Genomic DNA, 112,277 nt, shown 5'->3' with positions numbered 1-112,277 from the left:
CTGGTCGAGCCCGAGCGCCTGGCCCGCAGCGGCGTGCCCGTCTCGCGCGCCCTGGCCAACGATCTGTCGCGCGGGCTTCCCATCATCGGCCGCGATCCCGCGGCCCGCGCCGTCTTCATGCGGCCCGACGGCTCGGTGCTGCGTGAAGGCGAGCTGATGCATCAGCCCCATCTGGCGGCAATGATCTCGACGCTCCGCCACACCACCGGCAATTTCTACGTCGGTCCCCAGGCCCGCGATCTGGTCAAGGCGGTCCAGGCGGCCGGAGGCACCCTGTCGCTGGAGGATCTGCGCGACATCCGTCCCACCTGGCGCGACGCCATCGCCGTCAAGGTAGGCACCGAGACCGCCTGGTTCGCCCCGCCGCCATCCGTCGGCAGCGCCATGTCCGCCCAGATGGTGGCCGCCCTGTGGCCGCGCTGGAGCGAGGCCGACGCGTCCGAGCGCCCGCACCTGCTGGCCGAGACCTCGGCCCGCGCCTTCGCCGAGCGCGGCCGCTGGATGCGGCCCAACGGCTGGAGCGACGAATCCCCGGAGGCCCTGGTGTCGGAAAGCCGTATCGGCGCCATGATGGCCGACTATGCCGCCGACCGTCACCAGCCGACCGACGTCGCCGCCCCTCCCACCGACAGCCAGTCGGGAACCGGATTCGCCGTGCTTGACCGCAACGGCATGGCGGTGGCGTGCAGCGTCACCAGCCACGGCCTGTTCGGCAACGGCCGCATGGCGCCCGGCACCGGCATCATGCTGTCGGGCGTTCCCGGCCTGAACGGCCCGCCGGCCACCGCCGTGATGCTGAGCGCCAACACCCACAACGGCGCCGTCCGCTTCATCGGCGCCGCCTCGGGCGGCGGCACCGCCGCCCCGGCCCTGGTCCAGAGCTTCCTGGCCGCCACCGCCGAGGGCAAGCCGCTGTCCGACGCCCTGGCCCAGCCGCGCCTGGTTCATGCCGGCAAGCCGGACGCCGTCTTCATCGAGACCGGCGCCATCGCGCAGGACCCGGCTCCGCTGGCCAGCCGCGGCCATCAGGTCAGCGCCACCCCCATGCCCAGCCGGGTCGAGGCCATCTTCTGCCCGCTGGGCTTCAAGGACCCCGAAGGCTGCGACATGGCCACCGACCCGCGCGGCTTCGGCCTGGCCAACGTGGCGGGCAAGAAGGAATGAGCTTCAAGGCGGCAAAGCGGGGCGCCATCGCCCCCTTCATCGTCATGGACGTGATGCGGGCGGCCGCCGCGCGCGAAGCCGAAGGGGCGGAAATCATCCATCTGGAGGTGGGCCAGCCCTCGGGCCAGGCCCCGGCCGGGGTGCTTGAGGCCGCGGCCCGCGCCGTCCGGGCCGAACCGCTGGGCTACACCCTGGCCCTGGGGCGCGATTCCTTGCGCGAACGCATCGCCCAGCACTACCAGCGGGCCTATGGCGTCCAGGTGGCGCCCGAGCGCATCTGCGTCACCACCGGTTCGTCGGCGGGCTTCCTGCTGGCCTTCCTGGCCGCCTTCGAGGCCGGCGACCGGGTGGCGGTGGCGGCGCCGGGCTATCCCGCCTACCGCAACATCCTCGAAGCCCTGGGGGTGGAATGCGTGGCAGTGCCGGTGGGCCCTGGCAGCCGTTGGCAGATCACCGCCGAGGTGCTGGCCCGCGTCGAGGGCAAGCTGGACGGCGTGGTGGTGGCCAGCCCGTCCAACCCCACCGGCTCCATGCTGTCGGCCCACGAGGTGGCGGAACTGGCCGCCTGGTGCGAATTGCATCAGGTCCGCCTGATCTCCGACGAGATCTATCACGGCATCACCTATGGACGCGCCGCCGCCACCGCAGCCGGCATGAGCGCCGCCCCCCACGCCATCATCGTCAACAGCTTCTCCAAATACTACGCCATGACCGGCTGGCGGCTGGGCTGGATGGTGCTGCCCGGCGATCTGGCCCGTTCGGTGGAATGCCTGGCCCAGAATCTCTACATCTCGCCGCCCACCCTGTCCCAGGTGGCGGCCGAGGCGGTGTTCGACTGCCTGGACGAGTTGGAGGCCCGCGTCGTCGCCTACCGCGCCAACCGCGACATCCTTCTGGCGGAACTGCCGGGTGCCGGCTTCGACCGTCTGGCCCCGTCCGACGGCGCCTTCTACCTCTATGCCGACGTCTCGGAGCTGACCAACGACAGCCGGGCGTTCTGCGCCCGCATGCTGGCGGAGACCGGGGTGGCCTGCACGCCGGGCGTGGATTTCGATCCGCTGGAGGGGAACAGGACGCTGCGCTTTTCCTATGCCGGCTCGGCCGAACACATGGCCGAGGCGGCGAAACGCCTGAAGGCGTGGCGGAAATAGCCTAGATCAGGTCGCGCACCGACTGCATCATCTCGTCGGCGGTCTTGAAGACGTTGGAATTCACCGAATAGGCCTTTTGCGTCACGATCATCCGGGTGAACTGGTCTTCCAGCGCCACGTTGGAGGTCTCGACCGCCGAGGCGACGATGCTTGCCCCGCTGCCCTGGTCGGTGATGGAGGCCACCGTCATGTCGCCTGCCTGCTCGGTGGCGCGGAACAGGGTTCCGGAGATGGCCTCGAGCTGATCGGCGGCGACGAAGCTGGCCACCGGAATCTGGAAGATCCGCCGGGATTCGCCATTGTCGTAATGGGCCATCACGCTGCCGTCGGTGGCAATCTCCACCTTGTCCATCACGCCGCTGGCATAGCCGTCCTGGTCGATGACCTTGACGCCCAGCTTGTTGTTGGTGTCACCCGAAAACTGGGTGAGCTTCTTCATATCCAGGGTCACCGTGTTCGATCCCGCCCCCGTCGCCGTCCAATCGACGGTGAAGGACGCGGTGGCGGGGGTCAGGATATTGCCCGCGCCGTCGAAGGTGATGGGAATGGAATCGGTGTAGGTCGTCCCGTCGGCGGTAATCGCCGAGACGGCGCCTTCCGCCGCCACCGGCTGGAAACGCATGTACCACTGGCCATTGCCCGAATGCTCGAAGGTCATGGTCAGGTTATGGGAATTGAAGGCGTTATCGTAGATCGCGATGGTCTCGGCGATATTCTCGAAGCTCGGCTTATTGGAATTGAGGTTCAGGCTGGCCGTGGTCTGCAGGGTGGGACCGGCCGACCAGTCGATGGTCAGATCGGCAAAGCCGGTCCCCGACGCCGAGGTGGTCGGCGCGGTGATGGCGCCATTGGCGTCCATGGTCACGGTGACCGGCGAACCGGTGATGGTGCCGACGCTGCCGCTGGCCGGATTGGCGGGCAGGGCGAAGTCCACGCTCCAGGTCTGACCGTCCACCCGCGTCCAGGTCATGGTCATATCTTGGGCCGAACCGAAGCCGTCGGTGATGCTGGTGGTGTCGGTGAAGACCTTGCCCGAGGGAGTCTGGGTGGCGTTGGACGGCAGGTTGGCCACCAATTGAATGTTGGAGGTGGCGAAGCCGTCGCTCTTCTGGCCGATATTGGCGTAGACCGGCGTCAGGCTTCCGGCGGAAACCACCCCCTTGTTGTCGGCGGCCCAGCCCATGAGGAAGTTGCCGTCGACGGTGGTGAAGTAGTTGTTGCCGTTCACCGCCCGCTGGGTGAACTCGCCGGCGCGGGTGTAGAGATTGTCGCTGGTGCCCGAGGGCGCGCCCGTATTGTCCGGCGGCGAGACGATGAAGAAGCCGCGGCCGTTGATGGCCATGTCGCTCCAGACGGTGGACGAGGTGATGGTGCCCGACTTGGTGATCAAGGTGCGGTCCACCGGCCGCACGCCGAAGATGTCCAGCCCGGAGGTGGCGGTGGATTTGTTCGGCGAATTCTGGGTCAGGACCGGCGCCGAATGCGATTCGGACAGCACCGTCTTGAAAAGGGTTTCCTTTTCCTTGTAGCCGGTCGTGTTGACGTTGGCGATGTTCTGCGAGATCGAGCCCATGGCCCAATCCATCGTCTGCATCGCCTGGCTGGCGTTGGTAAAAGCACCCCACAGCATCGTCGCCTCCGTTTACGACGGGCATTGATCCGACTACGGATGTGCAAGGGCGATGCCACTTGCAAGATCGCGTAAAATCAATGCCCTAAGCAAAGGCCGGGCGGCAGGACTTGCCGGAAGCGGGGCGCAAAAAAGCCCGCCCGGCAGATCTTGCCGGGCGGGCTGCGAAGACTGGCCCCGTTCCTCGCCCTGACGGCCAAGCCGTCGGGGCGAGACTAGGCCCAAAGGGCCGCGCAGCTTATGCTGCGGAAGCCAAGCGCGCGGAGGCGCGCGCCCGGCGCCTGAGGGGCCGATATTAGATGAAGTAAGCCTTGAGCGGCTCGAAGCCGTTGAAGTTCACCGCCGAATACGAGGTGGTGTAGGCGCCGGTGGACAGAATGCGCACCTTGTCGCCCACCTTGAGGCTGACCGGCATCTCGTAGCCGGCCTTCTCGTAGAGGATGTCGGCGGAATCGCAGGTGGGGCCGGCCAGCACCACCGGGGCGGTGTCCTCGCCGTCCCGCGTGGTGACGATGCGGTACTTGATGGCTTCGTCCATGGTCTCGGCCAGGCCGCCGAACTTGCCCACGTCGAGATAGACCCAGCGCACGTCGTCGTCATAGCCCTTGCGGCTGATCAGCACCACCTCGGTCTCCAGGATGCCGGCGTCGCCCACCAGGGAACGGCCGGGCTCGATGATCATGGAGGGGATGTTGTTGCCGAAATGGCGGGTCATGGCGTCCATGACGGCGTCGGCATAGCGCTCGATACCGTCCACTTCCTTGCGGTAACGGGCCGGGAAGCCGCCGCCCAGGTTGACCATGCGCAGCTCGATGCCGGCGGCGTCCAGGGCCGAGAACAGCATGGCGGCCTTGCCCACCGCGATGTCCCACTGCTTCAGGTCGGTCTGCTGGCTGCCCACGTGGAAGGACACGCCATAGGGCTCTAGACCCATGTCGCGGGCCTTGATCAAGAGGTCGCGGGCCATGTCGGTCTCGCAGCCGAACTTGCGCGACAGCGGCCATTCGGCGCCGTCGCAGGTCATCAGGATGCGGCAGAACACGCGCGAGCCGGGCGCGGCCTCGGCCAGCTTCTCCAGCTCGGCCTCGGAATCGAAGGCGAACAGGCGCACGCCCTTGGCGTAGGCGTAGGCGATGTCCGACTGCTTCTTGATGGTGTTGCCGAACGAGATGCGCTCGGCCGGCGCGCCGTTGGACAGGCACAGGTCGATTTCGCCCCTGGACGCCACGTCGAAGCGCGAACCCTCGCCCACCAGCATGCGCACGATTTCCGGCGCCGGGTTGGCCTTGACCGCGTAATAGACCTCGGCCAGGGGCAACCAGCGTCGCAGGCCCTGGTAATTGTCGCGCACCACGTCGAGATCGACGACCACGCAAGGGGTAACGGGGCGGACTTCCTCAAGGAAACGGGCAATCTTCGCGGTCATCGCGAATTTCCTCTTCGAACAGGCCGGGCCATTGAAACAGCCCGAAAACTCTCTCTGTTCGGCCCACCGCACTCAAACGGCGGGACGACGGTCATTTGACGGCAATTCGGGAAGCCGTCAGATCCGCCGGGAGGTACTTCGCACGTCGACCCACAGCAAGGCCCAGGCCTGCCGGGGACGGAACCCGTTCGCGAAGAGAGGATTGGAGTTCATCGACAGCGACTGCCGAGCCACCACGTTCATAGCTACTTCCTCCAAGCACCGGGGGCTTTACACCCCGCCTGCACCCAGAAGACGCCTTGGACGTCGTTACTTAAACCCGCTTGGGGCCAGAGGCACGTGCGCTGTACGTCTCACCTGAAGCCGCTATATACGCCGTTTTCAGGCGATGAAAAGGGAAAAATATTTCCGGGAAAAAATTTTCAGGCCGCCTCGGGACTAGGCCATTATATTTCAATGCCCTAGCCCTTGGAATAGCGGAGCGGAACCCAGCCCCTCCACCATCATTTGATCAGGGCGGAAAGCTCCTTGAATTCGGGCGTGCCGGCCACGTGCAGCCACTCGAACAGGACCATCTCGACGGTGGCGATCTCGACGCCGTTGTCGGCCAGGCGCGACATGGCCGCCTGGAAGTTGGCGGGATCGCGCGACGCGCAGGCATCGGCCACCACCACCGGCCGGAAGCCGGCTTCCAGGAGGCCCAGCGCGCTTTGGAGCACGCAGACATGGGATTCGATGCCGGCGATCACCACCTGCTCGCGGCCCGTCTCCCTGAGCCGCGCCAGGATGGCCGGGTCGGCGGCGCAGGAGAAATGCAGCTTCTCCATGACGGCTCCGTCCGGAGCGTGTTCCAGCAATTCCCCGACGGTGGGGCCCAGGCCCTTGGGGTATTGCTCGCTGATCACCACCGGCAAACCCAGGCGGGCGGCGCCGCGCAGCAGCAGCGTGCAGCCGCGGTAGACCCGGCGGGGATCGCTCATCACCGGCGCCAATCCCTGCTGCACGTCGACGATCAGCAGGCTGGAACGTTGGGCATCGATCAGCATGGCGGCGGCTCTCCTTGGGCTCGTCAGCCAGCGTAATACCGCCGCAACGAGCGATACAATGGGGAAACCGTGTTCCGTCATTGACTTAATAACGGGAAACCATAATTATCCGGCCCCACATGACGACCCATCAAGACATCGGCCGCGAAGACGGCCCGGAAACCGCCACGACCACCTTCGAAGACCTCGGCCTCGGGCCCGAGATTTTGAAGGCGCTCGCTGAATCGGGGTACACGCACCCCACTCCCATCCAGGCCCAGGCGATCCCTGTGGTGCTCATGGGCCGCGACGTGCTGGGCTGCGCCCAGACCGGCACCGGCAAGACGGCGTCCTTCACGCTGCCCATGATCGAGATCCTGGCGGCCGGCCGCGCCAAGGCGCGCATGCCCCGCTCGCTGATCCTGGCACCCACCCGGGAACTGGCCGCCCAGGTGGCGGAGAACTTCGACAAGTACGGCAAGCACCACCCGCTCAAGAAGGCCCTGATCATCGGCGGCGAGTCCATGAGCGACCAGGTGGCCCTGCTGGACCGCGGCGTCGACGTGCTGATCGCCACGCCGGGCCGCCTGCTCGACATGTTCGAGCGCGGCCGCATCCTGCTCAACGACGTCAAGGTCCTGGTCATCGACGAAGCCGACCGCATGCTGGACATGGGCTTCATCCCCGACGTGGAAAAGATCGTCGGCCTGCTGCCCAAGATCCGCCAGACCCTGTTCTTCTCGGCCACCATGGGCCCGGAAATCCGCCGCCTGGCCGACGCCTTCCTGATGAACCCCAAGGAGATCACCGTCTCTCGGGGCACCACCGCCACCACCGTGGTGCAGGCCATGGCCGTGGTCGAGGAAATCGACAAGCGCGAGACGTTGCGCCACCTGATCCGCATCGAGAACGTCAAGAACGCCTTCATCTTCTGCAACCGCAAGCGCGACGTCGACGTGCTGTACCGCTCGCTCAAGAAGCACGGCTTCGACGTGGTGCAGCTGCACGGCGACATGGCCCAAAGCGCCCGTGGCGAGACGCTGGAGAAGTTCAAGAAGGGCGAAGCCCGCCTGATGGTCTGCTCCGACGTCGCCGCGCGCGGCATCGACATCTCGGCGGTCAGCCACGTGTTCAACTTCGACGTTCCCATCCACGCCGAGGATTACGTCCACCGCATCGGCCGCACGGGCCGCGCCGGCATGGAAGGCCACGCCTTCACCATTGCCAGCCCCGATGACGGCCGCTTCGTCGGCGCCATCGAGACGCTGATCGGCCAGACCATCCCCCGCATCGAGGTCGAGGGCGTCCCCGCCCTGGAGCTGGACATGACGGCGCGCAAGGGCCGTGGCGGCCGTGGCGCCCCCAAGGACGGCAAGCGCCCCTCGCGCTCTAAGGACGAGGGGCGGGCCAAGGACGAGGGCCGCGACGAGGCCAAGCCCAGGCGCGAGCGCCGTCCCCGCCGGGACGAAGCCCCCGCCCCCGAGGCCGAGCCGGTCGAAGCCGCCCCGGCCGAGATCAGCGAGCAGCCGCGCGAGGAGCGGGCCGAGCGGCCGGAACGCGCCGAGCGCTCACGCGGACGCGGGCGCGACCGCGACCGCGACGAGCCCCGCCGTGACGAATCCCGCCGTGGCGGACGCAACCGGGACGAGGGCCGTCGCGACGAAAGGGGCGGCCGCCGCCGTGGCCGCATCGACGAGCTGGGCATCGGCGAGATGCTGCACCCCGACGGGGTGATCGGCTTCGGCGACCACATGCCCGACTTCATTGCCGCCGCCGTCCCCCTGCCCGTCAAGAGCAGCAAGGCCGGCGCCGACAGCGACGCGGATTCCGAGTCCGAGGACTGAAGGGAGACAGCCCCATGCAGACCATCTTCGTTCAGGTGAAGTGCGAATTGGGGCTGGCCTACCAGGTCGCCGACGGGGCCGTCGACATCGAGCAGGTCTCCGAGGTGCATTCCATCTCGGGCCAGTACGACCTGATGCTGAAATGCTACCTCGACGATTCCGCCGATATCGGCCAGTTCGTGGTGGACACCATCCAGCGCCTGCCCGGGGTCAAGGACACCTTCACCCTGATCGCCTTCAAGGCCTTCTCCTAAGCCGTCGAGCCGTAATCCGCATCACCTCCGCTCTCGCCATGCCCGGACTTGTTCCGGGCATCCACGCGACGGGGTCCCGAGCGGCTTTACGTGGATGGCCGGGTCAAGCCCGGCCATGGCGGATTAAGGCGGCTCTGATTTAACGCACGATGATCCAAAGCCTCGCCGGAGCCACGCCGCCCCCGGGGCGATGTTTTTGCCCGCACCACACTTTAGAAGTATTTTAAAACACCTCCGGGTATCCCACCTCCCTGACTGGGCCCCCGTGTCATGGCCTTCGGCCTGACCTCCGGGCGACCTCCCCGAGGCGATCGGCGATGATCGCGAGGATCAGCAGGAGGATTTCATGGCATCCCTGAATGGCTCCAAAACTTTTGACAATTTGAAGGCGGCCTTCGCCGGCGAAAGCCAGGCCAACCGCCGCTACCTCTATTTCGCCCAGAAGGCCGACGTGGAAGGACACAACGACGTCTCCGCCCTGTTCCGCTCTACCGCCGAGGGCGAGACCGGCCACGCCTTTGGCCACCTGGAATTCCTGGAAGCGGTGGGCGACCCGGCCACCGGCCAGCCCATCGGCCCCACGGACGCCAATCTGAAGGCGGCGGTGGCGGGCGAGACCCACGAATACACCGACATGTATCCCGGCATGGCCCGCACGGCGCGCGACGAGGGCTTCGACGAGATCGCCGACTGGTTCGAAACCCTGGCCAAGGCGGAAAAGTCCCATGCCGGCCGCTTCCAGAAAGCCCTGGACGGCCTGGCGAGCTGACGCCCCCTGCGGGCAGGATGCCCGCGCTCCAAAGACGACGACGTTCCTTGGAGCGCGGCCGTCCCGGCCGCATCACCGTCAGGGAGGACGATCATGCGCGAAGGCAGCCTGGAAGCCCCCACCCGCCACGCCCACGACTGGCGCAATCCCGATTACCTGGACCCGGCCAAGGTGGAGGCCGAGCTGCGCCGCCAGTTCGAGATCTGCCACGGCTGCCGCCGCTGCTTCAACCTGTGCGATTCCTTCCCCCGCCTGTTCGACCTGATCGACGCGGCGGGCGACGCCGAGCTGGCGGGCGTCCCCACCCCGGCGCTCAAACCCGTGGTGGACGCCTGCACGCTCTGCGACATGTGCTTCATGACCAAGTGTCCCTATGTGCCGCCGCACGCATTCGACCTGGACATCCCCCATCTGATGGTGCGCTACCGGGCCATGGAGACGGCACGGGGAAAGACGCCCTTCGTCGCCCGCCAACTGACCAGGACCGACCGCAACGGCCGCCTTGCCGCCCTTGCGCCGGCCTTGGCCAACTGGGCGACCAGGCGCGGCAACCGCCTGACCCGGCCGATCCTCAAATTCGCCGCCGGCATCCATCCCGACGCCGACCTGCCGCTCTATCACGCCGACACCCTGGAGAAGCGGGCCAGGACCGGGGCGCCATCCGTCAACCAATCGGCCCCCGCCTTGGGGCGCAAGGCGGTGATCTTCGCCACCTGCTTCGGCAACTACAACAACCCCGATATCGGCTCGGCCGCCCGCGCCGTGCTGGCCCATAACGGCGTCGCCACCGAGCTGGTCTATCCCGAGTGCTGCGGCATGCCGCAACTGGAGCACGGCGAGATGGACGAGGTGGCGCGCAAGGCCCGCACCATCGCCCGTTCGTTGGGCGAGTGGATCGACAAGGGCTGGGACGTGGTCGCCCTGGTGCCGTCCTGCGCCCTGATGCTGAAGGTGGAATGGCCGCTGATCGAGCCCGGCGACGAGGCAGTGAAGCGGCTGGCCGCCTCCACCTGGGACATCACCGAATACGTGGTCGACATCGCCCGCAAGGAAGGCCTCGCCCCCGGCCTGGCGCCGGTCTCCGACGGCGTGGTGCTGCACCTGTCCTGCCACGCCCGCGCCCAGAACGTCGGGGCCAAGGGGGCCGAGCTGCTGCGCCTGATTCCCGACACGCCGGTCAAGGTGATCGAGCGCTGCTCGGGCCATGGCGGCTCGTGGGGGATCAAGACCGGGAACTTCCCGGTGGCGCTCAAGGTGGGCAAGCCCGCCGCCCGCCAGGCCGCCGACAGCGGCTGCGGCCATCTGGCCGCCGAATGCCCGCTGGCAGGCGCCCATGTGGCCCAGGGCATCGAGGGGATCGATCCCGCTTCGCGCCTCAAATCGTCCCGCCATCCCATCGAGATTTTCGCCGCCGCCTATGGCTTGACGGGAGATTCCCCATGACCGCCATCACACCCACCGACATCCTGCCGCTAGACGCCTATGAAAGGGTCAGGCCCCAGACCCGAAGCGCCATCATCGCCATTAAGCGCGACCGCCGCCTGTCGGTAGGGCCCTATGTCACGGTGTTCTTCGAATGCCGCGACACCATGCTGTATCAGATTCACGAGATGCTGCGCGCCGAGAAGGGCGGCGCGGCCCAGCTGGAGGGCGAGTTGGAGGCCTACAACTCCCTGATCCCCAACGGCCATGAACTGGTGGCCACCCTGATGATCGAGATCGACGACGAAAGACAGCGCCACCGGGCGCTGTCCGTCCTGGGCGGCATCGAGGAGCTGATCGCGCTGGAGGTGGATGGCGAGGCCATCGCCGCCTGCCCCGAATATGACGTCGAACGCACCACCGCCGAGGGCAAGACCTCGGCCGTCCACTTCCTGCATTTTCCCTTTACGCCCCCCCAGATCGAGCGATTCCGCCGCCCCGGCGCCCGGGCGGTGTTCACCGTCGCCCATCCCGCCTATGCCCACATGGCGGTGCTGCCGCCGGCCATGATGGCGGCCTTGGCGAAGGATTTCCGCTAGCCCCCCATCCGGGTGGCATGGCACCTATCCACAAGAATCTTGCGGATCGGTCCGAACGGGTGTTCCTTCGCTTGACCCGGCCCCCCACTATCGGCCAAAACACCTCACCGGAAATTGGAAACGGCCGATGACCGAACAGCGACAGACCGGCACCGTCAGAGTCTATGAGCTTCGCCGCGCCACGGAAGGTGCGGCGCGGGCCGCCTATGCCTGGATCGGGCGCGGCGACAAGGCGCTGGCCGACGACGCCGCCGTGTCGGCCATGCAGACCGAGCTGCAGAGCCTGAACCTGGACGCCCGGATGCTGGTGGGCGAAGGGCCCATGGACGAGATCGCCATGCTCTATCACGGCCAGCGCTTCGGCGGGCAGAGCGGTGCACCCGCCTGGGACCTGGTGGTGGACCCGCTGGAGGGCACCTCGTTCCTGGCCAAGGGCATGACCAACGCCATGGCGGTGGTGGCCATGGCCCCCCACGGCACCCTGTTCGATCCGGCTCCGGCCCGCTACATGGAAAAGCTGGCCGCGCCGCCCGCCGCCAAAGGCAAGATCGACCCCCAGGCCCCGGTGGCCGAGCGCCTGGCGCAATTGTCCGCCGCGCTGAACAAGCCCATCGAGGACATGACCGTCTATGTCATCGAGAAGCCGCGCCACAAGGCGCTGGTCAACGCCATCCACAACGCCGGCGCCCGCGTCGCCCTCTATCCGGCGGGCGACGTGGCGGGGGCCCTGATGGCGGCCATCCCCAATTCCGGCATCGACGCCCTGATGGGTACCGGCGGCACGCCGGAAGGCCTGTTGTCGGCCATCGCCATCCGCGCCATGGGCGGCGAGTTCCTGGGCCGCATCGATCCCCAGCTGGCCACCGAAGCCGCCGCGGTCGAGGATGCCGGCATGGACCTCACCCGCTGGTACCGTCTCGACGAGATGGTGCGCTCCGACGACGTGATGTTCTGCGCCACCGGCATCACCACCGGGCTGCTGCTCGAAGGCGTCGAACGCACCCGCGAATTGGAAAAGACCCAGACCATGATGATCGGCGGGGCCGCCGGGCCGCGCCAGATGCTGACCTCGTGGCACCGCCGCGCCTGACTTGAACCTTCACACCTTTAAGGACTCCTCGATGACCACCCACGCCGCTATGGCAAACGCCATCCGCTTCCTGACCATGGACGCCATCGAGAAGTCCAAATCGGGCCATCCCGGCATGCCCATGGGCATGGCCGACGTGGCCACCGTGCTGTTCACCCGCTTCCTGAAGTACGACGCCAAGGCCCCCAAATGGGCCGACCGCGACCGCTTCATCCTGTCGGCGGGCCACGGCTCCATGCTGCTCTACGCGCTGGGCTACCTGACCGGCTTCGACGATCTGTCCGATATCGAGCAGATCAAGAACTTCCGCCAGATGGGCTACCGCACCGCCGGCCATCCGGAATTCGGCCACGTCGCCATCGCCGAGACCACCACCGGCCCGCTGGGCCAGGGCATCGCCAACGCCGTGGGCTTCGCGCTGGCCGAGAAGCTGGCCGCCGCGCGGCACGGCGACGGCATCGTCGACCACTTCACCTACGTCATCGCCGGCGACGGCTGCCTGATGGAGGGCATCAGCCAGGAGGCCATCTCGCTGGCCGGCGTGTGGAACCTGTCCAAGCTGATCGTGCTGTGGGACGACAACCACATCTGCATCGACGGCGACACCTCGGTCTCCACCTCCGACGACCAGCTGGCCCGTTTCCAGGCCTCCAACTGGGATGTTTGCCGCGTCGACGGCCATGACCCGGAAGCCATCGCCCAGGCCATCGCCGCGGCGCAAAAGTCCGGCCAGCCCAGCCTGATCGCCTGCAAGACCACCATCGGCTACGGCGCCCCCACCAAGGCGGGCAGCGAGAAGACCCACGGCGCCCCCCTGGGCGCCGAAGAGATCGCCGGCGCGCGAGCCAAGCTCGACTGGCCGCACGCGCCCTTCGAGATTCCCGCCGACGTGCTGGGCGCCTGGCGCGCCGCCGGCACCAAGGGCGCCGCCGCCCGCGCCGAGTGGGAGAAGCGCTTCAACGCCTATGGCGCCAAGGCCGAGTTCCTGCGCACCAATGCCGGCCAGCTGCCGGAAGCGTGGAAGCAGGCGGTCTCCGACTTCAAGAAGAAGGTCTCGGCCGAACAGCCCAAATGGGCCACCCGCAAGGCCAGCCAGGAAGTCCTCGAAGCCCTGACCCCCGTCATCCCCGAGATGATCGGCGGCTCGGCCGACCTCACCCACTCGAATCTCACCATCACCAAGGCCACCAAGCCGGTGAGCGCCCGCGACTTCTCGGGCCGCTACATCCATTACGGCGTGCGCGAGCACGGCATGGCGGCGATCATGAACGGCCTCAGCTTGCATGGGGGCTTCATCCCCTATGGCGGCACCTTCCTGATCTTCGCCAACTACCTGTGGCCGGCGCTGCGCATGAGCGCCATGATGGACCAGCGGGTGCTCTACGTGCTGACCCACGATTCCATCGGTCTCGGCGAGGACGGCCCCACCCACCAGCCCATCGAGACCCTGTCGGCGCTGCGCGCCACCCCCAACGTGCTGGTGTTCCGCCCCGCCGATCCGGTGGAGACCATGGAGGCCTACGAGGCCGCCCTGGAAAACGCCACCGGCCCCAGCGTCTTCGCCCTGTCGCGCCAGAACCTGCCGTGCTTGCGCACCACCCACACCGACGAGAACCTGACCGCCAAGGGCGCCTACGTGCTCTCCGAGGCGAAAGGCAAGCGGCAGGTGACCCTGATCGCCACCGGCTCGGAAGTCTCTCTCGCCATGGACGCCCAGAAGCTGCTGGCCGACAAGGGCATCGCGGCCGCCGTGGTGTCCATGCCCTGCTGGGAACTGTTCGAACGCCAGCCGAAGGAGTATCGTTCTTCGGTGTTGGGTGAGGGCACCGTGCGGGTCGCCGTCGAGGCGCTGGGCACCTTCGGGTGGGAGCGCTGGACCGGCGAGAACGGCGCAGTCATCGGCATGAACGGCTTCGGAGCCTCGGCGCCCGCCGAGAAGCTTTACGAGCATTTCGGCATCACCGCCGCCAAGGTGGCTGAAGCCGCGCTGGCCCGCCTGTAAGAAGCGGACCTGAATACGCCAGGAAGGAGAGTAGTCAAGATGTCCCTCGTTTCGATGCGCCAGCTCCTCGACCACGCGGCCGAGAACGGCTACGGCATTCCCGCCTTCAACGTGAACAACATGGAGCAGGTCAAGGCGATCATGGAGGCGGCCTCCGCCACCGATTCGCCGGTCATCCTCCAGGCCTCGGCCGGTGCCCGCAAATACGCCGGCGAGCCCTTCCTGCGCCACCTGATCCTGGCCGCGATCGAAGCCTATCCGCAGATCCCGGTCTGCATGCACCAGGACCACGGCACCAGCCCGGCGGTCAACGTGCGCGCCATCCAGTCCGGCTTCTCCTCGGTGATGATGGACGGCTCGCTCAAGGAAGACGGCAAGACCCCGTCCGATTGGGACTACAACGTCGCCGTCACCAAGCAGGTGGTCGACATCGCGCATGCCTGCGGCGTCTCGGTCGAGGGTGAGCTGGGCTGCCTGGGCTCGCTGGAAACCGGCACCGCCGGCAAGGAAGACGGCATCGGCGCCGAGGGCAAGCTGGACCATTCCCAGCTGCTGACCGACCCGGACGAGGCCGCCGAATTCGTCAAGGCCACCAAGGTGGACGCGCTGGCCATCGCCATCGGCACCAGCCACGGCGCCTACAAGTTCACCCGTCCGCCGACGGGCGAGGTGCTGGCCATCAAGCGCATCAAGGAAATCCACGCCCGCATCCCCAACACCCATCTGGTGATGCACGGCTCCTCCTCGGTGCCGCAGGACCTCCTGAAGATCGTCAACGATTACGGCGGCGCGCTCGGCGAGACCTACGGCGTGCCGGTCGAGGAAATCGTCGAGGGCATCAAGCACGGTGTGCGCAAGATCAACATCGACACCGATCTGCGTCTGGCCGTCACCGGCTGCATCCGCAAGTACTTCCACGACAACCCCAAGAAGTTCGATCCCCGCGACTACCTGAAGCCCTCCATCGCCGCCATGGTCGAGGTCTGCAAGAGCCGCTACCAGGCCTTCGGCACCGCCGGCCAGGCATCGAAGATCAAGGTGATCGGCCTGGAAGACATGAGCGCGCTGTACGCCAAGGGCGCCCTGGCTCCCAAGGTGAACTGAGCAATCTCTATCATGTCGTCACCCCCGGGCTTGACCCGGGGGTCCCCCATGGATGCCCGGATCAAGTCCGGGCATGACGATTTTTAAGGACTGGACCAAGCCCATGACCGTCAAGATCGCGCCCTCCATCCTCTCCGCCGACTTCGCCCGCCTGGGCGAAGAGGTCAAGGCCATCGACGAGGCCGGTTGCGACTGGGTGCATATCGACGTCATGGACGGCCATTTCGTGCCGAACCTCACCTTCGGCCCGGCCATCATCAAGGCCATCCGGCCCTATACCACCAAGGTCTTCGACGTCCACCTGATGATCGACCCGGCCCAGCCCTATATCGAGGACTACGCCAAGGCCGGGGCCGACATCATCGTGGTCCACGCCGAGGCCGACAAGCACCTGGACCGCTCGCTGCAGCTGATCCGCAGCCTCGGCAAGAAGGCCGGCGTGTCGCTCAACCCGTCCACGCCCGAGAACGTCATCGAATACGTCATGGACAAGCTGGACCTCGTCCTGGTGATGAGCGTCAATCCCGGCTTCGGCGGCCAGAGCTTCATCGAGGCCCAGTTGGAGAAGATCGCCCGCATCAAGAAGATGATCGGCGCGCGCCCCATCGACCTGGAAGTGGACGGCGGCGTCACCGCCGACAACGCCCACCGCGTGGTGGCCGCCGGCGCCAACGTCCTGGTGGCCGGCTCGGCGGTGTTCAAGACCAAGGATTACGCCGCCAACATCGCGGCGCTGCGCCGCTGAAATCCATCGGCATCAGGTCGAGGCACGTTTTCTTTTCGTCACCCCCGGACTTGATCCGGGGGTCCATGGATGGCCGGGTCAAGCCCGGCCATGACGGGATGGGAGACCTCAATCCGGCAACGTTAGGCTTCCATCCTCGGCCAAAGCGAATCCCGGATTCCACGCCACCTCCCAGGCGAAGCCGTCGGGATCGGCGAAATAGCCGGAATAGCCGCCCCAGAACGCCTCCTCGGCGGGTTTGAGCAGGGTTGCCCCCGCCGCCACCGCCTCGGCCAGCACCCGATCCACCTCGTCCCGGCTTCGCGTGTTGTAGGCCAGGGCGAAACCGGGAAAGCCGCCGCCCTCGGCCGGCAGGCGGGCATCGGCGGCCAGTTCGGCGCGGGGATAGAGCGACAGCGCCATGCCGCCCATCTGGAAGAAGGCCACACCTTGGGCCGCCGCCACCTTGCGACGCCAGCCCAGCCTCTCGTAGAAGGCCCGCGCCCGCTCCAGATCGGCGACGCCCAGGGTGATCAGGCTGATGCGTGGTTCCATGGGCAAGTCTCCTTCGGCTCAAGATGCGCCCGAACCGGTTCCATCGGCAATGGGCTCGCCCTTCACCACCGTCACCGGCACCACCCCCGCCCAGACCGGCCAGGACATGTCCTCCTCGTCGTCCACCGGCGGGCCGGAGCGCACCTTGGCCGAGCCTTCGGCAATGGCCAGGGCCAGCAGGCGGGTCGCCGCCAGTTCCTTTTGCGTCGGCGGCCGGACCTGGGAATAGCGCCCCGGAATCAGCTTCTCGATCAGGGCGACGAAGGCCGCCTCCTTCTCCGCCGGGTCGGTGATCTCCTCGGCCTGGCCGAACAGCACGACCGACCGGTAATTCATGGAATGGTGAAAGGCCGAGCGGGCCAGGACCAGCCCGTCCACCAGGGTGGCGGTGACGCACAATTCGGCGCCCGCCGCCATGGCCTTGCCCAGCCGCGAGCCCTGGCCGCCGTGGAACAGCACCCGATCGCCCATGCGCCAGTGGGTGGTCGGTATACTGACCGGTCGGCCTTCATCGACGAAGGAGACGGTGCAGGAAAGCGCCTCGTCCAGAATGGCGGCGATCAGGCGGGGATCGTAACTGCCCCGCTGGGGCCGCTGGCGGAAGGTGGTGCGCTCGGTGGAGGCAAGCATGGCGGGTTCTCCTTTCCCGTCCACATTGCGCCACAGGTGGTTCCATTAAAAGGTCCAGTTCTTTTATAGTGATAGAGCCACTTTCCGAGGCCACCATGTCCCTCACCCTCGCCTTGCCCGCCGACGACGGCGGCCAGCCCCTGCACCGCCGCCTGTATCTCGCCCTGCGCGAGGCCGTCCTGGACGGACGGCTGGGCGAAGGCGCCGCCCTGCCCTCGTCGCGCTCGCTGGCGGCGCAATTGGGCGTGGCGCGCAACACCGTGCTGGCCGCCTACGACCAGTTGGCGGCCGAGGGCTTCACCGAGGCGCGCCAAGGTTCGGCCACCCGCGTCGCCGCCCGCCAGCCCCTGCTGGGCCGCGCCGATTCCGGCCCGTCCATTCCGCCGCCGCCGCCCGAAACCAAGGTCGCCGCCTGGAGCGCCACCCCGCCCATGCTGATGGTGCGCGATCCGACGCGGCCCTTCGCCCCCGGCGTGCCCGATCTGGCCGCCTTTCCCCATGCCGAGTGGCGGCGCGTGCTGGGGCGGCTGTGGCGGCGGCCGCCGGTGGAGCTGATGTGCGGCATCGATCCCCTGGGCCACCCGCCGCTGCGCCGGGCAATCGCCGAGCATGTGGGGCGGACGCGGGCGGTGCGCTGCGACGCCGACCGGATCATGGTGGTGGGCGGCTCGCAGCAGGCGCTGGATCTGGTGGCCCGCGTGCTGGTGGAGCCGGGAGAACCGGTGCTGGTGGAAGACCCCTGCTATGGCGGATTGTCGGGCGTGCTGCGCGCCGCCGGCGCCAAGGCCTTAGCGGTGCCGGTGGACGAATCCGGCTTCGACCCCGATCTGGCCGAGCGCCTTTGTCCCCAGGCCCGGCTGGCCTGCGTCACGCCGTCCCACCAGTTTCCCACCGGGGCGACCATGCCGCTGGCGCGGCGCCTGGCCCTGATCGACTGGGCGGCGCGCAAGGGCGGCTGGATCATCGAGGACGATTACGACAGCGACTTTCACCACGGGGGGCAGCAGGCCGCCTCGCTGCAGGGGCTCGACCGATGGGGGCGCACGCTCTATCTCGGCACCTTCTCCAAGAGCATGTTTCCCGGCCTGCGCCTGGGCTGGCTGGTGGTGCCGCACGCGCTGCTGCCCGCCTTCGTGGCGGCGCGGCGCGTTGCCGACATGGCCCCGGCCGGGCTGACCCAGGCGGCCATGGCGGCCTTCATGATCGAGGGGCATTTCGGCGCCCATCTGCGGCGCATGCGCGGCCTCTATGGCCGGCGGCGCACCCAGTTGCTGGACGCGGCGGCCCGCATCCTGGGCCCCAGCCTGCCGGTCGCCGCCGGCGAGGCCGGGCTGCACGCCATCCTCCGCCTGCCCGAGGGATGCGACGAGAACGCCGCCGCCCGCGCCGCCCAGGCCCACGGCCTGGCCCCCGCCCCCTTAGGCTTTCACCGTGTCACAAAAGGCCCGCCGGGACTGATCCTGGGCTATGGAAACCTGGCCGGATGGAGCATCGAGGACGCCCTCGAACGCCTGCTTACAGCCATCAAGCCATTGATTTCAGACGATTAATACTCCTGTCACAAAACCTTCACGCGCGTGTCCCGGGACTGTAACACAGCGCCGATAGGATGCCGGCCGTGGGAGCCTGCTCTCCCACTCCCGTTGCACTCCCGTTGGAGGTTCCATGTCCACCAAGACCCTGGCCGTCGCCGCTGTCGCCCTGGCTGCCGTCGCCACCGCCGGCGCCGCCCATGCCCGCGATCAGATCCGCATCGTCGGCTCGTCCACCGTCTACCCCTTCGCCACCTCGGTCGCCGAGGCCTTCGGCAAGGGCGGCAAGTTCAAGACCCCGGTGGTCGAGAGCACCGGCACCGGCGGCGGTCTGCGCCTGTTCTGCTCGGGCGTCGGCGAGACCTTCCCCGACATCACCAACGCGTCGCGCCGCATCGAGCCATCGGAAGTGGAGTTCTGCACCAAGAATGGCGTCACCGGCATCACCGAGGTGGTGATCGGCTATGACGGCATCGTGTTCATGAACTCCAAGTCCGGCCCCGACTTCGCGCTCACCCGCGAGCAGATGTACAAGGCCACCGCCAAGGACGTCCCGGTGGGCGGCAAGCTGGTGCCCAACCCCTACAAGACCTGGAGCGACGTCGATCCGTCGCTGCCCAAGGAGCCGATCCTGGTCTACGGCCCGGCCCCCAACCACGGCACCCGCGACGCCTATGTGGAGCTGGTGCTCGACCCCGCCTGCGAAAAGCAGCCCGAGATCAAGGCGCTGGAAAAGGCCGCCAAGAAGAAGGCCTGCCAGACCGTGCGCGAGGATGGCGCCTGGATCGAGGTGTCCGAGAACTACACCGTCATCCAGCAGAAGATCACGTCCAACCCGGGCGCCCTGGGGGTGATCACCTTCAGCTACCTCGACCAGAACCGCGACAAGGTCAAGGCCGCCCCGGTGGACGGCGTGGTCGCCACCTACGACAACATCGCCAGCAACAAGTACCCGGTGTCGCGTCCGCTGTTCTTCTACATCAAGAAGCAGCATGTCGGCATGGTCCCCGGGGTCAAGGAATACGTCACCGAGTTCACCTCGGACAAGGCCTGGGGCAAGGAAGGTTATCTGGCCGACAAGGGCCTGATCGCCTCGCCCGACGCCACCCGCAAGGAGCAGGCCGCCAACGCCCGCAACCTGGGCGAACTGAAGATGTAATCGACGAACAGGGGGAGGCCCGTCAAAGGCCTCCCCCGTATTCTTTCCGGGTCCCCCAATCCATGCAGACCTTCACCCTTGCCGCAATCCTGCTGCTGATCTCGACCCTGGCGTTCCAGCTGGGGCGCAAGCGCGCCTTCGCCGTCGCGGACGGCCATCCCGGCTCGCTCCACTCCCTGCCCGGCTATTACGGCTGGTGGGTGGCGCTGTGGTGCGGTCTGCCCGCCTTCGCCGTCCTGGGCCTGTGGCTGGTGTTCGAGCCCAGCCTGATCCGCGCCCTGGTCATCGCCGACCTGCCCGATGGCTTGCGCGCCCTGCCGGCCGAGCAGATCGACGTCATCATCAACGAGATCCGCAACGCCGCCCAGGGGCACGCCACCGCCAATCCCGACTACGCCGCGGCGGCCGAGCATTACAACCGCCTGCACCAGACCGGTTTCGCCAGCGCCGTGGGGGTGACGGTGAGCCTGGCGCTCGCCGGGGCCGCCTTCGCCTGGCGCCGCGTCCACCGCGAGCTGCGCGCCCGCCCCCGGGTCGAGCGCACCATCAACGTCTTCCTGGTGGCCTCGTCCACCGTGGCCATCTTCACCACGGTGGGCATCGTGCTGTCGCTGCTGTTCGAGGCGCTGCGCTTCTTCCACATGGTGGACTTCCTCGACTTCCTGTTCGGGCTCAACTGGAGCCCCCAGATGGCCACCCGCTCGGATCAGGTGGGCAGCACGGGCGCGTTCGGCATGGTGCCGCTGCTGACCGGCACCATGCTGATCAGCGTCATCTCCATGGTCGTCGCCCTGCCGCTGGGCCTGTTCTCGGCCATCTACATGTCGGAATACGCCCAGCCGCGCGTCCGCGCCGTCGCCAAGCCGGCGCTGGAGATCCTGGCCGGCATCCCCACCGTGGTGTTCGGCTTCTTCGCCGTGGTCACCGTGGCCCCCATCATCCGCGCCGTGGGCGGCGCGCTGGGCCTTAACGTGGCGGCGGAAAGCGCGCTGGCCGCCGGCTTCGTCATGGGCATCACCCTGATCCCGCTGATCTCGTCGCTGTCCGACGACGTCATCACCGCCGTGCCCCAATCCTTGCGCGAGGGCGCCTTCGGCCTGGGCGCCACCCGGTCGGAAACCATCATCCAGGTGGTGCTGCCCGCCGCGCTTCCCGGCATCGTCGGCGGTGTGCTGCTGGCGGTGTCCCGCGCCATCGGCGAGACCATGATCGTGGTCATGGCCGCCGGCCTGTCGGCCAAGCTGACCGCCAATCCCCTGGAGGCGGTGACCACCGTCACCGTCCAGATCGTCACCCTGCTGGTGGGCGACACCGAATTCGACAGCCCCAAGACCCTGGCCGCCTTCGCCCTTGGCCTGATGCTGTTCGCCATCACCCTGGGGCTGAACGTTATCGCCCTGCATATCGTGCAGAAGTATCGGGAAAAGTATGACTGAGATGACAGAGATCTCCGTGGCGGCGCGTACCGCCGAAACCGTGGCGTCCCGCCTGAAGCGGCGCTACGCCGCCGAGCGGCGCTTCCGCGTCCTCGGCCTGGCCTCGATCCTGATTTCGGCGGGCTTCCTGGTGCTGCTGCTCGGCACCATCGTCGCCAAGGGCTGGACCGGCTTCCTGCAGACCCAGGTCGCCATCGAGATCACCTTCGACGCGCAGGTGATCGATCCCGACGGCACGCGGGCCGCGGACGTGCTGGAGTCCGCCGATTACGCCGCGCTGATCCGCAATTCGCTGTCCGCCCGTCTGGCCCCCGACGCCGATCGCGGCGCCCGGCGCGATCTTTCGGCCCTGGTCAGCACCATGGGAGGCGATCAGCTGCGGCGCATGGTCACGGCCGATCCGTCGCTGATCGGCGGCAAGGCGGTGGTCTGGCTGCTGGCCTCGGACAAGCTGGACATGGTGGTCAAGGGCCAGTCGGGCGACGCGCTGAACGAGCGCCAGCTGGGCTGGCTGGCCGAGCTGGAGCGGGCCGGGCAGGTCCGCAAGACCTTCAACACCCTGTTCTTCACCGGCGGCGATTCCCGCGCGCCGGAGCAGGCGGGCATCTGGGGCGCGGTGGTCGGCTCGTTCTTCTCGCTGCTGGTCACCCTGGCGGTCAGCTTCCCCCTAGGCGTGGCCACCGCCGTCTATCTCGAGGAATTCGCGCCCAAGAACCGCTGGACCGACCTGATCGAGGTCAACATCAACAATCTGGCCGCCGTCCCCTCGGTGGTGTTCGGCCTGCTGGGCCTGGCGGTGTTCCTCAACGTCTTCCACCTGCCGCGCTCGTCACCGGTGGCGGGCGGGCTGGTGCTGGCGCTGATCTGCCTGCCCACCATCATCATCGCCGGGCGCGCCGCGCTGAAAGCCGTGCCGCCCTCCATCCGCCAGGCCGCCGCCGGGCTGGGCGCCTCGCCCCTGCAGATCGTGGCGCACCACGTCCTGCCGCTGGCCATGCCGGGCATGCTGACCGGCACCATCCTCGGCATGGCGCGCGCGCTGGGCGAGACCGCGCCCCTTCTGATGATCGGCATGGTGGCCTTCATCGTCGACATCCCCAAGAGCCCGCTCGACCCCTCGGCGGTGCTGCCGGTGCAGATCTATCTGTGGGCCGGCAGCTCGGAACGCGCCTTCGTCGAGAAGACCTCGGCGGCCATCATGGTGCTGCTGCTGTTCCTGGTGACCATGAACATGGCGGCCATCTGGCTGCGCAAGAAATTCGAACGTCGGTGGTAGACCCATGAACCAGTTCATTCCCCGCGGCACGTCCAAGATCTCCGCCCGCGGCCTCAACGTCCATTACGGCGACAAGCACGCGCTGCACGACATCGATCTCGACATCCCGGCAGGCGAGGTCACGGCGCTGATCGGGCCGTCGGGCTGCGGCAAGTCCACCTTCCTGCGCTGCATCAACCGCATGAACGACATGGTGGACGGCGCCAAGGTCACCGGCTCGCTGACCCTGGACGGCAGCGACGTCTACGACCGCTCGCTGGACGTGGTGCAACTGCGCGCCCGGGTCGGCATGGTGTTCCAGAAGCCCAATCCGTTCCCCAAGTCCATCTACGACAACGTGGCCTATGGGCCGCGCATCCACGGACTGGCCCGCGACCAGGCCGAGCTGGACGAGATCGTCATGAACAGCCTGGAAAAGGCCGGATTGCTGGCCGAGGTGGAAAGCCGCCTGTCGGAATCCGGCACCGGCCTGTCGGGCGGCCAGCAGCAGCGCCTGTGCATCGCCCGCGCCATCGCCGTGCAGCCCGAGGTGATCCTGATGGACGAGCCCTGCTCGGCGCTGGACCCCATCGCCACCGCCAAGGTGGAAGAGCTGATCGACGAACTGCGCGACAACTTCACCATCGTCATCGTCACCCACTCCATGCAGCAGGCGGCCCGCGTATCGCAGCGCACCGCCTTCTTCCACCTGGGCAAGCTGATCGAGGTGGGCGGCACCGAGGAAATCTTCACCAACCCCAAGGAGCCCCTGACCCAGGGCTACATCACCGGACGGTTCGGTTGATATGTCTGATCACACAGTCAAATCCTACGACGACGAGCTGGCCCACCTGTCGGGCATGATCGCCCGCATGGGCGGTCTGGCCGAGGCCCAGCTGGGCGCGGCGCTGCAATCGCTTGCCCGGCGCGACGACGAACTGGCGCAACGGGTGATCGACAGCGATTGCCGTATCGACGAACTGGACCACGAGGTGGATTCCTTCGCCGTGCGCCTGCTGGCGCTGCGCCAGCCCATGGCCGGCGACCTGCGCCACATCGTGGCGGCCTTGAACATCTCGGGCGAGATCGAGCGCATCGGCGACTACGCCGCCAACCTGGCCAAGCGCACCCTGGTGCTCAACCAGATCGCCGCCACGCCCAAGACCGCCGGCGTGGTGCGGCTGGGCGAACTGGTGCTGGCGCTGTTGAAGGACATCCTGGACGCCTATGTGGACAAGGACCTGCAAAAGGCCATCGGCGTCTGGGGACGCGACGAGGAGGTGGATTCCCATTACAATACGGTTTTCCGCGACCTGATCGCCCAGATGACCGAAGATTCCGGCACCATCACCGCCTCGACCCACCTTTTGTTCATCGCCAAGAACATGGAACGCATCGGCGACCACGCCACCAACATCGCCGAGACCCTGCACTTCCAGATTCTCGGCACCCAGCCTAAGGGCGACCGGCCCAAGGGCGCTGCGCTCGGAGCACCTGAATGACCGCCCGCGACACCGCCAATCCCTCCAAGCCCCTGGTTCTGGTCGTCGAGGACGAAGCGGCGCTGGCCACCATGCTGCGCTACAACCTGGAGAAGGAGGGCTATCGCGTCGCCGAGGCCGGCGATGGCGAGGAGGCGCTGACCATGCTGGCCGAGCGCAAGCCCGACCTGGTGCTGCTGGACTGGATGCTGCCCTCGCTGTCGGGCATCGAGATTTGCCGCCAGATCCGCCGCAAGCCCGCCACCCGCGAACTGCCCATCATCATGCTGACCGCCCGGGGCGAGGAAGGCGACAAGATCCGGGGCCTGAACACCGGCGCCGACGATTACCTCACCAAGCCGTTCTCGCTGCCCGAACTGATGGCCCGCGTGCGCGCCCTCCTGCGCCGCGCCCAGCCGGTCAGCCAGAAGGGCCAGATCGCCTGGGGCGACATCACCATGGATCTCGCCGCCCATCGGGTGGCCCGGGGCGGCAAGGCCATCCATCTCGGCCCCACCGAATTCCGCCTGCTGCAGTTCTTCCTGCAACACCCGGGCACCGTGTTCTCGCGCGAGGAATTGCTGGACGCCGTCTGGGGCCCCGACATCTATGTGGAGCCGCGCACCGTGGACGTCCATATCCGCCGCCTGAGGAAGGCGCTCAACTGCGACACCGAAACCGACATCATCCGCACGGTCCGCGCCGCCGGCTATGCGCTGGACAACGAGGACGCGGCTTAAGGACGCCTCAGCCGATGAGCCGATCATAATCGGCGTGAGAGCCGAGCCAGAACCAGATGACGGCATCCCCGTCCCTGGTCCCCAAGGCCCGCCAATGCAGGCCGATCCGGGCCGACCACACGCCATGGGTTTCGGAAACGCATTTGAACCGCAGGCTGGGATGGAACGGATCGGCGCGCCACAGGACATAGGCCCGCACCGCTTGGCGCCGCGCCTCGGAAGGCAGGGCGTCGAAGCATTTCCAGAACGTCCGGGTGGTGCGGGAAATCACTGGGCCGGGCGGTCGGACGGGTCGTAGGGCAACACATCGCCCCGCGCCGCCTCCGAGCGCGCCTGTGCGGCCAGGGCGCCGAGCATGTCCTGGGACTTGGCGAACCGCTCGTCCCAGCCGCGCTCGCTCTCCATCTCCGCCAGGAGCTGAAGGCCGTAGGCTTCCTGTTCCGCTTCGGGCAGCATCGCCAACCGGGCGATGGCCTGTTCCAGCATCTTGTTCATGGGAACGACCATAGCACATTTCCAGGACCGCAGAAACGGGAGACGCCCCCCTCATCCGGCCTCGCCACCCCTGCCCGGCAAAGCCCACATTCCTTAAACCGTTGAAACTTTCCAACTCCGGCCTGTATGATCCGCCCGCCTCCCGACCGGCCATCGGAGCCGGGGGGCGGCGCGTCGAGGCAGAATTAGGGTTTACCCCGTGGGCGTTCCCCTTCACCAGTCCATCAAGATCGGTTCCTACATCGTCAAGCAGCACCTGGTGGGCAACAAGCGTTACCCGCTGGTCCTGATGATGGAGCCCCTGTTCCGCTGCAACCTGACCTGCGCGGGCTGCGGCAAGATCGACTATCCCGACGCTATTTTGAATTCCCGCATCTCGGTGGCCGACGCGCTGGCCTCCATCGACGAGTGCCCGGCTCCCGTGGTGGTGCTGGCCGGCGGCGAGCCGCTGCTGCACCGCGAGATCGACCAGATCGTCGAGGGCGCCCTGGCCCGCGGCAAGATCGTCTTCGTCTGCACCAACGCGCTGCTGCTGGAAAAGAAGCTCGACAGCTTCAAGCCGCACAAGAACTTCACCTGGACCGTCCACCTGGACGGCAACCGCGAGGACCATGACCGCGCCGTGTCGCGCGAAGGCACCTTCGACCAGGCGGTGTCGGCCATCAAGGCGGCCAAGGCGGCCGGCTTCCAGGTCAACATCAACTGCACCCTGTTCAACAACGCCGATGCCGAGCGCATGGCGGCGTTCTTCGACTACACCAAGTCCATCGGAATCGGCGGCATCACGCTGTCGCCCGGCTACGCCTACGAGCGCGCGCCTGATACCGAGCACTTCCTGAACCGCCGCGCCACCAAGGAGCTGTTCCGCAAGCTGTTCCGCCTGGGCAAGGGCAAGAAGTGGGAATTCACCCAGTCGTCCCTGTTCATGGACTTCCTGGCCGGCAACCAGACCTACCAGTGCACGCCGTGGGGCAATCCGACCCGCAACGTGTTCGGCTGGCAGCGTCCCTGCTACCTGCTGGGCGAGGGCTACGCCAAGACCTACAAGGAACTGATGGAAGAGACCGACTGGGAGTCCTACGGCACCGGCAAGTACGAGAAGTGCGCCGATTGCATGGTCCATTCGGGCTACGAGGCCACCGCCGTCATGGACACCATCAGCAACCCGCTGAAGGCCGCCATGGTGGCGCTGCGCGGTCCCAAGACCGAGGGCCCCTTCGCCCCCGACCTGCCGCTGGACAAGCAGCGCCCGGCCATCAACAACTACGAAGAACTGATGGCCAAGAACCTGGAAATGCTACACACCGAGGGACGGGCCAACAACCTTCACCGCGTCTCCCAGGGCAACTAGGGCGGCGCGGCTGTCCAGACCGACCCGGATCAGTCCCGGCAATTCCCATGGGCGGCGCAACAGCGCCCCCATGACGGCCAAGGGCCGGGGCGAACCATCGGGGGCCAGCCCCACGAACACCGATTTGGGCAATCCCCGATCGGCCGGATCGGCCACGGCGCGCAGGACGGCGAAGGGTTTGCCCGCCCGGGTGCAGGCCTTGGCCATGGCCCCGCTTTCCATATCCACCACCGACGCGCCGCCCTCATAAAGGGCGCGCTTGGCCTCAAGGCTGGCGGCGATGCGCGACACCGCCGCCACCATGCCTGAGCGCGAGAAGGGAATGCCCGACAGCAGACGGCATTTCCACACGCCGTCCGCCTCGTAGGTCTCGCCCTCCCATTGCACGGAAGAACCCACCACCACGTCGCCGGGGGCGAGCGCCGGGTCGAGTCCGCCGGCGATGCCAAACGACAGCAGCCCCTCGGCGCCTTCGGCCAGCAATTTCTCGGACAATTCGGTAACCCGCCGGGTCACACCGCCCGCCGCCGCCCAATGGGTGCCGGCGGGCAGCAGGGCGCCCTCGCTGGTCATGCCGACGATGACGCCCACGCGGGCGCCCTTGCCCAGTCCCGGCCCCCAGCAGGTTTCGGGAAAGGCGTGGTCAGAGGGCATGCATCACGGGACCGGCATTGCCGGTGGTGAGGTTGCGGTAGCGGGCCAGGGCCCAGACGGGGAAGAACTGGCGATAGCCGTGGTAGCGCAGATAGAACACGCGGGGGAAGCCCACCGCCGTGTAATGCTCCTCGTCCCACAGGCCTTCCTCGTTCCTGGTGCGGATCAGGTAGTCGATGCCCTTGGCCACCGCCGGGCTGTTGGTCTCGCCCGCCGCCATCAGGCCCAGCACCGCCCAGGCGGTCTGGGACGGCGTCGAGGGGCCGCCCATGCCCCTGGGCTGGTCGTCCCAGTAGGACCGGCCGCATTCGCCCCAGCCGCCGTCTTCGCGCTGCTTGGATTCCAGCCACTTGACCGCCTTGCGGAAGGCGGGATGGTCGTGGGGCAGGCCGGCGGCGTTGAGCGCGCACAAGGACGACCACGTGCCGTAGACGTAATTGGTGCCCCAGCGGCCGAACCACGAGCCGTCGGCCTCCTGCTCGCGCAGCAGGTAGTCGACGCCTTCGTGCGCCACCTTGTCCTTGCCCCGCTCGCCCAGCACCGAGAGTACCGAGACGCAGCGGGCCGACACGTCGGCGGTGGGCGGGTCGAGCAGCGCGCCGTGGTCGGCGAAGGGGATGTGGTTGAGGTAGTAGCTGGTGTTCTCGGCGTCGAACGCGCCCCAGCCGCCGCCCTCGGACTGCATGCCCTGAATCCACACCTTGCCCTTCTCGATGGGCTCGGCGTACTTCACCGGATCGATGCGGTCCAAGGCCGCCATCACCACGGCGGTGTCGTCCACGTCGGGGTAATGGGGGTTGTTGTACTGGAAGGCCCAGCCGCCGGGGGCGAGACCCGGGCGGCGCACCGCCCAGTCGCCCACCACGTCGGTGATCTGGCGGGCCACCATCCAGTCGGCGGCCTTGCGCACCGCCGCGTCGGCCTCGGGCGTTCCCACCTCCAGCATGGCGTGGGTGGCCAGCGCCGTGTCCCAGATGGGCGACAGGCAGGGCTGCACCCAGGCGCGCTCGCCTTCCTCGACCACCAGATTGCGGATGGACTGCTTGGCGATCACCACGCGGGGATCGTCTTTGGGCACGCCCAGCACGTCGTACATCCACACGGCGTTGACCATGGCCGGGAAGATGGCGCCCAAGCCATCCTCGCCGTTCAGGCGCTCGTCGACGAAGGCCACCGCCTTCTCGATGGCCTTGTCCTGCACCGACTTGGGGAAGAAGCGGTAGACCTTCTGCAAGATCATGTCGATGCCGCGGAACAGATAGGCCCAGTTGGAGCGCACCGGCTCGAGATACCAGTTGGTGACCTTCTCCGGCGGTGTGACGAACAGCTCCTGGATATGGATGCCCAGCGGATTGCGGGCCTGGGGCCGCTTGGTCATCAGGACGGTGAGCGGCGCGATGACCGTGCGCGACCAGTAGCTGACCTTGTCCATGTGGAAGGGGAACCAGCGCGGCAGCAGCATGATCTCGACGGGCATGATGGGCACGCCCTTCCAGGGGATCTGCCCGAACAGCGCCAGCAGGGTGCGGGTGAAGACGTTGGCGGTGGCGGCGCCGCCATGGGCCAGGATGGCCTCCCTCGCTTTCTTCATGTGCGGCGCGTCGATGTCGTCGCCGATGGCCTTGAGCGCGAAATAGGCCTTCACCGAGGCGCTGATGTTCAGATCACCGCGATGGAACAGCGGCCAGCCGCCGTGGTCTTCCTGGATTTCACGCAGGTAGACGCCGATGCGCTTCTCCAGTTCGGGGTCGCGCTCGTCCAGATAATGCAGGTACAGCACGTATTCGGCCGGGATGGTGGCGTCGGCTTCAAGCTTGAACACCCAGTGGCCGTCTTCGCGCTGCTGCTTCAGCAGGGCCTCGGCGGATTCGTTGATCGCCCGCTCCAGGGGATCGCGGAACGAGGCGGCGGTGAAGTCACGGGGATTGATTTCGCTGGGAGACACTGTTCGACCTCGGGAAAATGGCTCAGAGCAAACCGTGGCGGAGAATACACCACAGCTTGAAGGCTTTCGAGACTTTGACGGGCGGGTCGCGCGGCACGAAGCCCTCGGCCTCGACCCGCTTGAAAATCTCGCGGTACATCTCCTTCATCAGGGTGGCCGGGCGCATGTCGGAACGGGAGCACTCGGCCTGGGCGGAATCGGAGGCGGCGAAATAGCCCCGCGCCGTCTCGCCCAGTTCGCGGCATACCGCCACCAGATTGGGATGGGCCACCACTTCGGCCGGATCGCGGCTGGCGATGCCGTGCTTGGTCAGCAGTTCGTCGGGCAGGTACAGGCGGCCGATCTTGGAATCCACCACCACGTCGCGCAGGATGTTGGTCAGCTGCAGCGCCATGCCGGTGGCGTTGGCGGTCTCGATGGATTTGGGCCGCAAGGGGCCGAACACCCGGACCGACAGACGGCCGACGGCGCAGGCCACCCGGTCGCAGTAAAGCTCCAGCTCGGCCATGGACAGGCCCGTCACCTCGGGCTGGGCATCGCTTTCGCAGCCGGCGATCACCGCCAGGAAATCCTCCTTGGGCAGGTTGTACTGGAGGACCGGCCCATGCAGGGCCTTGGCGATGGCATGGGTGGGAACGCCGGCATACAGCCGGTCCAGCTCCACCCGCCACTCGGCCAGCCGGGCGCGCTTGACGTCCGGCTCACCCGGCTCGTCGGCGATGTCGTCCACCTCGCGGCAGAAGGCGTAGATGGCGTACATGGCGTAGCGCCGGGGGCGGTCCAGAAGACGCATGCCCCAATAGAACGACGTCCCCGAGGCGCGCACCATCTCCGCCACCATCTCGTACTGGGCGGGGTCGATGGCGAAGGCGGCGGGGCTCATGGCGTTCAAGGACGTGCTCCCTGGCCGTGGGTGTCTTGCACCCTTCCCTTCCACTCGCCGCCCCGGCCCCGCCAGAACATCCAGGCGGAATGCAACGTGGCGCCCAGGTAGAACAGCGACACCAGCGGCAGGGCCAGCGCCCAGGCCGGGAACAGCCGGTAATAGCGCACCATGGGATAATAGGCGATGGTCATGGCCGCCCAGGCCAGCGCGCCGGTGGACGCGCCTCCGCCGTTGCGCATGGCCAGCAGCGGAGGGGCGACGAAGACCAGCAGCATGGCGACCACGGTGCCCAGCAGCAAGGCGGGCGAGTGGCGCAGCTGGGTATAGGCCGAGCGGGAAATCATCCGCCACAGTCCTTCCGGCCCCTCGTAGCGCCGGGTGCTGATGGTCTCCTCGGCCAGATCGATGGTCAGCCGCCCGTGATGGGCCTTCACCGCCGCGGCTAAGGTGCAATCGTCGATCAGCGCATCCTTGATGGCCTTGATGCCGCCGATCTTTTCCAGCATGGCCGGGCGGATCAGCACGTAGCCGCCGGCCGCGGCGGCCGTGGTCGAGCGCGAATCCTTCACCCAGGCGAAGGGATAGAGCATGCGGAAGAAGAACACGAAGGCGGGAACGATGGCCTTTTCCCAGACGCTTTCGGTGGAAAGCCGCACCATCAGCGAGGCCATGTCCAGGCCCTCGGCCAGCATGCGCGACACCGTGCGGCGCAGCTCGCCCGCCCCGTGGCGGATGTCGGCGTCCGACAGCAGCAGCAGGTCGGACTCGGGGAATTTGGCCCGCGCCACGGCCACGCCGTGGTTCTGGGCCCACATCTTGCCGGTCCAGCCCCGGGGCAGCTCGGGGGCCTCGACCACCATCACGCGGGCCGACAGGCCCATCTCCTCGGCGGCCTTGCGCGCCGCTTCGGCCGTGCCGTCCGAGGAATGGTCGTCCACCAGCACCACCGAGAATTCGCCGGGATAGTTCTGGGACAGAAGCGATTCGATGGTGGCGCCGATGACGTCGGCCTCGTCGCGGGCGGGAATCACCGCCACCACCTGGGGCCAGACTTCCGGCACCACGGCCTGGGGCGCATCCTCGATCCGCCAGAACGACCCGCGCATGGTCAGCAGCCAGGCCCAGGCTCCCGCCCCGACCACGCCGGCAAGTGATGCCAGACTCATGAGACCTCCCCGATGCTCTTGAACCACTCCACCGCCGCGTCCAGCGCCTCGTCGGCGGGACGGTGACGGTACCCCAGTTCCCGCTCGGCCTTGGCCGAGGAGAAGAACATATGCCACCTGGACATTTTCAGCCCGTCGATGGTGACGAAGGGCTCGCCGCCGAAGAAGCGGGCCCAGGTCTCTGCGCCCAGCGCCAGCGGATAGAGCGGCCAGCGCGGCAGCTTCATGACGGGCGGACGCCCGCCGGTGATGTCGGCGATCTTCTTCAGGATGTCGGCCAGGGTCAGGTTGTCGCCGCCCAGGATGTAGCGCTCGCCGATGCGGCCCTTGTCCAGCGCCAGCAGATGGCCCTCGGCCACGTCGTCCACATGGACGATGTTCAGCCCGGTATCCACGTAGGCCGGCATGCGGCCCGAGGCCGCCTCGACGATCATGCGGCCCGTGGGCGTCGGCTTGACGTCGCCGGGGCCGACGGGGGTGGACGGGTTGCAGATCACCGCCGGCAGACCCTGTTCGGCCACCATGCGGCGCACCACCTCCTCGGCCAGGAACTTGGACTGCTTGTAGGGGCCGACCTTGTCGGAGATGTCGCTGGGCGTGTCCTCGTCGGCCACGCCGCCATCGATATGGCCCAAGGTCGCCACCGACGAGGTGTAGACCACGCGCTCCACCTTCTCGGCCAGGGCGGCGGTCATCAGGGCGCGGGTGCCTTCCACGTTGGCCTGCATCATGGCGGCCGGATCGGGCACCCAGATGCGGTAATCGGCGGCGGTGTGGATCAGCACCCGGCAGCCTTCCATGGCCTTGCGGAGCGAGGCGGCGTCTTCCAGCCGGCCCTCGACCACCTCCACATGCAGGTTGGCGACGTTGCGCCGGTCCGAGGTGGGGCGCGCCAGCACGCGCACGGCCTCGCCGCGGGCCAGCAGGGCGCGAACGATGGCGGCGCCGACGAATCCGGTCGCTCCGGTGACGAGAACAGGTCCAGGCATTTCCCCACGCCTCATCGCGGCCGGGCGGGATCGCACGGCCGATAGCCGGTAGTTACAACGATTGTGCGGCGCACCGCCAGTGATTCTTTGGGGATATTGCGATCACGAGGAACTGCGTTCCCGCGTTCTTTCGTCATGGCCGGGCTCGACCCGGCCATCCACGCGTCTCCGCCTGAAAACCCCATGACACAATGTACCGGACGGATGGGCGTGGATCACCGGGACAAGCCCGGTGATGACCGTGAAAAGAACGGATCCGAGCCTCACCCGAATCCGCACTCCACCAGCAGGCGGTGGAAGTCGCGCAGGTGCTTCTCGCCCTGGCTGGGATCGGGCATGGAGGCGACGAACTTCTCCTCGAACTGCTTCTGGCGCAGATGCTCGACCACGCGGGCCTTGGCCATGTTGAGCGACTTGCCCTCGATCAGCACGCCCGAACCGCAGAACTTGACCAGACGGATGGCCCGCATGGCCAGCGGATCGTCGGGCTTGTCCACCTTCTCGATGATCTCCTCGGCGGTGAGGTAGCGGACCATCACGTCGTCGATGCGGTCGGCCAGTTCCTTCCTGAATTCGTCCACCAGATTGGGGCAGGTGCGCAGCAGCTTGTTGGCGTTGTTGAGCGCCGCCATGCGGGCCGGCGGCGCCAGGCGCACCGGCACCCAGGCGTCGATGTGGTTGGAGCGCCGCACATGGGCGTCGAGCATCTCGGTCAGAATCTCGCCCATGCTGCGCCCCAGGTTGGAGCCGGCGAGCGTCAGCAGGAACTGCAGCCGCACGCAGCCGTCGGGCAAAGCGCCCAGCAGCAATTGCAGCGCCTGGGGCGCGGAAACGCTGGCGCCCCCGGAATTGAGCACCCGGGCGCCGCGCTGCAAGAGCGCCTCGGCCATGGGCGCGCCGCCCACCACCCGGTCCTTGTCCACCAGCCGGGTCAGCAGCTTGTGGAACATCTCGTATTCCTGCGAGGAATCGTTGCGCGACAGGGGATTGGTTCCCCCCGCCTCGCGCACCACGCGGCCCATCAGCACGTCGCGGCTTTGCGGCAGCGCCCCTTCGGCGAACAGCTTGTTCAGCTCGGTGAAGGTCTGGGGGGCGAACTTGGCGGCCTCGCCCGCCCCCTCGGTCAGGCTGACGATGGTGCACAGCGCCGCCGACAGGTTGGACTGGAAGCCCAGCAGGTCCTGGATGACCTGGGCCGGCACGGTGAGGTCGGCGATCACCGCGTCGATCTCCACCATGTTGCCCTTGGCCTCGGGCTCGGCCGCCCAGGTGATCAGCAGATCCAGCTTGCCGAACCACGACCGCTTTTCCAGCAGGGCCACGGTCATGTACGAGCGCAAGGTGAAGGAATCGCCCTTGGCCGAAGCCAGGGCCTCGGCGAAGGTGGCGGGCGGCTTGGGCTTCTTGGCGGCGAAGTCGCGCGCCCGCTTGCCCATCTCCTCCCAGGTCTTGTCGAGGACGTCCTTGCGCGCCTTGGAGTCTTCGCCCGACGCCTTGGCCTGCAGCGAGGAGACCCGGTCGATGGCCGAAAACAGCAGGTTGCCCTTGTCGGCGAAGCGCTTCATCTCCTTGGCGTCGTGCAGCAGCTCGAAGGGCGTCACCAGCGCCTCGTCCAGATACTTGCGCAGCAGCTTGCCCATGGTGGTGCGCGCCGGCTGGCCGTAGAAATCCTCGAGGCTGGCGCAAAGCGGAGCCTCGGTGATGGTGGCCAGGGTGGGATCGCCGGCGGCCTTTTCGGTCGCCTTCTTCTCCATCAGGACGGTTTCGGAATGGCTGCCGTCGATGCGTTCGTGATCCTTGACCACCCGCACGGCGGCATGGTTGCCCGATTGCAGCAGGTTCTCGGCGAAAGCCTTGGCCTTGGCCTCGTCGGGCGCCATTTCGGCGATCACCCAGTTCTTGTCGGCCAGGACCTGGACCTCGTACGAGATCTTCGGGCCGCTCATGACGAGGCCTCCGCGGTGCGGCGCCTTTCCAGCGCCGCCGCCTGCACCTCGCCGCGCGGATCACCCGACTGGGCGGCGCGGCGGAACCAGCGGATGGCCGCGTCGTCGTCCTTGTCCACGCCCAGGCCCAGCGCCAGCATCACCGCGTAATTGTACTGGGCCTCGGGCAAGCCCTGCTCGGCGGCGCGGCGGCACATCATGGCCGCCTCGGTGGGGTCGGCGTCGGTGCCGCGTCCCTGGCGCAGCATGTTGGCGAGGTTGTGCAGCGCGCTGGCCAGGCCCTGGTCGGCGGCCTGGCGGTAAAGCTCGACCGCCTGGGTCTCGTCCTGCTCCACCCCCTTGCCGGATTCGTAAAGGGCGCCCAACGCGAAGATGGCGCCGGCGTCGCCCTGTTCGGCCGCCTGCCGGAACCACTTGACCGCCACCTCGGCGCTGGATTCGACGCCGCGCCCCTGCTGGATCATGTTGCCCAGGTTGAACTGGGCCTGGGCGTCGCCCTGCTTGGCCGCCTCGCGGAACCATTTCAGGGCGTGGGCGTTGCTTTGCGCCACTCCCAGGCCCTGGTCGTACATCACGCCCAGCGAGAACTGGCCGCGTGCGTCGCCCGCCTTGGCCGCCAGGGTGTAAAGGCGCACCGCCTCGGCCAGATCGGGGGCCACGCCCTTGCCCTCGCGGTAGGCGTTGCCCAGCGCCACCATGGCCGCCGTATCGCCCTTGTCGACGGCGGCGCGCAGACGGGCCGGGTCGGCGATGAACTCGCCGATATGCAGCGGGTCGGTCTCCACCTCGATCTCGGGCAGGGCAATGACCTTGGGACCGGCCTGGACGGGGGTAGGAGGGGGCGCGGAAACGGGTTCCGGCGGAGGTGGAGGCGGAGGCGCGGCCTCGGCCGGGGGCGTTCCGTAATCGGGGCGCTCCGCATGCGGCGCCTTGCCCGGCAGGTCGTCGACCCGGCGGCGTACGTCCACCCCTTCGGCGGCCATCTTCTTCAAGAGGGCCATGGCCTCGGCGTTGCCCTGGCGCGCCGAGCGGACCAGCCAAACCACCGCCTCGTCCAGATCGCGCTTGACCTGATAGCCCAGGCGGTAAAGATCGCCGAGCTTGAACTGGGCGACCGGATCATTCTCCAGCGCCAGACGGCGATAACGGGTGACGATCTCAGGTTCGCGCGCCATTCTGGCCATCCATCCCGAGTGAATAGTCCACTAGCATGCCGTAAGCAAATGTCGGAGTCGATGCGATTAGATGGCCAAACCCGGCTTTATGCCGGTATCGCCGCCGCCCCCGAAGCCCGGCGGCGCGCCCTGCTCGGCCATCTGGCGGCCGAACTGGGACGGCCCGAGGCGGACATCGCCATCCTACGCGACCCAATGGGCAAGCCGTATCTGGCCGATCCCGGCCTGGAATACTGGTTCAACTGCTCGTCCGTGGATGGATTGCTGCTGATCGCCTCCTCGCGCACCGGGCCGGTGGGCGCCGACATCGAGACCGTCCAGCGCTGCATCCCGGTATGGGAGGACGCGTCCCGCACCTTCGCCCCCGCCGAGCAGGCGCTGCTCGCCGCCTTGAATCCGCCCGACCGCCCCCTGGCCTTCGCCCGGCTGTGGACCGCCAAGGAGGCGGTGCTGAAGGCAAGCGGTACCGGCATCGTCCATGGCATGGCCGAACCGGGACTGGAACACCTGGACGACTTACCCGCCCCTCCTCCCTGGCGGCCCGTTCAAATGCATGTAGGGGGTGAATGTTATGCCGTGACTTGGTATACCCTCCCCATCGACGAGGTTCTGGTCATCGCCGCCCGCGCCGAAACCTCGCCAAAACCGGGAAAAACGTGACACAGTCCTTGCCTTCAGCCCTCTTCGGCCTCCGCGATCCTTCGCTGATCCGCGACGAAACCCTGTGGGAAATCTTTTCCGCCAGCGTCCGGGCGTTTCCCCATGCGCCTGCCGCCACTTTCGGCGAGGTGACGCTCGGCTACGGCGAGTTGTCGGCCCGCGCCCAGAAGGTGGCCCGCGCCCTGGCGGCCCGGGGCATCGGGCGCGGCGACTTCGTCGGGCTGTGGATGAGCCGCTCGCTCGACCTGCACGTGGCGCTGCTGGGCATCTTAGCCACAGGCGCCGCCTACATCCCCTTCGACACCGAGGCGCCCCCCGAGCGAGTGGCGGAATGCCTGGACGATTGCGCCGCCAAGGCGCTGATCGTCGATGCCTTCACCATGGGGGCCATCACCGGCGCCATGCCGGCCCACACCCTGATCCTTCCCACCCTGGAGCAGGGCGCGCCGGACGGCGCCAGCCCCGACCCGCGCGCCCAGGGCGCGTCTCCCTCCGACCCGGCCTACGCCATCTACACCTCGGGCTCCACCGGCAAGCCCAAGGCCATCGTCATCAGCCACGCCAACATCTGCCACTACCTGCGCGCCGCCAATTCCATCTACGGCCTGCGCTCGGACGACGTGGTGTTCCAGGGCGCCTCGGTGGCCTTCGACCTGTCGCTGGAAGAGATCTTCGTCCCCTATCTGGTGGGCGCCAAGCTTTGGATCGCCGGACGGCGCACCCTGGCCGAGGCGGACCGGCTGCCGCAGGTGCTGGCCGAGGCCGGAATCACGGTGCTCGACACCGTGCCGACGCTTCTGAGCCTGCTGCCCGGCGACATACCGGGCCTGCGCATCATCATCCTGGGCGGCGAGGCCTGCCCGCCCGCCTTGGCCGAGCGCTGGTGCCGCCCCGGGCGGCGCATCTTCAACTCCTACGGTCCCACCGAGACCACCGTGGTCGCCACCGTGGCCGAGGTGGAGGCGGGCAAGCCGGTGACCATCGGGCGGCCCATTCCCAATTACACCTGCCACGTGGTGGACGACTTCACCCAGCCGGTGGCGGTGGGCGTCACCGGCGAGCTGCTGATCGGCGGGCCGGGCGTGGCGGCGGGCTATCTCGGCCGCCCCGAACTCACCGCCGAGAAGTTCATCGCCAATCCCTGGGACACGGACGGCTCGGCCCCGGTGCTCTACCGCTCGGGCGACGCGGCGGCCATCGACGAGAATGGCGACATCGTCTTCCACGGCCGCATCGACGATCAGGTCAAGATCAGGGGCTTCCGCGTCGAGCTGGGCGAGATCGAGGCCCGCCTGTCGGCCCTGCCCGGCGTCAATCAGGCGGCGGTCAGCTTGCGCACCGACGACGGCATCGAGCGGCTGGTGGCCACCATCCTGCCCGAGGCCGGGGCGGCCATCGAATCCGGCGCCCTGAAAGAGGGCCTGCGCGCCCAGCTGCCCGCCTACATGGTGCCGTCCCATTATCTGGTGGTGGACGATCTGCCCCGCCTGACCTCGGGCAAGCTGAACCGCAAGGCGCTCAAAGACCTGCCGCTGGACCTGTCGGTGGGCGGCGCCGAGCAGGAGGAGCCCGCCAACGCCACCGAGGCCGCCCTGCTGGAGGCGGCGCGCCGGGTGTTCCCCGGACAGGTCATCGGCTTCGCGGCCGATTTCTTCCTGGATCTGGGCGGCCATTCCCTGCTGGCCGCCAAGTTCGTCTCGGCGGTGCGCGAGACGCCGGAACTGGCCAGCCTGACGCTGAACGAGATTTATTCGGCGCGCACGCTTCGCGCCATGGGGGCCCTGCTCGCCGCCCGCGCGCCCGCCCCCGGGGCCAAGGCCGCCGACCTGTCCTTCATCCCGCCGACGGCCAAGCGCCGCTTCCTCTGCGGTCTGGCCCAGGCCATCGCCATGCCGTTCATCCTGGCGCTGACCACCGCGCCGTGGCTGGGCGTGTTCATCTCCTACATGCTGCTGTCGGGCGAGGACGCCAGTTTCTGGCGCGAGATCGGCACCCTGATGGTCACCTACGCGGTGATCAACATCGGCACCATCTCGGCCTCCATCGCGCTCAAATGGGTGATCCTGGGACGGACGCGACCCGGCCGCTACAAGCTGTGGGGCGTCTATTATTTCCGCTGGTGGCTGGCCCAGCGCGTGGTCAGCGTCGCCCACATCAAGTGGTTCCAGGGCACGCCCATCATGAGCATCTACCTGCGCCTGCTGGGCGCCAAGGTGGGCAGCGACTGCGTGCTGTCGGAAATGGAAGCCGGGGCCTTCGACCTGGTGCGCATCGGCGACGGCGTGTCCATCGGCGGCAAGACGCGGCTGGCCAACGCCGAGGCGGTGGGCGACGAACTGGTGATCGGCGCCATCGAGATCGGCGACGATGCCTATATCGGCACGTCGTGCATGATCAGCCACGGCGTGGTGATCGAGACCGGCGGCGAGCTGGGCGACCTGACCTCGGTGGCGCCGGACGCCAGGGTGGGCCGCTTTGAGCATTGGGACGGCTCGCCGGGCCGCAAGGTGGGCATGGTGGATGAAGCCGCCCTGCCCCAGGCCGCCCACGCCAGTTTCAGGCACAAGCTGGCGCTGACCATCCTCTACGGCCTGATGCTGGTGGTGCTGCCGCCCATCAGCCTGCTGCCCATCTTCCCGGCCTTCTTCATCTTCGAACGCCTCAGCGAAGTTCTGGTGGGCGGCGAATACGCCAGCATCCTGCCGCTGCTGGCCTGGCCCACCGCCATGGCCCTGATCTTCGTCACCGTGCTGCTGATCGCCATCGTACGCTGGACCGTGCTGCCGGTGGTCACGGCGGGCAGCTTCTCCATCTACGGCAGCCTCTATGTCCGCAAGTGGATCGTGGCGCTGGCCACCGAGCTGATGCTGGAAACCCTGTCCTCGCTCTACGCCACCGTCTACATGCGGCTGTGGTACCGGCTGATGGGCGCCAAGATCGGCAAGGACGCCGAGATTTCCTGCAATCTGGCCGGGCGCTACGACCTGACCGAGATCGGGCCGGGCTGCTTCATCGCCGACGAGGTGGTGCTGGGCGACGAATGCGTGCGGCGCGGCTGGATGGTGCTGGAGCCGGTCAAGACCGAGGCCCGCGTCTTCGTCGGCAACGACGCCGTGGTGCCGCCCGGCGCGGTGATCCCCACCGGCGCCCTGATCGGCATCAAGTCGCGCCCGCCGGCCAATGAGGAGATGTCGCCCGGCGACACCTGGTTCGGCAATCCGCCCTTCAAGCTGCCGGTACGCCAGCGCTTCGACGACGTGGGCGCCGACTGGACCTTCGCGCCGCCTCTGTGGCGCCGTGTGTGGCGCGCCGTGTTCGAGGCCTTCGCCGTCTCGCTGCCCACCGCCTTGTTCATCACCTTCGGCATCCTGACCGTGGACCTGCTGGCGCCCAGCATCCTGGCCCGCGAATACGCCATTGTCCTGCCGCTGTTCGTCGCCGCCTCGGTAGCCATCTCGGTCTCGCTGGCCCTGTCGTCGGTGGCGGTGAAGTGGCTGATGATGGGCGCCTACCGTCCCACCGCCAAGCCCATGTGGTCGTGGTGGGCGCTGCGCACCGAGGCCGTGGCGGTGATGTACTGGGGCCTGGCGGGCAAGGTGCTGCTGGACCATCTGCGCGGCACGCCCTTCCTGCCGTGGTTCCTGTGGCTGTACGGCTGCCGCTTCGGTTCGGGCGTGTTCATGGACACCACCGACATCACCGAGTTCGACTGCATCGAGGTCGGCGATTTCTGCGCCATCAATTCCCTGTCGGCGCTGCAGACCCACCTCTACGAGGACCGGGTGATGAAGGTCGGCCGGGTCAAGCTTGGCACCGGCGTCACCGTGGGGTCGGGCTCCACCGTGCTTTACGACACCGACGTGGGCGACTTCGCCCGCATCGGCAAGCTGACCATCGTCATGAAGGGCGAAGGCATCCCCGCCCACTCCCAATGGGAGGGCGCCCCCGCCCAGACGGTCACGACCGCGCCGTGAGCGAACCACAGAAACGTTCGGTCAAGATCGCCGGCCACGCCACCAGCGTCACCCTGGAGCCGGAATTCTGGGAGTGCCTGCGCGAGATGGCGGCCGAGCGCGGCCAGTCGGTCAACCAGATGGTGGCCGAGATCGACTGCACGCGCGAGGCCAACCTGTCGTCGGCCATCCGGGTGTTCGTCGTGAACGAGCTGAAGAAAAAAGCCGCCGGGTAAGGCCCGGCGGCTTTTTCCATCGTATCCGGCCTGTTCGGCTACTTGCCCAGACGGCTCAGCACGAACCAGGCAAGGCCACCGGTCACCGCCAGGATGAATCCCAGGAACGTCAAGGCGATCACGGCCGTATCGTCGATAACCATACTGTCCTCCCCCTCGGAAAACGCATCTTGATGCAGGTCAAGAGTAGCAGCGTAAGCGCCGGATTGCTTTGATCTGGATCAGTGCAAAAAGTGTCATCGGCCCATCACTTAAGCGGCATTGAATCCCCCTGCCGTTCGCCCTAGGATTATCCCTGAAAAGTATGGATGACCCCGCAATCGGGAGGTGCCCGATGGCAAGCCTGAATTCGGAAAGGCTGACCTTGGCGGAGACCGGAGCCCTGGCCCTGGACGAAGCGGCCCGGGAACTGGACAAGGCCAGCGACACCGCCAGCTTCCTCAAGGCGCTGGAACGCAACCAGCGGGTCTGGCGGACCTTGGCCCATATCGCCATGTCGCGCGCCTGGCAATTCCCCAACGAGCGTCAGGTGGCCTATGCCCTGTCCACCGACAGCCAGGGGGCCAAGGGCAGCGACGACCGCATCAACACCTTGATCGACATCAACCGGGAGGTTTCGGACCTTCTGGCCCATGGCGACGACATCGCCCGCATCCGCGAGCGGGCCTACGCCATCTGGGAAAATCGCGGCCAACCGCAAGGCCAGGACCTCGAGCACTGGCTGCTGGCCGAGATGGAACTGTCCAGCGGCTGAAGCCGCCTCTTAGAGTTTGTCCGAGCTTGGTTGGATCGATGCCGCCGCCTCGCCCGTCACCCCCAACCTTGAGACACGGGTGTCCAGTTTAATTTGAGGCGGCAGACGTGGAGTCATGAGACACGGATGTCACGGATGCGGTGCTTCGCACCGCTCACGGATAAACACGGAAATGCTCTCATTTCCGGCTACCTCCCCAACCCTGCCCCAGAATGACCATATGGAATTTCCATAATCCGTGGCCGCGAAGCGGCATCCGTGTCCATCCGTGTTCCATGACCGGATCAAACCCGCATTGGCTCCGCCATTCGGCGCTCTCATGGAAATTTAAACTGGACAGCCGTGGCCTTGAGCCGGGGTCCAGGGGGAGCGTACCCAAATGCCATCGTCTGTGACTCCTGGGTCCCGGATCAAGGCCGGGACGACGAGGCCAAGAGCTTCAACCTAACTCGGACAGGCTCTTAAACCGGTTGGTCCGGCGCGCAGACCAGGGGCAGGTAATCCGCCGCCTGCTCCACCGGCAACGGACGGGCGAAGTGATAGCCCTGGGCGTAGTCGCAGCCGTTTTCCCCCAGGAAACGGCTTTGCTCCTCGGTCTCCACCCCTTCGGCCACCACATCCAGGGACAGGGCCTTGGCCATGCGGATGATGGCCAGGCAAATAGCCTCTCCCTCGGGGTCGCCGGGCAGATCGGCGACAAAGGAGCGGTCGATCTTCAGCACGTCGACGGGAAAGCGCTTGAGATAGCTGAGGCTGGAATAGCCGGTGCCGAAATCGTCGATGCTGAGCTTGATGCCCAGATCCTTGAGGCGGAACAGGACCCCGCGCACCTGCTCGGCGTCGCCCATCAGCATGCTTTCCGTCAGTTCCAGTTCCAGCAGCGACGGCGTCACGCCGTATTCGCGCAACAGGGCGTCGATCTCGCCGGCCAGTCCGGGATTGCCCAATTGCCCCGCCGACAGGTTGACCGCCACCGGCAGCGCCAGCCGTCCGCTGGCCTGCCAGCCGGCCATGGCGTCCAGAGTCCGGCGCAGCACGGTGTCGCCGATGGCGGCGACCAGGCCGCATTCCTCGGCCAGGGGAATGAAGCGGCCCGGCGGCACCAGCCCGTGCTCGGCGCTCTGCCAGCGGGCCAGGGCCTCGAAGCCGGTGACGCGGCCCTCGTCCAGCCGGACCTTGGGCTGCAGATGGATGAACACCTCGCCGTCGCGCAGGCCCCGGCGCAGGGACTTTTCCAGCTCGCGGCGCTCGACCATCTGGCGGTCCATGGCATTGGTGAAGAACTGATAGCCCAGGCGCCCCTTTTCCTTGGCCTTGTACATGGCGATGTCGGCCTTGCGGATCAGCGTCTCGGCATCCGAACCGTCGTCGGGCGCCATGCTGATGCCGATGGAGCAGCCCACCTCGATGGCCTGGGAATCGATGGAGAAGGGATCGCCCATCAGGGCCAGGACGCGCTCGGCCAGTTCCGCCGCCTTCTCGCGGGTCTGGATGTCGGGGGCGAGCAGGATGAATTCGTCGCCGCCATGGCGGCAGACGATGTTGTAGCCGCCCTCGATGGACCGCAGGCGGTCGGCCACTTCCACCAGCAGCCGGTCGCCGAAGCTGTGGCCCAGCACGTCGTTGACCACCTTGAAATTGTCCAGGTCGATGAACAGCAGGCAGTGCAACTGCCTCGCCCCGGTCTCGGGCAGGATTTCGTCCAGCTTCTCGCGCAGCACCACCCGGTTGGCCAGGCCGGTCAGGGCATCGTGGCGGGCCAGGAAGCGGATGTTGGATTCCGCCTCCTTGCGGGCCGAGATGTCGCGCATGATGCCGGAATAGAAGCGGCTCCCCTTGAACGAGAAGCCGGCCAGGGTGACTTCCACCGGGAACAGGGTTCCGTCCTTGCGCTGGGCCGGCTGCTCGCGCGGATTGGTGTCGATCTGGTGGTCGGCGACCTGCTGGATGTGAGCCAGGATGGCGTCGTGACGCTCGCGCATGTATTCGGGCATCAGCATGGTGAGGTTGCGCCCCATGACCTCGTCGGGGGCGTAACCGAACATGCGGGTCGCACCGCGGTTCCACGAGACGATGTGGCCCGAAGCGTCGATCACCACCAGGGCGTCGCTGGCGCTCTCCATCACCAGCCGGAACTTCTCCTCGGAATCGCCCAGATCGTGGAGCAGTTCCCCCACCCGCCCGGTCATGGAGTTGAAGGCCGAGGCCAGCGCGCCCACCTCGTCCGTCGAGGTGACCGGCGCGCGCCGGGTCATGTCGCCGGCCTCTACGTCCCTCACCGCCTCGGCCAGGGCGTCGATGGGGGCCAGGATGGCGCGCCGCGCCTGGCGCATCAGGGCCCAGGCCCCGATTCCGCCCAGCAGCAGGACCAGGGCGACGATCAGCACCGTGCCGGCCGGCAGCTTGAGCGCGCTGAGCAGCGGCTGCTCCACCACGACCAGGAAGCGGCGGCCGCCGATGACGAAAGCCTCGCTGGTGGTGAACGACCATGCGCCGTCCAGGCCTTTGCCGATCCCGTCGGCCACCGGCAGGGTCCGGATGGTCCGGGCCAGCACCACCGAGGGGTTGCGATGGGCGATCACCTGACCGGCATGGTCGAGGACATAGCTGTTCAGCGGTTCGAGCCCGGCCCGCGGCCAGGTCAGGTCCCATACCCGCCGGAAGCGGGCCTGGGCCAGGATGAAGCCTTCGGGCTGGCCGCTTCTCGGGTCGATGGAGGGGACGGCCAGACCGATCATCGGCTCGTTGGTGGCGCCGTACTGGCGCACGACTCCGATGGCGTTGGCCCTTCCGATCATCGCCGCCGCCACCTCGGGCAGATGGGCGAGCCCGGCCGCCCCCTGGGACACCACCGGCTCGTAGCGGCTGGCCCGCGCCTTGATGTTTCCCGAAGGGTCGAGGACCGCCACCTCGATGAACATGGGCTCGAAGGCGACCAGTCCATCGGCCAGGGCCTGCCGTTCCCGGGCGCCCATGGCGGCCAGGTTCTGGCGGCGGATGGCGCCTTCCAGTTCAAGGACCAGGGCTCCCAGGTAATTGCTGAACTCCGAGATGATGGTCCGCCCGACCTGACGCTGGATGGCCTCGGTCTGGCGGTCCTGCAGACGATAGACGGTCACCGACAGGGCCAGGCCGGCCAGCAGCAGCGGGCCCATGGCCAGGCCGACGAAGGCCCGCCGCAGCTTGCGGTGGAGCGAGCGGTCAGCGGCCATCGTCCCCCCTCACCGCGCGGATCAGTTCTGCCTGGCGCAAGATGGTGTCGGGGATTTGAAGCCCCAGGCGCCCGGCCGTCTCCATGTTGATCACCAGACGGAATTCCGCCGTCTCCACCGGCAGGTCGCCGGCGGGAACGCCGCCCAAGATCTGGGCGGCCAGCCGCGCCCCCTGGCCTCCCAGCGAGCGCATGTCGAGGCCGTAGGACATGAAGGCGCCCTCGACCACGCCGCCCCGCTGCGGCGTCGTCAGAGGAATTCCCCGGCCCAGGGTGGCCAGCATGAGGCGCGGCACCTGGGACGCCACGAAGGCGTCCACCGGCACGAACACCGCGCCGACGTCGGGAGCCATCCGCGCCAGGGCCCCGTCCAGCTCGGCCAGATTGCGCACATGGGCCTGATCGATACGGATGCCCAGCTCGGCGGCCAGCGGCGTGATCTTGGCGAGAGACACCCTGGGCGAGGCGTCGTCGGGATTGTAGGGCACCAGCACCGCCTTCAAGCCCGGCAGCAGCGTCTTCAGCCATTGCAGGCGCACCGGCTCCTGGATGCCGAAGGTGACGCCGGTGGCGTTGCGTCCCGGCCGTCCCAGGGTCTCGGCCAGACCGATGGCGATGGGGTCGCTGGCCGGGGCGAAAACCAGCGGCGTGCCTAAGGGCTTGGCCACGGCGAAGGCGGCCTTGGCCGCCGGGGTGGAGAGGCTGAGAAACAGGTCGGGCTTCAAGGTGGCCAGCCGTTCCGCCTCGGCCTCCAGGGCCGGGCCGGTGACCGGGCCGCGATAGTGGTAGGTGACGCGCCCGCCTTCGGGATACCCCTGGGAGGCAAGGCCGGCCTTGAATCCGTCCAGGGCCTCCTCGGCCACGATGGCGTGGTTGAGGACGCCGATCACCAGCCTGCGGTCGTCGAAGACCCCGCCCCAGTTCAGCAGCATGAACACTGCGGCCAGCACGACGCCCCCCGCCGCCGTCGCAATCCAGCGAAACCGCATTCGGCCCTCCCCTTAGCCACCCCATACGTATGGAAAGGTAGATGGGAATGGCATCTTACCGCTTCAAGCCGGGAATTTGCCACCGGCAAAGATCATATTGCCTTTTTGTTCTGTTTATTTTATCGTTACGTTCTTTGCAGGAGACCCCCGGCATGGACGAACAATGGACCAGCGCGGCCCACGAAATGGTCGCCTATTTCGGACGGGAAGCCGTGTTCGTGGCGGCGCGGCGCGCCGCCGAATTGGCGCGGCAGGGCGACTGGCCGGCGGCGGACCGGGCCATGCGGCTGCTCTCCCAGGTCGAGCGCATGCACCGGGCGAGGGGAATCGGCCATGCATGACACCATGCTTTCTCCCGCCTCGGCGGAAGTGACGGCACTTCGGGCCTTGGCCTGGCTGGTCACCGACCAGGACAGGGCCATGCGCTTCCTGGCGCTGACCGGCTGCGATTCCCAAACCCTGCGGCAGCGAGCGGGCGAGGCGGAGGTGCTGGGCGCGGTGCTGGATTTCCTGCTGGACGACGAATCGGCGTTGCTGGCCTTCGCCGACGAGGTGGACCTGCCCGCCCAGTCGGTGGCCCTGGCCCGCCACGCTTTGCCCGGCGCGCTCAGGCGCTGATCCGCCATCGAGAGGGGCGAGCTCATCCTCTCCCCCTCCCCCGGCTTTGCTGGGGGTGAGGCGGGGTGGGGGCGGGGGGGAGAGGGGCTTCTTATTTAATATCCTAGCCGAACAGCCAGCGGCGCAGCAGCCTGGTGGCCTGGGGCATGAAGACGTAGGTCATCAGCAGCACCTGGGCCGAGACCATGATCAGGGCCTTGAGCCACAGGGGCTGGGCGGCGATCAGCGGTCCGATGGCGAAATTCAGGCCCATGACCACGCCATAGGCCACCAGGGTCACCACCAGGGCCATCTTGTGGGGCGACGGCCGGGCCTGGGCGGGCACCTCGGGCAGGTCGAACCAGAATTCCAGGCCGGTGACCTTCTTGATCTCGGCTTCCGGCTCGACCATGCCCTCCAATTCTTCGAGGAACTTGGCGCGCATCTCGGATTTCTCGAAGGCGTGGCACTGTTCCCAGTTGGCGAAGCGGTAGATGGTGACGTAGGCGTAATCGGTGGCGGCCGCCGGCCGCAGGACGTTGACCCCCTGATAGCCCGGCCAGTGGCAGACCTCGGCGGTGATCCGCGATATCCAGGCCTCGTAATCGGCCTCGCGGCCGGCGACGGCCTTGCGCGCGATGCTGACGGTAACCGGTCCGGCCTGGCCTTCCATCGTCTTTTCCTTTCCACCCCCGGGTCCCTTCCCTATCTGGGAGTTGAAAACCCGTATGCACAAGGACCACAATGCCGCCTGTCGCACGGGATCAACAGAATCGGATTCCCCCATGTTCCTAAGGTCGATGGCCATGCTTGCATTCGCGATGGCCGCCAGCCTCGGCTGCGAAGCCGACGCGGCGGAATCCCAGGCGGCCACCACTCCGGCCAAAGGCGTTCCCGGCGCCCCCGTCGCGGCATCCGTGGCGGTGGAGAATTTCACCCTGGTGGACAAGGCCCCGGTGGCCAACGGCTACGGCATCTTCACCATCGAAGCCACCGGCCTGCTGCCGGCGCCGCGCAAGCGCGAGAGCTTCACCCCCACCGAGGACGAGCATTTCTACACCCTGCGCCGCACGGTGGAGCGCTTCCTGCTGCGCAAGGAGATCCCGCGCGGCTGGACCCGCTCCAACGAGGCCACCTTCTCGTTCAAGAACGAACTGGCCCGCTTTCCCCGCACCGACGGCATCGCCTATGCCGTCGAGGGCGAACTGGTGCTGCACGGGACCAAGCCCATTCCGGTGGGCGTCACCCTGACGGCGCCGCCCGGCGACGCGGTGCTGCGCTATTCCGTCGGCATCATGGCCGCCAACCAGTCCCTGATGATGAAGGAAGGAGTGATCGAAGGCCCGAACCGCAAGGTCGGCTGGATGCTTTCGCTGCGCCCCAGCGGCCCCGACGCCGCCATTCCGGTCCGCGCCGTCTTCGCCGTCCGGGCCGAGGGCGGCGACGAAGCCAGCCAGCGGGCGGCGCTGGAAGGCGTCACCGCCACCCTGAACGCCTCCTCCGACGGCCGCGCCGCCGTGGCGGAACGGGCCAACGATGCCTCGGAATGGCTGAAGCCGGTACAGGCCTTCATGCGGCCCGATCAGGTGGCGGGCAAGGCGGGCGGCAAGGAAGAAAAGAAGGACGACAAAAAGGAAAAGAAGGGCGGGCACTAAGCCCCTTTCCTTCGGCCATCATGGCAGACCCGGCCCCCCCTAAGCGCCCAACCACCCGCTCCGGCCGCCCCACAAGGGCCGAACCGCCCGAGGATTGCCCGGTCAAGGACCGCTGCCGCCGGGCCCGCGCCCAGGTCTGCCTGGATTGCGGCGTCGAGCGGAAGCTGCGCCGCTCCCGGCGCAAGGGCGTCAATCCACCCCCGCCGCCTTGTCCAGCTGACCCACAATGAAGCCGACGACCACCAGCACGAAGGGGACGAGGAACAGGCACCACACCAGGGCGTGGACCAGCCGGTCGCGGGCCGGATTCTCCGCAATCGGTCCGGTTTCGACCGCCACCGGCGGGGCGACCGCCAGCCGGGGCCGTATGACCAGCCAATAGACCAGACCCAGGCAGGCGCAGGCCAGGGCGGTCACGCCGACGATGCGCGCCCCGATGGCGGCGGCGACGTCGAGACGCATGCCCATCACCATCAGCCAGACCGGGGCGGTCAGCCCCGCTCCGGCGGGCAGCAGGACGGCGCAGATGACCAGAAAAATACCAAAAGGCGAGGACGGCAGGCGCATGGCGGGCTTTCATCAATGAACGGCCGCAGAGGCTAGCACCCCAGCCTGACGTTTGCGTGACAGGCCGCCCGTCCTATATTGATGCCGTCCTTCCCTTGCGATCAGGCCCATGAGCGACCGAACGCCCCGCCGCCATTCCCTCGTCTCCGCCCTGCTGGTGCCGCCCGCCGTCCTGCTGATGCTGGCCGAGGAAGTGGTCTGGGCCGGATTGAAGGCGCTGATGGCCCGCCTGGGCCGCCTGCCCCTGGTCGCCCGGCTGGAGGCCCGCATCCAGACCCTGCCCCCCATGGGGGCGGCGGCGCTGTTCCTGGCGCCCGGCGCCGCCATGTTTCCCTTCAAGCTGATGGCGCTGTGGGCCATGGCCCATGGGCACGTTCTGTGGGGGATTCTGGTGCTGCTGGCCGCGAAACTCACCGCCACGGCGCTGTTCGCCCGCATCTACACCCTGTGCAAGCCGACCCTGATGAGCGTGGCGTGGTTCGTGCGCCTGCACGACTGGATCACCGGCGCCAAGGCCTGGGCCCATGCGCGGCTGAACGGGTGGAGAGTGTGGCGTTTCGCCCGCCGATCCATCGGCCGGCTGCGGAGCTGGGCGGCGCGCCTGGTCGCCGCCCTGGGCTGACCTACTCGATCAGCCCGCGCCGGATGGCGTAGGCCGCCAGTTCGGCGGAATTGTGCAGGTCGAGCTTCTGCATGATCTTGGTGCGGTGGGTCTCCACCGTCTTGATGGCGATGCCCAGGTCGTCGGCGATCTCGCGGTTCTTGTGGCCGCGGGCGATCAGCTGCAGCACCTCGCGCTCGCGGGCGGTCAGCGAACCGCCGGCCATGTCCGAGCCTTCCAGGTATTCCTTGACCAGTTCCTCGGACAGGCCGGGGCCCAGATAGGTCTTGCCGGCGCACACCGCGTTGATGGCGGCCATCAGCTCGGCGTGGCCCAGCTTCTTCAAGGCGTAGCCGTCGGCACCGGCCGCCAGGGCCTCGGCCACCCGGCGTTCGCAATTGGCGACGGTGAGCACCAGGACGCGCACCTGCGGCGCCACCTGCTTGATGCGCCGGGTCGCCTCGACGCCATCCAGTTCGGGCATGGACAGGTCCATCAGCACCACGTCGGGCGACAGGGTGCGGGCCATCTCCAGCGCGCCCTTGCCGTCCTCGGCCTCGCCGACGATGGTGACATCGTCAACCGCCAGCAGGGCAACCAGGCCCTGCCGAACCAGCTGTTGATCCTCGGCTATCAGAATGCGTACCGTCACAGTCGTTCTCCTCCGCCTGCCGGATAATCGCCGAGTTCAGGCCCCACATCAAGGGAATGCGCATTCCGATACGCATTCCTTCCCCAGGCTTGCCTTAGTGATCATACGATCTGCCTATGTCTATGAATTGCTTCACATTGGGGGCGCCTTGTCATGAAAATCGCCGTTGCCGTCGATTCCCGCTTCGCCAAGGTCGCCGGACATGCCGGCCGCGCCCGCCACTGGCTGGTCTATGACCCGGAGGAAGGCCCCGCCGCCGCCCGGATCGAGCTGGAACCGGCCCAGGTGTTTCACCATTACGAGGGCGAAGGCCCCCACCCGCTGGACGGCATCGCGACGGTGATCGCCATTTCCGCCGGCGACGGCTTCATGAAGCGCATGCAGGCCCGCGGCGTCGATGCCCGCCAGACCGCCGAGACCGACCCCGGCAAGGCGGTGGCCGATTACCTGGCGGAACGCCTTGCCGACCCCAAGCCGCGTCCCATCGGCTCGCTGATCTGCAAGACGCTGGATCTGTTCTCCAAGCATAAGTAGGAGTTGGACGTCGAGCCCCGAACAAAAATCCCCCTCCCCCGGCAAGCCGGGGGAGGGGGTGCGGATGGCTCTCGGACGCGTCAGCCGTCCTTGTCGGCGTAGGGATTCTTGCCGCCGCGCACATAGAGGCGGACCGGCACGCCGGGCAGGTCGAAGGCTTCGCGCAGGCCGTTGACCAGATAGCGCGAATAGGATTCCGGCAGTTCCTCCGGCCTTGTGGCGAACAGCACGAAGGTCGGCGGCCGGGCCTTGGCCTGGGTCATGTAGCGGATCTTGTAGCGGCGTCCGCCCGGCAGGGCCGGCGGCGGGTGACGCTCGATCATGTCTTCCAGCCAGCGGTTGAGCTGGGCGGTGGGGATGCGGCGGTTCCAATGGCCCCAGGTGTCCACCACCGCATCCATCAGGCGCTCGACGCCCCGGCCGGTCAGCGCCGACAGGGTCACGGTGGCGACGCCCTTGGCCTGGGGCAGCGAGGTCTCGAGCCGATCCTTCAGGCGCTTCAGCGCCGTCTGGGGGTCGTCGACCATGTCCCACTTGTTGATGGCCAGAACCAGGGCGCGGCCTTCCTCCACCACCAGCCGGGCGATGGTCAGGTCCTGCTTGTCCAGGATGGCGGCGGCGTCCATCACCAGCACCACCACCTCGGACATGCGGATGGTCTCGATGGTGTTGCCCACCGACAGCTTCTCGATGGCGTCGTAGATCTGAGCCTTCTTGCGCAGGCCGGCGGTGTCCACCAGCTTCATGCGCCGCCCCCGGTGCTCCCACTCCACCGCAATGGCGTCACGGGTCAGCCCGGCCTCTGGCCCGGTCAGCAGGCGCTCCTGGCCCAGCAGCTGGTTGCCGAGCGTCGACTTGCCCACATTGGGGCGTCCGACGATGGCCATGGTCAGCGGGCGGGTGGGATCATCCTCGTCGCCGTCCTCCGGCTCCTCGGGATCGTCACCGTCCTCGGTCAGCGCGCCGGCCTTGATGGCGTGATCGCGCAGCGCCTCGAACAGTTCGTACATGCCCTCGCCGTGCTCGGCCGAGACCGGCACCGGCTCGCCCATGCCCAGGCCGTAGGACTCGTACATGCCCGGCATGCCCGCCTTGCCCTCGCACTTGTTGGCCACCAGGATCACCGGGGTGGGCAGGCGGCGCAGGTGGTCGGCGAAATGGCGGTCCAGCGGAGTCACGCCGGCGCGGGCGTCGATCAGCAACAGGGCGACGTCGGCCTCGGACACCGCCAGATCGGTCTGGCGGCGCATGCGCGCCTCGACGGAATCGCCGCCCTCGTCCTCGAAACCGGCGGTGTCCACCACCTGGAAGTCCATGCCCAGCAGGCTGGCCTTGCCCTCGCGGCGGTCGCGGGTCACGCCGGGCAGATCATGGACGATGGCCAAGCGCTTGCCCACCAGACGGTTGAACAGGGTGGACTTGCCCACATTGGGGCGTCCGACGATGGCCACGGTAAAGGACATGAAGGGTACTCTAGCGATAAGCGACGAGATCGGCGTCGTCGGTCAGGAAATAGAGGGTGTTGTTGGCGATCACCGGGGCAATGCTGATACTGGCGGGAGCCTCCTCCCAGCCCAGCATGTCGCCGGTATAGGGCGACAGCGACACCAGCTTGCCGTCCGACGACGCCAGGATCAGGCGGTCCGAAGCCAGGACCGGGCCGACCCAGACGATGCGGCCCTCGCGGTCCTTGGGATTTTCCCAGTTCTGCATCTCGGTCACCCAGACGATGCGGCCGGTCTTCGCCTCCAGCGCCAACACCTCGTTGTTGTTGGTGAGCACATAGAGATAATCGCCGGCGATCCACGGGCTCTGGACGCCGCCGATCTCCTTTTCCCAGATGCGCCGCCCGGTGCGCTGCTCCATGCAGACCAGCATGTCGGCGTTGCTGATGGCGTAGACGCGACCCCGGTCGATGGCCGGGCGGCCACGGATGTCGAGCAGGGCGCCGACGATCTCGGTCCGGCGCACCGTGGCCAGCGAATCCTGCCAGATGATCGAGCCGTTCTCGACGCGCAGCGCGAAGATCTCGCCCGAGGAATAGGGCACCACCACCATGTTGCCGTCCACGGCCGGCGAATTGCCGGCCAGCAGGCCGGCGGATTCGGCGATACCGGTATGGGTCCACAGCACCGAACCGTCCTCGGCCGCCAGGGCGTGGGTCTGGTTGTCGACGGTGACCGCGAACACCCGCCCGCCGCGCACGGTGGGCGAACCGCGCAGCGGCCCGGACACGGTCTGGCGCCAGTCGATCTTGCCGCTCTTGGCGTCGAGCGCCACCACCTGGGCGAAACCGGTGGCGGCGAAGATCTGCCCGTCCTCGTAGGCCAGGCCGCCGCTGGTATAGACCTCGGAGGTGTCCTCGGGCGTAAGCTCGCTCCGCCACAGCCGTTTGCCGGTGTTGGCGTCGAAGGCCGACACCATGGACGAGGCGTCGACGGTGAAGATCTTGCCCTCGGCGACGATGGGCTGGCCCAGCAGGCGGCGACGCTTGCCGGCCGAGGTGCCGGCGTCGCTCTTCCAGGCGCGCGTCAGGGAATCGCCCACCTGCATGTGGTGCATGGCATGGTTGGAATAGCCGCCGGCCTGGGGCCAGTCGTCGTTTTCCTCGGGCGGCGGCAGCACGATCTTGGCCTGCGCCCCGCCCATGTCGGGCTCGACCATCTTTTCACGCGACAGGATCGAGATGCGCTTGCCCGGCAGCGGCGGCGCCTTGTTGTCGCCCAGCCAGCTGTCGCAGCCTCCCAGCGCCAGCACGGCGATCAAGACACCGGCGATCCTGCGCGTCATGACGGTCATTCCCATGAATCAGCTCCTGGCGCGTTGCCCGGTGGCGGCTAGCAATTCGGCGGCACGGGTCCTGAGCCCCTGGGGCGCGGCGGCATCCTCGGCGATCTTGGCCAGCAGATCGGCGGCGCGGGCGGCGTCTCCGCGCTTCAGGGCGGCCAGGGCCAGGATTTCGCGGGCGGAATGGCGCCACGAGCTGGCTTCCACCGCCAGCGGCTCCACCGACTTCTCGACGGCGGCGGGATCGCTGGTGTCCAGCACCAGATAGGCGGCGCGGATGGCCGACATGTCGCGATAGACCTTGTCCACCCCGCTATCGGCGGCAATCTTGGAATACAGCGCGGCGGCGCCGGCGAAATCGCCCGCCTGCTGGGCCATGTCGGCCCGGCGCAGCTCGGCCAGCAGGCGATAGCCCTTGGGCCCCTCGGCGGCCAGCTTGGCCAGCACCTCGGAGGCTTCGTCCTTCTTGCCCTGCTCGACCAGCGCGGAGGTCTCGGAATAGCGCGACGAGGCGGCCTGGCGCTGCTTGGCGTCCCAGCCCTGCCAGCCCTGCCAGCCGGCCACCGACAGCACCAGCGCCACGGCAGCCGCCGTCAGCAGGCCGCCATGCTTCTTCCACAGCCTGTTAAGCTCATCCTGCCGCAGATCCTCGTCCACCTCCTTGATCAGGAGGTCGGCGGCGGCATCGTCGTGCTTCTCGGTCAAGGAACTCTACTCCATGCGGGCGGTCTGGCTCCGGGCCGTTGGCCTGGAGCCGCGCCGTAACATAGTCCGCCCCGGCCCCCTTGGCAAATACGGCGTCACGAATCCCTTCAAGGCGTCTCGCGCCATTTGATCGAACAGCCCATGCTGGGCACCTGATGCTCGGGCCCCAGCCCGGTGGCCGCCACCAGCCGCATGGCGTCCAGCAGTTCGCGGCGCGCATCCGGGGCGGCGGGCAGACGGCCGGATTCGTCTAAGCGCCCGCGATAACGCAGGCGGCCGTCACGGTCGAGGCCGAAGAAATCCGGGGTGCAGACCGCCCCCCAGGCCCGCGCCACCTCCTGGCTTTCGTCGAACAGATAGGGGAAGTCGATTCCATGGGCGCGGGCGAACACCTTCATGTTGTCGAAGGAATCCTCGGGGTACTGGACCGGGTCGTTGGAATTGATCGCCGCCACCCCGATGCCCTCGGCGCGCAGCAGGGCCGCGTCGCGGACCAGCCGGTCGATGATGGCGACCACATAGGGACAGTGATTGCAGATGAACGCCACCAGGGTGGGACGCCCGCCCCGAATGTCGGACAGGCTCCAGTTCCGCCCGTCGATGCCGGGCAGGGTGAAATCCGGCGCCGCCCAATCCCCGGCGCAAAGGGGTGCCGTCACCGCCATCTCCCCCCCCGGCAGAATCTGCCCATTGATTCCGTTTCGACGTGGTCTCACACTATAGTTCAAGTGTCTGGCAGGATCATAGAAATGATCGGTCGCAACGTTGTGCATAGTTGGGTTCTGGTCGGCATGCTGGCCGTGGGCGGGTGCGCCTGGATCGGCGAGCGGGGCTCGCTCAATCCCGCACCACGTCCGCTGCCCAATACCTATACCTTCATGCAGCTGGAAGCGCTGAGCCTGATCAACACCCACAAAACCATGGGCGACCATGTGGCGGGCTGGATCACCGGCAAGGATTGCTCGAGCCCCAGGGCCGAGCGCGGCGACGCCTATTGCATCGACCTGCCCGACCGGCCGACCCCGCCGCCCCAGGTCTATTGCTACAGCACCCTGGCGCGGCCCACCTGCTATTCCCAGCCCTACAACGAAGGCAACGACCGTCTGATCGGATTCGTTCCCGCCTCCACTCCCATCCGTTGACCGGCGCCCCCATCTAAATACTCGACAGACACCGTCCCCTGGGCGACAGTATTTCCAGGGGAAAGACCGGTGGGGTGGCCGATGGCGACATTGATCCGCATGTCCGAGTACCGGGGAAATACGGAGTTCGTTCATTTTGAACGCGCCGAGATTACCCAGTTGCTGACCCTTTACGCCATGCGGGTCGCCAGCGGAGAATGGCGCGACTACGCCATCGACGTCCGCCCGGACGGAGCGATGTTCTCCATCTTCCGCCACGCCCTCGAGCGCCCCCTTTATACCGTCACCAAATCTGCGGCCGGCTCCAAGGGCGCCACCTGGAGCGTCGCCCGTTCAGGGCGGATCGTGTCGCGCTTTCCCACCCTGGCCGGCGCCCTGGCCGCCCTGGACCGGGCGCCCCGCCCTGTCGGCTCATAGAAATGGAATGGAACACATGCGCCGGGTGATCGCCGCACTGATGGTGGCCGCGCTGATCGGCTGCGCCGCCCCGCCCCCGCCGCCGCCCGAGATGAGCGCCGAGGAGCGCGAGGAATTCCGCCAGGAAATGCTGGCCAACATGGAAAAGGTCGAGACCTTCCTGCAGAAGACCCGCCGGGGCATCAACCTGACCGAGATCACGCTGGGCTGGTTCACCATGATCCTCTTGAATGAACTCAGCGCCCACGACGCCGGGCTCTATGCCCACGTCCTGCACGACGACGCCACCACCGAAGCCTATCTTCGCAACGATTTCCGCGCCAATCCCGAGCGCGAGATCGCCGCCCTGGGGCAACTGGCCTACCAGGGCGAGGCGGATATCCGCCTGGCGGCGCGTGAGGCGCTGGTTTGCCTCACCACCATTCCCAATCCGAAATCATCCGAGGCCGAGCAGCGCGAGGCCAGGACAGAACTGGCCGCCGCCCTGCTGAAGCTCAAGCGCCATCTGGGGCGAATCGCGGCGGACAATCTCCCCCCCAATGCCGAGCTTCCCGGCACCTCCAACTGAGCGGTCCGGCCCCTCGAAATGCCGGCTTCCAAAATGCCGCCCCCCCCAAAATGAAGGAGAGGGAGCGTTTGGGGGCCGCTCCCTCTCCAAGCCCCCTCGCGGCCTTGGGGTTCGGGGATGGCCGCGAAGGAACATTTCACCTGTTTTATTGGTGGCGACGAGGAGGGGGCGTTGGGGGCGCCCCCTCCTCTAACGATCCTGCCCGCGGCTTGGGGTTCGGGGATGCCGCAAGCTGACCGTGCCACCGAAGGAAGCGTCGCCAAGGGACGACGCTTCCCCGTCTTCATCCGCCGTTCAGGCGGCCGTCATCTCCTCCCGGCGGGCGGACAACCGGCCGCCCAGCCGCAGGCTGAAGCCGAAGGAACTTCCGGCTCCGTCTTCCGATTCAACCCAGACCTGGCCGCCCAGGCGCTCCACTAGGCGGCGGACCACCGCCAGGCCGGTGCCGATGCCCGGCGCCACGCCCTCGTCGCCGCCGTGGGGACGGTAGAAAATCTCGAACATGCGGACCATGCGGGCCGAATCGATGCCCATGCCGTTGTCGCAGACCTTGATGCGGGCCATGTCGCCGTCGCGAACCACCGAAACGTGGATCACCGGGCGGCGGGACGCAGAGCGGTAGCGCACGGCGTTGTCCAGCAGTTGAACGAAGATCTCGATCAGCGAGGCCTGGTCGGCCTCCACCTCGGGCAGCGGGTCGACCACCAGGGTGGCCCCGGCCTCGGTCAGCCTTTCGGCAAGACGCTGGCGGGCGACGCCCATGGCCACCCAGGCCGAACACACCTCGCCGGTGCGCGGGATGGAATCCACCGACACGAACTCGCGCAGGCCGCTGACCAGCGCCCGCATGCGGCGCGCCCCGTCGACCACGTGTCCGACGTAATCGCGCACCTCGTCGTCGCAACCGGCGGCGTCGTGGGTGGCGAGCAACTGGGAATACGACACCATCCGGCGCAGGGGTTCCTGCAGGTCGTGGGCCGCCACGTCGGCGATGCGCTCCAGGTCGGCCACATAGCGGCGCAGCCTGTCGCGCTGTTCGGTCAATTCGGCTTCCCGCAGGCGCAGCCGCGCGGCGGTCCGCCGCTGCCAGTACACCGCCTGGACCAGCAGCAGGAGCATGACGCCCATGCCGATCACCAGGATTGTGGCCAGCAGCACGTTGCCGCCTCGGCCGCTTTCGACCGGCGCCATGCCGCCACCCGTGGCGAACTGCCGCTCGATTCCGGTATCGATCCCCAGCCCCAGCCAGAACAATGCGACCAGAAGCACGCCGACCAGTGCGGAAAGACGGCCGAAGCCGCTGCCGTCGTCAAAGCGTCCAATGATCGGATTGTGCCGCGGCACCATCTTTTCTCCACCCCGTCCCGCGGACCATGGCCTGCGGGAGAACCCAGTGGAGCCTTTATAGTGCGAAGTTCACAATGGAATTACGGCAGTGATTGAATTGCGCACCAATACCCTGTAAACGAGAGGTGAATACCAGACTGACAGTCGGCCGGAGAACGCAGTGTCGGCAAAAGCACATGTCTTGATCGTCGAGGACGAACCCGTAACCCGTGCCAAGCTGGCGGCCTATCTCACCGGAGAGGGCTTCCAGGTCAGCGAGGCGGCGGACGCCAAGGACATGAAGGCCATCGTGTCGCGTACGGTGCCCGACGTGGTACTGCTCGACATCAACCTTCCCGACGAAAGCGGCCTGATCCTGGCGCGCGAGCTGCGCGCCAAGTCGTCGGTGGGCATCATCCTGGTCACCGCCCGCCAGGACGAGACCGACCGCATCGTCGGCCTGGAAATCGGCGCCGACGACTACATCACCAAGCCGTTCAATCCCCGCGAGCTGGCGGTCCGCGTCCGCAACCTGCAGCGCCGCGTGGCCCCCACCATGGCCGCCGAGCGCTCGGCCACCGGCATCCACAATTTCGCCGGCTGGCGCCTGGATTGCGACGCCCGCCAGCTGACCTCGCCCACCGGCGAGCTGGTGCGCCTGACCCGGGGCGAGTTCGACGTGCTGGCCGCCCTGGCCCGCAACGCCGGCCGGGCGCTGACCCGCGACCAGCTGCTCGACCTCACCCAGCATGACGGCGAGGCGGTAATCGACCGCACCATCGACGTCCTGGTCGGCCGCCTGCGCCGCAAGATCGAGGCGGATTCGCGCCATCCGTCCATCATCCTGACGGTCCACGGCGTCGGCTATCGTCTGGTGGCCAACTAAGGACCGGGTGTCGGAGCGCGGGCATCTTGCCCGCATCCCCTAGCCGTGGCGCTCCACGTCGCCCTGGACCTCGTCGCCCTTGAGCCCGTGCGCCCACATCAGGCCGACCACCGCGCCCTTGACCCGGGGCAGCAGGCGCCAGATCAGCAGCCCCAAGCCGCTCACCGCCACCGCCATCTGCAGCTCCAGGGGCGGATGCCAGGCCTGTTCGGCGGCCAGGACCAGCGGCACCATGATGTGGCCGGCGATCAGCATGGTGAAATAGGCCGGGCCGTCATCGGCCTTGATATGCCCCAGACGCTCGCCGCAATGGGGGCAGACGGCACGGACGCCCAGATACCCTTCCATGCTGCCCCCCACACCGCAGCGGGGGCACAATTGCCGCGCGCCACGCCAGATGGATTGAAGGATGGGACGGCGCCGCCCGCCATCGGCCGCAAGATGCGGCGGCGGCGGGGCTGGCTTGCAGACGGGAACGCGCAGGCGCTTGGGCATTCGGACGCTCTTTGCGAATAAGACGCACTCTGTAGAGAGTGAGCCTCACCGCCGGCCTTTTCCAGTCCTTTTCGATTTGGGCTTGCGGGTTCTGAGCGCCGCGTCGAACGCAGCCCGGCCCCAGGCGCACAATTGCGCCCCATCCTCCAGGACATCCGCCGGGACCTCCCAATAGGGCATGGTCATGGGCCTGTCCTCCCACGGCTTGAACCGGGCGGCACCGGCGTCTTCGAACATGGCGCGGTTGCCGTCATCTGCCTTGAGGAACAGGGTGTCCCAGGCGATCAGCCCGAACATCAATCCGTCGAGATAGATGCCGAAGCCCCCGAACATGGCCCGGGCCGTCACGGGCCCCAACGGCGAAAGCACGTCGCAGATATGGTCGGCGAACTGGCGTGACATCCCGGCTTCCCCTCCTGGCCCGGCAGTAAAATATCTTGCCATTCCCGCCTCGGGCAATCTAGGCTAATAACTGCGATTTGTTATGTCGGAGTTTGTCCGTGGCCTTCATCAGCACCGGCGTCGAGTACGGCCTGCACTGCCTGCTCTATCTGGCCGACCCGGCGGGGCGGACGTCCAGCCCCAGCGTCCGCGACCTTGCCGAGCTCCAGGGGGTTCCGGCCGAGTATCTGGCCAAGCTGTTCACCAAACTGTCCAAGGCGGGCCTCGTCGTCGCCACCGAAGGCGTGCGGGGCGGATTCGCCCTGGCCCGGCGGCCCGAGGACATCAGCTTCCAGGATGTCATCCTGGCCATCGACGGCGACAAGTCCCTGTTCGAGTGCCGCGAGATCAGAGACCGCTGCGCCGTCTTCGACGCCGAGAAGCCCGCCTGGGCCTCCAAGGGATTGTGCTCGATCCACTCCATCATGCTGATGGCGGAAAAGCGCATGCGCGACGAACTGGCCGCCCATTCGCTGGCCGGGCTTGCCGCCCAGGTGGCCGCCAAGGCGCCGGCCGATTTCGGCCACCAGATCGCCGCCTGGCTGGACGAGCGGTCGGCCAACCGCCGCCCGGACCGCGACGCGGCCTCGGCCGAATAAAACCACCTCCCCCTGAACCGAAGAGGATTGAAATGGACCAACGTCTCGACCTGACCAAGATCGCCCCCGATGGATACAAGGCCATGCTGGGCGTGCATTCCTACGTCCAGAACAGCGGCCTGGGGCTCGGCCTGCTGGAACTGGTGAAGATGCGCGTCTCCCAGATCAACGGCTGCGCCTTCTGCATCGCCATGCATGTGCCGCTGGCCCTCAAGCATGGCATCAGCCAGAACCAGCTGCATCTCCTCGCCGCCTGGCGCGAGGCGCCGGTCTACAGCCCGGCGGAACGGGCCGCCCTGGCCTGGGCCGAAGCCCTGACCCACCTTTCCGGCGGCGACGTCCCCGATGGCGTCTATGCCGAAGCGCTCCGGCATTTCTCGGAGAAAGAGGTGGCCGACCTGTCCTTCGCGGTGGCCGAGATCAACGCCTGGAACCGCCTGATGATCGCCACCCGCACGCCGCCCCAGGTTTAAGGGCAGACTGCGTTATCAGCCCCCTTTTGCGTCATGCCCGGCCTTGTGCCGGGCACCCACGCCCATCCGCCGGTTCATGCCCGTCGAATGGAACTCAGGCGGACCCGCGTGGGTGGCCGGGACAAGCCCGGCCATGACAACACGGGAGATTTCAAAGAATAAGGAGGTCCGGAGCATCGCTCCGGGCGGGTAAGGGCGGCAGCCCATCCGCGTCAGCGGATACGCTACCGCCCCAAGCCTCAGTGGGCGAAGTCGGCGAAGAAGTCGTTGCCCTTGTCGTCGACGACGATGAAGGCGGGGAAGTCGACCACTTCGATGCGCCAGATGGCTTCCATGCCCAGTTCGGGGTACTCGATGACCTCGACCTTCTTGATGCAGTCCTGGGCCAGACGGGCGGCGGCGCCGCCGACCGAGCCCAGGTAGAAGCCGCCGTACTTCTTGCAGGCATCGGTGACGGCCTTGGAGCGGTTGCCCTTGGCGATCATCAGCATGGAGCCGCCGGCGGCCTGGAACTGGTCGACGTAGGAATCCATGCGCCCCGCCGTGGTGGGACCGAACGAGCCCGAGGCGTAGTTGGACGGGGTCTTGGCCGGGCCGGCGTAGTAGACGCCCATCTGCTTGAAGTAGTCGGGCAGGCCCTCGCCCCGGTCCAGACGCTCCTTGAGCTTGGCGTGGGCGATGTCGCGGGCGACGATCATCGGGCCGGTGAGCGACACGCGGGTCTTCACCGGGTACTGGGACAGCGTCTTCCTGATCTCGTCCATGGGACGGTTCAGGTCGATCTTGACCACCTCGCCGGCCAGCTTGGAGGCGTCCACGTCGGGCAGATACTTGGCCGGATCCTTTTCCATGGCCTCCACATACACGCCGTCCTTGGTGATCTTGCCGAGGATCTGGCGGTCGGCCGAGCACGACACGCCGATGGCCACCGGGCACGAGGCGCCGTGGCGCGGCAGGCGGATGACGCGCACGTCATGGCAGAAGTACTTGCCGCCGAACTGGGCGCCGATGCCCATGTCCTGGGTCATCTTCAGCACGATCTGCTCGAGCTCCACGTCGCGGAAGGCCTGGCCGTACTTGTTGCCCGAGGTGGGCAGCGAGTCCAGGTACTTGGCGGACGCCAGCTTGACCGTCTTCAGGCACATCTCGGCCGACAGGCCGCCGATGACGATGGCCAGGTGGTAGGGCGGGCAGGCCGAGGTGCCGAGCGTCCGGATCTGGGCGTCGAGGAAGGTCAGCAGGCTCTTGGGGTTCAAGAGCGCCTTGGTCTGCTGGTAGAGGAAGGTCTTGTTGGCCGAGCCGCCGCCCTTGGCCATGAACATGAACTTGTAGGCATCGCCCTCGGTGGCGAACAGGTCGATCTGGGCCGGCAGGTTGGTGCCGGTGTTGACCTCTTCGTACATGTCCAGCGGCGCGGTCTGGGAATAGCGCAGGTTCAGCTCGGTGTAGGCCTCCTGGACGCCCTGGGAGATGGCCGCCTCGTCGCCGCCGCCGGTCCACACCTTCTGGCCCTTCTTGCCCATGACGATGGCGGTGCCGGTGTCCTGGCACATGGGCAGCACGCCGCCCGCGGCGATGCAGGCGTTCTTCAACAGGTCATAGGCGACGAAACGGTCGTTGGGCGAGGAATTGGCGTCGTCGAGGATGTTCCTCAGCTGCTGCAGATGGGCGGGGCGCAGCAGATGCGAGGTGTCCTTGATGGCTTCCTTGGTCAGCCGGACGATCGCCTCGGGGGCCACGGTGACGACCGTCTGGCCGTTGAAGCTGGCGGTGCCCACGCCGTCCGCGGTGATCTTGCGGTAGGGGGTGTCGTCGGAAGACAGCGGGAACAGCTCGTGGTAGGCGAAATCGGACATGGTCGGCGACCTCGGTCAGAGAGGAAACGGGTAGCGCCGTCCCACCCTTCGGGGCTGGGCGGCTCGGTCAGGTCAAACACCTTTTTGCGGGCAACGTCAAGGGGCGGCCACCGGCGGGCGGCCCAAGACGGTCACTTCTTGCGGAACTTGTCCAGCGCCACCACGTTGCCGTCGCCGCCCTCGCCGGGGGGCGTGGGCTCGGGCTCGCCATCCTTGGGCGAGGTGGAGGCGCGCGACGGCGGCGGATCGAACTCGTCGATCTCCACATCGTCGTCGTCATCGTCGTCATCGCCGGGAATGGCCTGGAACTGCAGGCCGAACTTGGCGGAGGGATCGGCGAAGCCGGTCACCGCCGAGAAGGGGATCACCATCCGCTCGGGCTTGCCCGAGAAGGACAGGGTCACCGAGAAGCCGTCCTCGGTGACGTCCAGGTCCCAGAACTGGTGCTGCAGCACGATGGTCATCTCGTCGGGATGGCGCGCCTTGAGGTGGTCGGCCATCTCCACGTCGGGATGGTGCGGACGGAAGGTGATGTAGAAGTGATGCTCGCCCGGCAGGCCGTGCTCGGCGGCAAAGACCAGAGAATCACGGACAACGCCGCGCAGGGCCTCTTCCACCATCTTGTCGTAGCGCAGTTCTTCCACCGGCGAAAAATCCCATCCCTTGGCCAAAAGCCGCATTGGTAAGTGGGGGGAGTTCTGTTGCCCGGTTCCCCCCGGACCGCGCTTACGGGTTAAGCCGCAGCGGCAAGAGCAACGTTGTCGTTGGCACTTGTTAGGATTGACCCGATAACGGTGGTATCATGCCGAACGCAAACCAGACCTTTACTGCGCACGTCGATCCTGTTTCGCCCCCGATGTTCCGGCCCGCACTGGGCCGGGAGATTTGGTGGAGGCGCCGGGTACCGCCCCCGGGTCCGTAACGTCTATTCCGTGTGGCGTTTAGCGTCATAGCCGGTTGCCCGGCATCCCCACTATAAAGCGGGCGTGAGCGAAGCGCCAGTCCTGTCGGGATTCGTTTCGGAAACCGCCACCACCCGGTCGCGGCCCTCGGCCTTGGCCCGGTACAGTCGCTGATCGGCCTCGGACATGGCCTGCTCCAGGGTTCGGTCGCCGCCCAGCTCGGCCATGCCGATGCTGATCGTGACGGTGGCCGGGCCATTGGCCGTCTCCACCGCCGCCCCGGCCAGCGCCGTCCGCAGCCGCTCGGCCACCGGCAGGGCCGCCGCCACGGTGGTTCCGGGCAGCACCACGGCGAATTCCTCGCCGCCCAGCCGGCCGCAGACGTCCACGTCGCGCAGATGCTCGCGCAGCACGCCGCCCACCCGGCGCAGGACGTCGTCGCCGACGGCGTGGCCGAACCGGTCGTTGATCCGCTTGAAATGGTCCACGTCCATCATCATCACGGCGATGGGCTGGCCCGACCGCAGGCACAGCCGCCGCCGATCCTCGGCGAGATCGAGAAAGTGGGCGCGGTTGGCGATGCCCGTCAACAGGTCGGTGGTCGCCAGACGCAGCAGCGAACGGTCGGCGTCCTCCTTGACCAGCAGCAGGAAGCAGAAGCCGTCGCACAGCGAGAAGACGTAGCCGAGCACGAACATGGCCTGGTTGGCCACGGCGGCGCTTTGCGGGTCCCATGCCTGGCTGGACCACGCCAGGGCGGCGCGGACCAGGGCGGTGAGCGCGATCAGGATGTTGCTGGCCACCAGCACCGCCTGGACCCACGACCGGCGGCGGCGCGACGCCGACAGCGCCAGGGCGTTCAGGCTGAACAGGACGAACAGGCATGACGAGAACAGCACCGCCATGTGGGCGGCCTTGGCCCCTGCGGCGACGCCGCCCAGATAGGCCGCCATCAGGGCGGCGAAGAGCAAGGCCGCTCCCCGCACCCGCCGGCCGAGCCCGGCATAGGACAGGAACGCCACCAGCTCGACGAAATGCCCCGCGATGTAAAGCAGGTTGCCGGCGAAGCTCCAGGGATAGGCGAACGCCGCCTTGGCGATGATCAGGCCGATGGCCAGCCCCTTGAGCAGCTGGGCGGCCGCCCAGATCCTCAACGCGGACCGGTCGGAGGCGCGGCCGACATGGGCGAGCATCAGCGCCCCGAACACCAGATTGCTGATGGCCAGCGTCATCCACAAGGTCTTGGTATCGAAACCCAAGGGCAAACTCCCGAAAGACCCCATACCTTAGACTAGAGCCGTTCAAATGTCTCCGTCCAGAACGTGACAACGCGTGGCGAAAGAAGGCGGGCAAGCGGCGTTGCGTCGGCGCAAGCGCCGCTGCTACAGTGCCGCCCACCCCAGTTCGGAGGCACGCCCCCTTGCAGCAGTATCTTGATCTTCTGCGCCGCATCCGCGCCGAGGGCGTGACCAAGACCGACCGTACCGGCACCGGCACCACCAGCGTGTTCGGCCACCAGATGCGCTTCGACCTCGCCGCCGGCTTTCCCCTGGTGACCACCAAGAAGCTCCACACCCGCTCCATCTTCGTCGAGCTGCTGTGGTTCCTTCGGGGCGACACCAACACCCGCTGGCTCAAGGACAACAAGGTCTCCATCTGGGACGAATGGGCGGACGAGAACGGCGATCTCGGCCCGGTCTACGGCAAGCAGTGGCGGTCCTGGGCCTGCCCCGACGGGCGCACCGTCGACCAGATCACCCAGGTGGTGGAGATGATCCGGAAAACCCCGGATTCGCGCCGGCTGATCGTCTCGGCCTGGAATCCGGCCGACATCGAATCCATGGCCCTGCCGCCCTGCCACTGCCTGTTCCAGTTCTACGTGGCCGAGGGAAAACTCTCCTGCCAGCTCTACCAGCGCTCGGCCGACGTGTTCTTAGGCGTGCCGTTCAACATCGCCTCCTACGCCCTGCTGACCTACATGATGGCCCAGGTGACCGGGCTGGAAGTCGGCGACTTCGTCCACACCTTCGGCGACGCCCACCTCTATTCCAACCACATGGAGCAGGCGGAGCTGCAATTGAGCCGCGATCCCCTGCCCCTGCCCCGGCTGGAATTGAACCCCGACGTGAAGGATCTGTTCGCCTTCACCATGGACGACATCAAGGTGGTGGACTACCAGTCCCACCCCCACATCGCCGCGCCGGTGGCGGTATGAGTCCAAGCGTTTCAATCATCGTCGCCGTCGCCGCCAACGGGGTGATCGGCAAGGACAACCAGCTTCCCTGGCACATCCCCGAGGACCTGAAGTGGTTCAAGGAGAACACGCTGGGCAAGCCGGTGATCATGGGCCGCAAGACCTGGGACTCCATCGGCCGCCCGCTGCCGAAGCGCCCCAACATCGTGGTGACCCGCCAGGCGGACTGGCGGGCCGAGGGCGCGCATACGGCCCATTGCCTGGACGAGGCGCTTGCCCTGGCGGCCCGACTGGCCCCCGAGGCGGCCGAACTGATGGTGATCGGCGGCAACGCCCTGTTCGCCGAGGCCCTGCCCCGGGCCGGGCGCCTGTATCTGACCGAGATCAGGCGCGCCTATGAGGGCGACACGGTTTTCCCCCCTCTCGACCGCTCCCTTTGGCGGGAAACCTTGCGCCGTTCCAATCCCGGCGATCCTCCCTTCGACTTCGTGGTTCTGGAGCGGGGCTGACGTCGGCCTGACTGTCACGGTCTTGTAAAGGTTTCCCGTCTCGACAAGGGCGGGTCGGGCAGGCTATGAGGGGCGCACTCAACCCGAACCGGAACGGCCGGAATGCGTTGGAGCCTTCCCACAGTCGCGGTGGCGCCGGAACTCAAGCCCAATTTCTGGGATCTGGCGATCATACCGATGATCTTCGCGCTGCTGGCCCTGCTGGCCTATGGCGGCGCGCAGATGACCACGCCCTATGATGTGGGAGAGAAGCTGGCCCTGTCGCTGGACCCTGCCGGCCTGCCCTATTACCTGCTGCGCAGCGCGCTGCGCATGGCCGCCGCCCTGGCCGCCTCGCTGGCCTTCACCCTGGTCTACGCCACCCTGGCGGCCAAGGTGCCGGCCCTGGAAAAGATCCTGATCCCCATCCTCGACATCTTGCAGTCGATTCCGATCCTGGGGTTCCTGTCCATCACGGTCACCGGCTTCATCGCCATGTTCCCCGGCAACCTGCTGGGGGTGGAATGCGCCGCCATCTTCGCCATCTTCACCTCGCAGGCCTGGAACATGACGTTCAGCCTGTATTCCTCGCTGAAGACGGTGCCCAACGACCTGATCGAAGCCTCGGAGATGTTCCACCTGTCGCCGTGGCAGCGCTTCTGGCGCCTGGAACTGCCCTGGGCCATGCCCGGCCTGGTCTGGAACATGATGATGAGCGTGTCGGGCGGCTGGTTCTTCGTGGTGGCGTCGGAAGCCATCTCGGTGTCGGGCCAGAGCATCGCCCTGCCCGGCGTCGGCTCCTACATCGCGCTGGCCATCGCCGAGGAAAATCTGGCGGCCATCGGCTGGGCCATGCTGGCGGTGCTGGCCGGCATCGTCATCTACGACCAGCTGATGTTCCGCCCGCTGGTGGCCTGGGCCGACAAGTTCAAGGTGGATTCCGCCCCCGGCGAACAGCAGCCGGAATCCTGGCTGCTGACCCTGCTGCAGCGCGGCCGCCTGTCGCGCTTCCTGGCCCGCCTGCCGGCCGCCCTGTGGGATCGCTTCACCGGCCTGCTGCGCCGCCGCGAGGAGGCCGCGCTGTTCCATAGCGCCCCCATCCACATGGTGACCCTGCCGTCCTGGGCCGAACGCGCCTGGGACGGGCTGCTGATCGTGGCGGCGGCGGGCGCGCTGGTCGAGGTCGGGCTGTTCATTCACGGCTCCATCGGACTGATGGAGGTGGGCCAGGTGCTGTTTTACGGCATCGCCACCGCGCTGCGCGTGGTCATCCTGATCAGCCTGGCCTCGCTGATCTGGGTGCCGGTGGGCGTGTGGATCGGCCAGCGGCCGGTGGTGGCCCAGAACGTCCAGTGGATCGCCCAGTTCCTGGCCGCCTTCCCCGCCAACCTGATGTTCCCGGTGGCGGTGGTGCTGATCGTCCATTTCGACGCCAACGTCAACGTGTGGACCAGCCCGCTGATGATCCTGGGCACCCAGTGGTACATCCTGTTCAACGTCATCGCCGGGGCCGCCGCCATCCCCCAGGACATGAAGGACGCGGCGGGCAATCTGGGCCTGTCGGGCTGGCTCAGGTGGAAGAAGTTCATCCTGCCCGCCATCTTCCCGTCCTACGTCACCGGGGCGGTGACCGCCTCGGGCGGCTCGTGGAACGCCTCGATCGTGTCGGAACTGGTCAGCTGGGGCGACACGCGGCTGGAGGCGGTGGGGCTGGGCTCCTACATCGCGCGGGCCACCTCGGACGGCGACTTTCCCCGCATCGCGCTGGGCATCGCGGTGATGTGCCTGTTCGTGATGGGCTTCAACCGCTTCCTGTGGCGGCGACTTTACATGCTGGCCGCCGAGCGGCTGCGTCTGGATTAGAAGGAGCGGGCCATGGCAGACAACACCATCCCCACCGCCCTGCTCGACCTGAGGGGCGTGCGCAAGTCCTTCCGCACCCCGGAGCGCCACGAGCGCACCGTGCTGGAAGGCGTCGACTTCAAGCTGGAGGAAGGCGAGATCGTCGCCCTTCTGGGCAAGTCGGGTTCGGGCAAATCCACGCTGCTGCGCATCATGGCCGGGCTGATCAAGGCCAATGGCGGCGAGGTCAAGTACCGGGGCCAGACCATGACCGGTCCGGCCAAGGGCATCTCCATGGTGTTCCAGTCCTTCGCCCTGTTCCCCTGGCTGACGGTTGAGGAGAACGTCGAGCTGGGCCTGGAGGCGGCGGGCGTGGCCAAGGCCGAACGCGAGGACCGCGCCAACGAGGCCATCGAGCTGATCGGCCTGGGCGGCTATGAAAGCGCGTACCCGAAGGAATTGTCGGGCGGCATGCGCCAGCGCGTCGGCTTCGCCCGCGCCCTGGTGATGCGCCCCGACGTGCTGCTGCTCGACGAGCCGTTCTCGGCGCTGGACGTGCTGACCTCGGAAACGCTGCGCGAGGATCTGCTGGAACTGTGGGACGAGCGCAAGATCCCCACCAAGGGCATCCTGCTGGTCTCCCACAACATCGAGGAAGCGGTCTCCATGGCCGATCGCGTCCTGGTGTTCTCGTCCGACCCCGGGCGGGTGCGGGCCGAGATCCGCGTCAACCTGCCCCGGCCGCGCGACACCGAATCGCCGGCCTTCCGCCAGATCGTCGACGAGGTCTACACCCTGATGACCGCCAACGTCCGCGGCGGCGGCCTGGGCATGGCCGAGCAGCTGACGCTGGGCTACCGCCTGCCCGACACCACGCCGGGCAAGATGGCCGGCCTGATGGAGACCATCGCCGAGGCCCCCTTCAACGGCCGCGCCGACCTGCCGCAGCTGGCCGAGGAGACGGAGCTGGAAGACGACCAGCTGTTCCACCTGTTCGAGGGCCTGCGCGTCCTGGGGCTGGCCCGCATCGCGGCGGGCGACATCTTCGTCACCCCCGCCGGCCAGGCCTTCGTCGAGGCCGACGACGCGGCGCGCAAGGACCTGTTCGCCGAATCCCTGGTCAAGAACATCCCGCTGGCCGCCCATATCCGCCGGGTGCTGGACGAGCGCAAGGACCACCGCGCCCCGGAAGACCGCTTCTTGCAGGAATTGCAGGACTACCTCACCGACGACGAGGCCGAGCGCGTGCTGGAGACCGCCATCACCTGGGGCCGCTACGCCGAGATCTTCGACTACGACTACAATGCCGGCGTGCTGATGCTGCCCGAGGAAGTGGTCGAGGAGATGGAAGCCGAGGAAGAGGCCCGCGAGGGCGAAGACCTGCGGGAATAGTTGCCCCGAACTCCCGAACGTGCTGCACTGTCGCAGGGGATGCTCTGGGGGGGGCGGACATGGCAGTTCCAAGGCGTATTCTATTGAAACTGGCGGCGGGAGCCTGTGCGATGCTGGCCCTGACGGCCGCCGCCCGGGCCGAGACCTGGAACGCGTCCTACCAGTTTCCGCCCGGCGACCTGCGCGACGACGCCATGCGCTCCATCGCGCAGGCCATGGAACCCCAGGGGCTGACCATCCGTCTTTACGCCGCCGCCTCGCTGCTGCGACCCGGCGACCAGTGGAGCGCGCTGACCGGCGGCAACATCGACATGGTGTTCATGCCGGTGGATTACCTGCTGGACCGCATGCCCCAGTTGGCCGTGCTGTCCCTGCCGACCATGATCCGCAGCCGCGCCCAGGCCGGGCGCATCTCCGCCTCGCCCGCCATGCGCGACCTCAAGCGCCAGATCGAGGCGGCGGGCGTGGTCATTCTGACCGATTCCTGGATCCCCGGCGCCTATGCCACACGCCAGCGCTGCGTGCTCAATCCGGCCGACGCCAAGGGCCTCCGGGCACGGACCATCGGCCGCTTCATGAGCGAATACTGGGCCGGAGCAGGCGCGGTGCCGGTCCCCGTCACCACGTCCGAGGCGCTGGGTACCCTGGTCAGCAACGACCTGATCGACATCGCCAACACCTCGGCGGCGACCTTGCTGTCGCTGCGCATGGAGCGCAAGTTCGCCTGCCTGACCGTCCCCGGCTCGGGCGGCGCCATGTGGTACCTGTACGAGCCGATCATGGTGTCCAAGCGCCGCTACGATTCCTTGAGCGACGCCCAGCGCCAGGCGCTGCACGCGGCGGCCAACGAGGCGGAGGCCAACCTCGTTACGGCATTGTCGCTGCTGGAACGCCGCCTGGCCGGAAACTTCATCGCCGCCGGGGTGGACGTGGTCAAGCTGGACGACGAGGCCATGGAATCCTGGCATAAGCTGGCCCGGCGCACCGCCTGGAAGTCGTTCCGCGACCATGTGCCGGGCGGGGCCGAGCTTCTGGACAAGATACACGCCGTGGAGTGATGCGTTGAAGGAAACCAGCAAGTCCGTCGCCCGCCGGGTCCGCCAGCCCGAATTCATCACCCGCTATTTCGTCGGCCAGGGCCTGGACATCGGCAACGGGACCGATCCGCTTTCGCTTTACGGCGAGCAGTTCCCCGCCATGACCGCCTGCAAGATCTGGGACATCGTCGACGGCGACCTGCAGCACCTGACCGGGCTGGCGGATTCGACCTTCGACTTCGTGCATGCCGCCTTCATCCTGCAGAAGATGGCCTCGCCGCTGGAGGCGCTGCGCCATTGGCTGCGCGTGCTCAAACCCGGCGGCCATCTGGTGGTGCTGGTCCCCGACGAGGACATGTACGAGCAGGGCCATTGGCCGTCGCGGCACAATCCCGAGCATCGCTGGACCTTCACCCCGTTCAAGCCGAAATCGTGGAGCCCGGTCTCGGTCAACCTGCTGGAGACCGTGACCGCGCTGGGCATCCAGGCCGAACTGCGCCGCCTGGAGGTCCTGGAGGGCAGCTACCGCCACCGCCTGCCGCGCTTCGACCAGACCCTGACCCCGGTGGGCGAGGCGGCCATCGAGATGGTCATCCGCAAGCGCCCCCAGCCCGAGGCGGTGGCCGGCGGACGGCTCAATCCCGAAGGTCCGCTGTCCGCCCGCGACATCTTCGTGCTGACCGGCCTCAGGGTGGAACAGCCCAAGGGATAGTCACTCCGCCAGGAATGCCTCGATCACCGCGATCTGGTCCGGCACGTTGAGGCAGGGCGCGTGGCCGCAGCCGGGAATGGTCACCAGCCGGGCCTTGGGGCCCCGCCGGGTCATTTCCTCGGCCACTTCGGGCAGTAGCAGGTCGGATTCGGCCCCGCGCAGCACCAGGGTGGGGCAGGTCACCCCTTCATACTCGGTCCATATCTCGTAATCGCCGGCCGAGGCGGCGAACACCCGCATCACCGCCGGGTCGTAATGGACGGTGATGCGCCCGTCGCCCCTGCGCCGCGCCGAGGTTTCGGCCATGCGCCGCCATTCCGGGTCGGTCTGGAAGCCGTAGGGCTTGTAGACCAGCCGCAGGAAGTCCTCGAACGCGGTCATGGTGGGAAAATGGGGAATCTGGGTGACGTAGGCGCGGATGCGCTCCACCGCGAAGGGATTGAGGCTGGGGCCGATATCGTTCATCACCAGCCGCCGCATGCGGCTCCTCAGCGGTCCCGCCGCCAGCAGCATGCCCAGGGCCCCGCCCATGGAGGTGCCGATCCAATCCATTTCCCCGACGCCCAGTTCGTCCAGGTTCGCCTCGGCATGCTTCATATAGGCGGCCAGGGTGTAGTCCCGCGTCGGCGCCCGCGACCAGCCCGACAGGCCGCGCCCCAAAGTGTCGGGGCAGATCACCCGGTAGCGGTCGGAGAAATGCTCCGCCAGGGTATCGAAATCGCGCCCGGTCCGGGCCAGACCGTGCCACATGACCAGGGCCGGCGCCTCCTCCTCCCCCCATTCGGTGAGGTGGAATTCGCGCCCCAGGACGGTCAGGTAGCGGGAGCGGGGCGAGGCCATGGCGAAAAAACCTTTCCATAGAACCAATTGATTATATGAATTCCCGTCCGAGGCACCATCTACGTATTGTACCGAACCCGCTTGCGACGGATGCCGGGATCAGGCACCCTCGATGATAGCAATTCCGTGTTGGCGCGTATTTCTCGATTTACGACTCCCGGCGATGGCGCAGTTCCACATCGGCCGACGACAGGGGGACGGCGATGTGAACCGATCAGCAGGCCGGACGCCGAAGGGGGGGCACAGACCCCTGGAGATACTGATCGTCGATGACGACGGCGAGTCGGTCGCCCGCATCCGCGAGCTGATTGCCTGCGGCTGCGGCATCAGCGCCAACGTCACCCACGCCTCGTCCGTGGAGGACGCCTTCCGCCGCCTCGAGGCCGACGGCGTCGACCTGTGCCTCGCCGACTACCGCTTAAGCCACAAGGGCGACTTCCGCTTCTTTGCCGAGACCGGCAACCGCGCCCATACCGCCCTTGTCTTCCTGGCCGACGAGGAACGCAAGGAATGGGTCTATTCCGCGTTGCGCCACGGGGCTCAGGACTGCCTGCGCAAGGACCGCCTCGACCCCTATGAAATGGCCAAGTCCCTGGCCTTCGCCCTTTACCACAAGAACCGCGAGATGGAGTTGACGGCGGCGGCGCTGCGCGATCCCCTGACCGGGCTGGGCAACCGCGCCCTGTTCGTCGAGCAGATCGACATCCTGTTGGAGCAGGCGCGGCGCAACCGCGAGCAGTTGGCGGTTCTGTTCATGGATGTGGACGGCCTGAAGCCCATCAACGACACGCTGGGGCACTCGGTGGGCGACCAGTTGCTGAAACAGGTGGCCGAGCGGATCAAGGGCAGCACGCGCAAGAGCGATGTCCTGGCGCGGCTGGGCGGCGATGAATTCGCGGCCGTGCTGCCGGGAATCGCCTCGGCCCAGTCGGTGAGCCAGGTGGTCCAGACCCTGGCCGACGCGGTCGAATCCGACCCGTATTGCATCGACGCCCACTCCATCCGCATCGGCCTGAGCTGCGGCGCCGCCATCTTCCCCACCGACGGGCAGAGCGTGGACGAACTGCTGCACCTCGCCGACACCCGCATGTACGCGGTGAAGGCCAGGCGGCGGAACGCCAAGGCCGCCCCACCGCCGCCATCGTCGCCGCCGCTGAATATGAGCTGGTTCGGCAAGGACGCCGATTAGCCCCCCTTTTACCGCGCCGTTCCGGCGGGTATACCTTGAGGCATCCCCCGGCTTGGATGGACGCCATGCTCAAACTCTCCGATTCCGCCCTGCTCCGCGACCGCGCCTATGTGGACGGCGCCTGGACCGCCGCCCGTTCGGGCGAGACCTTCGCCGTGACCAATCCTGCCGACGGCTCGCTGATCGCCCGGGTCCCCGCCATGGGCGCCGCCGAGACGCGGGCCGCCATCGACGCCGCCGAGCGCGCCTGGGCCCCCTGGAAGGCCAAGACCGCCAAGGAGCGCTCGGTCATCCTCAAGCGCTGGTACGAGCTGATCATGGCTGCCCAGGAGGATCTGGCGGTGCTGATGACCGCCGAACAGGGCAAGCCCCTGGCCGAGGCCAAGGGCGAGGTGGCCTACGGCGCCTCCTTCGTCGAATGGTTCGCCGAGGAGGCGAAAAGGGTCTATGGCGACACCATCCCCGAGCACCTGCCCGGACGGCGCATCGTCGTCACCAAGGAACCGGTGGGCGTGGTCGCCGCCATCACGCCGTGGAACTTCCCCATCGCCATGATCACCCGCAAATGCGCCCCGGCCCTGGCGGCCGGCTGCCCGGTGGTGATCAAGCCGGCCGAGGACACTCCGCTGTCGGCCCTGGCCCTGGCCGAACTGGCCGAGCGCGCCGGCTTCCCGCCCGGAATCGTCAACGTGATCACCGCCGGCGACCCCAGGGCGGTGGGGGCCGAGCTGACCTCGAACCCCAAGGTGCGCAAGCTTTCCTTCACCGGCTCCACCGAGGTGGGCAAGCTGCTGATGGCCCAATGCGCCGCCACGGTGAAGAAGCTGTCGCTGGAACTGGGCGGCAACGCCCCCTTCATCGTCTTCGACGACGCCGATCTGGATGCGGCGGTGGCCGGCGCCATGGCGTCCAAGTACCGCAACACCGGCCAGACCTGCGTCTGCGCCAACCGCCTCCTGGTCCAGGACGGCGTCTACGATGCCTTCGCCGCCAAGCTGGCCGAGGCGGTCGGCGCTTTGAAGGTCGGCCCCGGCCTGAAGGGCGACTTCCAGCAGGGCCCGCTGATCAACGAGGAGGCGGTGCAAAAGGTCGAGCGCCACATCGCCGACGCGGTGGCCAAGGGGGCGCGCATCGTGCTGGGCGGCAAGCGCCACGCCCTGGGCGGCACCTTCTTCGAGCCGACCATCCTGGCCGACGTCACCACCGACATGGCCCCGGCGCGGGAAGAGACCTTCGGACCCGTCGCGCCGCTGTTCCGTTTCAAGACGGAGGAAGAGGCGGTGCGCATGGCCAACGACACGGAATTCGGTCTGGCCGCCTATTTCTATTCCCGCGACGTGGGCCGCGTCTGGCGGGTGTCGCGCGCCCTGGAATACGGCATCGTCGGCATCAACGAGGGCATCATCTCCACCGAGGTGGCCCCCTTCGGCGGCGTCAAGGAATCCGGCCTGGGCCGCGAGGGCTCCAAGTACGGTCTCGAGGATTTCCTCGAGATCAAATACCTGTGCATGGGCGGGATTTAGGGGCCGTCCGAGTTTAGCGGACTCTATTTTTCCTTCCGTCACCCTCGGGCTTGACCCGAGGGTCCATGGATGGCCGGGTCAAGCCCGGCCATGACGGGAAAAGGAAGTCCCTGCGCAAATTACGTAATGTTGAATCGCGCCAGGGTCTCGGCGAGGTCGTCGCCGAATTTCGGCCCCTTGCGGATCAGCGAGGCCCGGGGCGGCAGGCCCTTCAGCTTGGGATTGCCCCATTCGTAGCTGGTGAACAGCGCGAAGGGAATGGAATCGGTCACCGGCATGGCGGCCAGGGCGCAGCCCAGGTCGACGCCGGACAACAGGCCCAGTTCCACCGAGGCGATCACCATGTCGGGGCGGGTGCGCACCACCGTCTCCATGGCGGCGAAGCCGTCGCGGATGGTCGAGGTGCGGTAGCCGCAGGCGGCCAGCTCGCGCTCGACGATGCGCGACATGGCCTTTTCCGGCACCACCAGCAGGATCTCGACATTCTTCTTCTCGATCTTGCCGAAATCGATGTCGGCGGTGCGCTTGGCCGGCAGGGCGCGCACCACGGCCGGGGCGTCGGCCTCGGAGACCTGCTCGCCGTCGGCCAGCTTCTCGATCTTGTCGACGAACACCTGGATCTCGTCCAGTTCGCCCGGGCCGGCTTCCTTCAGCTCGCCCACGTATTCGTCGAAACGGTGGGTGACCAGCTTGATCATGGGCAGGCTGAGGCCCTGGGCATGGCTGCGCAGATTGCTGGCCTCGCGCTTCAGGGTCGCCAGGCCTTCGGCGGCGGCGACGCTCTTGGAGCGCATGTTGCCGATCAGAACCTGCAGCTGGCTGGCGGTATCGCGAAGCTCGTCGAGGAACTCGTTGATGACGCGGAGTTCGTTCTCGTTATCGGCAGTATCAATAGCGGCCATGTTTCCCCCAAACAACTATGCCCGCCAAGGGATACACCACTTGCGGCACAGAGAAAACCCATCCGTACGAAGGGCTATTCGGCGGCCTGACGCTCGGCGACCAGCATGTCCGCCAGGGTATAGCCGTCCAGAACCTTGAAGAAAGCCGACAGGCCCGAGGCCAGCGCGTCGCGGGCGATGCAGCTGCCCGACAGGCGGCATTCGGCGGCGGATTCGCAGCGCATGCAGCGGACCAGGGTGAAGTCGTCCTCGGTCTCGCGGATGAACTGGCCCAGCTTGATGTCCTCGGGCCGGCGCAGCAGGCGGACGCCGCCGTACTTGCCCCGCACCGTCTCCAGATAGCCGGCGCGGCCCAGCTGATGCACCACCTTGGTCAGGTGGTTCTTGGAGATGCCGTAGCATTCGGCGATCTCGTTGATGGTGACCAGATCGCCCTTGTGCTGCCCCACATGGACGAGGACTCGCAACGCGTAATCGGTGTGCAGGGTGAGGCGCATGGCGGCGAATATCCACATGAAATTTGTGAGAACTGTGAACATGCTGCGATAATATTTGATTTTGGTCAAGACGGCCGGAAGGCAGGGGTGCCCTGCGTCCCGCCGCTTTTTTCCCGAAGACGGGGCCGGAACGTCGCCACTGCCCTTCCCCCGCCCGGCCTGCGCTTGTACCATCGCGGGTGGAGAGGCGAGGGATGGGGATGCCGCCGGCCATGGCGTATACGCGCTTCGTTCGTTGGATCAGGGCCCTGCCCATCGCCTGGCGCATTCCGCTGGTGGTGGCGCTCAACGTCTGCGTGGCCCTGGCGGTGGGCGGCCTGGGCTGGCATGCCGCCTCGGTGATGGATTCCGACCTGGACGAATTGCGTATCGTCCAGCATCGCACCACCGCGCTCGCCGAGATCGACATCCGCGCTTCGCGCCTCCAGGGCATGATCCGCCAGTATCTGGCCAATCCCACCGACGACCTCTTAAAGGACGCCATGCGGCGTTCGGAAGAGCTGTTCGTGGCCATGGGCGACGCCACCGCCCACCAGAAGCCGCTGTCCGACGACGCCCACGCCATGCATCAGGCGGCGCGGCGCTTCGTCTCCGGATTCCAGACGCTCAAGGCCATCAACGCCGACATCCTGCGCCTTTATGAAAGCGACGTGCTGCAATCCACCAGCGAGATGTCGGGGCTGTACGCCATCCTCAACTCCACCGCCCGGTCGAGGAGCGGCGACCCCTTGAGCCCGGCTTTGGTCAAGTCGCACGAGAATTTCGTCGAAGCCCTGATTTCCATCAACGCCTTCTACTTCAACGGCGTGGGCGCCGGCGCCATCAACGCCCATGCCAGCCTGCAGCGGGTCACCGACACCATTCCGGCCCTGACCCGGCTGGCCAGCAGCGATCTGCAGCGCGACGCCCTGGCGGTGATCGGCACCAGGGCGCGGACCCTGTCGGCGGCCATCGAGGCCATCGCCAGGGGGTTCGACGAGCGCTCGCGCATCCTGACCGACGAGGTCGACGCCAGCCAGGCGGCCATGTCGGCGTCCATCGACCGGCAGATCATCCAGGGCCGCGACCGCGAGGAACGGCTTCAGCGCCGGTCGCGGCACCAATTGCTGCGCCTGGCCGTGGTCGGCGCCGGGGCCGCCCTGGTCCTGCTGCTGGTCGGCGCCTGGATCAGCTGGATGATCGGGCAATCCATCCGCTCGCCGCTGCAGCGGCTGCGCGAGACCATGGAGGCCGGGGCCAGCGGCGACTGGTCGCGCGAGGTGGAAGGGCGCGACCTGCACGATGAGCTGTCGGCCATGGCCCGCACCGTCGAGGTGTTCAAGCGCAACTCCATGGAAAAGCAGCGCCTCGAGGCCGAACGCCAGGAGGCCGGACGCCGCGCCGAGGAGACCAACCGCCAGACGCTGCAGGACCTGCTGGCCCAGATCGAGGCCCATGACCACCCCGCCTCGTTCACCCGCCCGGTGGCCGCCGCCCCCGAGACCGAGGCGGCCGAGATCGCCGCCGCCTTCAACCGCGTGCTGGCCAAGTTCGACGAGGCCAACCGCAGCCGCGATTCCGCCATCTGCGCCCTGACCACCGCCAAGGAAAGCGCCGAGGCGGCCAATCAGGCCAAGTCCGCCTTCCTGGCCACCATGAGCCACGAGATCCGCACCCCCATGAACGGGGTGATCGGCATGCTGGAGCTGCTGGACCACACCACGCTGGACGGCGACCAGCGCGATCTGGTGGCCACCACCCGCGATTCCGGCCTGGCCCTGCTGCGTATTCTCGACGACGTGCTGGATTTCTCGAAGATCGAGGCCGGACGCCTGGAGCTGGAGCAGGTTCCCGTCCACCTCGACCGCCTGGTGGAAGGCATCGTCCAGACCGTCAGCCCGGCGGCGGCGGCCAAGTCGCTGGTGCTGACCGCCTTCGTCGATCCCGGCCTGCCCACCTCGGTGCTGGCCGACCCGGTGCGGCTGCGCCAGATCCTGTTCAACCTCGCCGGCAACGCCGTCAAGTTCACCGCCGAAGGCCGCGTCGCCATCCATGTCGGCCACGGCGGCGTCGACGCCCAGGGTCTGGTCATCCTGTCCATCCGGGTGGTCGACACCGGCATCGGCATCGACGATTCGCTGAAAGACCGCCTGTTCCAGCCCTTCACCCAGGCCGAAAGCTCGACCACGAGGCGCTTCGGCGGCACCGGCCTCGGCCTGTCCATCACCCGGCGGCTGGTGGACCTGATGGGCGGCACCGCCGGCTTCGAATCGAAACCCGGCGAGGGGTCGTCCTTCTGGTGCCGCCTGCCGCTGCCCATGGTCGAGCCCGCCCCCGCCACCACCTCGCCCCTGAGCGAGCAGACCACCGATTTCATCGGCCTGCGCATCCTGGTGGTGGACCCCGACACCGAGGAGCGGACCCTGATCGCCCTGGTGACCGAGCAGGGCGGCGGCGCCGTGGTGCGCGTCCCCGGCCCGAAGGAGGCCGAGGCGGCGTCGCGCAAGGCCACCACCACCCAGATACCCTTCGATCTGGCCCTGGTCACCGCCGACACCGTCACCCGCGACGACCTCGCCCCGCTGGAGGCCACGCCCCTGCTGTTCATCGAGGGCCAGGATCCCGCCCGCCGGTTCAGCCTGGAGCGGCACCCGTCCTGCCACGGCTTCCTGAGCCGCCCGCTCAGCCGCGCCCAGATCGCGGCGGCGGTGGACAGGATCGTCGGCCCCTACGCCCCCGCGCGACCCGCCTGCGCGCCTTCGGCTCCGCCCGAGCCTAAGCCCATGCACTGGGAGGGCGCGCCCATCCTGGTGGCCGAGGACCATCCGGTGAACCAGCAGGTGATCCGCCGCCAGCTGCAATTGCTGGGCTTTGCCGCCGAGGTCTTCCCCGACGGCGCCGCCGCCCTGGCCGCCTGGCGCGCCCGGCCCTATTGCCTGGTGCTGACCGATTGCCACATGCCCATCATGGACGGCTTCCAGCTGACCGCCGCCATCCGGGCCGAGGAGCAGGCGGACGGCCGCCACACCCCCATCCTGGCGCTGACCGCCAACGCCCTGGCGGGCGAGGCCGAGCGCTGCCTGAAGGCCGGCATGGACTCCTACCTGTCCAAGCCGGTGGAGCTTCCCCATCTGCGCGAAGCCATAAAGCATCTGCTTCCCGACTATGCCGAAAGTAGGATAAATCATTAGATTCAATGGGATAGCGCTACAAAGAATCATAATTCGCGCTTTGCCCCTGGAATAAAGTCCCGATAACCTGAAACTGGCTCCGGCTTTCCGGCGGCCAGGGGTATCCGGATATGCCAAGGGACGATGTCAGTGTGAAAAGGTCGACGGGCGACGCCGCCAGGCCTCCGCACACCCACAACGATGTCGTCCGCGTCATCAACGATACGCTGAAGGGCAAGGTGGCGGCCGTGTTCCGCTCGCTGATCCCCGCCTTCGAGAACACGTCGGGCGAAGAGTTCTACGACATCGTCATGGCCAATTCGGAGATGCTGCACGGCTGCATCGCCATCTTCCGCCGCAACCGTTCGGCCTTCCGCAATCTGCTGGTGGACGCGCGCGGACGCCCGGTGAACGACGATTTCGTCAACCTGCGTTGCGGACGTTCGGTGCACGACGTCATCGCCATGATCGTGCGCACCCACGCCAAGCGCCATTTCAAGGCCACCCTGGGCGGCGACCCCAACGACCCCAAGTCGCGGGCCGGGGCCATGTACAAGGCCATCAACGAATACCTGATCCATGACTGGCAGGTGCAGCTGGTGCCCCATTACGCGCCCTTGCCGCTGGCCAAGGTGCAGGAAATGGGGCCGCGCCTGCTCGACATCCGCGAGGCGGAGATTCTCGATTCCATCGCCGAGGCGGCGGCGATGCCGTCGCTGATCCCCACCCATTCGCCCCGCGCGCCCGCTGCCCCGGATCTGCCCAAGCAGGAACAGCTTTGGTGGACGGCGCTGAACGATCCGGCGGTGATCAAGGTGCTGGGCCAGCGGCCCGAGGCGGAAACCCGCGAACTGGTCGCCGCCCTGGCCGAGGTCAACGATCTGGTGCATTCCGACCTGTTCGGCCGCCTGGGCGTCGGCACCAACCAGGCGGCGGTGATGATGGTCACCGCTTACAAGCTGCTGGGCCGCGCCGGATTCCGCACCCAGTTCGGCATTCCCGGCAAGCCCGCCGTGGTCGCCGCCATCGCCCAGCGCCTGGACAAGCGCGAGGTCGGCCCCCACACCGACCTCAAGCTTCTGCCCCAGCTCACCGAAGGGGCGTTCCGGGGGTAAGCCCCCTACTCCGCCGTGAACACCGGCTTGCGCTTGGCGCGGAAGGCGGCAAGGCCCTCGGCGTAGTCCTTGGTCTCCAGAAAGCGGTAGCACTCGTCCAACTCCGCCTCGCTCACCGGCCTGGGATCGTCCAGGCGGCTGATGAACGCCTTGTGCCAGCGGTTGGCCAGCGGCGCGCCGTTGGCGATGCGCCTGGCGGTGGCGGCCAGTTCGGCGTCCAGCGCATCGTCCTCCAGGACCCGGTTGACCAGCCCCTTGGACAGAGCCTCGTCGGCATCCATGATGCGGCCTTCCAGCAGGATCTCCAGCGCGGCGGCCGGGCCGGCCACCCGGCGGATCTGGGACAGTTCAGGGTACGCCATCACCACCGAGATCTTGTTGATGGGCACGCCGAACTTGCCCGACTTGGCCGACAGGCGGATATCGCAGCAGCAGGCCAGTTCCAGGCCGCCGCCGACGCAGGGGCCCCAGATGGCCGCGACCACCGGCTGCGGACAGGCGCGCACCGTGTCCAGGGCCTTGCGCATGACCTTGTCGTAGTCCTTGGCCTGGGCGGGGGTGGCGCGCAGCGTGTCGAATTCCTCGATGTCGGCGCCCGGCGCGAAGGCCTTGGTGCCGGCGCCGCGCAGGACCACCACGTGAATGGACTTGTCGGCGGAAATGCTCGCGAACGCCTCGGCCAATCCCTGCCACATGGGCAGGTTCAGGGCGTTCATGCGGTCGGGGCGGTTCAGCGTCACGGTGGCGATGGCGCCGTCTCGGACAAGCTGGATCACGTCGGACATGGAGGTTCCCTATTCTGTCTTCTTGCAGGAAGGCGCGATTGTGCCTATAGACCCCGGTATCGGCAAGGCAAGAGGGCTCACCCCATGGCAACCACCCAATCGCGTACCCCCGAGCAGAAGCAGGCGGCGCTGACCGTCGCGCGCATCCTGCTGGAGATCAAGGCCATCAACTTCCGCCCGGAAGAGCCCTACATCCTGACCTCGGGCTGGGCCAGCCCGGTCTATGTGGACTGCCGCAAGGTCATCTCCTTCCCCCGGGCACGCTCGACCATCAGCAAGCTGATGACCGACGCCATCCTGCGCGAGGTGGGCTACGAATCGACCGAGGCCATCGCCGGCGGCGAGACCGCGGGCATTCCCTACGCCGCCTGGGTGTCGGACCGCATGGCCCTGCCCATGCTCTACGTGCGCAAGAAGGCCAAGGGCTTCGGCCGCAACGCCCAGATCGAGGGCGACTTCAAGGACGGCGACCGCATCGTGCTGGTCGAGGACCTGGCGTCGGACGGCGCGTCCAAGGTCAACTTCGTCAACGCGCTGCGTGAAGCCGGCGGCAAGGTCGACCATTCCTTCGTGGTGTTCTTCTACGGCGTCTTCCCCGGCGCCATGAAGAGCCTGGAAGAGATCGGCGTCAGCCTGGGCTACCTGTGCAACTGGTGGGACGTGCTGGAAGTGGTCGAGGAAGAAGGCCAGTTCGACAAGAAGGCCATCGAGGCGGTGCGTTCGTTCCTCCACGATCCGGTCCAGTGGTCGTCCCTGCACGGCGGCCGCTCCGCCTGATCGGGCGTCACGTCTGGATTGCTTACACGGGGGGCTTGTCGCCCCCCGTTTCGTTTCCCAGATTGCGAAGCTTGATGACCAGGATGGTGCCGGCCAATGCCAGGGTCGGAATATTGGCGGCGACGATGGGCCAGGCTTTGAGCAATAGTCCGTAGACCGTCCACAGGGTGACGCCGGCGCAGAAGGTCAGCCACATGGCCAGCGATATGTCCCTGGTCTGGCGCGTACGCAGGGTCTTGACCACCTGCGGCACGAAGGAGATGGTCGTAAGGAGCCCCGCGACGGCGCCAAGCAGGTCGATGGGTGAAAGCCAGTCCATGGACGATCCCTGAGAGGAGAGCGAGCGTGCTTCCCTATATCACGGTTCTGCTGGTCTGCCAGCTTGCCGGCGAGGTGCTGGTGCGCCTTTCCGGCCTGCCGCTCCCCGGTCCGGTGCTCGGCATGGTGATCCTGTTCCTCGGATTGGTGATCCGGGGCCGGGTGCCCGACGGGCTGGAGGGGGTGACGCGCACCATCTTCGCCAATTTCCCCCTGCTGTTCGTCCCGGCCAGCGTCGGCGTGATGGTGCATTTCAAGGTGATCGCCGCCGAGGCCCTGCCCATCGCCGCCGGGGTGCTGGTCAGCACCGTGGCCACCCTGGTGGTGTCGGGCCGCCTGATGCAGTTCCTGATGCGCCGCAAGGACGAGGGGCAAAAGCAATGAGCAAGGCGAAGCCGATGCGCGGGCGCGTTGAGCGCCCCGGAGCGCTAGCGGAGGAAAGCCAAGGGCGCGGAGGCGCCCGCCCGGCGCTTGAGGGGCAAAAGCCATGAGCGGGGGGTTCGCCGGCCTGTGGGTCTATCTCGCCACCTCGCCGCTGCTGGGGCTGACCTCGACCCTGGTGGCCTACCAGGTCGCCGTGTGGCTGTACGAGCGCTACAAACGGCCGCCGCTGCTCAATCCCATGGTGGTGTCGGTGGCGATGATCGTCGCCCTGCTGATGGCCACCGGCACCGAGTACCACACCTATTTCGACGGCGCCCAGTTCGTCCACTTCCTGCTGGGGCCGGCCACCGTGGCGCTGGCGGTGCCGCTTTATCGCCAATTGCCCATCCTGCGCCGGGTGTGGGGGGTGGTGCTGATCGTGGTGATGACCGGCGCGCTGATCGCCGGCGGCGGCGCGGTGCTGATCGCCTGGAGCCTGGGCGGGTCGGAAAAGGTGCTGCTGTCGCTGTCGTCCAAGTCGGTGACCACCCCCATCGCCATGGGCATCGCCGAACGCATCGGCGGCATCCCGTCGCTCACCGCCGTGATGGTGCTGCTGACCGGCATTTTCGGCGCCATCGCCGGATCGTGGATTCTCGATCTCGCCCGGGTCAAGGATCAGGCGGCGCGCGGCCTCGCCATGGGTATCGCGGCGCACGGCATCGGCACCGCGCGGGCCCTGCAGATGAGCGAGAAGGCCGGCGCCTTCGGCGGGCTGGCCATCGGTCTGGTCGGCCTGTTCACCGCCGTGATGGTGCCGCTGATCCTGGGGCTATTGCGCTAGTGTCCTGCCCCCGAAATACATGACATGGATTTCGGGGGTAAGCAGGCCACTACCACATGATGGTCTTGCGGATGCCGCCCAGGTTCCAGCCCTTGGCCACGTCGGCCAGGATGTCGCTGTTGGCCAGGCTGTCGCCTTCGATCTGCAGCAGGACGCGCGGGCCCAGCACCATCAGCACCTCGCCGTTACGGCCCTGGGAATCCCAGCGCATGGTCGCCTCCTCGGTTCCCACCTTCACCTTGCGGTGGTTGGGCTGGGGAAAGGCCGCCAGTTGCGCCACCGCCGCCGAAACCGCCGGGCTGTCGATGATCAGCGAGATGTTGAGCGTCGCGTCGTCGCGCCCATAGGCCCGGGTCACCGCCAGACCGCCGCCGGTTCCGGCCAGGGAATGGGTCTCCACCGCCTCGGCCTGCCAGCCGGCGGGGGGCGGCGGCAGGAAGTCGGCCAGTTGCTTGCCCAGGCGGGCCTGCAGCTCGGCCACCGCCGCCTCCAGTTCCAGGGCGGCACGGGCCAGGTCGCCCTTGGCATGGGCGGCCCGCGCGGCGTCGAGACGGGCGGGAACGGTGTCCGCCGCCAGGGCGGGACAGGCCCAAAGGACGGCGAGGCCGAGGATAATCACGGCACGGCGCATGATGCTTCATTTCTCCCGCATATTCCGTGGGGGAGATTTACAACGCCCCAGGGCGGGCGGCAAGGATGCGCGACGCCCCGGCTTCTGATAGCTTCGCTAAGAGTGGGGAGAAAGCCGGTCTTGAACGCCGTATTCCTGGTCCTGGTCGTGGTTTCGTTCCTGGTGGCCGCCGTTGCCGAATTGTCGGGCCGGGCGGGCGCCATGGAAACGCTGTCGGCCGGCCTGATGGAGGCGGTGACCGGCGCCGTGCCCCTGGCGCTGGGGCTGGTGGGGGTGATGGCCCTGTTCCTCGGCCTGATGAAGGTGGCCGAGGCCGGCGGCATGCTGAACGCCGTGGCCCGCCTGTTGGAGCCGCCGCTGCGCCGCCTGTTCCCCGAGATTCCCGCCGGCCACCCGGCCATGGGCGCCATGGTGATGAATCTCGCCGCCAACCTGCTGGGCCTGGGCAACGCCGCCACGCCGTTCGGCATCCGCGCCATGGAGCACCTGGAAAGCCTCAACCGCGACAAGGGCACCGCCACCAACGCCCAGGTACTGTTCCTGGGCATCAACACGGCGGGCATCACCTTGCTGCCAACCAACGTCATCGCGCTGCGCGCCGCCACCGGCTCGGCCGAACCGGCCTCCATCGTCGCGCCCACCCTGATCGCCACCATCGTCGCCACCATCGTCGCCGTGCTGGGCGCCCGCGGATTGCAGCGGGTCTGGCTGCCCCGCCCCGCCGAACCCATGCCCGAGGCCGTGGAAGCCCCCGGCCCGCTGTGGCCCAGTCTGGCCGCCCTGGCCGCCATGCTGGGGCTGGCGGCGGCGCTGCTGGTGTGGAGCAAGGCGCTGGGGCCGTGGATCATGCCGTCCCTGGTGGTGGGCCTGCTGCTGTATGGCGCCGCCAAGCGGGTGCGGCTGTATGAATGCTTCATCGAAGGGGCCAGGGAAGGGTTCGAGGTGGCGGTGCGCATCATCCCCTATCTGGTGGCCATCCTGGCGGCCATCGGCATGGTGCGGGCCTCGGGCGCCATGGATCTGCTGATCCGCCCGCTGGGCCGCCTCACCGAAGGATTGGGCCTGCCGGCCGAGGCCCTGATGATGGGCGTGATGCGCACCCTGTCGGGCTCGGGCTCCTATGGGATGCTGGCCGCCAATCTCAAGGATCCGGCCATCGGCCCCGATTCCTATCTCGGCGCCCTGCTGTCCACCCTTTACGGCTCGACCGAGACGACGTTTTATGTGCTGGCCGTCTATTTCGGCGCGGTGCAGGTGCGGCGCATCCGCCATGCCCTGGCGGTGGGATTGCTGGCCGATCTCGCCGCCCTGGTCGCCGCCGTGATCGTCTGCCGCCTGTTGTTCGGAGGATTGTAATGGATTTGGCGTCCGAGCTGACCGCCCTGGCCTCCGTCGTCGCCATCGACGTCACCCTGGCCGGCGACAACGCGGTGGTGATCGGCATCGCCGCCGCCGGGCTGGCCCCCGAGCAGCGGCGCAAGGCTATTCTGTGGGGCATCGCGGCCGCCGCCGGCCTGCGCATCCTGTTCTCGGTCTTCGCCGTGCAGCTGATGGGCATCATCGGCCTGCTGTTCGCCGGCGGGCTGCTGCTTTTGTGGGTGTCGTGGAAGCTGTGGCGCGAGCTGCGGACCGGCGGCCACGACGACATGCCCGAGGAGGGCGCGGAAACGCCCGCTGTCCCTAAGAAGTTCAGCGAGGCGGTCAAGCAGATCATCCTGGCCGACGTCTCCATGTCGCTGGACAACGTTCTGGCGGTGGCGGGCGCGGCGCGCGAGCACGTGTGGATCATGGTGCTGGGTCTGGCGCTTTCCGTGGCGCTGACCGGCGCGGCGTCGGAAGTGGTGGCCCGCATCCTCAAGCGCTGGCACTGGATCGCCTATGTGGGCTTAGGCATCATCGTCATCGTGGCGCTGCGCATGATCTGGGACGGGGCGCAGCCGCTGCTGGTCCTGGCACAGGGCTAGACGCTCAGGCCCCCAGCCAGCGGGCCCGCAGGCCGTCCTTCTCCAGCGTCAGCCACTGGATGGCCAGCACCGCCATGGCGTTGTTGATCCGCCCGTCACGGCACATGGCCAGGGCTTCGGCGGGATCGATGACGAACACCCGGATGTCCTCGCCCTCGTGGGCCAGGCCGTGGGTGCCGGCGATGACCGACGAATCCACCCGGGCGCAGTAAAGCTTGCAGCTTTCCGACGATCCACCGGCGGTAACCAGATAGTCGCCGATATGAATCATGTCGGTGGGGTCTGATCCCGCCTCCTCGCGGGTTTCGCGCCGGGCGACGTCGTCGGGGTGCTCGCCTTCCTCGATGATGCCGGCCACGCACTCGACCAGCCAGGGATGCCAGCCGGCGGCGTAGGCGCCGGGACGGAACTGCTCGATCAGGGCGATCCTGTCGCGGTCGGGATCGTAGAGCAGCACCACCACGGCGTGGCCGCGCTCGAACACCTCGCGCACCATCTCGTCGGTCCAGCCGCCGGCGAAGGTGCGGTGGCGCAGGCGGTAGCGGTCCACCTGGAAATAGCCCTTGTAGACCGTTTCCTTGGAAAGGATTTCGACGTCCTTGTCCCGGTCCATCGGCCTCACGCCCCCAGCAGCGACCCGGCCACGCCGATCACGACGCAGATCAGGCCGAGGATCAGGTTGACGGTGACGATGTGGCGGATGCGGATCTGATATTCGGCGCATTTGGGATAATCGGCGCTGGCGAAGGCCCGCTTGAAGCCCTGCCAGGGGCCGAAGAACAGCTGGAAGTACAAGGCGATCATCACCAGCCCGATCAGCTGCATGATGTCCACATGGCCGGGACCGCCGGTGAAGCCGGCCTTGAAGCCCAGCAGCAGGGTGGAATAGCCGGTGGCCAGCAGAACGGCGATGCTGACCCACACCCAGAAGAAGAAGCGGGGGAAGACCTCGCGCCACACGGCCAGGCGCTCGGGCGCCGGGCGGTCGGCCATGACGGGGCGCAGGATCAGATGGGCGAAGAACATGCCGCCCACCCAGACCACCGCCGCCAGCGTGTGCAGCGCCATGGCGATGGCGTAGGCATTGTCGAGGATGGCGTCCATGGCCCTCAATCCAATCCCAGAATGCCGGCGATTTCCACCGCCAGCGCCTTGATTTCCTTGGTGGCGGTATGGCGCGGATTGCTTTCCACCACGCCCTTGCCCTCCATCATGGAGGCCGCGAAGGCCACCCGGTTGCCCAGCACCGTCTGGGCGACGGGCACCTCGGCATCCTTGATCTTCTTGCGCACCGCGTCCACCAGCTTGCCGCGCGGCGGAGTGCGGTTGAACACCATCAGGGCCGGCGACTTCTCCTTGCGGGCCATATCCAATGTGGGGCCGGTGGCCCACAAATCCATGGGCGAGGGCTGCATGGGCACCAAGATCAGGTCGGCGGCGCGCACGGCGATACGCACTTCGGTCTCGGCATGGGGCGGGGAATCGATCAGCACCAGATCGACATCGCGCCTCAGACGGTCCAGCTCGGTGGACAGCCGCCAGCCCGAAGCCTGCACGAAGGTGATGCCGCCGCCTTCTTCCTCGACCAGGGCCTTGCGGATGTCGTACCAGGCGGCCAGCGACCCCTGGGGATCGATGTCGAGCAACCCGACCCGCAATCCGCCGCGCGCGAAGGTGACGGCCAGTTGCGCGGCGATGGTGGTCTTTCCGGCGCCGCCCTTCTGCTGGGCGATGGTTACGGCCTTGGCCGCCATGATGTCCCCCTGGTCCTGACGTGACCCGAGAAGGCTATCCCTTTGGCCTCATTTTGCAAGGGGGGTTGAGCCGTCGCAGCGGATTCCGAAGGTAAAGACGTTTTCCTCGCCCACCGGGCAGGCATCGTCGGGCCGGAACGATCCCAACTCACGCACCGCCCACTCGACCAGGCGCGATCCCTGGTTGCCGCGAAAGATCGCACAGGGATAGGCGGCCAGCACCTCGGCCGGCTTCATGGGCTTGTTCCACTGCATGAAGCCGCTGCTCCACCACGAATGCTCGTTGATGAACCAGGTGTAGTGGTCGGTGGGCATGAACTCGGCCAGCTTGGGCGAATAGCGGCCCTTGGAGTTCATGTCGCCGCGCTGCAGCGCATAGGGCAGCGTGGAGGCGGAATCGAAGTCGATCTTGGCGCAGGCCTTGAACCGGCCCATGTCGAAGGCCTGGGCCTCCCGCGTCCAGCGGGCCAGCTCGGCGTATTGCTTCCAGGAGGCCTGAGCGCTGATCAGGACCAGGATCAGGCCCAGCACGCTCCACGCCCTGAGATGCGGCCGGGGGGAAAAGACCTTGCCCGACAGCACGAACAGGATGGCGAGGCTGGGCCCGGTCAGCAGCAGGGCCGGCACCAGGTAATGGGCGGCGGGCTGCTTGGCCACCGCCAGGATGGTGAATATTTCCGCAGCCACCAAGCCGGTCAGCAGCCCGGCCAGTTTGTCGGCGGCGATCAGCCCCCGGCGGCGCAGCCGCACATAGCCGGCCAGGGCGAACAGCGACAGAAGAATCACCACGGTGAAGATGATCTTGGAGCCGAACAGGCCGATCACCGCCTTGGGGTAACGCCCCGACTGGACCACGCCCGCCTCGCCGGTGCCGTAGGCCCCGCTGTGGGTCAGAACCTTCGCCCACCAGCCCAGGAAGATGTCGAGCGAGGGCAGGGCCGGCGAGAAGAAGATCAGGAAGCCGGCGATGGTGGTGAGCGGCAGCACCAGGAACAGCCGGCGGCGGTCCAGGATGAACAGGGGGATCAGCCCCAGCGCCGCGAACTGGATCTTGCACGCGATGCCGAAGCCCAGCGCCAGGCCCAGCCAGCCCACGTGGCGGTCGGTCAGCGTCTCGGCCTTCACCACCCTGAGCGCGGCGATCAGCACCATGGCCACGGCGATGATCAGGAAGCCCTCGGGCTTGGGGTGCAGGCCGAACTTGGGGATGATCATGGACAGGAACGGCGCGCCCTGGGCCAGCAGCGCCGGAGCCAGCCGTCCGGTGGCCGACGCGAAGGCGCGGCCCAGCGCCACCAGCGACAGGCCGATCAGCGGATACATCACCCAGGTGACCATCCGCAGATGCCGCTCGGGATCGCGGAGCACGGCGTCGACGATGGCCCCGGTGGGCTCGCCCACATGCATCAGCCGCAGGACGGCGGCGAAGAACACATGCACCGGCGTCCCGGGATGGCCCATGTCGGTGGGAGCCAGGCCCTCCACCAGCAGCAGGCCGTTGGTCAGGTAATAGTAGTCGGGGTCCAGGTTGAAGACCTGCCAGAACGGCTGCGACGCCGCGCCCATGGCGAACAGCAGGGCGGTGAACAGGGCCGGAATGACCCACAGGGCAAAATTGCGCGTCACGGCTTCACCTGCAGGATGGCGTAGAAATTGGCGCTCCAGATTTCCGGCGGATTGAGCAAGGCCCAGGACAAAAGCCGACAGACCAGGGAATCGGCAAGCATGCGCCGCCGCGACCCCTGGCGCTGGCCGTAAAGCAGCGGCGGCGCGAAGCCTGCGGCATCGGCCAGCTGGCGCATGGAGATGGTGGCGAAAGCCGTCCGGTGAGTGAGGTCGCCGTACTGATAGGGCAGCCCCCAGGGCGAGCCGGCGTTGGGGACCTTGACCACCACCCGGCCGTTGGCGGCGAGGCGCCCGCGCAGGGCTTGCATCAGGCGCAGCGCATCCCCCGCCTCGAAATGTTCCAGCACGTCCAGCAACACGATGCGGTCGAACCGGTCAAGGCTTTCGTCGGCCAGGACCTCCCACACGTCGCGGCAGAGGAAATCGCCCCGCGCCGCCTCGGGGATCACCGAGGCCAAGGCGGGATCGTGGTCGATCCCCAGCAGGCGCGCCACGCCCTTGTTCCGCAGATAGCCGAGAAATGCGCCGGTGCCGCAGCCGATTTCCAGGAAGGAATGACTGGCGGCGCATCCGGCCGGTTCCCAGATCTCGGCATCGTAGCGTGCCGACTGCTTCGGCCCGACCGCGGGCATGGCGTAGCCCTTGTGGCTGGCGTAGCTGGCGTAAAATCCCGGCGCATGCTGGTTCAAACCGGCCTCCCCCGTGTCTGGGTTGGGTGTAGCGGATAAGCGCGGCCTTGGGCAAGCCGGGGATTTGGCCCTATACTGCGCGGCCCACCTTGCGCGAGGATGTCATGCCCGCAAAGCCAGCAAGCCCCAAAGCTCCCGCCCGCCTCTCGCTGACCGTCAACGGCACCCCCAGGACCGCCGCCCCGGCGGATGGCGACATGCCGCTGATCTACTGGCTGCGCGGCGAATTGAACCTGACCGGCACTCACATGGGCTGCGGCAAGGGCGAATGCGGCGCCTGCGCCGTGCTGATCGACGGCGAACCGGCGCGGTCGTGCCAGACCACGCTGGCCATGGCCGCCGGCCGCAGCGTGACCACCATCGAAGGGCTGGGCACGCCGCAAGCCCCCCATCCGGTCCAGGCCGCCTTCGTGGCCGAGCAGGCCGCCCAATGCGGCTGGTGCACCGCCGGCATGGTGGTGGAAAGCGCCGCCCTGCTGGCCCGCAATCCCCAGCCCGGCAGAGACGAGGCCAAGGCCGCCCTGGACGGCCATCTGTGCCGCTGCGGCAGCCACCACCGGGTGCTGCGCGCCGTGCTGCGCGCCGGCAAGGGGGAACCGTCATGAGCCTAGATCTCTCGCGCCGCGCCTTCCTGGGCGCTTGCGCCGCCCTGACGGTGGCCTTCACCCTGCCGCGCCCCTCGCTCGCGGCCCTACCCAAGACGGTCGACCCGGTCGAAGTGGACGGGTTTCTCGCCATCGGTTCGGATGGCAAGGTCACCGTCTATTGCGGCAAGGTCGACCTCGGCCAGGGCCTGCGCATCGCCATCCGCCAGATGGCCGCCGAGGAACTGGGGCTCGGGGTCGACGCCATCACCCTGATCGAGGGCGACACGATGCTGACCCCCGACCAGGGACCCACCGCTGGCTCCACCGGCGTGCCCAAGGGCGGCGTGCAGATCAGGCAGGCCGCCGCCACGGCGCGCCAGGCGCTGATCCGCCTGGCCGCCGCCCGCCTGGAACTGCCACCCGAGGATCTGGACCTCGTGGACGGCATGGTGGCGCCCAGGGATGGCGGACGCTCCATCGGCATGGGAGACCTGGTGGGGGAACGGGGTTTCGAGTTGCAGCTCGACCCCAAGGCGCCCTTGCGCAAGCCGGCGGAATACCGGGTGGTGGGCAAGCCCCTGCCCCGCCCCGACGTGCCGGCCAAGGTCTGCGGCACCCACACCTATGTCCATGACTTCAAGCTGCCCGGCATGCTGCATGGCCGGGTCGTCCGCCCGCCATCGGTGGGAGCCCGCCTGCTCAAGGTGGACGAAGCCTCGGTCAAGGGGATCAAGGGCGTCCGGGTGGTGCGGATCAAGGATTTCCTGGCGGTGGTGGCCGAGCGGGAATGGGACGCCGTGCGGGCGGCGGGAATGCTGAAGGCGCAATGGTCGGAATCCGCCCCGCTGATGGGCCACGGCGCGGTGCGCGGCTGGCTGAAATCCGGCCCGTTCACCGCCGACGAGGTGCTGAAGGCCAAGGGCGACGCCCCCGCCCGCCTGGCCGATTCCCCGCCCGCCGTGGAGTATTACTGGCCGGTGCAGTCCCACGCCTCGCTGGGCCCCAGCTGCGCCGTCGCCCAGGTTGCGGGCGGCGCCGCCACCATCTGGACCGCGTCGCAGGCCACCCACAAGTTCCGCCCCGCCTTCGCCGCCCTGCTGGGGCTGCCGGTGGACAAGGTGCGGCTGATCTATCTCGACGGTTCGGGCTGCTACGGCATGAACGGCCATGACGACGCCGCCGCCGACGCCGCCCTGCTGGCCAAGGCCACCGGCAAGCCGGTACGCGTCGCCTGGAGCCGCGAGGACGAGCTGGGCTGGGACCCCAAGGGGCCACCGCAATTGCTGGCCCTGCGCGGCAGCATGAACGAGGCCGGCGTGCTGACCGGCTGGAGCACCGAGATGTGGCTGCCCAAGGCCACCGCCAATCTGCCCAACGTGCCGCTTCTGGCGCCCGAGGCGGCGGGAATCGACCAGCCGAAGGGGCTGGTCACCGGCCTGATCAGCCAGAACGGCGATCCGCCCTACGCGGTGGCCGACCTGGAGGTCAAGGTCCACTGGCTGGCCGACGCCCCGCTGCGGCCCAGCAACATCAGGGCACCGGGCAAGATCGCCAACACCTTCGCGGTGGAAAGCTTCTTCGACGAGCTGTGCGCCGGCGTCGGCATGGACCCGCTGGTGGCCCGCCTGATCGGGCTGAGGGACTTGCGGGGCGTCACCGTGCTGTCCAAGGCCGCCTCCATGCTGGCCTGGGCGCCCCGGCCCATCCCCAATCCCCAGGCCGACGGCACCGGGCGCGGCATCGCCTATGTCCACTACAAGCATTCGGAAACCTACGTGGCCGTCGCCATGGAAGTCTCCGTGGACCGCGAATCCGGCGGCATCGCCGTGAAAAGGGTGGCCTGCGCCCATGATTGCGGGCTGGTGATCAATCCCGACGCCCTGAAGATGCAGATCGAGGGCTGCATCCTGCAGACCCTGTCGCGCACCCTGCTCGAGGAAGTGACCTTCGACACGTCGCACGTCACCTCCGTCGATCAGTCCGGCTATCCCATCCTGACCTTCGGCGACGTGCCCGACATCGCCGTCGAGCTGATCGAGCGCCCCGACCTTCCCCCCATGGGCGGCGGCGAGGCGGCCGCCACCCCGGTGCCCGCCGCCCTGGCCAACGCGGTGTTCGACGCGGTGGGCGTGCGCCTTAGAACCGTGCCGTTCACGCCCGAGCGGGTCCGGGAAGCGTCACGACCCTTGTAGTCCGCCATCCGACTAGCTACATTATTCTCGTGGTAATTAGACGGAAACTACACAAACCATGACGGACATTCGCGACGGCTTCCTCGACACCATCGGCAACACCCCCCTGATCCGCCTGAAGCGCGCATCCGAGGAGACCGGCTGCGAGATCCTGGGCAAGGCCGAATTCCTCAACCCCGGCGGCTCGGTCAAGGACCGCGCCGCGCTGGCCATCATCCGCGACGCCGAGGCCAGGGGCCTGTTGAAGCCGGGCGGCGTGATCGTCGAGGGCACGGCGGGCAATACCGGCATCGGCCTGGCCCTGGTGGCCAACGCGTTGGGCTACAAGACGGTGATCGTCATGCCCGAGACCCAGAGCCAGGAAAAGAAGGACATGCTGCGGCTGGTGGGCGCCGATCTGCGTCTTGTCCCGGCGGTGCCCTACGCCAATCCCGGCAATTACGTGCGCTATTCCGAGACCCTGGCGGGCGAACTGGCCAAGACCGAGCCCAACGGCGTGCTGTGGGCCAACCAGTTCGACAACACCGCCAATCGCATGGGCCATTTCAACACCACCGGCCAGGAGATCTGGCGCCAGACCGACGGCAAGGTGGACGCCTTCACCTGCGCGGTGGGCACCGGCGGCACCCTGGCCGGCACCGGCATGGCGCTGAAGGAGCACAACAGGGACATCAAGGTGGTTCTGGCCGACCCCATGGGCTCGGCGCTTTACAACCACTATGCCCATGGCGAGCTGAAGGCCGAGGGGACCTCCATCACCGAAGGCATCGGCCAGGGGCGCATCACCAGGAACCTGGACGGCGCCCCCATCGACGATCAGGTGCAGGTCACCGACCACGAAGCGCTGCCGCTGATTTTCGATCTGGTGAAGCAGGAAGGGCTGGTCCTGGGAGGATCGAGCGGAATCAACGTGATGGCCGCCATCAAGGTAGCGCGCATATTAGGACCCGGACACACAGTGGTGACAGTGCTCTGCGATTATGGTACCCGCTATCAAAGCAAGCTGTTCAATCCGGCCTTCCTGCGCGAGCGCGATCTGCCGGTGCCCGATTGGCTGGACTGAGCGGCGACGAAACAAGAGCAAACCCGCAAGGGGGGACGTAAAAGCATGAGCTATCCCAATCCGGACGCCCTCGTCAGCACCGAGTGGCTGGCTTCGCACCTCTCCGCCCCCGACGTCCGCGTCGTGGACGCCAGCTGGTACACGCCGGCCCAGAACCGCAACGCGCGCGAGGAATACGACGCCGAGCACATCCCTGGCGCCGTGTTCTTCGACATCGACGAGATCGCCGACACGGATTCCACCCTGCCGCACATGCTGCCCGCGCCGGAGAAGTTCTCCTCCAAGGTGCGCAAGCTGGGCCTGGGCAACGGCAACAAGATCGTGATCTACGACGGCTCGGGCTTCACCAGCGCCGCGGCGCGCGCCTGGTGGATGTTCCGCACCTTCGGCCACCGCGACGTCTCGGTGCTGGACGGCGGCTTCCCCAAGTGGCTGCGCGAGGGGCTGCCGGTGGAGGACCTGCCCCCCGTTCCCCGCACCCGCCACTTCATCAGCCACTACAACCACCTGCTGGTCCGCGACCTGGACCACATGAAGGCCAATCTGGAGAACAAGCGCGAGCTGGTGCTCGACGCCCGCGCTCCGGCCCGCTTCAAGGGCGAGGCGGCCGAGCCGCGCCCCACCAAGCACCAGGGCCACATCCCCGGTTCGGTCAACGTGCCGTTCACCGACCTGATCGACGAGAAGACCCGCTGCATGCTGCCCGCCGACCAGCTGAAAGCCCGCTTCGACGCCGCCGGCATCGACGCCAAGCAGCCGGTGGCCATCTCCTGCGGCTCGGGGGTCACCGCCTGTACCGTGGCGCTGGCGCTCAACCTGCTGGGACACGAGAACGTGGCGGTCTATGACGGCTCGTGGGCCGAATGGGGCAACCGCGACGACACCCCCATCGAAAAGTAAGACCTTGCGGGCAGGATGCCCGCGCTCCGGGAATGGCGACCGGCCTTGGAGCGCGGCCGTCCCGGCCGCATCTCGATCCAAGCCCCCGCCCGTCCCGGCGGGGGCTTTTCCGTTCAGGAGACCGGAGCGTCGGCCGTCATGGGCCGAGCCATGGTGACGCCGTTGCGTCCCGCCTGCTTACGCCGGTACATGGCCGCGTCGGCGGCAAGGATCAGATCCTCGGGCGAGGCGCCGTGGCCGGGATAGAGCGCGATGCCGACGCTGGCCCCGATATGGGCGGTGGTGTCGCCCACCGCGAAGGGGTCCGACAGCCGGGCGACGATCTTTTCGGCGATGGCCCGCGCATCGGACTCGCGGTGCAGGCAGGGGATCACCACGGCGAATTCGTCGCCGCCCAGCCGGGCCACCAGATCGTCGGCGCGCACCACCTCGTGCAGACGCTTGGCGACGGCGCTCAGCACCGTGTCGCCCGCCGCATGGCCCATGGTGTCGTTGACCTGCTTGAAGCCGTCCAGGTCAACGTAGAGCAGGGCCACCTGATCCTGGTTTTCGCGGGCCTCGGCCAGGGCCAGGGCCAGGGACGCCTCGAAATGGGAGCGGTTGGCCAGGCCGGTCAGGGCGTCATGCTCGGCCTGCCAGCGCATGCGCGTCTCGCGGCGCTTGCGCTCGGCGATATTGCTGAAGGTCGCCACATAGCCCCTGGCTTGGCCCTCGCGATCCCTGATGGCGGTGATCGACAGCCATTCGGGATAGACCTCTCCGCTCTTCGAGCGGTTCCATATCTCGCCGTTCCAGGCGCCGGTGGCCGCCAGCTGCTTCCACATGGCGGCGTAGAAGGCCTCGTCGTGCCGCCCCGAGGCGAGAATGGAGGGAGAGCGCCCGATCACCTCGTCCGGCCCATAGCCGGTGATGCGGATGAAGGCCGGATTGACCAGCTTGATGTGGTTGCGCGCATCGGTGACCATCACCGCGTCGTTGATCAGGTTGAAGACGGTGCCGGCCTCGCGCAGGACGGAATCATGGGCCTCGCGGAACTGCTCCTTCTCGGCCAGATGGCGCTTGAAGGCGGCCATGGCGCGGATCAGTTCGCCCACCTCGTCGGCGCGCCCGGTCTCGCTCACCGTCACATCCTGCCCCGACGCCAGCCGGGTCATGTGGTGGGTGATGGCCGACAGCGGCCGGGTGATGGTCGACGCCACCAGCCAGGCCACCGCCGAACTGACCGCCGCCGCCAGCAGGGCGAACCATCCGAAGCGCCGGGCGACCTCGGAATAGGCGGCGTCGATGTCGTCCACGTAGATGCCCGACCCCACCGTCCAGCCCCAGGGGGCGAAGCCTTCCACATAGGAAATCTTCAGCTGGGGCACGTCGTCGTTGGGCTTGGGCCATTTATAGGCCAGGATTCCGCTGCCGCTGCTGGCGCTGATGCGGTTGAACTCGAGAAACAGCGGGCGGCCATCCATGTCGCGGATGTCGCCAACGTTGCGCCCCACCATGCCCTCGATGGGATGGGACAGCACCACGGGGCGGGCATCGTTGACCCACACATACTCGTCGGGGCCGTAGCGCAGCGTGTCCACCGCCCGAAGCGCCAGCTTCTGCGCCGCCTCGGCCGGAAGGATGCCGTCCTTCTCCATGGCGTGAAAACGGGCGATCTGGGTCAGGGCGCCCTGCACCATGATCCGGCTCTGGCTCTGGCGTTCCGCCATCAGGCGGTCGCGAATCTGGTGCAGCGCGTACAGCGACACCCCACCCAGCGCCGCCAGCAGAATGACGACGATCAGGGAGAGACGGGTACCGATGCGCAGATTGACGATCACTGAGATGCCCCCGCAATGCATCTTTTCCAGAAGGGCGCAGGATACACACTAAGTGATGGAAGTTAAGGCCGTTTCAGACAGTCGCCCCTCTATCAAACGGCAATATATTGACATTCAAATATATAACTCAAGTTGGGCATGAGTTGTTACAGCATTGTTTCCTAAAAATTTTTCCGCACCGCACTCAAGCAGAAGCAAAAATACGTAATTTTACGCATATATAGTACCAATAGCTTTGCCATGAAAATGAAATAACCCTAAGAGTATTTCTTCCCTCAGGGTTATCACGATTTCATCCGCTATTCGCCGCCGAACCAAAGTTCGGCCCCCGGCGAATAGTTCAGATCTTCACATGGAGATCTTGCCCAGCGCGACCTGGGTCGCGGCGGCCTTTTCCTGCGCCTTGGCCAGATCGGACTCGGCGGCGCCGTCCTTGGCGATCTTCAGCGCCGGCATCTTGTCCATGGGCGCGTCGGGGATGGCCCCGAAGCCCTGATCCTTGCACGGATTGGCCTGGGCCGCGTCATATCCCTCGCCAGCCGGGCCGACCAGGCAATTGATGACATGCTGGAGATGCCCCTTGACCATCTTCAGTTCGGCGGCGGTGGCGGCCATGCCCGCATGGGCGGCGGCGGTGGTCACCTGCGCCTTGGAATCGCCAGCCAGAACGGGAAAGGCCGACAACACGGAAAGGCCGGCCGCCGCCAAGGCGGCCGACAGAATGCGATTACGGTCCATGGTCCCTTCTCCCCAAGAATAACCCCAACCATTTTATGACTTATGTAATGGATTGAGCTATTTCAACCAGCCTATACACCGGTATAGGGGCGCGGGCGCCGCCGCCTCGAAAGAATCTTCATGACAACTTGATGCCCGGCGCAATCGCGTCCATATTTGAAGGGTCGGAAGCAAAGGAGATGTCCCATGCGTAACCGGAAGGCTCGTGCCCGCGTTGCCACGCAGGACAACTCCCATCTCGTCCTCGCCGCCTTCGCCGCCCTGGCGCTGCTGGCCGCCGCCGCCCTGTCCCTGGCGGGCTGACACGCGAAATTCCTTGGCTTGAGGGCCTCTGGCACGGCACCATGCCCGCCCCAGTTCGCTCGGCCGGAATGACATGAAGAAATCCACCCGCATCCTCCATGCCGGCCGCAAGCCGGAAGCCTTTCACGGCGCCGTCAATCCCCCCGTCTACCACGCCTCGACCATCCTCCACCCCTCGGTGGCGGCCATGGAGAAGAGCGGCAAGACGCCGTTCGAGGGCGTGCGCTACGGCCGCTTCGGCACGCCGACCACCTTCGCCCTGGAAGAGGCGGTGGCCGAGTTGGAGGGCGGGCACCGCACCGTCGCCACCTCGTCGGGACTGGCGGCCATCACCGGCGCGCTGCTGGCCTTCCTCAAGGCCGGCGACCATTTGCTGATGGTCGACACCGCCTATTTCCCCACGCGGAAGTTCTGCGACAGCGTCCTGACTGGCTTAGGGATCGAGACCACCTATTACGACCCGCTGACGGGCGCCGGGATCAAGGCGCTGATCCGCCCCAACACAAAGGTGGTGTTCACCGAAAGCCCCGGCTCGCTGACCTTCGAAATCCAGGACATCCCGGCCATCGCGAAGGCGGCCCATGCGGCGGGCGCCATCGTCATGATGGACAACACCTGGGGGGTGCTGCATTTCCAGCCCTTTACCAAGGGCGTCGACATCTCGATCCAGGCGGCCACCAAGTATATCGTCGGCCATGCCGACGCCATGCTGGGCACCATCACCGCCGCCACGCCCGAGCTGTGGCTGCAGGTCAAGACCTCCATCGCCACCTTCGGCCACTCGCCGGGCACCGAGGAGATGTATCTGGGCCTGCGCGGCCTGCGCACCCTGCCCGTCCGCCTGCGTCAGCATTCCGAGACGGCGCTGCGCCTCACCAATTGGCTGGCGGCGCGGCCCGAGGTGGACCGCGTGCTGTATCCGCCCCTCCCCTCCGATCCCGGCCACGACTTGTGGAAGCGGGACTTCAGCGGCGGATGCGGCCTGTTCGGGGTGATCCTGAAGTCGGCCGCCAAGGCGGCGGTGGATGCCATGCTGGACGGCTATTCCCACTTCAAGCTGGGCTTCTCGTGGGGGGGCTTCGAAAGCCTGGTGATCCCCACCTCGGGCCATTCCATCATCCGCACCGCCACGGACTGGTCCCCCGCCGGGCCGTCCTTGCGCTTCCACGCCGGGCTGGAGGATGCCGACGACCTGCTGGAAGACCTGGAGCGCGGTTTCGAGCGGCTGGCATGCGCCGCCTCCTGATTCTGCTGTTCCTGGTTCTGCCCGTCCCGGCCCTGGCCCATCCCCACGTGCTGGTGGACGTCCACGCCCTAGTGGAATTCAAGGACGGCAAGATCGTCAGCCTGTTCATGGGCTGGAAGTTCGACCCGGTGTTCAGCGCCTCGCTGCTCAAGGATTTCGACAAAAACAAGAACAACCGCCTCGACCCCGACGAGATGAAGGACCTGGAGCGCGAGGCCTTCCGCGACACCAAGCCGCAGAGCCATTTTACCTATGCCCGCATAGGAGCCGAGCCGGTCGTCTGGCCGGACGCCACCGACTTCAAGGTGATCGCGGTCAAGGACAGCCTGCTGTACGCTTTCCGCCTGCCCCTGCCCCGGCCGGTGGACCCGCGCAGGGAATCCTTCAGCTTCACCACCTATGAAGAGACCTTCTACATCGACATGGACTTTCCCACCGACAACGCGGTCACCCTGAACGGCGAGGGATCGGTCGGCTGCAAGGCGACCATCGCCCCCGACCACGGCAACACCATCTTCGGCGGCGCGGTGACGCCCAAGCGGGCCACGGTGACATGCGGCTGATCATCCTTGTCCTGTCGCTGGTGCCCACCTCGGCCTGGGCCGCCCTGGTGCCGGGCGGCGGCGCTCCCGCGTCCGGCTCCGACCTGCCGGAGCCGCTGCGCTCCATCGCCAGTTGGGGCTTCGCCCTGCAGCGTCAGTTGACCGGCCAATTGCGCGAGCAGCTGGCGGTGATGAAGGAGACCGGTTCGTGGGAACCAGCCGCCGCCATCATCGCCGCCGCCTTCCTCTACGGCGTGTTCCACGCGGTGGGGCCCGGCCACGGCAAGGTGGTGATCGGCGGCTGGTTCGCCTCCAGGCGGGCCCGCATCGTCCACGGCCTGGCCGCCAGCCTGATCGCCGCCATGGTCCAGGCCGGCTCGGCCATCCTCGCCGTGGGCGTGCTGGCCGGCATTCTCAGCCTCGCGCCGCGCACCGTCAGCGCCGGGGCGGCCTGGCTGGAGGTGGGCTCGTTCGCCATGATCGCCGCCATCGGCGCCCTGATGACCTGGCGGACGCTGACCGGCAAGGGCTGCGGCCATGATCACGGTCATCACCATCATCACGACGGCGCCTGTTGCGGCCACCACCACCATGATCGTCACGACGGCGGGAAGACCGAGCGCAACGCCCTGTTCGCCATGGCGGCGGCGGTAGGCTTTCGCCCCTGTTCCGGCGCCATCCTGGTCCTGCTGTTCTGCTTCGCCAACGGCATGGTCCTGATCGGCGTGCTGGCGACGCTGGCCATGGGAATCGGCGTCGCCGTCACCGTGGCGGCCATCGGCCTGGGGGCGCTGGGCCTCAACCGGCTGGTGGAGCGGGGATTGGGCGAATCCAGCCTGGGCGGCCGCGTCCGTTTCGCCCTGGCCCTGGGCGGCGCGCTGTCCATCACCGGACTGGGCCTTGTGCTGCTGCTCGGCACCTTGATCAACGGACCGACAGCGGCGGGATAAAAATTCCAGAATTCGTCACGCGGGTCACAATCTGTTTACATCATCCGATTACAGATTCATTCTCGCTTATATGCTCGTATTTTCAGAGTACTACCCCCACATAGTCGATCAGCCTCCCCGCGACCGGTATTCGGCGGCGAATACCTTCGCATAGGTAATTGCCCGAAGGAGTTAAGGGAGCCGCCTGATTGTTGAGCAGGCGATATCAAGCCTAGAATCCAACCATCGCATTTGGGATTCACCTGCGATTGGAGACGGCCATGGCCCCCCTGGATTGCACGATGGATCAGACATCGAAGATCAACTGCAAGCAGATCAGCTATCGCTTCTTCACCGGAGCGCAGGCGCCGCTGAAGGCGGATCTGTTCTTCGACCGCAAGACCTTCCGCCTGGACATTCCCCCCACCGCCCCCAAGCCCGACTGGGCCCGGCTGGAGCACCACCGCTGCCCCAACTGCACGCTGTCCGACGATTGCGCCTATTGCCCGGCGGCGCTCGGCATCGCCATGTTCCTGCCCACCTTCAAGGACAGCGTCTCGCACACCAAGGCGGTGGTCGAGGTCGACACCGAGAACCGCACCATCGTCGGCAAGACCACCTTGCAATCGGGGCTGGGCTCGCTGATCGGGCTGGTCTGCGCCACCTCGGGCTGCCCGCTGACCCGTTTCTTAAGGCCCATGGCCCGCTTCCACCTGCCGTTCGCCGACGAGCAGGAGACCCTGTTCCGCTCGTTCTCGTCCTGGCTGCTGTCGGCCATCGTGCAGCAGCGCATGACCGGCACCGACGGGCCGGTGACCCTGGACGGGCTGAAGCAGCACTACCAGGACCTGTCGGTGATGAACTCGCACCTGGCCGAGCGCATGCGCAATTCGGTCAGCCGCGACGCCCTGCTGAACGCGGTGATCATCCTCGACCTGTTCGCCCAGATCGCCCCGGACAACATCGACGGCGGCTTCGAGGACATCCTGGACGCCTTCACGGTCGAGGACGAATGATCGAAATCCGAATGATCAGTTCGGATTTCGAATCCAGCGCCCATTGCGGGCGCGGCCAAGCAAACCGAAGGTTTGCGCCCGGCGAGGGACAAGCAAATCACGCCATTTTAAGGCCCATGATCCCCGCCACGATCATGGCGATACAGGCCAGGCGCAGGGCATCGGCCGGCTCGGCGAACAGAATGATGCCGGCAACCGCCGTTCCCACGGTTCCGATGCCGGTCCACACCGCGTAGGCGGTGCCCAGCGGCAAGGACCGCATGGCCATGCCCAGCAGCACCACGCTGCCCACCATGGCGGCCCCGGTCAGCACCAGGGGGATGGGCCGCGACAGCCCGTCCACGTATTTCAGCCCCACGGCCCAGCCGATTTCCAGCAAACCGGCCAGCAGAAGAAGAATCCACGGCATTTCGCAATGCTCCGCATGATCCGGGCCGTCCCGGAAGATGAAGGGATGAGGGGCGGGTCGTCCCGGCCCTACCGCTGATCGAAGCGTATCTCGATCCGGCGGTTCTTGGCGTAGGCCGCTTCGGTGCTGCCGGAATCCACCGGCTGGAACTCGCCGAAGCCCGCCGCCGCGAGGCGGTCTCTCGGCACCCCGTCGGCGGCCAGGGCGCGCAACACGGTGATGGCGCGCGCCGTGGACAGCTCCCAGTTGGAAGGGAACTTGCCCGAGGTGATGGGCCGCTTGTCGGTATGGCCGTCGACGCGCAGCACCCAGTTGAGGCCCTTGGGCATGCCGGCATTGATCTCGCGCACCGTGGCGGCCAGCTTGCGCACCTGTTCGCGCCCTTGCGGCCCCAGATCGGCCGAGCCGGTCTCGAACAGCAGTTCCGACTGGAAGACGAAGCGGTCGCCCTCGATGCGGATGCCGGGATGGTCGCCCAGCACCTTGCGCAAGCGGCCGAAGAATTCCGAACGGTACTTCTGCAACTCCTCCACCTTGCCGGCCAGGGCGACATTGAGCCGCTTGCCGAGGTCGGAGATCTGGGCCTTCTGTTCCTTGTCGCGGGCCTCGGAGGCTTCGAGCACGGCGGCCACCCGGGCCAGTTCGTCCTTGAGCGCCGCGATCTGCTGGTTGAGCAGGACAAGCTGGGCGCGCCCCTCGTCCGAGATCTTCTTCTCGGCGGCCAGCTCGGCCTCCTTCTCATCCTTCAAGGCCAGCAGCGCCGCCATGTCCTGCTGCACGCCCGACGTCCAGGCCTCCAGCTTGGCCTTTTCCGCCCGGCTGCTTTCCAGCTCCAGCTGCAGCGCGGCGTTGGCCTTGGTCTGCAGGTTGAGCTTCTCGGCCAGGGCGGCCATCTCGCGGCCCAGATCGTCCAGGGCCTTCTGGCGGCCCGACAGCGCCTGGCCCAGGAAGAACTGGGCCAGCACGAAGATCATCAGCAGGAAGACGATGACCATGATCAGCGTCGCCAGGGCGTCGACGAAGCCGGGCCAGATGTCGACGGAGCGGCGGGCGCGGCGCGACAGAGCCATGGATCAGCGCTCCAGCGGTTCCTCGGCGATGGCGGCGATGGTGCGCGCCAGCAGCCGGATTTCCGAGCGCAGCTCGGCGGTCAGCTGGTCGCGGCTGGCCACCGTCTCGTCCACCAGCCGCTTCATGCTGCCGTCCAGGCTGCGCAGATGGTTGCGGCTGGCGTCGTCCATGCCGCCGCCGGTGCCTCCCTCGACCATGCGGGCCATCAGGGCGCGGGTCTCCAGCTGCCCTTCGCCCAGTTTCAGCAACAGCGACTGCTCCACCTTCATGTGGTCGGTCAGCGCCGACAGTTTCTCGGTCAGCAGGGTCACCGAGGCGTTGACGCTGCCCCGGTTCTCCTCGCCCCGGGCGATGACCCGCTGAAGGTTGTCCAGGCTGTCGGCGGTCTGCTCCAGCAGGGCCTGGATATAGGCGGGCACCGACTGGCCGGCGCCGCCATCCTCGGCCGAGGTCAGCGGCCCGCCGGTCCCTAGGCGGGTCTGCCCGGCCAGCCATTCCTCCAGCTCGTTGTAGAAGGCGTTCTGCGCCTGACCGGCATTGAGGTCGAGGAAGCCCAGCGCCAGCGATCCGGCCAGGCCGAACAGCGAAGTGGAAAAGGCGGTGCCCATGCCGGCCAGGGGCTTGGCCATGCCGGCCTTGAGGCCTTCGAAGGCGGCGGCCGGGTCGGCGCCGCCGATGGCCAGCGAGGCGATCACCTCGCCCACCGAGCCCACGGTCTGCGACAGGCCCCAGAAGGTGCCGAGCAGTCCCAGGAAGATCATCAGCCCGACCACGTAGCGCGACAGGTCGCGCTGTTCCTCCAGCCGGGCGGCGATGGAATCCAGCACCGAGCGCAAGGCCATGGCCGACAGGCTGACCCGTCCCTGGCGCTCGCCCAGCATGCCGGCCATGGGGGCCAGCAGACGCAGGCGCCCCGAGAGGGCCGGCTGGCCCTTACGCCAGGTATCGAGCCACTCCACCTCGGGGCCGAGCAGCATCACCTGGCGGAAATTAAGCACGATTCCTGCCAGAAACACGCCCATCAGCACGGCGTTCAGCGCCGGATTGTGGGCGAAGGCCGCCATCAGCCCTTCGTGCAGCAGCGCCGCGAGGGCGGCGACCAGCACCAGGAAGGCGGCCATGCGCAACAGATAGCGGGTGGGACGGATCATGAGCGGCTCTCGGTCAGGCGACAGGCGGTCTGGCGGCAGGCGGGCAATCCCGCGCGCCGCTCACCCTGGCACGCGATCATGTCCGAAATACGGCGGACCGCCCCTAGCGCGCCACCAGCATGGCATCGACGCGGTCGGCGGCGCCGCTCTCGACCTTGTTGCCCAGCGCCCGGACCTCGATGCGGGTGGAGCGCACGCCCATCTCCATCAGGTACTTGCGCACTTCGAGCGCCCGCGACAGCGACAGACGCCGGGCCTTGCTGGCATTGGCCTCGTCGCCGGCGGCATAGGCCAGCAGCTGCAGGTTCAGGCTTTCGTCCTTGTCCATGCGCTGGGCCAGGCGGTCCAGTTCGGCGCGGGCCGATTCCGGCAGGTGCGAGCTGTCGGTGGCGAAGGGCACCGTCAGGTTGTCGCCCTTGCGGCTGGGCGCGGCGGGCGGCAGAGCCGCCAACTGGGGCGCCGGAGCCGGAGCGGGGGCGAGCACCGGAGCGGGAACGGGAGCAGCGACCACCGGCGGCGGTGCCACCGGCAGCGGCGGAGCCACGGGCGGAGCCTGCACCACGGGGGCGGGAACCACCGGCATGGGCGCGGGCGCGGCGGGAGCCGGGACGGCGGCGGGCGGCGGGGTCTTGACGAACTGCACCGCCGAGGGAGAGTCCGGAGCCTTGGCGGGCTCGGCCTTGGGCGGCTCGGGAGCCTTGGGCGGTTCGGCCTTGGGCAATTCGGGGGCCTTGGGAGCCTCGACCGCCTTGACCGGTTCCGGAACCTTGGGGGCCTCGGCCACCTTGGGCATCTCGGGCTTGGGCGTCTCGACGGCCTTGGGAGCTTCGGCCTTGGCGGGGGCCTTGGGCGGCGGCGGAGGCACCTCGGCCGCGATGTCGGGCTTGGCCGGCTTGGGGGCGGGCCCAGACGCCTTGGGCGCCTCGGCGATCTTGGCCGGCTCGCTCTTGGCGGGCTCGGGGGCCTTGGGCGGCAGGGCGGGCGGAATCTCGGCCTTGGGGGCGGGGACGGCGGCGGCCTCCTCGACCTTGGGGGCGGGCTTCGGCTTGGCGGCCACAGCCTTGGGAGCGGCGGCCTTGGGGGCCGCCTCGGCATAGGGCTTGAACGCGCCGGCCTTAGGCGAGACGGGCCGCGCCACGGGGCGCGGAGCGGCGGGAATGGCGGCCGACGGCGGACGGGTCACCAGACCCGGCAGGGTGGGTTCCGGGCCCAGCTTGTCCAGCACGTCCCAGTTGACGTCAACGCTGGGACGGTATTCTCCCACCACCACCTGGGCGGATGCGGGCGCGGCCGCGACGGATACAAGCGCTCCCAGCGCCAGCAACGCGACCTTTCTCCCCCTGCTCATCACGCCACTCTCCCGGCTGGAATCCCTCGATTTTCTTTATGGTCAGGAATCTAACCGAACCAGAGTCCGGCCACAACCCTATCCCCGCGCCGCCTTCAGCAGTTTCAGCAACGGCTGGTGCAGATGGTCGTTGGCGGCCAGCACCTGCCCGTTGTCCAGCATCTTCGAACCGCCCTGGAAGTCGGTGACGTAACCGCCCGCTTCCCTAACCAGCACGATCCCCGCCGCGATGTCCCACGGCTGGATGCCGGTTTCCCAATAGCCGTCGCAGCGCCCGGCCGCCACGTAGGCGAGGTCGAGAGCCGCCGAGCCGAACCGGCGGATGCCCGCCACCTGGCCCATCACCGCGCCCAGTTCCTTCAAGAAGACCTCATGGCCCGGGCGGCCGTGGAAGGGAATGCCGGTGGCGATCACGGTGTCTTCCAGCTTGCGCCGGGCGGAAACCCGCAGGCGGTGCTCGTTCAGGAAGGCGCCGGCGCCCTTTTCCGCATGGAACATCTCGTCGCCCAGCGGCTGGTAGACCACGCCGGCGAACAGCTCGCCGTCACGCTCGAGCGCGATGGAGATGCAGAAATTGGGGATGCCGTGCAGGAAGTTGGTGGTGCCGTCGATGGGATCGATGATCCAGCGGTGGCTCTTGTCGTCGCCGGCGACCTCGCCGCCTTCCTCCAGCAGGAAGCCGAAGCCGGGACGGGCCTTCTTCAGCTCGGCGCGCAGCGTCTTCTCGGCCTTGAGATCGGCCGAGGACACGAAGTCGGCGGGGCCCTTCTTGGACACCTGCAGCTGCGCCACCTCGCCGTAATCGCGAACGAGATTGCGGGCGGCCTTGCGGGCCGCCCCCATCATGACGTTGAGCAGGGCGGAACGAATGATCACCGCTTAGCCCTTGAACCGCTCGACATAGGTGCAGTCGGAGGTGCTGACGATGATCACCTCGCCTTCCTCCAGGAAGGGGGGAACCAGGATCTTCATGCCGTTTTCCAGCTTGGCCGGCTTGTAGGACGACGACGCGGTCTGGCCCTTCACCACCGGATCGGCCTCGACCACCTTCATCACCACCTTTTCCGGGAGCGTGATGGAGACGGGCGAACCCTCGACGAAGTCCACCTCGACCACCATGCCGTCCTGCAGGAAGCCGATGGTGTCGCCCAGGGTGTCGTTGGGCATGGTGAACTGCTCGAAGCTCTCGGAATCCATGAAGGTCATGATGGAATCGTCACGGAACAGGAACGTGCATTCCTTGGCCTCGACGTTGCACTTCTCGACGGTGTCGGCGGTGCGCCAGCGCTCGTTGGTCTTGTTGCCGGTGCGGATGTCGCGCATTTCCACGGTGATGAAGGCGCCGCCCTTGCCGGGCTGGACGATCTGGATCTTCAGCACGGCGTACTGGCGGCCGTTATGCTCGAGAATGTTGCCGGGACGAATCAGGTTGGCGTTGATCTTCATGGGAGTTCCAACAGGGCTTAAGGAAATTGGCGCGGACCCTATCAGGTCGCCTGCTGGAAGGCAAGAATACCCGTCACACCGGGAGATAGCGGTGTCCGCCGCCCTGGGGATCGGTCACTTCGCCCCCCTCCGCATCCCAATAATCGGGCCCCACCGGCACCTTGCCGGCACCTCCGGGGATGTCGAGCACGTAGGTGGGCTGGGCGATGCCGGTAAGGCGGCCGCGCAAGCGCCGCATCAGGGCCTGGCCCTCGGCGATGCTGGGGCGGAAATGGCTGGTGCCGGGCGCCAGGTCGGGGTGGTGCAGGTAATAGGGCCGCACCCGGTTCTTCACCAGGGCGCGGAACAGGTCGTCCAGCGCCTCGACGCTGTCGTTGACGCCTTTCAGCAGCACGCTCTGGGACAGAAGCGGCACCCCGGCGCGGGCCAGCCGGGCCAGACCGGCGCGGGCCGGCGGCGACAATTCGCGGACATGGTTGACGTGGACGGCCAGCCACACCGGCTTGTCCCCCTCACCCAGCAGGCGGGCCAGGGCGGCGGTGATCCGTTCGGGGTCGCTGACCGGCACGCGGGAATGGATGCGGACCAGTTCCACATGGGCGATGGCCCGGATGCGCGCCAGCAGATCCTCCAGACGCTTCACGCCCAGCATCAGCGGATCGCCGCCGGTCAGGATCACCTCGCGGATCTGGGGCCGCTCCGCCACATAGGCCAGGGCGGCTTCGGTCTCGGCCTCGGTCATGGTGGCCTCGGAATCGCCCACCCGGGCGCGCCGGAAGCAGAAGCGGCAATAGACCGGACAGACCAGGAGCGGCGTCAGCAGCACCCGGTCGGGGTAGCGGTGGACGAGGCCCTTGGCCGGGCTGTAGGCTGCGTCGCCGATGGGGTCGGCCAGCTCTTCCGGCCGGGTGACCAGTTCCTCGGCCGAGGGCACGTATTGCCGGGCGATGGGGTCGGCCGGGTCGGACCCGTCGATCAGGTCCACCACCGCGGGCGTCAACGCCACGGCGTAGGTGCGGGCCACCGGCTCCACCGCCTGGGCGGAAGCGATCAGCCCGGCGTCGAGCAGGTCCTGGGGAGTGCGAAGAGTGCGTCGGTGGGACATGGGGTCCCTTGATAGAGGAAAAGGCCATGGCAGGTAAAGAATGGTGGCGGCCCCAGGCGTTCGCGGCGCGGCGCGCCAATCTGGAGCTGCGCTCGCGCGTGCTCGGCGCCACCCGCGCCTTCTTCGCCACCCGCGACTTCGCGGAGGTGGAAACGCCCTGCCTGCAGGTCTCGCCGGGCTTGGAGCCCCACCTCAAGGCCTTCGCCACCGCGCTTGCCGATCCCTATGGCGGCCCCGACCGGCCGCTCTACCTCCACACCAGCCCAGAATTCGCCATGAAGAAGCTGCTGGTGGCCGGGGTGCCGCGCCTCTACCAGCTGGCCCGGGTGTTCCGCAATGGCGAGCGCTCGGCCACCCACCATCCCGAATTCACCATGCTGGAATGGTACCGGGCCGGAGCCTCCATCTCGGATTTGATGGCCGACACCGAAACCCTGGTGCGGGACTGCGCGCGGGCCGCCGGGGTGGAAACGCTGCGGCGGGGCGGGCTGGAATGCGATGCCTTCGCCCCCTGGCGGCGGCTGTCGGTGGCCGAGGCCTTCAATGAATACGCCGGCATCGACGTACTGGCCACCGCCCCCGACCCGTGGTCGCCCGACCGGTCGGTGCTGGCCGCCGAGGCCACGCGCATCGGCATCTCGGTCAGCCCGTCCGACACCTGGGAGGACATCTTCTTCAAGGTGATGCTGGACCGCGTCGAGCCTCATCTCGGCTTCGACCGACCGGTCATACTGCATTCCTATCCGGTCTCCATGGCGGCGCTGTCGCGCCCCTCGCCCGCCGACCCACGGGTGGCCGAGCGCTTCGAGGCCTATGCCTGCGGGGTGGAATTGTGCAACGCCTTCGGCGAGCTGACCGACGCGGGCGAACAGCGCCGCCGCTTCACCGCCGACATGGACCTGAAGGAGCGCCTCTACGGCGAGCGCTACCCCCTGGACGAGGATTTCCTGGCCGCGCTGGACTTCGGCATGCCGGATTCGGCCGGAATCGCGCTCGGTTTCGACCGGCTGGTGATGCTGCTGGCCGGAGCCGACGGCATCGACGAAGTGCTGTGGGCGCCGGTGGCGGGCTAGATCACGTCCGCCAGGGTCTTGCCGTCGAACACCGCCAGGAAGGCCATCAGCGCGTTGTCCACCAGGCTGCGCAATTTGCATTCCACGATGGGACAGGTGTCGCAGGGCTCGTGACAGGGCAGCAGGGCCAGGTTCTCCTGCTGGCGGAACAGATGGCCCAGGGCGATGTCCCGGGGCTCGCGGCCCAGGCGCAGGCCGCCATGCTTGCCGCGCACCGTCTGCACATGCCCCAGGTCGGCCAGGGAGCGGACGATCTTCTTCAGGTGCTCGGCGGAGATGTCGTAATACTCGGCCACCTCGCGCACCGTCACCACCCGGTCGCGGTGGCGTGACAGATAGATGAGCAGACGGATGGAAAAGTCGGTGAACTGCGTGATCTTCATGATGATGCCGCCCGGGATTGAGTACCCATGGTGCTACAGGCGGCCGACCCGTTCAACGACCTTGGCGACCAGACGGGTGATTTCGCCGTTCTCGCCCTGGGGCGCCAGCGCCTCCAGGTCGCCCAGCAGGGTGTAAAGCGCCTCCTCGCCGAACATGCCGCATTTGCCGCGCATGGCGTGGGCATGGTCGGCGAGCCGGGCGCGGTCGCCCGCCTCGGCCAGGCGGCGCAGCACCTCCTGGTCCTTCAGCATTTCGGCCAGGAAGGCGGGCAGCAGATGCTCCAGCCCGGCGGGAATGTTGATCCCCGCCGCCAGGCCCGGCGCCTCGGGCGCGGCGTCGATCTCGGTGGGCGGCAGCATCTCGGCCATGGCGGCCAGCAGGTCCGAGCGCGAGATGGGCTTGGCGAGGAAGCGGTTGAAGCCGGCGTCGATGGCCCGGATCCGGCTGGCCTCGGAATCGTCGGCGGTCAGCGCGATCAGCGGCACCGCCGGCAATCCGTGGGCCTCCTCGAACAGGCGGATGGCCTTGGCCACCTCGAAGCCGTCCACCTCGGGCATGCAGATGTCGAGCACCACCAGCTGGTGGCGGTTGCCGCCGTCGGTGCGCACGGCGGTGGCCTTGGCGATGGCTTCCGCCCCGCCCGAGGCTTCGTCGATGATGCAGCCGGTGCCGTCCAGGAAGTCGCGGAACACCAGACGGACAAGCTCCATGTCGTCGGCGAACAGCACCCGGATGCCATGGGGAGCCACGCCGGCCACCCCGCTGGGATGGGGCAGGCCGTGGCGCCCCAGCACGAATTCGCGGAAACGCGGACCGGAAAGCGGCGGCGAGAAGAAATAGCCCTGAGCGACGTCGCAGCCCTGACTGGTGATGAAATCCAGCTGTTCCTGGGTCTCGACGCCCTCGGCCACCACTTCCAGGTGCAAAGAGTGGCCGAGCGCGATGATCGCCTCGACCATGGTGGCGTCGTCGGCGTGCACCCCCATGTCGGCGATGAACGAGCGGTCGATCTTCAGCACGTCCACCGGGAAGCTCTTCAAGTACGACAGCGACGAATAGCCGGTGCCGAAATCGTCCACCGACAGGCTGACGCCCAGGCCCCGGATGGCCTCCATCTTGGCCAGAATCTCCTCGCCGTTGGACAGCAGCAGGCCCTCGGTGATCTCGATGGTCAGCAGCCAGGGCGGCAGGCGGGTCTCGTCCAGGGCGCGCTTGATGATGGCGACGATGTCGCCCTGCTGGAACTGCCGGGGCGAGATGTTGACGGCGATGTTGATGTCGCCCAGCCCCATGCCCTGCCAGACCAGCGCCTCGCGGCAGGCCGCCGTGATCAGCCATTCGCCGATGGGGCGGATCAGGCCGATCTCCTCGGCCAGGGGGACGAACTGGTCGGGGCTGACCACGCCGAGATAGCGGTTGTGCCAGCGCAGCAGCGCCTCGGCCGCGTTGACCTTGCCGGTCTTGACGTCCACCAGCGGCTGGAACACCAGATGGAACTCGCCCTGGGCCAGGGCGCCGGACAATTCGTCGGCCAGCTTGGAACGGGCCTGGGCGCGGGCGTCCATGGCGGGCGTGAAGAAGCGGAAGGTGTTGCGCCCCGCCTGCTTGGCCTGCTGCAGCGCCGCCGTGGCGTTGCGCATCAAGGCCTCGACGTCCTCGCCATCGCCCGGCCACAGGCAGACACCGATGGAGCACGAGATCAGGATGTGGTGATGCTCGACCACGAAGGGTTCCTGCAGCGCCTCGAGCACGGCGCGGATCACCGCCTCCACCTCCGATGTCGAGCGCACGCCCGACAGCACCATGGTGAACTCGTCGCCGCCGAAGCGCGCCGCCGTGTCGCCCTGGCGCAGGCAGTTCAGGAAGCGCCGCGAGGCCTCCTGCAGCACCTTGTCGCCGATCCAGTGGCCCAGCGAATCGTTGATGTTCTTGAAGCCGTCCAGGCCGATGAACAGCATGGCCGCCTTCGAGCCCTCGCGCCCGGCCAGGACCAGGGCCTGCAGCAGGCGGTCGAGGAACAGGTTGCGGTTGGGCAGTTCGGTCAGCGGGTCGAAATTGCTGCGCTGCCACAGCTGCTCGGCCGTTTCGCGCGCCTCGGTGACGTCGCGGAACACGGCGATGCGCCGGTCGACCGAGCCGTCCGGGCCACGCTGGCTGGTGATGGACAGCCACAGGCGGATGGGACGGCCGTCCTTGTGGCGGTCGATGACGTCGCCCTGCCATTGGCCGTGGGCCGATAGGTGCTGCCACATCTCGTCGTAGAAGGCGCGGTCGTGGAACCCCGAACTGAGCATGTGGGGATCGTTGCCGATGGCTTCCTCGGCCGCATAGCCGGTGATGGCGGTAAAGGCGGGATTGACGGCGATGATACGGTTGGCCGAGTTGGTGGCGAATATGCCCTCGTAGGCATTGTCGAACACCGCTTGGTAAAGCGACAGGCGCTCGACCTGCTGCGACAATTCCTCAACCCGCCGCTCTTGCGGCTTACCCTTACCCTCGACCACGGCGCCCCCGACATTCGGCTGGGGAGAGCATGGCCCCGAACATCTTTCAACGCAAGAGGGCTACCCCAGCAGCAACCGGGAAAGTTCCCGGAAGTCGTCGACGACCCAGTCGGCGCCCAAATCCGCCACCGGCCCGTGGCAATAGCCGAAGGACAGCGCCACGCTCCTCACCCCGGCGCGCTTAGCCGAGACGATGTCGTTGGTGGAATCGCCCACCATCACGGCGGCCCCGGCCGGCACTCCCAGGCGGTCGAGGATGCAGGTGACATGGGCCGGGTCGGGCTTGATGGAAGGCGCGTCGTCGGCGCCCACCACCAGGTCGAACCAGCGCCCCAGGTCCAAGGCCGCCAGGATCTCGGCGGTGGCGCGGCTCGGCTTGTTGGTGCAGACGGCAAGGCGCAGACCGGCGGCCTTCAGCTCGGCCAGGGTTTCCGGCACGCCGGGCCAGGGCACGGTGTTCTCGGTCGAGCGCGGCTCGTAATCGGCCAGGAAGCGCTTGAGATACGGCTCCACGTCGGGGCCCGGCATGCCGCCGGTGGCGGTGAACACCCGCGTCACCAGGGTGCCCGCCCCGTCGCCCACGAAGGACATCACCGTACGGTCGTCCAGGGCCTTGCGCCCCTCGCTCGCCAGCAGCCGGTTGACCGCCGCCACCAGATCGGGAAGCGAATGAATCAGGGTGCCGTCCAGGTCGAACAGCACCGCCTGCAATCCCATGCCCATTGAAACCTTCCGAAACAAAGATTGACTTGGCCCACTCGGGCCTTTTGTGGCACCTTCCGGCCACAACCGCAACAGATTGGGTCCAGCCCGCATCATGGCTTCAGCCAAGCTCGCCGTCATCGTCCTTGCCGCCGGCATGGGAACGCGCATGAAGTCGTCGCTGCCTAAGGTGATGCATCCGCTGGCGGGGCGGCCCATGGTGAGCCATCTGCTCGACACCGTCTCGGGCCTGGCGCCCGATCGCATGGTGGTGGTGGTCGGCCCCGACATGGAGGTGGTGAGCAACACCGTCGCCCCCCATCCCACGGTGATCCAGGCCGACCGGCTGGGCACCGGGCATGCCGTTCTCCAGGCCAAGGCGGCGCTGGGCCAGTTCGACGGCAACGTGCTGGTGCTGTACGGCGACACGCCGCTGATCACCCGGGCGACGCTGGAGCGCATGCTGGCCGAGCGCAGGGGCCCCCGCGACCCGGCGGTGGTGGTGCTGGGCT

General features: G+C 67.5%; 111 protein-coding genes and 1 other RNA gene (2 of these 112 only partly in view). 59 read left to right on the top strand and 53 right to left on the bottom strand.

Features of this window, described 5'->3' with window-relative positions; all coding sequences use genetic code 11:
* Positions 1-1,164 carry the 3' portion of a gamma-glutamyltransferase gene (locus XM1_RS09445; protein WP_068432949.1) on the top strand. The gene continues 465 nt to the left of window position 1, outside the view, so 1,164 of the gene's 1,629 nt are visible here — the last part of the coding sequence; the start codon falls outside the window, past its left edge; it ends in the stop codon at positions 1,162-1,164.
* Positions 1,161-2,315 carry a pyridoxal phosphate-dependent aminotransferase gene (locus tag XM1_RS09440; protein WP_068432947.1) on the top strand — a complete coding sequence of 385 codons (1,155 nt, stop codon included), beginning with the start codon at positions 1,161-1,163 and terminating at the stop codon, positions 2,313-2,315. Before XM1_RS09445 ends, XM1_RS09440 begins: the two co-directional genes overlap by 4 nt.
* A gap of 1 nt (position 2,316) precedes the next feature.
* On the opposite strand, the gene XM1_RS09435 is transcribed toward XM1_RS09440, so the two are convergent.
* From XM1_RS09435 to XM1_RS09425, 3 genes are all read right to left on the bottom strand, one after another.
* The gene (locus XM1_RS09435) at positions 2,317-3,945 is read right to left on the bottom strand and encodes a flagellar hook-basal body complex protein (protein ID WP_068432945.1); all 1,629 of its coding nucleotides are present in this window, start codon (positions 3,943-3,945) and stop codon (positions 2,317-2,319) included.
* A 295-nt stretch (positions 3,946-4,240) separates the two neighbouring features.
* A complete protein-coding gene (locus XM1_RS09430; protein WP_068432943.1) occupies positions 4,241-5,371 on the bottom strand; it encodes a type III PLP-dependent enzyme in 1,131 nt (376 codons plus the stop codon).
* 503 nt (positions 5,372-5,874) lie between these two features.
* Positions 5,875-6,417, bottom strand: a complete 543-nt coding sequence (locus tag XM1_RS09425; protein ID WP_068432941.1) for a hydrolase — start codon at positions 6,415-6,417, stop codon at positions 5,875-5,877.
* A 119-nt stretch (positions 6,418-6,536) separates the two neighbouring features.
* Between XM1_RS09425 and XM1_RS09420 the strand changes: the two genes are divergently transcribed.
* The 9 genes from XM1_RS09420 to rpe all read left to right on the top strand — a co-directional run bounded on the left by XM1_RS09420 (position 6,537) and on the right by rpe (position 16,225).
* Entirely contained in the window at positions 6,537-8,240 is a 1,704-nt protein-coding gene (locus tag XM1_RS09420; RefSeq protein ID WP_068432939.1) for a DEAD/DEAH box helicase, read from the top strand.
* A gap of 14 nt (positions 8,241-8,254) precedes the next feature.
* Complete coding sequence (locus tag XM1_RS09415) at positions 8,255-8,494, top strand: Lrp/AsnC ligand binding domain-containing protein (RefSeq protein ID WP_068432937.1); 240 nt, start codon at positions 8,255-8,257, stop codon at positions 8,492-8,494.
* A gap of 346 nt (positions 8,495-8,840) precedes the next feature.
* Complete coding sequence (locus XM1_RS09410; protein ID WP_068432935.1) at positions 8,841-9,263, top strand: rubrerythrin family protein; 423 nt, start codon at positions 8,841-8,843, stop codon at positions 9,261-9,263.
* A gap of 93 nt (positions 9,264-9,356) precedes the next feature.
* On the top strand, positions 9,357-10,706 hold the full coding sequence (locus tag XM1_RS09405) for a (Fe-S)-binding protein (protein WP_068432933.1): 1,350 nt from the start codon (positions 9,357-9,359) through the stop codon (positions 10,704-10,706).
* Entirely contained in the window at positions 10,703-11,284 is a 582-nt protein-coding gene (locus XM1_RS09400; protein ID WP_068432931.1) for a DUF3501 family protein, read from the top strand. Before XM1_RS09405 ends, XM1_RS09400 begins: the two co-directional genes overlap by 4 nt.
* 127 nt (positions 11,285-11,411) lie before the next feature.
* Positions 11,412-12,374 (top strand): class II fructose-bisphosphatase, encoded by a 963-nt coding sequence (gene glpX / locus XM1_RS09395; RefSeq protein ID WP_068432929.1) that lies wholly within the window; start codon positions 11,412-11,414, stop codon positions 12,372-12,374.
* Positions 12,375-12,405: 31 nt separating this feature from the next.
* The gene (gene tkt, locus XM1_RS09390) at positions 12,406-14,376 is read left to right on the top strand and encodes a transketolase (RefSeq protein WP_068432927.1); all 1,971 of its coding nucleotides are present in this window, start codon (positions 12,406-12,408) and stop codon (positions 14,374-14,376) included.
* 39 nt (positions 14,377-14,415) lie between these two features.
* Positions 14,416-15,480 carry a class II fructose-bisphosphate aldolase gene (fba, locus tag XM1_RS09385; protein ID WP_068432925.1) on the top strand — a complete coding sequence of 355 codons (1,065 nt, stop codon included), beginning with the start codon at positions 14,416-14,418 and terminating at the stop codon, positions 15,478-15,480.
* Positions 15,481-15,583: 103 nt separating this feature from the next.
* Complete coding sequence (rpe, locus tag XM1_RS09380) at positions 15,584-16,225, top strand: ribulose-phosphate 3-epimerase (RefSeq protein ID WP_068437680.1); 642 nt, start codon at positions 15,584-15,586, stop codon at positions 16,223-16,225.
* Between the two features lie 108 nt (positions 16,226-16,333).
* On the opposite strand, the gene XM1_RS09375 is transcribed toward rpe, so the two are convergent.
* On the bottom strand, positions 16,334-16,759 hold the full coding sequence (locus XM1_RS09375) for a VOC family protein (RefSeq protein ID WP_068432923.1): 426 nt from the start codon (positions 16,757-16,759) through the stop codon (positions 16,334-16,336).
* Between the two features lie 18 nt (positions 16,760-16,777).
* Positions 16,778-17,389, bottom strand: coding sequence for a pyridoxamine 5'-phosphate oxidase family protein (locus XM1_RS09370; protein WP_068432921.1), 612 nt, complete (start codon positions 17,387-17,389; stop codon positions 16,778-16,780).
* 95 nt (positions 17,390-17,484) lie between these two features.
* Here XM1_RS09370 and XM1_RS09365 point away from each other — a divergent pair, with 95 nt between their 5' ends.
* From XM1_RS09365 to phoB, 7 genes are all read left to right on the top strand, one after another.
* The gene (locus XM1_RS09365) at positions 17,485-18,939 is read left to right on the top strand and encodes a PLP-dependent aminotransferase family protein (protein WP_068432919.1); all 1,455 of its coding nucleotides are present in this window, start codon (positions 17,485-17,487) and stop codon (positions 18,937-18,939) included.
* A gap of 115 nt (positions 18,940-19,054) precedes the next feature.
* Positions 19,055-20,080, top strand: coding sequence for a PstS family phosphate ABC transporter substrate-binding protein (locus XM1_RS09360; RefSeq protein WP_068432917.1), 1,026 nt, complete (start codon positions 19,055-19,057; stop codon positions 20,078-20,080).
* A 62-nt stretch (positions 20,081-20,142) separates the two neighbouring features.
* Positions 20,143-21,516 (top strand): phosphate ABC transporter permease subunit PstC, encoded by a 1,374-nt coding sequence (pstC, locus tag XM1_RS09355; protein ID WP_068432915.1) that lies wholly within the window; start codon positions 20,143-20,145, stop codon positions 21,514-21,516.
* Position 21,517: 1 nt separating this feature from the next.
* On the top strand, positions 21,518-22,792 hold the full coding sequence (gene pstA, locus XM1_RS09350) for a phosphate ABC transporter permease PstA (RefSeq protein WP_068432913.1): 1,275 nt from the start codon (positions 21,518-21,520) through the stop codon (positions 22,790-22,792).
* A gap of 4 nt (positions 22,793-22,796) precedes the next feature.
* Positions 22,797-23,576, top strand: coding sequence for a phosphate ABC transporter ATP-binding protein PstB (gene pstB, locus XM1_RS09345; RefSeq protein ID WP_068432911.1), 780 nt, complete (start codon positions 22,797-22,799; stop codon positions 23,574-23,576).
* Position 23,577: 1 nt separating this feature from the next.
* The gene (gene phoU, locus XM1_RS09340) at positions 23,578-24,273 is read left to right on the top strand and encodes a phosphate signaling complex protein PhoU (RefSeq protein ID WP_068432909.1); all 696 of its coding nucleotides are present in this window, start codon (positions 23,578-23,580) and stop codon (positions 24,271-24,273) included.
* Positions 24,270-24,992, top strand: a complete 723-nt coding sequence (phoB, locus tag XM1_RS09335) for a phosphate regulon transcriptional regulator PhoB (RefSeq protein ID WP_068432907.1) — start codon at positions 24,270-24,272, stop codon at positions 24,990-24,992. The genes phoU and phoB overlap by 4 nt, the downstream gene beginning before the upstream one ends.
* 7 nt (positions 24,993-24,999) lie before the next feature.
* On the opposite strand, the gene XM1_RS09330 is transcribed toward phoB, so the two are convergent.
* Both XM1_RS09330 and XM1_RS09325 read right to left on the bottom strand, forming a co-directional pair.
* On the bottom strand, positions 25,000-25,263 hold the full coding sequence (locus tag XM1_RS09330; protein WP_082700434.1) for a hypothetical protein: 264 nt from the start codon (positions 25,261-25,263) through the stop codon (positions 25,000-25,002).
* Entirely contained in the window at positions 25,260-25,499 is a 240-nt protein-coding gene (locus XM1_RS09325; RefSeq protein WP_197603110.1) for a hypothetical protein, read from the bottom strand. The genes XM1_RS09330 and XM1_RS09325 overlap by 4 nt, the downstream gene beginning before the upstream one ends.
* Before the next feature lie 187 nt (positions 25,500-25,686).
* Between XM1_RS09325 and hpnH the strand changes: the two genes are divergently transcribed.
* The gene (hpnH, locus tag XM1_RS09320) at positions 25,687-26,838 is read left to right on the top strand and encodes an adenosyl-hopene transferase HpnH (protein ID WP_068432905.1); all 1,152 of its coding nucleotides are present in this window, start codon (positions 25,687-25,689) and stop codon (positions 26,836-26,838) included.
* Here the strand turns inward: hpnH and XM1_RS09315 are convergent.
* From XM1_RS09315 to XM1_RS09285, 7 genes are all read right to left on the bottom strand, one after another.
* On the bottom strand, positions 26,785-27,492 hold the full coding sequence (locus XM1_RS09315) for a nucleoside phosphorylase (RefSeq protein WP_068432903.1): 708 nt from the start codon (positions 27,490-27,492) through the stop codon (positions 26,785-26,787). The genes hpnH and XM1_RS09315 overlap by 54 nt on opposite strands.
* The gene (shc, locus tag XM1_RS09310) at positions 27,482-29,437 is read right to left on the bottom strand and encodes a squalene--hopene cyclase (protein WP_068432901.1); all 1,956 of its coding nucleotides are present in this window, start codon (positions 29,435-29,437) and stop codon (positions 27,482-27,484) included. Before shc ends, XM1_RS09315 begins: the two co-directional genes overlap by 11 nt.
* 22 nt (positions 29,438-29,459) lie before the next feature.
* Positions 29,460-30,320: a presqualene diphosphate synthase HpnD gene (gene hpnD / locus XM1_RS09305; RefSeq protein WP_068437673.1), complete on the bottom strand. Its 861-nt coding sequence runs from the start codon at positions 30,318-30,320 to the stop codon at positions 29,460-29,462.
* A gap of 5 nt (positions 30,321-30,325) precedes the next feature.
* Positions 30,326-31,489, bottom strand: a complete 1,164-nt coding sequence (locus XM1_RS09300) for a glycosyltransferase (RefSeq protein WP_068432899.1) — start codon at positions 31,487-31,489, stop codon at positions 30,326-30,328.
* On the bottom strand, positions 31,486-32,478 hold the full coding sequence (gene hpnA / locus XM1_RS09295; RefSeq protein ID WP_068432898.1) for a hopanoid-associated sugar epimerase: 993 nt from the start codon (positions 32,476-32,478) through the stop codon (positions 31,486-31,488). Before hpnA ends, XM1_RS09300 begins: the two co-directional genes overlap by 4 nt.
* Before the next feature lie 263 nt (positions 32,479-32,741).
* Positions 32,742-34,424: a hypothetical protein gene (locus XM1_RS09290; RefSeq protein WP_068432896.1), complete on the bottom strand. Its 1,683-nt coding sequence runs from the start codon at positions 34,422-34,424 to the stop codon at positions 32,742-32,744.
* Positions 34,421-35,599 carry an SEL1-like repeat protein gene (locus XM1_RS09285; protein WP_068432894.1) on the bottom strand — a complete coding sequence of 393 codons (1,179 nt, stop codon included), beginning with the start codon at positions 35,597-35,599 and terminating at the stop codon, positions 34,421-34,423. Before XM1_RS09285 ends, XM1_RS09290 begins: the two co-directional genes overlap by 4 nt.
* Before the next feature lie 60 nt (positions 35,600-35,659).
* On the opposite strand from XM1_RS09285, the gene XM1_RS09280 reads away from it, so the two are divergent.
* The 4 genes from XM1_RS09280 to XM1_RS09265 all read left to right on the top strand — a co-directional run bounded on the left by XM1_RS09280 (position 35,660) and on the right by XM1_RS09265 (position 41,202).
* A complete protein-coding gene (locus tag XM1_RS09280; protein WP_231920752.1) occupies positions 35,660-36,259 on the top strand; it encodes a 4'-phosphopantetheinyl transferase superfamily protein in 600 nt (199 codons plus the stop codon).
* Between the two features lie 8 nt (positions 36,260-36,267).
* The gene (locus tag XM1_RS09275; RefSeq protein ID WP_231920751.1) at positions 36,268-40,233 is read left to right on the top strand and encodes a Pls/PosA family non-ribosomal peptide synthetase; all 3,966 of its coding nucleotides are present in this window, start codon (positions 36,268-36,270) and stop codon (positions 40,231-40,233) included.
* Positions 40,230-40,448 (top strand): ribbon-helix-helix domain-containing protein, encoded by a 219-nt coding sequence (locus XM1_RS09270; RefSeq protein WP_231920750.1) that lies wholly within the window; start codon positions 40,230-40,232, stop codon positions 40,446-40,448. The genes XM1_RS09275 and XM1_RS09270 overlap by 4 nt, the downstream gene beginning before the upstream one ends.
* A gap of 334 nt (positions 40,449-40,782) precedes the next feature.
* Positions 40,783-41,202, top strand: coding sequence for a DUF2934 domain-containing protein (locus XM1_RS09265; RefSeq protein ID WP_068432885.1), 420 nt, complete (start codon positions 40,783-40,785; stop codon positions 41,200-41,202).
* Positions 41,203-41,663: 461 nt separating this feature from the next.
* On the opposite strand, the gene XM1_RS09260 is transcribed toward XM1_RS09265, so the two are convergent.
* Entirely contained in the window at positions 41,664-44,414 is a 2,751-nt protein-coding gene (locus XM1_RS09260) for an EAL domain-containing protein (RefSeq protein ID WP_068432883.1), read from the bottom strand.
* Positions 44,404-45,402, bottom strand: a complete 999-nt coding sequence (locus XM1_RS09255) for an ABC transporter substrate-binding protein (protein WP_068432881.1) — start codon at positions 45,400-45,402, stop codon at positions 44,404-44,406. Before XM1_RS09255 ends, XM1_RS09260 begins: the two co-directional genes overlap by 11 nt.
* A gap of 152 nt (positions 45,403-45,554) precedes the next feature.
* Between XM1_RS09255 and XM1_RS09250 the strand changes: the two genes are divergently transcribed.
* Positions 45,555-45,743 carry a hypothetical protein gene (locus tag XM1_RS09250; protein ID WP_068432879.1) on the top strand — a complete coding sequence of 63 codons (189 nt, stop codon included), beginning with the start codon at positions 45,555-45,557 and terminating at the stop codon, positions 45,741-45,743.
* Positions 45,736-46,020: a DUF3572 domain-containing protein gene (locus XM1_RS09245; RefSeq protein WP_068432877.1), complete on the top strand. Its 285-nt coding sequence runs from the start codon at positions 45,736-45,738 to the stop codon at positions 46,018-46,020. Before XM1_RS09250 ends, XM1_RS09245 begins: the two co-directional genes overlap by 8 nt.
* A 103-nt stretch (positions 46,021-46,123) precedes the next feature.
* Here XM1_RS09245 and XM1_RS09240 read toward each other — a convergent pair whose 3' ends face one another.
* Positions 46,124-46,672, bottom strand: a complete 549-nt coding sequence (locus tag XM1_RS09240; protein ID WP_068432876.1) for an antibiotic biosynthesis monooxygenase — start codon at positions 46,670-46,672, stop codon at positions 46,124-46,126.
* 133 nt (positions 46,673-46,805) lie between these two features.
* Here XM1_RS09240 and XM1_RS09235 point away from each other — a divergent pair, with 133 nt between their 5' ends.
* On the top strand, positions 46,806-47,654 hold the full coding sequence (locus tag XM1_RS09235) for a hypothetical protein (protein ID WP_231920749.1): 849 nt from the start codon (positions 46,806-46,808) through the stop codon (positions 47,652-47,654).
* A 189-nt stretch (positions 47,655-47,843) separates the two neighbouring features.
* Here XM1_RS09235 and XM1_RS09230 read toward each other — a convergent pair whose 3' ends face one another.
* Positions 47,844-48,221, bottom strand: coding sequence for a hypothetical protein (locus XM1_RS09230; protein ID WP_068432872.1), 378 nt, complete (start codon positions 48,219-48,221; stop codon positions 47,844-47,846).
* 109 nt (positions 48,222-48,330) lie between these two features.
* Between XM1_RS09230 and XM1_RS09225 the strand changes: the two genes are divergently transcribed.
* Positions 48,331-48,843 carry a hypothetical protein gene (locus tag XM1_RS09225; protein ID WP_068432870.1) on the top strand — a complete coding sequence of 171 codons (513 nt, stop codon included), beginning with the start codon at positions 48,331-48,333 and terminating at the stop codon, positions 48,841-48,843.
* Position 48,844: 1 nt separating this feature from the next.
* Here the strand turns inward: XM1_RS09225 and XM1_RS09220 are convergent, their stop codons facing one another.
* Positions 48,845-49,474 (bottom strand): response regulator transcription factor, encoded by a 630-nt coding sequence (locus XM1_RS09220; RefSeq protein ID WP_068432868.1) that lies wholly within the window; start codon positions 49,472-49,474, stop codon positions 48,845-48,847.
* A 153-nt stretch (positions 49,475-49,627) separates the two neighbouring features.
* Here XM1_RS09220 and XM1_RS09215 point away from each other — a divergent pair, with 153 nt between their 5' ends.
* The gene (locus XM1_RS09215; RefSeq protein WP_068432867.1) at positions 49,628-50,008 is read left to right on the top strand and encodes a NifB/NifX family molybdenum-iron cluster-binding protein; all 381 of its coding nucleotides are present in this window, start codon (positions 49,628-49,630) and stop codon (positions 50,006-50,008) included.
* Between the two features lie 80 nt (positions 50,009-50,088).
* Here the strand turns inward: XM1_RS09215 and der are convergent, their stop codons facing one another.
* The 4 genes from der to XM1_RS09195 all read right to left on the bottom strand — a co-directional run bounded on the left by der (position 50,089) and on the right by XM1_RS09195 (position 54,165).
* Positions 50,089-51,471: a ribosome biogenesis GTPase Der gene (gene der, locus XM1_RS09210; protein WP_068432864.1), complete on the bottom strand. Its 1,383-nt coding sequence runs from the start codon at positions 51,469-51,471 to the stop codon at positions 50,089-50,091.
* Positions 51,472-51,481: 10 nt separating this feature from the next.
* The gene (locus XM1_RS09205; protein WP_068432862.1) at positions 51,482-52,813 is read right to left on the bottom strand and encodes a PQQ-like beta-propeller repeat protein; all 1,332 of its coding nucleotides are present in this window, start codon (positions 52,811-52,813) and stop codon (positions 51,482-51,484) included.
* Between the two features lie 3 nt (positions 52,814-52,816).
* Positions 52,817-53,500, bottom strand: coding sequence for a tetratricopeptide repeat protein (locus XM1_RS09200; RefSeq protein WP_068432860.1), 684 nt, complete (start codon positions 53,498-53,500; stop codon positions 52,817-52,819).
* Positions 53,501-53,607: 107 nt separating this feature from the next.
* Positions 53,608-54,165, bottom strand: a complete 558-nt coding sequence (locus XM1_RS09195) for a thioredoxin family protein (protein ID WP_068432858.1) — start codon at positions 54,163-54,165, stop codon at positions 53,608-53,610.
* 84 nt (positions 54,166-54,249) lie between these two features.
* On the opposite strand from XM1_RS09195, the gene XM1_RS09190 reads away from it, so the two are divergent.
* The 3 genes from XM1_RS09190 to XM1_RS09180 all read left to right on the top strand — a co-directional run bounded on the left by XM1_RS09190 (position 54,250) and on the right by XM1_RS09180 (position 55,627).
* Positions 54,250-54,642, top strand: a complete 393-nt coding sequence (locus tag XM1_RS09190; RefSeq protein ID WP_068432856.1) for a hypothetical protein — start codon at positions 54,250-54,252, stop codon at positions 54,640-54,642.
* An 81-nt stretch (positions 54,643-54,723) separates the two neighbouring features.
* Positions 54,724-55,059, top strand: a complete 336-nt coding sequence (locus XM1_RS09185; RefSeq protein ID WP_068432854.1) for a DUF2794 domain-containing protein — start codon at positions 54,724-54,726, stop codon at positions 55,057-55,059.
* 7 nt (positions 55,060-55,066) lie between these two features.
* Positions 55,067-55,627, top strand: a complete 561-nt coding sequence (locus XM1_RS09180) for a hypothetical protein (protein ID WP_231920748.1) — start codon at positions 55,067-55,069, stop codon at positions 55,625-55,627.
* A gap of 294 nt (positions 55,628-55,921) precedes the next feature.
* On the opposite strand, the gene XM1_RS09175 is transcribed toward XM1_RS09180, so the two are convergent.
* On the bottom strand, positions 55,922-56,974 hold the full coding sequence (locus XM1_RS09175; RefSeq protein ID WP_068432850.1) for an ATP-binding protein: 1,053 nt from the start codon (positions 56,972-56,974) through the stop codon (positions 55,922-55,924).
* A 160-nt stretch (positions 56,975-57,134) separates the two neighbouring features.
* Between XM1_RS09175 and XM1_RS09170 the strand changes: the two genes are divergently transcribed.
* Positions 57,135-57,839: a response regulator gene (locus XM1_RS09170; protein WP_068432848.1), complete on the top strand. Its 705-nt coding sequence runs from the start codon at positions 57,135-57,137 to the stop codon at positions 57,837-57,839.
* A 39-nt stretch (positions 57,840-57,878) separates the two neighbouring features.
* Here the strand turns inward: XM1_RS09170 and XM1_RS09165 are convergent, their stop codons facing one another.
* Both XM1_RS09165 and XM1_RS09160 read right to left on the bottom strand, forming a co-directional pair.
* Entirely contained in the window at positions 57,879-58,334 is a 456-nt protein-coding gene (locus XM1_RS09165; RefSeq protein ID WP_068432846.1) for a DUF983 domain-containing protein, read from the bottom strand.
* A 45-nt stretch (positions 58,335-58,379) separates the two neighbouring features.
* On the bottom strand, positions 58,380-58,736 hold the full coding sequence (locus tag XM1_RS09160) for a TfoX/Sxy family protein (protein WP_068432844.1): 357 nt from the start codon (positions 58,734-58,736) through the stop codon (positions 58,380-58,382).
* Between the two features lie 98 nt (positions 58,737-58,834).
* Between XM1_RS09160 and XM1_RS09155 the strand changes: the two genes are divergently transcribed.
* Both XM1_RS09155 and XM1_RS09150 read left to right on the top strand, forming a co-directional pair.
* Positions 58,835-59,374, top strand: coding sequence for an Rrf2 family transcriptional regulator (locus tag XM1_RS09155; RefSeq protein WP_068432843.1), 540 nt, complete (start codon positions 58,835-58,837; stop codon positions 59,372-59,374).
* 32 nt (positions 59,375-59,406) lie between these two features.
* Complete coding sequence (locus XM1_RS09150; RefSeq protein WP_068432842.1) at positions 59,407-59,847, top strand: carboxymuconolactone decarboxylase family protein; 441 nt, start codon at positions 59,407-59,409, stop codon at positions 59,845-59,847.
* A gap of 239 nt (positions 59,848-60,086) precedes the next feature.
* Here XM1_RS09150 and XM1_RS09145 read toward each other — a convergent pair whose 3' ends face one another.
* The 4 genes from XM1_RS09145 to XM1_RS23165 all read right to left on the bottom strand — a co-directional run bounded on the left by XM1_RS09145 (position 60,087) and on the right by XM1_RS23165 (position 63,864).
* Complete coding sequence (locus tag XM1_RS09145; RefSeq protein WP_068432840.1) at positions 60,087-61,703, bottom strand: fumarate hydratase; 1,617 nt, start codon at positions 61,701-61,703, stop codon at positions 60,087-60,089.
* Between the two features lie 131 nt (positions 61,704-61,834).
* Positions 61,835-62,383 (bottom strand): SspB family protein, encoded by a 549-nt coding sequence (locus tag XM1_RS09140; protein ID WP_068432838.1) that lies wholly within the window; start codon positions 62,381-62,383, stop codon positions 61,835-61,837.
* 5 nt (positions 62,384-62,388) lie between these two features.
* Positions 62,389-62,708, bottom strand: a transfer-messenger RNA (tmRNA) gene (ssrA, locus tag XM1_RS09135).
* Positions 62,677-63,864, bottom strand: coding sequence for a diguanylate cyclase (locus tag XM1_RS23165; protein WP_172821902.1), 1,188 nt, complete (start codon positions 63,862-63,864; stop codon positions 62,677-62,679). The genes ssrA and XM1_RS23165 overlap by 32 nt, the downstream gene beginning before the upstream one ends.
* A gap of 161 nt (positions 63,865-64,025) precedes the next feature.
* Here XM1_RS23165 and XM1_RS09125 point away from each other — a divergent pair, with 161 nt between their 5' ends.
* From XM1_RS09125 to XM1_RS09100, 6 genes are all read left to right on the top strand, one after another.
* Positions 64,026-64,820, top strand: coding sequence for a thymidylate synthase (locus XM1_RS09125; RefSeq protein ID WP_068432834.1), 795 nt, complete (start codon positions 64,026-64,028; stop codon positions 64,818-64,820).
* A complete protein-coding gene (locus XM1_RS09120) occupies positions 64,817-65,308 on the top strand; it encodes a dihydrofolate reductase (RefSeq protein ID WP_068432832.1) in 492 nt (163 codons plus the stop codon). The genes XM1_RS09125 and XM1_RS09120 overlap by 4 nt, the downstream gene beginning before the upstream one ends.
* A gap of 102 nt (positions 65,309-65,410) precedes the next feature.
* On the top strand, positions 65,411-67,150 hold the full coding sequence (locus tag XM1_RS09115) for an ABC transporter permease subunit (RefSeq protein ID WP_068432830.1): 1,740 nt from the start codon (positions 65,411-65,413) through the stop codon (positions 67,148-67,150).
* 12 nt (positions 67,151-67,162) lie between these two features.
* The gene (locus tag XM1_RS09110; protein ID WP_068432828.1) at positions 67,163-68,521 is read left to right on the top strand and encodes a nitrate/sulfonate/bicarbonate ABC transporter ATP-binding protein; all 1,359 of its coding nucleotides are present in this window, start codon (positions 67,163-67,165) and stop codon (positions 68,519-68,521) included.
* 110 nt (positions 68,522-68,631) lie between these two features.
* A complete protein-coding gene (dctP, locus tag XM1_RS09105; protein ID WP_068432826.1) occupies positions 68,632-69,579 on the top strand; it encodes a TRAP transporter substrate-binding protein DctP in 948 nt (315 codons plus the stop codon).
* A gap of 4 nt (positions 69,580-69,583) precedes the next feature.
* Positions 69,584-70,270, top strand: coding sequence for a class I SAM-dependent methyltransferase (locus XM1_RS09100; protein WP_068432823.1), 687 nt, complete (start codon positions 69,584-69,586; stop codon positions 70,268-70,270).
* Here XM1_RS09100 and XM1_RS09095 read toward each other — a convergent pair whose 3' ends face one another.
* Entirely contained in the window at positions 70,271-71,110 is an 840-nt protein-coding gene (locus tag XM1_RS09095) for an alpha/beta fold hydrolase (RefSeq protein WP_068432821.1), read from the bottom strand.
* Positions 71,111-71,315: 205 nt separating this feature from the next.
* On the opposite strand from XM1_RS09095, the gene XM1_RS09090 reads away from it, so the two are divergent.
* Complete coding sequence (locus XM1_RS09090) at positions 71,316-72,299, top strand: diguanylate cyclase domain-containing protein (protein ID WP_068432819.1); 984 nt, start codon at positions 71,316-71,318, stop codon at positions 72,297-72,299.
* A 65-nt stretch (positions 72,300-72,364) separates the two neighbouring features.
* Entirely contained in the window at positions 72,365-73,822 is a 1,458-nt protein-coding gene (locus XM1_RS09085; RefSeq protein ID WP_068437670.1) for an NAD-dependent succinate-semialdehyde dehydrogenase, read from the top strand.
* Positions 73,823-73,941: 119 nt separating this feature from the next.
* Here the strand turns inward: XM1_RS09085 and XM1_RS09080 are convergent, their stop codons facing one another.
* Together XM1_RS09080 and XM1_RS09075 are read right to left on the bottom strand one after the other, a co-directional pair.
* A complete protein-coding gene (locus tag XM1_RS09080) occupies positions 73,942-74,724 on the bottom strand; it encodes a response regulator transcription factor (RefSeq protein ID WP_068432817.1) in 783 nt (260 codons plus the stop codon).
* 74 nt (positions 74,725-74,798) lie between these two features.
* Entirely contained in the window at positions 74,799-75,221 is a 423-nt protein-coding gene (locus XM1_RS09075) for an Rrf2 family transcriptional regulator (RefSeq protein ID WP_068432814.1), read from the bottom strand.
* 212 nt (positions 75,222-75,433) lie between these two features.
* On the opposite strand from XM1_RS09075, the gene XM1_RS09070 reads away from it, so the two are divergent.
* On the top strand, positions 75,434-78,391 hold the full coding sequence (locus XM1_RS09070) for an ATP-binding protein (RefSeq protein WP_172821901.1): 2,958 nt from the start codon (positions 75,434-75,436) through the stop codon (positions 78,389-78,391).
* Positions 78,392-78,522: 131 nt separating this feature from the next.
* Complete coding sequence (locus XM1_RS09065) at positions 78,523-79,485, top strand: hypothetical protein (RefSeq protein WP_231920747.1); 963 nt, start codon at positions 78,523-78,525, stop codon at positions 79,483-79,485.
* Positions 79,486-79,490: 5 nt separating this feature from the next.
* Here XM1_RS09065 and XM1_RS09060 read toward each other — a convergent pair whose 3' ends face one another.
* Positions 79,491-80,270 (bottom strand): enoyl-CoA hydratase/isomerase family protein, encoded by a 780-nt coding sequence (locus XM1_RS09060; RefSeq protein ID WP_068432808.1) that lies wholly within the window; start codon positions 80,268-80,270, stop codon positions 79,491-79,493.
* 84 nt (positions 80,271-80,354) lie between these two features.
* Between XM1_RS09060 and XM1_RS09055 the strand changes: the two genes are divergently transcribed.
* On the top strand, positions 80,355-81,047 hold the full coding sequence (locus XM1_RS09055; RefSeq protein WP_068432806.1) for an orotate phosphoribosyltransferase: 693 nt from the start codon (positions 80,355-80,357) through the stop codon (positions 81,045-81,047).
* 22 nt (positions 81,048-81,069) lie between these two features.
* Here the strand turns inward: XM1_RS09055 and XM1_RS09050 are convergent, their stop codons facing one another.
* A complete protein-coding gene (locus XM1_RS09050) occupies positions 81,070-81,366 on the bottom strand; it encodes a SemiSWEET family sugar transporter (RefSeq protein ID WP_068432804.1) in 297 nt (98 codons plus the stop codon).
* Between the two features lie 26 nt (positions 81,367-81,392).
* Between XM1_RS09050 and XM1_RS09045 the strand changes: the two genes are divergently transcribed.
* Together XM1_RS09045 and XM1_RS09040 are read left to right on the top strand one after the other, a co-directional pair.
* The gene (locus tag XM1_RS09045; RefSeq protein WP_068432802.1) at positions 81,393-81,749 is read left to right on the top strand and encodes a CidA/LrgA family protein; all 357 of its coding nucleotides are present in this window, start codon (positions 81,393-81,395) and stop codon (positions 81,747-81,749) included.
* A gap of 103 nt (positions 81,750-81,852) precedes the next feature.
* Positions 81,853-82,572 (top strand): LrgB family protein, encoded by a 720-nt coding sequence (locus XM1_RS09040; protein WP_068432800.1) that lies wholly within the window; start codon positions 81,853-81,855, stop codon positions 82,570-82,572.
* Positions 82,573-82,621: 49 nt separating this feature from the next.
* Here the strand turns inward: XM1_RS09040 and XM1_RS09035 are convergent, their stop codons facing one another.
* Positions 82,622-83,203, bottom strand: a complete 582-nt coding sequence (locus XM1_RS09035; protein WP_068432798.1) for a hypothetical protein — start codon at positions 83,201-83,203, stop codon at positions 82,622-82,624.
* A 120-nt stretch (positions 83,204-83,323) separates the two neighbouring features.
* Here XM1_RS09035 and XM1_RS09030 point away from each other — a divergent pair, with 120 nt between their 5' ends.
* Positions 83,324-84,559: a nucleoside recognition domain-containing protein gene (locus tag XM1_RS09030; RefSeq protein WP_068432796.1), complete on the top strand. Its 1,236-nt coding sequence runs from the start codon at positions 83,324-83,326 to the stop codon at positions 84,557-84,559.
* Complete coding sequence (locus XM1_RS09025) at positions 84,559-85,167, top strand: YjbE family putative metal transport protein (RefSeq protein ID WP_068432794.1); 609 nt, start codon at positions 84,559-84,561, stop codon at positions 85,165-85,167. Before XM1_RS09030 ends, XM1_RS09025 begins: the two co-directional genes overlap by 1 nt.
* A gap of 4 nt (positions 85,168-85,171) precedes the next feature.
* On the opposite strand, the gene XM1_RS09020 is transcribed toward XM1_RS09025, so the two are convergent.
* Genes XM1_RS09020 through XM1_RS09000 form a run of 5 tightly spaced genes read right to left on the bottom strand, consistent with a single transcriptional unit; the run spans position 85,172 to position 89,236 of the window.
* Complete coding sequence (locus XM1_RS09020) at positions 85,172-85,780, bottom strand: NUDIX domain-containing protein (RefSeq protein WP_068432792.1); 609 nt, start codon at positions 85,778-85,780, stop codon at positions 85,172-85,174.
* Positions 85,781-85,785: 5 nt separating this feature from the next.
* Complete coding sequence (locus XM1_RS09015) at positions 85,786-86,271, bottom strand: hypothetical protein (RefSeq protein WP_068432790.1); 486 nt, start codon at positions 86,269-86,271, stop codon at positions 85,786-85,788.
* Between the two features lie 5 nt (positions 86,272-86,276).
* Positions 86,277-86,921: a ParA family partition ATPase gene (parA, locus tag XM1_RS09010; RefSeq protein WP_068432788.1), complete on the bottom strand. Its 645-nt coding sequence runs from the start codon at positions 86,919-86,921 to the stop codon at positions 86,277-86,279.
* 48 nt (positions 86,922-86,969) lie between these two features.
* On the bottom strand, positions 86,970-88,547 hold the full coding sequence (locus tag XM1_RS09005; protein ID WP_068432786.1) for a hypothetical protein: 1,578 nt from the start codon (positions 88,545-88,547) through the stop codon (positions 86,970-86,972).
* The gene (locus XM1_RS09000; protein ID WP_068432784.1) at positions 88,544-89,236 is read right to left on the bottom strand and encodes a bifunctional 2-polyprenyl-6-hydroxyphenol methylase/3-demethylubiquinol 3-O-methyltransferase UbiG; all 693 of its coding nucleotides are present in this window, start codon (positions 89,234-89,236) and stop codon (positions 88,544-88,546) included. Before XM1_RS09000 ends, XM1_RS09005 begins: the two co-directional genes overlap by 4 nt.
* A gap of 104 nt (positions 89,237-89,340) precedes the next feature.
* Here XM1_RS09000 and XM1_RS08995 point away from each other — a divergent pair, with 104 nt between their 5' ends.
* From XM1_RS08995 to sseA, 4 genes are read left to right on the top strand one after another with little or no spacing between them, the layout of a single operon-like run.
* Positions 89,341-89,841 (top strand): (2Fe-2S)-binding protein, encoded by a 501-nt coding sequence (locus XM1_RS08995; RefSeq protein WP_068432782.1) that lies wholly within the window; start codon positions 89,341-89,343, stop codon positions 89,839-89,841.
* Positions 89,838-92,015, top strand: coding sequence for a molybdopterin cofactor-binding domain-containing protein (locus XM1_RS25215; RefSeq protein ID WP_068432781.1), 2,178 nt, complete (start codon positions 89,838-89,840; stop codon positions 92,013-92,015). The genes XM1_RS08995 and XM1_RS25215 overlap by 4 nt, the downstream gene beginning before the upstream one ends.
* Before the next feature lie 58 nt (positions 92,016-92,073).
* Complete coding sequence (locus XM1_RS08985; RefSeq protein WP_068432780.1) at positions 92,074-93,078, top strand: cysteine synthase A; 1,005 nt, start codon at positions 92,074-92,076, stop codon at positions 93,076-93,078.
* A 45-nt stretch (positions 93,079-93,123) separates the two neighbouring features.
* Entirely contained in the window at positions 93,124-93,978 is an 855-nt protein-coding gene (sseA, locus tag XM1_RS08980) for a 3-mercaptopyruvate sulfurtransferase (protein WP_068432778.1), read from the top strand.
* Between the two features lie 113 nt (positions 93,979-94,091).
* Here the strand turns inward: sseA and XM1_RS08975 are convergent, their stop codons facing one another.
* Both XM1_RS08975 and XM1_RS08970 read right to left on the bottom strand, forming a co-directional pair.
* Positions 94,092-95,798 (bottom strand): diguanylate cyclase domain-containing protein, encoded by a 1,707-nt coding sequence (locus XM1_RS08975; protein WP_068437665.1) that lies wholly within the window; start codon positions 95,796-95,798, stop codon positions 94,092-94,094.
* A gap of 348 nt (positions 95,799-96,146) precedes the next feature.
* Positions 96,147-96,536, bottom strand: coding sequence for a hypothetical protein (locus XM1_RS08970; RefSeq protein WP_068432777.1), 390 nt, complete (start codon positions 96,534-96,536; stop codon positions 96,147-96,149).
* A 376-nt stretch (positions 96,537-96,912) separates the two neighbouring features.
* Between XM1_RS08970 and metC the strand changes: the two genes are divergently transcribed.
* The 4 genes from metC (at position 96,913) to XM1_RS08950 (ending at position 100,572) form a co-directional block, all read left to right on the top strand.
* Entirely contained in the window at positions 96,913-98,085 is a 1,173-nt protein-coding gene (metC, locus tag XM1_RS08965) for a cystathionine beta-lyase (protein ID WP_068432776.1), read from the top strand.
* A complete protein-coding gene (locus tag XM1_RS08960) occupies positions 98,070-98,648 on the top strand; it encodes a DUF1007 family protein (protein ID WP_068432775.1) in 579 nt (192 codons plus the stop codon). The genes metC and XM1_RS08960 overlap by 16 nt, the downstream gene beginning before the upstream one ends.
* Positions 98,639-99,577, top strand: coding sequence for a nickel/cobalt transporter (locus XM1_RS08955; RefSeq protein WP_068432774.1), 939 nt, complete (start codon positions 98,639-98,641; stop codon positions 99,575-99,577). The genes XM1_RS08960 and XM1_RS08955 overlap by 10 nt, the downstream gene beginning before the upstream one ends.
* A gap of 281 nt (positions 99,578-99,858) precedes the next feature.
* Entirely contained in the window at positions 99,859-100,572 is a 714-nt protein-coding gene (locus tag XM1_RS08950) for a hypothetical protein (RefSeq protein ID WP_231920746.1), read from the top strand.
* 97 nt (positions 100,573-100,669) lie between these two features.
* Here XM1_RS08950 and sugE read toward each other — a convergent pair whose 3' ends face one another.
* The 7 genes from sugE to XM1_RS08915 form a co-directional block, all read right to left on the bottom strand.
* Positions 100,670-100,981, bottom strand: coding sequence for a quaternary ammonium compound efflux SMR transporter SugE (gene sugE / locus XM1_RS08945; protein WP_068432771.1), 312 nt, complete (start codon positions 100,979-100,981; stop codon positions 100,670-100,672).
* A 68-nt stretch (positions 100,982-101,049) separates the two neighbouring features.
* Entirely contained in the window at positions 101,050-102,051 is a 1,002-nt protein-coding gene (locus XM1_RS08940; RefSeq protein ID WP_068432770.1) for a peptidoglycan -binding protein, read from the bottom strand.
* A gap of 3 nt (positions 102,052-102,054) precedes the next feature.
* The gene (locus tag XM1_RS08935) at positions 102,055-103,203 is read right to left on the bottom strand and encodes a flagellar motor protein MotA (RefSeq protein WP_068432769.1); all 1,149 of its coding nucleotides are present in this window, start codon (positions 103,201-103,203) and stop codon (positions 102,055-102,057) included.
* A gap of 103 nt (positions 103,204-103,306) precedes the next feature.
* The gene (locus XM1_RS08930; RefSeq protein WP_231920745.1) at positions 103,307-104,551 is read right to left on the bottom strand and encodes an OmpA family protein; all 1,245 of its coding nucleotides are present in this window, start codon (positions 104,549-104,551) and stop codon (positions 103,307-103,309) included.
* A gap of 78 nt (positions 104,552-104,629) precedes the next feature.
* Positions 104,630-105,427, bottom strand: coding sequence for an inositol monophosphatase family protein (locus XM1_RS08925; RefSeq protein ID WP_068432767.1), 798 nt, complete (start codon positions 105,425-105,427; stop codon positions 104,630-104,632).
* A gap of 3 nt (positions 105,428-105,430) precedes the next feature.
* Positions 105,431-105,997: an elongation factor P gene (efp, locus tag XM1_RS08920; protein ID WP_068432766.1), complete on the bottom strand. Its 567-nt coding sequence runs from the start codon at positions 105,995-105,997 to the stop codon at positions 105,431-105,433.
* A 73-nt stretch (positions 105,998-106,070) separates the two neighbouring features.
* A complete protein-coding gene (locus XM1_RS08915) occupies positions 106,071-107,102 on the bottom strand; it encodes a lysine-2,3-aminomutase-like protein (RefSeq protein WP_068432764.1) in 1,032 nt (343 codons plus the stop codon).
* A gap of 26 nt (positions 107,103-107,128) precedes the next feature.
* Between XM1_RS08915 and epmA the strand changes: the two genes are divergently transcribed.
* Positions 107,129-108,175 carry an EF-P lysine aminoacylase EpmA gene (gene epmA, locus XM1_RS08910; RefSeq protein ID WP_068432763.1) on the top strand — a complete coding sequence of 349 codons (1,047 nt, stop codon included), beginning with the start codon at positions 107,129-107,131 and terminating at the stop codon, positions 108,173-108,175.
* Here epmA and XM1_RS08905 read toward each other — a convergent pair.
* The 3 genes from XM1_RS08905 to gph are packed head-to-tail and all read right to left on the bottom strand — an operon-like array spanning position 108,172 to position 111,786.
* A complete protein-coding gene (locus XM1_RS08905) occupies positions 108,172-108,558 on the bottom strand; it encodes an Rrf2 family transcriptional regulator (RefSeq protein ID WP_068432762.1) in 387 nt (128 codons plus the stop codon). The two genes, epmA and XM1_RS08905, sit on opposite strands and share 4 nt — an antisense overlap.
* A 33-nt stretch (positions 108,559-108,591) precedes the next feature.
* Complete coding sequence (locus tag XM1_RS08900) at positions 108,592-111,063, bottom strand: EAL domain-containing protein (RefSeq protein WP_068432761.1); 2,472 nt, start codon at positions 111,061-111,063, stop codon at positions 108,592-108,594.
* A gap of 60 nt (positions 111,064-111,123) precedes the next feature.
* Positions 111,124-111,786, bottom strand: coding sequence for a phosphoglycolate phosphatase (gene gph, locus XM1_RS08895; RefSeq protein WP_068432760.1), 663 nt, complete (start codon positions 111,784-111,786; stop codon positions 111,124-111,126).
* A 94-nt stretch (positions 111,787-111,880) separates the two neighbouring features.
* On the opposite strand from gph, the gene glmU reads away from it, so the two are divergent.
* Positions 111,881-112,277, top strand: partial view of a bifunctional UDP-N-acetylglucosamine diphosphorylase/glucosamine-1-phosphate N-acetyltransferase GlmU gene (glmU, locus tag XM1_RS08890; protein ID WP_068432759.1) — the beginning only. 953 nt of this gene lie beyond the right edge of the window; the window shows 397 of its 1,350 coding nt (coding positions 1-397); it begins with the start codon at positions 111,881-111,883; its stop codon lies off the right edge, out of view.

Source organism: Magnetospirillum sp. XM-1, from assembly GCF_001511835.1.
Lineage (GTDB): Bacteria > Pseudomonadota > Alphaproteobacteria > Rhodospirillales > Magnetospirillaceae > Phaeospirillum.
The sequence above is the reverse complement of the archived record's forward strand: the minus strand, read 5'-3'. Positions and strand labels throughout refer to the sequence as shown.

Coding starts and splice junctions, on each gene's coding strand:
- XM1_RS09080 (WP_068432817.1), bottom strand. CDS start 74,724: ATGGCCGCTATTGATACTGCCGATAACGAGAACGAACTCCGCGTCATC.
- XM1_RS09230 (WP_068432872.1), bottom strand. CDS start 48,221: ATGCGCCTGCCGTCCTCGCCTTTTGGTATTTTTCTGGTCATCTGCGCC.
- XM1_RS09420 (WP_068432939.1), top strand. CDS start 6,537: ATGACGACCCATCAAGACATCGGCCGCGAAGACGGCCCGGAAACCGCC.
- XM1_RS09120 (WP_068432832.1), top strand. CDS start 64,817: ATGAGTCCAAGCGTTTCAATCATCGTCGCCGTCGCCGCCAACGGGGTG.
- parA (WP_068432788.1), bottom strand. CDS start 86,921: ATGGCGGCCAAGGCCGTAACCATCGCCCAGCAGAAGGGCGGCGCCGGA.
- XM1_RS09410 (WP_068432935.1), top strand. CDS start 8,841: ATGGCATCCCTGAATGGCTCCAAAACTTTTGACAATTTGAAGGCGGCC.
- XM1_RS09205 (WP_068432862.1), bottom strand. CDS start 52,813: ATGGGAATGACCGTCATGACGCGCAGGATCGCCGGTGTCTTGATCGCC.
- pstA (WP_068432913.1), top strand. CDS start 21,518: ATGACAGAGATCTCCGTGGCGGCGCGTACCGCCGAAACCGTGGCGTCC.
- XM1_RS08935 (WP_068432769.1), bottom strand. CDS start 103,203: ATGATCCGTCCCACCCGCTATCTGTTGCGCATGGCCGCCTTCCTGGTG.
- XM1_RS09160 (WP_068432844.1), bottom strand. CDS start 58,736: ATGTCACGCCAGTTCGCCGACCATATCTGCGACGTGCTTTCGCCGTTG.
- XM1_RS08940 (WP_068432770.1), bottom strand. CDS start 102,051: ATGGCTCTGTCGCGCCGCGCCCGCCGCTCCGTCGACATCTGGCCCGGC.
- XM1_RS09150 (WP_068432842.1), top strand. CDS start 59,407: ATGGACCAACGTCTCGACCTGACCAAGATCGCCCCCGATGGATACAAG.
- hpnD (WP_068437673.1), bottom strand. CDS start 30,320: ATGAGCCCCGCCGCCTTCGCCATCGACCCCGCCCAGTACGAGATGGTG.
- XM1_RS09425 (WP_068432941.1), bottom strand. CDS start 6,417: ATGCTGATCGATGCCCAACGTTCCAGCCTGCTGATCGTCGACGTGCAG.
- XM1_RS09165 (WP_068432846.1), bottom strand. CDS start 58,334: ATGCCCAAGCGCCTGCGCGTTCCCGTCTGCAAGCCAGCCCCGCCGCCG.
- gph (WP_068432760.1), bottom strand. CDS start 111,786: ATGGGCATGGGATTGCAGGCGGTGCTGTTCGACCTGGACGGCACCCTG.
- XM1_RS09225 (WP_068432870.1), top strand. CDS start 48,331: ATGAGCGACCGAACGCCCCGCCGCCATTCCCTCGTCTCCGCCCTGCTG.
- sugE (WP_068432771.1), bottom strand. CDS start 100,981: ATGCCGTGGATTCTTCTTCTGCTGGCCGGTTTGCTGGAAATCGGCTGG.
- XM1_RS09430 (WP_068432943.1), bottom strand. CDS start 5,371: ATGACCGCGAAGATTGCCCGTTTCCTTGAGGAAGTCCGCCCCGTTACC.
- XM1_RS09290 (WP_068432896.1), bottom strand. CDS start 34,424: ATGAGCGGCCCGAAGATCTCGTACGAGGTCCAGGTCCTGGCCGACAAG.
- XM1_RS09325 (WP_197603110.1), bottom strand. CDS start 25,499: ATGGTCGTTCCCATGAACAAGATGCTGGAACAGGCCATCGCCCGGTTG.
- XM1_RS09050 (WP_068432804.1), bottom strand. CDS start 81,366: ATGGACTGGCTTTCACCCATCGACCTGCTTGGCGCCGTCGCGGGGCTC.
- efp (WP_068432766.1), bottom strand. CDS start 105,997: ATGAAGATCAACGCCAACCTGATTCGTCCCGGCAACATTCTCGAGCAT.
- XM1_RS09260 (WP_068432883.1), bottom strand. CDS start 44,414: ATGGCCGCTGACCGCTCGCTCCACCGCAAGCTGCGGCGGGCCTTCGTC.
- glpX (WP_068432929.1), top strand. CDS start 11,412: ATGACCGAACAGCGACAGACCGGCACCGTCAGAGTCTATGAGCTTCGC.
- XM1_RS08955 (WP_068432774.1), top strand. CDS start 98,639: ATGCGGCTGATCATCCTTGTCCTGTCGCTGGTGCCCACCTCGGCCTGG.
- XM1_RS09240 (WP_068432876.1), bottom strand. CDS start 46,672: ATGGAAGGCCAGGCCGGACCGGTTACCGTCAGCATCGCGCGCAAGGCC.
- XM1_RS08995 (WP_068432782.1), top strand. CDS start 89,341: ATGCCCGCAAAGCCAGCAAGCCCCAAAGCTCCCGCCCGCCTCTCGCTG.
- XM1_RS09235 (WP_231920749.1), top strand. CDS start 46,806: ATGCTTGCATTCGCGATGGCCGCCAGCCTCGGCTGCGAAGCCGACGCG.
- hpnA (WP_068432898.1), bottom strand. CDS start 32,478: ATGCCTGGACCTGTTCTCGTCACCGGAGCGACCGGATTCGTCGGCGCC.
- XM1_RS09195 (WP_068432858.1), bottom strand. CDS start 54,165: ATGGCGGTGACGGCACCCCTTTGCGCCGGGGATTGGGCGGCGCCGGAT.
- XM1_RS08915 (WP_068432764.1), bottom strand. CDS start 107,102: ATGTCCCACCGACGCACTCTTCGCACTCCCCAGGACCTGCTCGACGCC.
- XM1_RS09110 (WP_068432828.1), top strand. CDS start 67,163: ATGGCAGACAACACCATCCCCACCGCCCTGCTCGACCTGAGGGGCGTG.
- XM1_RS25215 (WP_068432781.1), top strand. CDS start 89,838: ATGAGCCTAGATCTCTCGCGCCGCGCCTTCCTGGGCGCTTGCGCCGCC.
- phoB (WP_068432907.1), top strand. CDS start 24,270: ATGACCGCCCGCGACACCGCCAATCCCTCCAAGCCCCTGGTTCTGGTC.
- XM1_RS08985 (WP_068432780.1), top strand. CDS start 92,074: ATGACGGACATTCGCGACGGCTTCCTCGACACCATCGGCAACACCCCC.
- XM1_RS09190 (WP_068432856.1), top strand. CDS start 54,250: ATGATCGGTCGCAACGTTGTGCATAGTTGGGTTCTGGTCGGCATGCTG.
- der (WP_068432864.1), bottom strand. CDS start 51,471: ATGTCCTTTACCGTGGCCATCGTCGGACGCCCCAATGTGGGCAAGTCC.
- XM1_RS08950 (WP_231920746.1), top strand. CDS start 99,859: ATGGATCAGACATCGAAGATCAACTGCAAGCAGATCAGCTATCGCTTC.
- XM1_RS08960 (WP_068432775.1), top strand. CDS start 98,070: ATGCGCCGCCTCCTGATTCTGCTGTTCCTGGTTCTGCCCGTCCCGGCC.
- phoU (WP_068432909.1), top strand. CDS start 23,578: ATGTCTGATCACACAGTCAAATCCTACGACGACGAGCTGGCCCACCTG.
- XM1_RS09185 (WP_068432854.1), top strand. CDS start 54,724: ATGGCGACATTGATCCGCATGTCCGAGTACCGGGGAAATACGGAGTTC.
- XM1_RS09300 (WP_068432899.1), bottom strand. CDS start 31,489: ATGAGTCTGGCATCACTTGCCGGCGTGGTCGGGGCGGGAGCCTGGGCC.
- XM1_RS09040 (WP_068432800.1), top strand. CDS start 81,853: ATGAGCGGGGGGTTCGCCGGCCTGTGGGTCTATCTCGCCACCTCGCCG.
- XM1_RS09115 (WP_068432830.1), top strand. CDS start 65,411: ATGCGTTGGAGCCTTCCCACAGTCGCGGTGGCGCCGGAACTCAAGCCC.
- XM1_RS09140 (WP_068432838.1), bottom strand. CDS start 62,383: ATGCGGCTTTTGGCCAAGGGATGGGATTTTTCGCCGGTGGAAGAACTG.
- XM1_RS09245 (WP_068432877.1), top strand. CDS start 45,736: ATGCATGACACCATGCTTTCTCCCGCCTCGGCGGAAGTGACGGCACTT.
- XM1_RS09180 (WP_231920748.1), top strand. CDS start 55,067: ATGGAACACATGCGCCGGGTGATCGCCGCACTGATGGTGGCCGCGCTG.
- XM1_RS09020 (WP_068432792.1), bottom strand. CDS start 85,780: ATGGACCGGGACAAGGACGTCGAAATCCTTTCCAAGGAAACGGTCTAC.
- metC (WP_068432776.1), top strand. CDS start 96,913: ATGAAGAAATCCACCCGCATCCTCCATGCCGGCCGCAAGCCGGAAGCC.
- XM1_RS09375 (WP_068432923.1), bottom strand. CDS start 16,759: ATGGAACCACGCATCAGCCTGATCACCCTGGGCGTCGCCGATCTGGAG.
- XM1_RS09280 (WP_231920752.1), top strand. CDS start 35,660: ATGCGATTAGATGGCCAAACCCGGCTTTATGCCGGTATCGCCGCCGCC.
- XM1_RS09095 (WP_068432821.1), bottom strand. CDS start 71,110: ATGGCCTCGCCCCGCTCCCGCTACCTGACCGTCCTGGGGCGCGAATTC.
- tkt (WP_068432927.1), top strand. CDS start 12,406: ATGACCACCCACGCCGCTATGGCAAACGCCATCCGCTTCCTGACCATG.
- XM1_RS09175 (WP_068432850.1), bottom strand. CDS start 56,974: ATGGTGCCGCGGCACAATCCGATCATTGGACGCTTTGACGACGGCAGC.
- XM1_RS09255 (WP_068432881.1), bottom strand. CDS start 45,402: ATGCGGTTTCGCTGGATTGCGACGGCGGCGGGGGGCGTCGTGCTGGCC.
- pstC (WP_068432915.1), top strand. CDS start 20,143: ATGCAGACCTTCACCCTTGCCGCAATCCTGCTGCTGATCTCGACCCTG.
- XM1_RS09250 (WP_068432879.1), top strand. CDS start 45,555: ATGGACGAACAATGGACCAGCGCGGCCCACGAAATGGTCGCCTATTTC.
- XM1_RS09025 (WP_068432794.1), top strand. CDS start 84,559: ATGGATTTGGCGTCCGAGCTGACCGCCCTGGCCTCCGTCGTCGCCATC.
- XM1_RS09285 (WP_068432894.1), bottom strand. CDS start 35,599: ATGGCGCGCGAACCTGAGATCGTCACCCGTTATCGCCGTCTGGCGCTG.
- XM1_RS09015 (WP_068432790.1), bottom strand. CDS start 86,271: ATGGACGCCATCCTCGACAATGCCTACGCCATCGCCATGGCGCTGCAC.
- XM1_RS08905 (WP_068432762.1), bottom strand. CDS start 108,558: ATGAAGATCACGCAGTTCACCGACTTTTCCATCCGTCTGCTCATCTAT.
- XM1_RS09370 (WP_068432921.1), bottom strand. CDS start 17,389: ATGCTTGCCTCCACCGAGCGCACCACCTTCCGCCAGCGGCCCCAGCGG.
- XM1_RS09055 (WP_068432806.1), top strand. CDS start 80,355: ATGGCAACCACCCAATCGCGTACCCCCGAGCAGAAGCAGGCGGCGCTG.
- XM1_RS09070 (WP_172821901.1), top strand. CDS start 75,434: ATGGCGTATACGCGCTTCGTTCGTTGGATCAGGGCCCTGCCCATCGCC.
- XM1_RS09400 (WP_068432931.1), top strand. CDS start 10,703: ATGACCGCCATCACACCCACCGACATCCTGCCGCTAGACGCCTATGAA.
- rpe (WP_068437680.1), top strand. CDS start 15,584: ATGACCGTCAAGATCGCGCCCTCCATCCTCTCCGCCGACTTCGCCCGC.
- pstB (WP_068432911.1), top strand. CDS start 22,797: ATGAACCAGTTCATTCCCCGCGGCACGTCCAAGATCTCCGCCCGCGGC.
- XM1_RS09145 (WP_068432840.1), bottom strand. CDS start 61,703: ATGTCCGATTTCGCCTACCACGAGCTGTTCCCGCTGTCTTCCGACGAC.
- XM1_RS09360 (WP_068432917.1), top strand. CDS start 19,055: ATGTCCACCAAGACCCTGGCCGTCGCCGCTGTCGCCCTGGCTGCCGTC.
- XM1_RS08930 (WP_231920745.1), bottom strand. CDS start 104,551: ATGAGCAGGGGGAGAAAGGTCGCGTTGCTGGCGCTGGGAGCGCTTGTA.
- XM1_RS09265 (WP_068432885.1), top strand. CDS start 40,783: ATGGCAAGCCTGAATTCGGAAAGGCTGACCTTGGCGGAGACCGGAGCC.
- XM1_RS09035 (WP_068432798.1), bottom strand. CDS start 83,203: ATGCGCCGTGCCGTGATTATCCTCGGCCTCGCCGTCCTTTGGGCCTGT.
- XM1_RS09060 (WP_068432808.1), bottom strand. CDS start 80,270: ATGTCCGACGTGATCCAGCTTGTCCGAGACGGCGCCATCGCCACCGTG.
- XM1_RS09075 (WP_068432814.1), bottom strand. CDS start 75,221: ATGCGCCTCACCCTGCACACCGATTACGCGTTGCGAGTCCTCGTCCAT.
- XM1_RS09085 (WP_068437670.1), top strand. CDS start 72,365: ATGCTCAAACTCTCCGATTCCGCCCTGCTCCGCGACCGCGCCTATGTG.
- dctP (WP_068432826.1), top strand. CDS start 68,632: ATGCTGGCCCTGACGGCCGCCGCCCGGGCCGAGACCTGGAACGCGTCC.
- XM1_RS09435 (WP_068432945.1), bottom strand. CDS start 3,945: ATGCTGTGGGGTGCTTTTACCAACGCCAGCCAGGCGATGCAGACGATG.
- XM1_RS09440 (WP_068432947.1), top strand. CDS start 1,161: ATGAGCTTCAAGGCGGCAAAGCGGGGCGCCATCGCCCCCTTCATCGTC.
- epmA (WP_068432763.1), top strand. CDS start 107,129: ATGGCAGGTAAAGAATGGTGGCGGCCCCAGGCGTTCGCGGCGCGGCGC.
- XM1_RS09215 (WP_068432867.1), top strand. CDS start 49,628: ATGAAAATCGCCGTTGCCGTCGATTCCCGCTTCGCCAAGGTCGCCGGA.
- fba (WP_068432925.1), top strand. CDS start 14,416: ATGTCCCTCGTTTCGATGCGCCAGCTCCTCGACCACGCGGCCGAGAAC.
- XM1_RS08970 (WP_068432777.1), bottom strand. CDS start 96,536: ATGGACCGTAATCGCATTCTGTCGGCCGCCTTGGCGGCGGCCGGCCTT.
- XM1_RS09405 (WP_068432933.1), top strand. CDS start 9,357: ATGCGCGAAGGCAGCCTGGAAGCCCCCACCCGCCACGCCCACGACTGG.
- XM1_RS09365 (WP_068432919.1), top strand. CDS start 17,485: ATGTCCCTCACCCTCGCCTTGCCCGCCGACGACGGCGGCCAGCCCCTG.
- XM1_RS09315 (WP_068432903.1), bottom strand. CDS start 27,492: ATGCCCTCTGACCACGCCTTTCCCGAAACCTGCTGGGGGCCGGGACTG.
- sseA (WP_068432778.1), top strand. CDS start 93,124: ATGAGCTATCCCAATCCGGACGCCCTCGTCAGCACCGAGTGGCTGGCT.
- XM1_RS09415 (WP_068432937.1), top strand. CDS start 8,255: ATGCAGACCATCTTCGTTCAGGTGAAGTGCGAATTGGGGCTGGCCTAC.